This window comes from Allomuricauda sp. CP2A, assembly GCF_001683915.1.
Lineage (GTDB): Bacteria > Bacteroidota > Bacteroidia > Flavobacteriales > Flavobacteriaceae > Flagellimonas.
Map to the genome: position 1 here is coordinate 56,159 of NZ_LXTT01000026.1, position 115,343 is coordinate 171,501.

The 115,343-nt window shown below is 43.8% G+C and carries 110 protein-coding genes and 1 pseudogene (2 of these 111 running past the window's edge); 61 read left to right on the plus strand and 50 right to left on the minus strand.

Annotated features, from left to right (window positions below):
• The 4 genes from A7D14_RS02950 to recA all read right to left on the minus strand — a co-directional run.
• Nucleotides 1–205: the 5' end (the start) of an outer membrane beta-barrel protein gene (locus tag A7D14_RS02950; RefSeq protein WP_067029768.1), read on the minus strand. 1,298 nt of this gene lie to the left of the window's left edge; 205 of the gene's 1,503 nt are visible here — the first part of the coding sequence; its start codon is at nt 203–205; its stop codon lies beyond the left edge, outside the window.
• An 11-nt stretch (nt 206–216) separates the two neighbouring features.
• The gene (locus A7D14_RS02955; RefSeq protein WP_067029770.1) at nt 217–747 is read right to left on the minus strand and encodes an RNA polymerase sigma factor; all 531 of its coding nucleotides are present in this window, start codon (nt 745–747) and stop codon (nt 217–219) included.
• A gap of 28 nt (nt 748–775) precedes the next feature.
• Entirely contained in the window at nt 776–1,219 is a 444-nt protein-coding gene (locus A7D14_RS02960; protein WP_067029772.1) for a hypothetical protein, read from the minus strand.
• Between the two features lie 94 nt (nt 1,220–1,313).
• Nucleotides 1,314–2,321 carry a recombinase RecA gene (gene recA / locus A7D14_RS02965; protein WP_067029774.1) on the minus strand — a complete coding sequence of 336 codons (1,008 nt, stop codon included), beginning with the start codon at nt 2,319–2,321 and terminating at the stop codon, nt 1,314–1,316.
• 310 nt (nt 2,322–2,631) lie between these two features.
• Here recA and A7D14_RS02975 point away from each other — a divergent pair, with 310 nt between their 5' ends.
• The 7 genes from A7D14_RS02975 to A7D14_RS03005 all read left to right on the plus strand — a co-directional run bounded on the left by A7D14_RS02975 (nt 2,632) and on the right by A7D14_RS03005 (nt 10,185).
• Entirely contained in the window at nt 2,632–3,663 is a 1,032-nt protein-coding gene (locus A7D14_RS02975; RefSeq protein WP_067029777.1) for a rhodanese-related sulfurtransferase, read from the plus strand.
• A gap of 206 nt (nt 3,664–3,869) precedes the next feature.
• Nucleotides 3,870–5,033 (plus strand): stage 0 sporulation family protein, encoded by a 1,164-nt coding sequence (locus tag A7D14_RS02980; protein WP_067029779.1) that lies wholly within the window; start codon nt 3,870–3,872, stop codon nt 5,031–5,033.
• The gene (locus tag A7D14_RS02985; RefSeq protein ID WP_067029781.1) at nt 5,020–5,508 is read left to right on the plus strand and encodes a gliding motility lipoprotein GldH; all 489 of its coding nucleotides are present in this window, start codon (nt 5,020–5,022) and stop codon (nt 5,506–5,508) included. The genes A7D14_RS02980 and A7D14_RS02985 overlap by 14 nt, the downstream gene beginning before the upstream one ends.
• A 5-nt stretch (nt 5,509–5,513) precedes the next feature.
• Complete coding sequence (locus A7D14_RS02990; RefSeq protein WP_067029783.1) at nt 5,514–7,841, plus strand: penicillin-binding protein 1A; 2,328 nt, start codon at nt 5,514–5,516, stop codon at nt 7,839–7,841.
• A gap of 96 nt (nt 7,842–7,937) precedes the next feature.
• A complete protein-coding gene (locus tag A7D14_RS02995) occupies nt 7,938–8,639 on the plus strand; it encodes a CoA transferase subunit A (protein WP_067029785.1) in 702 nt (233 codons plus the stop codon).
• A 53-nt stretch (nt 8,640–8,692) separates the two neighbouring features.
• Nucleotides 8,693–9,346 (plus strand): 3-oxoacid CoA-transferase subunit B, encoded by a 654-nt coding sequence (locus A7D14_RS03000; RefSeq protein ID WP_067029787.1) that lies wholly within the window; start codon nt 8,693–8,695, stop codon nt 9,344–9,346.
• Nucleotides 9,347–9,669: 323 nt separating this feature from the next.
• Complete coding sequence (locus A7D14_RS03005) at nt 9,670–10,185, plus strand: GNAT family N-acetyltransferase (RefSeq protein WP_067029789.1); 516 nt, start codon at nt 9,670–9,672, stop codon at nt 10,183–10,185.
• On the opposite strand, the gene A7D14_RS03010 is transcribed toward A7D14_RS03005, so the two are convergent.
• Nucleotides 10,174–10,494, minus strand: coding sequence for a hypothetical protein (locus tag A7D14_RS03010; RefSeq protein WP_067029791.1), 321 nt, complete (start codon nt 10,492–10,494; stop codon nt 10,174–10,176). The genes A7D14_RS03005 and A7D14_RS03010 overlap by 12 nt on opposite strands.
• A gap of 145 nt (nt 10,495–10,639) precedes the next feature.
• Here A7D14_RS03010 and A7D14_RS03015 point away from each other — a divergent pair, with 145 nt between their 5' ends.
• On the plus strand, nt 10,640–11,344 hold the full coding sequence (locus A7D14_RS03015; protein ID WP_067029793.1) for a helix-turn-helix domain-containing protein: 705 nt from the start codon (nt 10,640–10,642) through the stop codon (nt 11,342–11,344).
• A gap of 11 nt (nt 11,345–11,355) precedes the next feature.
• On the opposite strand, the gene A7D14_RS03020 is transcribed toward A7D14_RS03015, so the two are convergent.
• The 5 genes from A7D14_RS03020 to A7D14_RS03040 all read right to left on the minus strand — a co-directional run bounded on the left by A7D14_RS03020 (nt 11,356) and on the right by A7D14_RS03040 (nt 16,751).
• Nucleotides 11,356–12,501, minus strand: a complete 1,146-nt coding sequence (locus tag A7D14_RS03020) for a methionine aminotransferase (protein ID WP_067029795.1) — start codon at nt 12,499–12,501, stop codon at nt 11,356–11,358.
• Complete coding sequence (locus tag A7D14_RS03025; RefSeq protein WP_067029797.1) at nt 12,494–12,973, minus strand: very short patch repair endonuclease; 480 nt, start codon at nt 12,971–12,973, stop codon at nt 12,494–12,496. Before A7D14_RS03025 ends, A7D14_RS03020 begins: the two co-directional genes overlap by 8 nt.
• Nucleotides 12,974–13,323: 350 nt before the next feature.
• Nucleotides 13,324–14,070 (minus strand): succinate dehydrogenase/fumarate reductase iron-sulfur subunit, encoded by a 747-nt coding sequence (locus tag A7D14_RS03030; protein ID WP_067029799.1) that lies wholly within the window; start codon nt 14,068–14,070, stop codon nt 13,324–13,326.
• 6 nt (nt 14,071–14,076) lie between these two features.
• Nucleotides 14,077–16,080 carry a fumarate reductase/succinate dehydrogenase flavoprotein subunit gene (locus A7D14_RS03035; RefSeq protein ID WP_067029801.1) on the minus strand — a complete coding sequence of 668 codons (2,004 nt, stop codon included), beginning with the start codon at nt 16,078–16,080 and terminating at the stop codon, nt 14,077–14,079.
• Between the two features lie 2 nt (nt 16,081–16,082).
• Nucleotides 16,083–16,751, minus strand: a complete 669-nt coding sequence (locus A7D14_RS03040; protein ID WP_067029803.1) for a succinate dehydrogenase cytochrome b subunit — start codon at nt 16,749–16,751, stop codon at nt 16,083–16,085.
• A 188-nt stretch (nt 16,752–16,939) separates the two neighbouring features.
• Between A7D14_RS03040 and A7D14_RS03045 the strand changes: the two genes are divergently transcribed.
• Together A7D14_RS03045 and A7D14_RS03050 are read left to right on the plus strand one after the other, a co-directional pair.
• A complete protein-coding gene (locus A7D14_RS03045) occupies nt 16,940–17,869 on the plus strand; it encodes a RimK family alpha-L-glutamate ligase (RefSeq protein WP_255307373.1) in 930 nt (309 codons plus the stop codon).
• A complete protein-coding gene (locus A7D14_RS03050; protein WP_067029805.1) occupies nt 17,847–18,806 on the plus strand; it encodes a succinylglutamate desuccinylase/aspartoacylase family protein in 960 nt (319 codons plus the stop codon). Before A7D14_RS03045 ends, A7D14_RS03050 begins: the two co-directional genes overlap by 23 nt.
• Here the strand turns inward: A7D14_RS03050 and A7D14_RS03055 are convergent.
• The 3 genes from A7D14_RS03055 to A7D14_RS03065 form a co-directional block, all read right to left on the minus strand.
• On the minus strand, nt 18,786–19,229 hold the full coding sequence (locus tag A7D14_RS03055; protein WP_067029807.1) for a hypothetical protein: 444 nt from the start codon (nt 19,227–19,229) through the stop codon (nt 18,786–18,788). The two genes, A7D14_RS03050 and A7D14_RS03055, sit on opposite strands and share 21 nt — an antisense overlap.
• 153 nt (nt 19,230–19,382) lie before the next feature.
• Complete coding sequence (locus A7D14_RS03060; RefSeq protein ID WP_067029809.1) at nt 19,383–20,561, minus strand: DUF1624 domain-containing protein; 1,179 nt, start codon at nt 20,559–20,561, stop codon at nt 19,383–19,385.
• 154 nt (nt 20,562–20,715) lie between these two features.
• Complete coding sequence (locus A7D14_RS03065) at nt 20,716–21,111, minus strand: DUF2721 domain-containing protein (RefSeq protein ID WP_067029812.1); 396 nt, start codon at nt 21,109–21,111, stop codon at nt 20,716–20,718.
• A 79-nt stretch (nt 21,112–21,190) separates the two neighbouring features.
• Here A7D14_RS03065 and A7D14_RS03070 point away from each other — a divergent pair, with 79 nt between their 5' ends.
• From A7D14_RS03070 to A7D14_RS03115, 11 genes are all read left to right on the plus strand, one after another.
• Nucleotides 21,191–22,483, plus strand: a complete 1,293-nt coding sequence (locus A7D14_RS03070; protein WP_067029814.1) for an aminopeptidase P family protein — start codon at nt 21,191–21,193, stop codon at nt 22,481–22,483.
• A complete protein-coding gene (locus tag A7D14_RS03075) occupies nt 22,483–23,043 on the plus strand; it encodes a Crp/Fnr family transcriptional regulator (protein ID WP_067029816.1) in 561 nt (186 codons plus the stop codon). The genes A7D14_RS03070 and A7D14_RS03075 overlap by 1 nt, the downstream gene beginning before the upstream one ends.
• A 115-nt stretch (nt 23,044–23,158) precedes the next feature.
• A complete protein-coding gene (locus A7D14_RS03080; protein WP_067030207.1) occupies nt 23,159–23,362 on the plus strand; it encodes a tautomerase family protein in 204 nt (67 codons plus the stop codon).
• A complete protein-coding gene (locus A7D14_RS03085) occupies nt 23,359–24,102 on the plus strand; it encodes an SDR family NAD(P)-dependent oxidoreductase (RefSeq protein WP_067029818.1) in 744 nt (247 codons plus the stop codon). The genes A7D14_RS03080 and A7D14_RS03085 overlap by 4 nt, the downstream gene beginning before the upstream one ends.
• Nucleotides 24,103–24,115: 13 nt before the next feature.
• On the plus strand, nt 24,116–24,484 hold the full coding sequence (locus tag A7D14_RS03090) for a nuclear transport factor 2 family protein (RefSeq protein ID WP_067030210.1): 369 nt from the start codon (nt 24,116–24,118) through the stop codon (nt 24,482–24,484).
• Between the two features lie 85 nt (nt 24,485–24,569).
• Nucleotides 24,570–24,740 (plus strand): hypothetical protein, encoded by a 171-nt coding sequence (locus A7D14_RS19950; protein WP_176712352.1) that lies wholly within the window; start codon nt 24,570–24,572, stop codon nt 24,738–24,740.
• 86 nt (nt 24,741–24,826) lie between these two features.
• Nucleotides 24,827–25,705 (plus strand): retropepsin-like aspartic protease, encoded by an 879-nt coding sequence (locus tag A7D14_RS03095; protein WP_067029819.1) that lies wholly within the window; start codon nt 24,827–24,829, stop codon nt 25,703–25,705.
• A gap of 38 nt (nt 25,706–25,743) precedes the next feature.
• The gene (locus tag A7D14_RS03100; protein WP_067029821.1) at nt 25,744–26,658 is read left to right on the plus strand and encodes a ketopantoate reductase family protein; all 915 of its coding nucleotides are present in this window, start codon (nt 25,744–25,746) and stop codon (nt 26,656–26,658) included.
• Between the two features lie 22 nt (nt 26,659–26,680).
• Nucleotides 26,681–27,016 (plus strand): hypothetical protein, encoded by a 336-nt coding sequence (locus A7D14_RS03105; protein ID WP_067029823.1) that lies wholly within the window; start codon nt 26,681–26,683, stop codon nt 27,014–27,016.
• A gap of 68 nt (nt 27,017–27,084) precedes the next feature.
• Nucleotides 27,085–27,753, plus strand: coding sequence for an ankyrin repeat domain-containing protein (locus A7D14_RS03110; protein WP_176712353.1), 669 nt, complete (start codon nt 27,085–27,087; stop codon nt 27,751–27,753).
• A gap of 144 nt (nt 27,754–27,897) precedes the next feature.
• Nucleotides 27,898–28,614 carry a VIT family protein gene (locus A7D14_RS03115; RefSeq protein ID WP_067029827.1) on the plus strand — a complete coding sequence of 239 codons (717 nt, stop codon included), beginning with the start codon at nt 27,898–27,900 and terminating at the stop codon, nt 28,612–28,614.
• Nucleotides 28,615–28,650: 36 nt separating this feature from the next.
• Here the strand turns inward: A7D14_RS03115 and brnQ are convergent, their stop codons facing one another.
• Nucleotides 28,651–29,922, minus strand: coding sequence for a branched-chain amino acid transport system II carrier protein (gene brnQ, locus A7D14_RS03120; protein WP_067029829.1), 1,272 nt, complete (start codon nt 29,920–29,922; stop codon nt 28,651–28,653).
• A 262-nt stretch (nt 29,923–30,184) separates the two neighbouring features.
• On the opposite strand from brnQ, the gene A7D14_RS03125 reads away from it, so the two are divergent.
• Nucleotides 30,185–30,439, plus strand: a complete 255-nt coding sequence (locus tag A7D14_RS03125) for a hypothetical protein (protein ID WP_067029831.1) — start codon at nt 30,185–30,187, stop codon at nt 30,437–30,439.
• Between the two features lie 123 nt (nt 30,440–30,562).
• On the opposite strand, the gene thiL is transcribed toward A7D14_RS03125, so the two are convergent.
• Nucleotides 30,563–31,609, minus strand: a complete 1,047-nt coding sequence (gene thiL, locus A7D14_RS03130) for a thiamine-phosphate kinase (protein ID WP_067029834.1) — start codon at nt 31,607–31,609, stop codon at nt 30,563–30,565.
• A gap of 75 nt (nt 31,610–31,684) precedes the next feature.
• On the opposite strand from thiL, the gene A7D14_RS03135 reads away from it, so the two are divergent.
• From A7D14_RS03135 to A7D14_RS03185, 11 genes are all read left to right on the plus strand, one after another.
• Complete coding sequence (locus tag A7D14_RS03135) at nt 31,685–32,953, plus strand: choice-of-anchor B family protein (protein WP_141673203.1); 1,269 nt, start codon at nt 31,685–31,687, stop codon at nt 32,951–32,953.
• Nucleotides 32,954–34,300, plus strand: a complete 1,347-nt coding sequence (locus A7D14_RS03140) for a hypothetical protein (RefSeq protein WP_067029836.1) — start codon at nt 32,954–32,956, stop codon at nt 34,298–34,300.
• Between the two features lie 117 nt (nt 34,301–34,417).
• Nucleotides 34,418–34,747, plus strand: a complete 330-nt coding sequence (locus A7D14_RS03145; protein WP_067029838.1) for a HesB/IscA family protein — start codon at nt 34,418–34,420, stop codon at nt 34,745–34,747.
• A gap of 39 nt (nt 34,748–34,786) precedes the next feature.
• Entirely contained in the window at nt 34,787–36,232 is a 1,446-nt protein-coding gene (gene sufB / locus A7D14_RS03150; protein ID WP_067029840.1) for a Fe-S cluster assembly protein SufB, read from the plus strand.
• 107 nt (nt 36,233–36,339) lie between these two features.
• Nucleotides 36,340–37,092 (plus strand): Fe-S cluster assembly ATPase SufC, encoded by a 753-nt coding sequence (gene sufC / locus A7D14_RS03155; protein ID WP_067029842.1) that lies wholly within the window; start codon nt 36,340–36,342, stop codon nt 37,090–37,092.
• Nucleotides 37,093–37,191: 99 nt separating this feature from the next.
• On the plus strand, nt 37,192–38,508 hold the full coding sequence (sufD, locus tag A7D14_RS03160; RefSeq protein ID WP_067029844.1) for a Fe-S cluster assembly protein SufD: 1,317 nt from the start codon (nt 37,192–37,194) through the stop codon (nt 38,506–38,508).
• An 85-nt stretch (nt 38,509–38,593) separates the two neighbouring features.
• Nucleotides 38,594–39,835 (plus strand): aminotransferase class V-fold PLP-dependent enzyme, encoded by a 1,242-nt coding sequence (locus A7D14_RS03165; RefSeq protein WP_067029846.1) that lies wholly within the window; start codon nt 38,594–38,596, stop codon nt 39,833–39,835.
• Between the two features lie 72 nt (nt 39,836–39,907).
• The gene (locus A7D14_RS03170) at nt 39,908–40,330 is read left to right on the plus strand and encodes a SufE family protein (RefSeq protein WP_067029848.1); all 423 of its coding nucleotides are present in this window, start codon (nt 39,908–39,910) and stop codon (nt 40,328–40,330) included.
• 6 nt (nt 40,331–40,336) lie between these two features.
• Nucleotides 40,337–40,666, plus strand: coding sequence for an SUF system Fe-S cluster assembly protein (locus tag A7D14_RS03175; protein ID WP_067029850.1), 330 nt, complete (start codon nt 40,337–40,339; stop codon nt 40,664–40,666).
• Between the two features lie 84 nt (nt 40,667–40,750).
• Nucleotides 40,751–41,254: a DUF2480 family protein gene (locus A7D14_RS03180; RefSeq protein WP_067029852.1), complete on the plus strand. Its 504-nt coding sequence runs from the start codon at nt 40,751–40,753 to the stop codon at nt 41,252–41,254.
• Nucleotides 41,255–41,421: 167 nt separating this feature from the next.
• Complete coding sequence (locus A7D14_RS03185) at nt 41,422–42,354, plus strand: DUF3078 domain-containing protein (protein WP_067029854.1); 933 nt, start codon at nt 41,422–41,424, stop codon at nt 42,352–42,354.
• A 301-nt stretch (nt 42,355–42,655) separates the two neighbouring features.
• Here A7D14_RS03185 and hflX read toward each other — a convergent pair whose 3' ends face one another.
• Nucleotides 42,656–43,867: a GTPase HflX gene (hflX, locus tag A7D14_RS03190; RefSeq protein ID WP_067029856.1), complete on the minus strand. Its 1,212-nt coding sequence runs from the start codon at nt 43,865–43,867 to the stop codon at nt 42,656–42,658.
• 325 nt (nt 43,868–44,192) lie between these two features.
• Between hflX and A7D14_RS03195 the strand changes: the two genes are divergently transcribed.
• Nucleotides 44,193–46,388 (plus strand): S8 family serine peptidase, encoded by a 2,196-nt coding sequence (locus A7D14_RS03195; protein WP_067029858.1) that lies wholly within the window; start codon nt 44,193–44,195, stop codon nt 46,386–46,388.
• A 198-nt stretch (nt 46,389–46,586) separates the two neighbouring features.
• Here the strand turns inward: A7D14_RS03195 and A7D14_RS03200 are convergent, their stop codons facing one another.
• From A7D14_RS03200 to hemA, 14 genes are all read right to left on the minus strand, one after another.
• Nucleotides 46,587–47,300, minus strand: a complete 714-nt coding sequence (locus tag A7D14_RS03200; RefSeq protein WP_067030219.1) for a 3'-5' exonuclease — start codon at nt 47,298–47,300, stop codon at nt 46,587–46,589.
• Between the two features lie 9 nt (nt 47,301–47,309).
• A complete protein-coding gene (locus A7D14_RS03205) occupies nt 47,310–47,780 on the minus strand; it encodes a methylated-DNA--[protein]-cysteine S-methyltransferase (RefSeq protein ID WP_067029860.1) in 471 nt (156 codons plus the stop codon).
• Nucleotides 47,780–48,901 (minus strand): CNNM domain-containing protein, encoded by a 1,122-nt coding sequence (locus A7D14_RS03210; protein ID WP_067029862.1) that lies wholly within the window; start codon nt 48,899–48,901, stop codon nt 47,780–47,782. The genes A7D14_RS03205 and A7D14_RS03210 overlap by 1 nt, the downstream gene beginning before the upstream one ends.
• A 40-nt stretch (nt 48,902–48,941) precedes the next feature.
• Nucleotides 48,942–50,249 (minus strand): serine hydrolase domain-containing protein, encoded by a 1,308-nt coding sequence (locus A7D14_RS03215; RefSeq protein ID WP_067029864.1) that lies wholly within the window; start codon nt 50,247–50,249, stop codon nt 48,942–48,944.
• A 75-nt stretch (nt 50,250–50,324) separates the two neighbouring features.
• Complete coding sequence (locus A7D14_RS03220; RefSeq protein WP_141673204.1) at nt 50,325–51,020, minus strand: hypothetical protein; 696 nt, start codon at nt 51,018–51,020, stop codon at nt 50,325–50,327.
• Nucleotides 51,017–55,009 (minus strand): BspA family leucine-rich repeat surface protein, encoded by a 3,993-nt coding sequence (locus A7D14_RS03225; RefSeq protein ID WP_067029871.1) that lies wholly within the window; start codon nt 55,007–55,009, stop codon nt 51,017–51,019. The genes A7D14_RS03220 and A7D14_RS03225 overlap by 4 nt, the downstream gene beginning before the upstream one ends.
• Nucleotides 55,010–55,220: 211 nt before the next feature.
• The gene (gene hemB, locus A7D14_RS03230) at nt 55,221–56,207 is read right to left on the minus strand and encodes a porphobilinogen synthase (RefSeq protein ID WP_067029872.1); all 987 of its coding nucleotides are present in this window, start codon (nt 56,205–56,207) and stop codon (nt 55,221–55,223) included.
• 22 nt (nt 56,208–56,229) lie between these two features.
• The gene (locus A7D14_RS03235; RefSeq protein WP_067029873.1) at nt 56,230–57,018 is read right to left on the minus strand and encodes a PhzF family phenazine biosynthesis protein; all 789 of its coding nucleotides are present in this window, start codon (nt 57,016–57,018) and stop codon (nt 56,230–56,232) included.
• A 28-nt stretch (nt 57,019–57,046) separates the two neighbouring features.
• The gene (gene hemF, locus A7D14_RS03240; protein WP_067029878.1) at nt 57,047–57,949 is read right to left on the minus strand and encodes an oxygen-dependent coproporphyrinogen oxidase; all 903 of its coding nucleotides are present in this window, start codon (nt 57,947–57,949) and stop codon (nt 57,047–57,049) included.
• Nucleotides 57,946–58,437: a DUF6973 domain-containing protein gene (locus A7D14_RS03245; protein WP_067029879.1), complete on the minus strand. Its 492-nt coding sequence runs from the start codon at nt 58,435–58,437 to the stop codon at nt 57,946–57,948. Before A7D14_RS03245 ends, hemF begins: the two co-directional genes overlap by 4 nt.
• A complete protein-coding gene (hemE, locus tag A7D14_RS03250; protein ID WP_067029881.1) occupies nt 58,434–59,459 on the minus strand; it encodes a uroporphyrinogen decarboxylase in 1,026 nt (341 codons plus the stop codon). Before hemE ends, A7D14_RS03245 begins: the two co-directional genes overlap by 4 nt.
• Before the next feature lie 62 nt (nt 59,460–59,521).
• Entirely contained in the window at nt 59,522–60,253 is a 732-nt protein-coding gene (locus tag A7D14_RS03255; RefSeq protein WP_083157955.1) for a uroporphyrinogen-III synthase, read from the minus strand.
• A complete protein-coding gene (gene hemC / locus A7D14_RS03260; RefSeq protein WP_067029882.1) occupies nt 60,231–61,157 on the minus strand; it encodes a hydroxymethylbilane synthase in 927 nt (308 codons plus the stop codon). The genes A7D14_RS03255 and hemC overlap by 23 nt, the downstream gene beginning before the upstream one ends.
• Nucleotides 61,154–62,410: a glutamyl-tRNA reductase gene (hemA, locus tag A7D14_RS03265; RefSeq protein WP_067029883.1), complete on the minus strand. Its 1,257-nt coding sequence runs from the start codon at nt 62,408–62,410 to the stop codon at nt 61,154–61,156. The genes hemC and hemA overlap by 4 nt, the downstream gene beginning before the upstream one ends.
• 192 nt (nt 62,411–62,602) lie before the next feature.
• On the opposite strand from hemA, the gene A7D14_RS03270 reads away from it, so the two are divergent.
• The gene (locus A7D14_RS03270; RefSeq protein ID WP_067029884.1) at nt 62,603–63,499 is read left to right on the plus strand and encodes an AraC family transcriptional regulator; all 897 of its coding nucleotides are present in this window, start codon (nt 62,603–62,605) and stop codon (nt 63,497–63,499) included.
• Nucleotides 63,500–63,510: 11 nt separating this feature from the next.
• Complete coding sequence (locus tag A7D14_RS03275) at nt 63,511–64,272, plus strand: ThuA domain-containing protein (protein ID WP_067029885.1); 762 nt, start codon at nt 63,511–63,513, stop codon at nt 64,270–64,272.
• Here the strand turns inward: A7D14_RS03275 and A7D14_RS03280 are convergent.
• Together A7D14_RS03280 and A7D14_RS03285 are read right to left on the minus strand one after the other, a co-directional pair.
• The gene (locus A7D14_RS03280) at nt 64,258–65,109 is read right to left on the minus strand and encodes an N-acetylmuramoyl-L-alanine amidase-like domain-containing protein (RefSeq protein ID WP_067029886.1); all 852 of its coding nucleotides are present in this window, start codon (nt 65,107–65,109) and stop codon (nt 64,258–64,260) included. The two genes, A7D14_RS03275 and A7D14_RS03280, sit on opposite strands and share 15 nt — an antisense overlap.
• Nucleotides 65,099–66,169: a mechanosensitive ion channel family protein gene (locus A7D14_RS03285; protein WP_067030222.1), complete on the minus strand. Its 1,071-nt coding sequence runs from the start codon at nt 66,167–66,169 to the stop codon at nt 65,099–65,101. The genes A7D14_RS03280 and A7D14_RS03285 overlap by 11 nt, the downstream gene beginning before the upstream one ends.
• A gap of 152 nt (nt 66,170–66,321) precedes the next feature.
• Here A7D14_RS03285 and hemH point away from each other — a divergent pair, with 152 nt between their 5' ends.
• From hemH to A7D14_RS03300, 3 genes are all read left to right on the plus strand, one after another.
• Nucleotides 66,322–67,368 carry a ferrochelatase gene (hemH, locus tag A7D14_RS03290; RefSeq protein ID WP_067030224.1) on the plus strand — a complete coding sequence of 349 codons (1,047 nt, stop codon included), beginning with the start codon at nt 66,322–66,324 and terminating at the stop codon, nt 67,366–67,368.
• Between the two features lie 106 nt (nt 67,369–67,474).
• Nucleotides 67,475–68,851 (plus strand): MATE family efflux transporter, encoded by a 1,377-nt coding sequence (locus A7D14_RS03295; RefSeq protein ID WP_067029887.1) that lies wholly within the window; start codon nt 67,475–67,477, stop codon nt 68,849–68,851.
• Between the two features lie 110 nt (nt 68,852–68,961).
• A complete protein-coding gene (locus A7D14_RS03300; protein ID WP_255307375.1) occupies nt 68,962–69,987 on the plus strand; it encodes a lactonase family protein in 1,026 nt (341 codons plus the stop codon).
• Here the strand turns inward: A7D14_RS03300 and A7D14_RS03305 are convergent.
• From A7D14_RS03305 to A7D14_RS03320, 4 genes are all read right to left on the minus strand, one after another.
• The gene (locus A7D14_RS03305; protein WP_141673205.1) at nt 69,984–70,919 is read right to left on the minus strand and encodes an SMP-30/gluconolactonase/LRE family protein; all 936 of its coding nucleotides are present in this window, start codon (nt 70,917–70,919) and stop codon (nt 69,984–69,986) included. The genes A7D14_RS03300 and A7D14_RS03305 overlap by 4 nt on opposite strands.
• Nucleotides 70,920–70,926: 7 nt before the next feature.
• Nucleotides 70,927–72,018 carry a DNA helicase PriA gene (locus A7D14_RS03310; RefSeq protein WP_067029891.1) on the minus strand — a complete coding sequence of 364 codons (1,092 nt, stop codon included), beginning with the start codon at nt 72,016–72,018 and terminating at the stop codon, nt 70,927–70,929.
• A gap of 164 nt (nt 72,019–72,182) precedes the next feature.
• Nucleotides 72,183–73,316, minus strand: a complete 1,134-nt coding sequence (locus tag A7D14_RS03315) for an SPFH domain-containing protein (RefSeq protein ID WP_067029893.1) — start codon at nt 73,314–73,316, stop codon at nt 72,183–72,185.
• 31 nt (nt 73,317–73,347) lie between these two features.
• On the minus strand, nt 73,348–73,788 hold the full coding sequence (locus A7D14_RS03320; RefSeq protein WP_067030227.1) for a YybH family protein: 441 nt from the start codon (nt 73,786–73,788) through the stop codon (nt 73,348–73,350).
• A 122-nt stretch (nt 73,789–73,910) separates the two neighbouring features.
• On the opposite strand from A7D14_RS03320, the pseudogene A7D14_RS03325 reads away from it, so the two are divergent.
• A pseudogene (locus tag A7D14_RS03325) lies at nt 73,911–75,031 on the plus strand (DUF2891 domain-containing protein).
• 11 nt (nt 75,032–75,042) lie between these two features.
• On the opposite strand, the gene A7D14_RS03330 reads toward A7D14_RS03325, so the two are convergent.
• The 3 genes from A7D14_RS03330 to A7D14_RS03340 are packed head-to-tail and all read right to left on the minus strand — an operon-like array spanning nt 75,043 to nt 77,801.
• The gene (locus A7D14_RS03330) at nt 75,043–75,546 is read right to left on the minus strand and encodes a DinB family protein (RefSeq protein WP_067029894.1); all 504 of its coding nucleotides are present in this window, start codon (nt 75,544–75,546) and stop codon (nt 75,043–75,045) included.
• Between the two features lie 18 nt (nt 75,547–75,564).
• Entirely contained in the window at nt 75,565–76,989 is a 1,425-nt protein-coding gene (locus A7D14_RS03335) for a Gfo/Idh/MocA family protein (protein ID WP_067029895.1), read from the minus strand.
• 17 nt (nt 76,990–77,006) lie between these two features.
• Nucleotides 77,007–77,801, minus strand: a complete 795-nt coding sequence (locus tag A7D14_RS03340) for a DUF1080 domain-containing protein (protein WP_067030230.1) — start codon at nt 77,799–77,801, stop codon at nt 77,007–77,009.
• A 106-nt stretch (nt 77,802–77,907) separates the two neighbouring features.
• Here A7D14_RS03340 and A7D14_RS03345 point away from each other — a divergent pair, with 106 nt between their 5' ends.
• The 9 genes from A7D14_RS03345 to A7D14_RS03385 all read left to right on the plus strand — a co-directional run bounded on the left by A7D14_RS03345 (nt 77,908) and on the right by A7D14_RS03385 (nt 91,739).
• Nucleotides 77,908–81,042, plus strand: a complete 3,135-nt coding sequence (locus A7D14_RS03345; RefSeq protein WP_067029896.1) for a VPS10 domain-containing protein — start codon at nt 77,908–77,910, stop codon at nt 81,040–81,042.
• A gap of 19 nt (nt 81,043–81,061) precedes the next feature.
• Complete coding sequence (locus tag A7D14_RS03350; protein WP_067029902.1) at nt 81,062–84,184, plus strand: VPS10 domain-containing protein; 3,123 nt, start codon at nt 81,062–81,064, stop codon at nt 84,182–84,184.
• Between the two features lie 19 nt (nt 84,185–84,203).
• Nucleotides 84,204–84,749, plus strand: a complete 546-nt coding sequence (locus A7D14_RS03355) for a CopD family protein (RefSeq protein ID WP_067029904.1) — start codon at nt 84,204–84,206, stop codon at nt 84,747–84,749.
• A gap of 182 nt (nt 84,750–84,931) precedes the next feature.
• Nucleotides 84,932–86,338, plus strand: coding sequence for a sensor histidine kinase (locus tag A7D14_RS03360; protein WP_067029914.1), 1,407 nt, complete (start codon nt 84,932–84,934; stop codon nt 86,336–86,338).
• A 64-nt stretch (nt 86,339–86,402) separates the two neighbouring features.
• A complete protein-coding gene (locus tag A7D14_RS03365; RefSeq protein WP_067029917.1) occupies nt 86,403–87,185 on the plus strand; it encodes an enoyl-CoA hydratase/isomerase family protein in 783 nt (260 codons plus the stop codon).
• Nucleotides 87,186–87,211: 26 nt separating this feature from the next.
• A complete protein-coding gene (locus tag A7D14_RS03370; RefSeq protein ID WP_067030233.1) occupies nt 87,212–88,762 on the plus strand; it encodes a hypothetical protein in 1,551 nt (516 codons plus the stop codon).
• Nucleotides 88,763–88,842: 80 nt separating this feature from the next.
• Complete coding sequence (locus A7D14_RS03375; RefSeq protein WP_067029922.1) at nt 88,843–89,916, plus strand: PA0069 family radical SAM protein; 1,074 nt, start codon at nt 88,843–88,845, stop codon at nt 89,914–89,916.
• 102 nt (nt 89,917–90,018) lie between these two features.
• Complete coding sequence (locus tag A7D14_RS03380) at nt 90,019–90,369, plus strand: YciI family protein (RefSeq protein ID WP_067029924.1); 351 nt, start codon at nt 90,019–90,021, stop codon at nt 90,367–90,369.
• Nucleotides 90,370–90,491: 122 nt separating this feature from the next.
• Nucleotides 90,492–91,739 (plus strand): RNA polymerase sigma factor, encoded by a 1,248-nt coding sequence (locus A7D14_RS03385; protein WP_067029938.1) that lies wholly within the window; start codon nt 90,492–90,494, stop codon nt 91,737–91,739.
• A gap of 6 nt (nt 91,740–91,745) precedes the next feature.
• Here A7D14_RS03385 and A7D14_RS03390 read toward each other — a convergent pair whose 3' ends face one another.
• The 5 genes from A7D14_RS03390 to A7D14_RS03410 form a co-directional block, all read right to left on the minus strand.
• Nucleotides 91,746–93,137 (minus strand): vanadium-dependent haloperoxidase, encoded by a 1,392-nt coding sequence (locus A7D14_RS03390; protein ID WP_255307376.1) that lies wholly within the window; start codon nt 93,135–93,137, stop codon nt 91,746–91,748.
• Between the two features lie 164 nt (nt 93,138–93,301).
• Nucleotides 93,302–94,726, minus strand: a complete 1,425-nt coding sequence (locus A7D14_RS03395) for a Gfo/Idh/MocA family protein (RefSeq protein ID WP_067030235.1) — start codon at nt 94,724–94,726, stop codon at nt 93,302–93,304.
• Between the two features lie 47 nt (nt 94,727–94,773).
• Complete coding sequence (locus A7D14_RS03400) at nt 94,774–95,436, minus strand: HD domain-containing protein (RefSeq protein WP_067029945.1); 663 nt, start codon at nt 95,434–95,436, stop codon at nt 94,774–94,776.
• Nucleotides 95,433–96,170, minus strand: a complete 738-nt coding sequence (locus tag A7D14_RS03405; RefSeq protein ID WP_067029948.1) for a lysophospholipid acyltransferase family protein — start codon at nt 96,168–96,170, stop codon at nt 95,433–95,435. The genes A7D14_RS03400 and A7D14_RS03405 overlap by 4 nt, the downstream gene beginning before the upstream one ends.
• Before the next feature lie 127 nt (nt 96,171–96,297).
• On the minus strand, nt 96,298–96,708 hold the full coding sequence (locus A7D14_RS03410; protein ID WP_067029950.1) for a BrxA/BrxB family bacilliredoxin: 411 nt from the start codon (nt 96,706–96,708) through the stop codon (nt 96,298–96,300).
• Between the two features lie 124 nt (nt 96,709–96,832).
• Here A7D14_RS03410 and A7D14_RS03415 point away from each other — a divergent pair, with 124 nt between their 5' ends.
• The 4 genes from A7D14_RS03415 (at nt 96,833) to A7D14_RS03430 (ending at nt 100,385) form a co-directional block, all read left to right on the plus strand.
• The gene (locus A7D14_RS03415) at nt 96,833–97,570 is read left to right on the plus strand and encodes a TerB family tellurite resistance protein (protein WP_067029952.1); all 738 of its coding nucleotides are present in this window, start codon (nt 96,833–96,835) and stop codon (nt 97,568–97,570) included.
• Nucleotides 97,571–97,631: 61 nt separating this feature from the next.
• Nucleotides 97,632–98,216: a HupE/UreJ family protein gene (locus tag A7D14_RS03420; RefSeq protein ID WP_067029954.1), complete on the plus strand. Its 585-nt coding sequence runs from the start codon at nt 97,632–97,634 to the stop codon at nt 98,214–98,216.
• 86 nt (nt 98,217–98,302) lie between these two features.
• A complete protein-coding gene (locus A7D14_RS03425) occupies nt 98,303–98,740 on the plus strand; it encodes a deoxycytidylate deaminase (protein WP_067029956.1) in 438 nt (145 codons plus the stop codon).
• 16 nt (nt 98,741–98,756) lie between these two features.
• Nucleotides 98,757–100,385: a S41 family peptidase gene (locus tag A7D14_RS03430; RefSeq protein WP_067029964.1), complete on the plus strand. Its 1,629-nt coding sequence runs from the start codon at nt 98,757–98,759 to the stop codon at nt 100,383–100,385.
• On the opposite strand, the gene A7D14_RS03435 is transcribed toward A7D14_RS03430, so the two are convergent.
• Both A7D14_RS03435 and A7D14_RS03440 read right to left on the minus strand, forming a co-directional pair.
• Nucleotides 100,382–100,585, minus strand: a complete 204-nt coding sequence (locus A7D14_RS03435; RefSeq protein ID WP_067029967.1) for a hypothetical protein — start codon at nt 100,583–100,585, stop codon at nt 100,382–100,384. The two genes, A7D14_RS03430 and A7D14_RS03435, sit on opposite strands and share 4 nt — an antisense overlap.
• 9 nt (nt 100,586–100,594) lie before the next feature.
• Nucleotides 100,595–101,176 (minus strand): MarC family protein, encoded by a 582-nt coding sequence (locus A7D14_RS03440; protein WP_067030238.1) that lies wholly within the window; start codon nt 101,174–101,176, stop codon nt 100,595–100,597.
• A gap of 121 nt (nt 101,177–101,297) precedes the next feature.
• Between A7D14_RS03440 and A7D14_RS03445 the strand changes: the two genes are divergently transcribed.
• Nucleotides 101,298–101,870 carry a DUF3109 family protein gene (locus tag A7D14_RS03445; RefSeq protein WP_067029970.1) on the plus strand — a complete coding sequence of 191 codons (573 nt, stop codon included), beginning with the start codon at nt 101,298–101,300 and terminating at the stop codon, nt 101,868–101,870.
• Here A7D14_RS03445 and A7D14_RS03450 read toward each other — a convergent pair.
• Together A7D14_RS03450 and A7D14_RS03455 are read right to left on the minus strand one after the other, a co-directional pair.
• A complete protein-coding gene (locus A7D14_RS03450) occupies nt 101,860–103,827 on the minus strand; it encodes a tetratricopeptide repeat protein (RefSeq protein ID WP_255307377.1) in 1,968 nt (655 codons plus the stop codon). The genes A7D14_RS03445 and A7D14_RS03450 overlap by 11 nt on opposite strands.
• Nucleotides 103,828–103,842: 15 nt before the next feature.
• Nucleotides 103,843–104,577 (minus strand): LytR/AlgR family response regulator transcription factor, encoded by a 735-nt coding sequence (locus tag A7D14_RS03455; RefSeq protein ID WP_067029978.1) that lies wholly within the window; start codon nt 104,575–104,577, stop codon nt 103,843–103,845.
• 299 nt (nt 104,578–104,876) lie between these two features.
• On the opposite strand from A7D14_RS03455, the gene A7D14_RS20330 reads away from it, so the two are divergent.
• The 3 genes from A7D14_RS20330 to A7D14_RS03465 all read left to right on the plus strand — a co-directional run bounded on the left by A7D14_RS20330 (nt 104,877) and on the right by A7D14_RS03465 (nt 109,071).
• Nucleotides 104,877–105,011 carry a hypothetical protein gene (locus A7D14_RS20330; RefSeq protein WP_255307378.1) on the plus strand — a complete coding sequence of 45 codons (135 nt, stop codon included), beginning with the start codon at nt 104,877–104,879 and terminating at the stop codon, nt 105,009–105,011.
• Nucleotides 105,012–105,493: 482 nt separating this feature from the next.
• On the plus strand, nt 105,494–106,480 hold the full coding sequence (locus tag A7D14_RS03460; RefSeq protein WP_067029981.1) for a ribonucleotide-diphosphate reductase subunit beta: 987 nt from the start codon (nt 105,494–105,496) through the stop codon (nt 106,478–106,480).
• 119 nt (nt 106,481–106,599) lie between these two features.
• Complete coding sequence (locus A7D14_RS03465) at nt 106,600–109,071, plus strand: ribonucleoside-diphosphate reductase subunit alpha (protein WP_067029983.1); 2,472 nt, start codon at nt 106,600–106,602, stop codon at nt 109,069–109,071.
• 174 nt (nt 109,072–109,245) lie between these two features.
• Here the strand turns inward: A7D14_RS03465 and A7D14_RS03470 are convergent, their stop codons facing one another.
• Nucleotides 109,246–109,899, minus strand: coding sequence for a gluconate 2-dehydrogenase subunit 3 family protein (locus A7D14_RS03470; RefSeq protein WP_067029986.1), 654 nt, complete (start codon nt 109,897–109,899; stop codon nt 109,246–109,248).
• Nucleotides 109,899–111,617 carry a GMC oxidoreductase gene (locus A7D14_RS03475; RefSeq protein WP_067029989.1) on the minus strand — a complete coding sequence of 573 codons (1,719 nt, stop codon included), beginning with the start codon at nt 111,615–111,617 and terminating at the stop codon, nt 109,899–109,901. The genes A7D14_RS03470 and A7D14_RS03475 overlap by 1 nt, the downstream gene beginning before the upstream one ends.
• Nucleotides 111,618–111,753: 136 nt before the next feature.
• Between A7D14_RS03475 and A7D14_RS03480 the strand changes: the two genes are divergently transcribed.
• The 4 genes in view from A7D14_RS03480 to A7D14_RS03495 are tightly spaced (at most 24 nt apart) and all read left to right on the plus strand, a layout consistent with a single transcriptional unit that may run on beyond the window.
• Nucleotides 111,754–112,749 carry a sugar phosphate isomerase/epimerase family protein gene (locus A7D14_RS03480; protein WP_067029992.1) on the plus strand — a complete coding sequence of 332 codons (996 nt, stop codon included), beginning with the start codon at nt 111,754–111,756 and terminating at the stop codon, nt 112,747–112,749.
• A gap of 24 nt (nt 112,750–112,773) precedes the next feature.
• A complete protein-coding gene (locus A7D14_RS03485; protein WP_067029995.1) occupies nt 112,774–113,217 on the plus strand; it encodes a DinB family protein in 444 nt (147 codons plus the stop codon).
• Nucleotides 113,218–113,224: 7 nt separating this feature from the next.
• The gene (locus A7D14_RS03490) at nt 113,225–114,454 is read left to right on the plus strand and encodes a nucleoside permease (RefSeq protein WP_067029998.1); all 1,230 of its coding nucleotides are present in this window, start codon (nt 113,225–113,227) and stop codon (nt 114,452–114,454) included.
• A 22-nt stretch (nt 114,455–114,476) separates the two neighbouring features.
• Nucleotides 114,477–115,343 carry the 5' portion of an MFS transporter gene (locus A7D14_RS03495; protein ID WP_067030004.1) on the plus strand. The gene runs 306 nt beyond the window's last position, so 867 of the gene's 1,173 nt are visible here — the first part of the coding sequence; its start codon is at nt 114,477–114,479; the stop codon falls past the right edge of the window.

Genomic DNA, 115,343 nt, shown 5'->3' on the forward strand with positions numbered 1-115,343 from the left:
CATTTTCAAACGGATTGATGATGTAGAACAACACGGCCAATACCGCGGCCACCCCGCCAAGTCGCCACCAAAGTGGAACCAAGCGTTTTTTCTGTTTCTTCTTGTCCAAGGAAGCCTCAATGGAATCCCAGACCTTATCATCCGGAACTTCCTGAAACCCCTCAAAGGCCTCCTTGAACAATTGCTCTAAGTTCTTTTTCCCCATCGTTAAATTCTTTACGCAATATTTATTTTTTCTTTTTCTATTTTTTCCCTCAGAATCATTTTGGCGCGGGCCAAATTGGACTTTGAGGTTCCCGTGGATGTCCCCAACATCTCACTTATCTCTTTGTGGCTATACCCATCCAATACATAAAGGTTGAAGGTAAGCCTGTACTTGTTCGGTAATTCTTGAATATATCCCAAGAGGGTGGACAGGCTTATATCCGTCCCCTCCGTGTCCACCTCGGTTTCTTCGCCAATGTTTTCAGAAACCACATTGAGGTGTTGTTCTTTTCGGTATTTCTGCAATACAGTATTTACCGTGATCCGTTTGATCCACCCTTCAAAGGAACCTTGAAAACCATATTGGTCTATTTTGCTGAAAATGGTCATAAAACTGTCGTGCAGATTATCCTCTGCCTCAGTTTTATTCTTGGAGTACTTGAGACACATACCGAAAAGAATACCGGAATATCTCCGGTATAGTTCGGCTTGTGCCTGCCGTTCTCCTTTTTTACATTTATGTATCAGCTCTTCAAGATCCAAATGTTGGTCAATTTTGGATTATTGATGTCTAGTTTGTTGTTGATTCGCCTACCACAGGAACGTCGTATTCCAAGTAGACGGCTTCGTCATTTTCATCTTGCCCCGCATAAAACTTAAAATGATACTCGCCAGTGAAAATCACATGGAACTGCATTGTGGCAACAACTTCTTCAGTGGCCTGCGTGCATGCCAAACCCTCATTTGTCAATCTAGACCCGACCACAATCACTTCACGATCGGTCTGTCCGGTTTTAACAACATCGAACCCTTCAAAATATGTGCAACCATCGGGTCTAACATAGGTGACGTCAATATCATAGGTTTCGTTGAGTTCAAAGGACTCGGGCATATCCACCGCCACAACATCCAATGAGGTAAAGTAAAAATTTGGGGTGTCATCATCCAGTTCACATGAACTGAACCATAACCCTGCCACAAGAAAAACTAGGGGCATAAACACGTTTCTTATCATAAAAATCCTTTTTTATCCCTAGATGTGCAGTATAGACAAGGGTTGCGTAGGATTTTCACAAGCAAAAGTTAAACACCCAAAAAGCAGGGCCAACTTATGCTTTAACTGCGGAAATGGCCTCCTTGATCTTGTCTTCCAATTCTTCGGAAAGTTCTGGATTGTCTGCCAAAAGTGCTTTTACGGCGTCTCTTCCCTGCCCCAGTTTGGTATCGCCATAACTGAACCACGAGCCGCTTTTCTTTACAATTTCATAGGCAACACCCAAGTCCAGGATTTCCCCAATTTTAGAGATTCCCTCACCATACATGATGTCAAATTCCGCAGTTCTGAATGGAGGGGCAACTTTGTTCTTCACCACCTTTACACGGGTCTTGTTTCCTTGTACATCCCCATCCGTGTCCTTGATCTGGGTGGACCTTCTGATATCCAATCGAACAGAAGCATAAAATTTAAGTGCATTTCCACCCGTGGTGGTTTCGGGGTTTCCGAACATGACCCCGATTTTTTCACGCAACTGGTTGATGAAGATCACGGTACACTTGGTCTTGCTGATGGTTGAGGTCAATTTTCTGAGGGCCTGCGACATCAAACGGGCATGAAGCCCCATTTTGGAATCGCCCATTTCGCCCTCGATCTCACTTTTTGGTGTAAGGGCGGCAACGGAATCCACAATAACAATATCAATGGCCCCGGAACGAATCAAGTTCTCGGTGATTTCCAAAGCCTGTTCTCCGTGATCGGGCTGTGATATGATGAGGTTATCGATATCGACTCCCAATTTTTTAGCGTAGAAACGGTCAAAAGCATGTTCTGCATCAATAAAGGCAGCAATCCCGCCAGCTTTTTGTGCCTCGGCAATGGCATGAAGCGTCAATGTGGTCTTACCGGATGATTCTGGACCATAAATTTCAATGACCCGCCCACGAGGGTATCCACCCACGCCCAGGGCAATGTCCAATCCCAACGATCCAGAGGGTATCGCCTCAACATCTTCCACCACACTATCCCCCATTTTCATGACGGCACCTTTGCCATAGGTCTTGTCCAGTTTGTCCAGTGTTAGTTTGAGGGCTTTTAATTTTGCTTCTTTTTCGTTGCTCATGGTTCAAATGATTAGGAAGGCTAAATTACCATTTCTTTCCACATACGGCAAAAGCCACGCAACCTTTTTATACGAATTGAATCTAAGGGGTACTAACTCAATATCCATAGAGCTGACTTCAGCTCGAATGCAAGGTAGGGGAGAAAATATAGCTGTGAAAAAGTCTAAGGTGGTTTTAAGGGCTTCTATTTATTAGAGGCCCTTTTTCCATCTACCTACCAAGAATTTTTATCTTTGCACTTGTTTTTACAATAAACCATTCTTTAACCTGTCTGCCGACAGGCAGGCTTAACTTAACTATTGGTATAGCATGCAACTGTACAATACATTAAGTGCAAAGGAAAGGGAAAAGCTTATTGAGGAAGCCGGAAAAGATCGGCTTACCATCTCTTTCTACAAATATGCACACATTGGAAACCCCAAGATTCTAAGAAACCATCTTTTTATCGCTTGGGATAAAATGGAGGTTCTGGGCCGGATTTATGTGGCCCACGAAGGCATCAACGCACAACTTTCAGTGCCCGCCGAGAATTTTACTGACTTTAAGACCCATTTGGACAGCATCTCCTTTTTGGAGAATGTTAGATTGAACATCGCCATTGAGCAGGACAATAAATCCTTTTTAAAACTGAAGGTGAAAGTTCGCAAGAAAATTGTGGCCGATGGATTGAACGACCATACTTTTGATGTGACCAACAAAGGCATCCATGTGGGAGCCGAACAATTCAATGAACTTATCGAAGACCCCAACACCATTTTGGTGGATATGCGAAATCACTACGAAAGTGAAATAGGCCATTTTAAGAATGCCATTACCCCTGATGTGGATACCTTCCGGGATTCCCTCGACATTATTGAGCAGGATTTGGCAGATCACAAAGAGGACAAAAAATTGGTGATGTATTGCACCGGAGGAATCCGCTGTGAAAAAGCCAGTGCCTATTACAAGCACAAAGGATTTAAAAATGTATACCAACTGGAAGGGGGGATCATAGAATACACCCGCCAAGTGCGAGACAAGAAACTAGAGAACAAATTTCTGGGGAAAAACTTTGTTTTTGACCATAGAAGGGGAGAGCGCATCTCAGAAGATGTCATTGCCCACTGTCATCAATGTGGAAAACCTTGCGACACGCATGTCAACTGTGCCAACGAAGCCTGCCATTTGTTGTTTATTCAGTGTGAGGAATGTGCAACCGCAATGGACAATTGTTGTTCTGTGGATTGCAAGGAAATCCATGCGCTGCCCTATGAAGAACAAAAAAAGCTGCGCAAAGGCAAGGGGGCCAGTAACAAGATTTTCAAAAAAGGACGATCCCCTGTATTGAAATACAAGAAGTAGCATTTCAATACCCCCGCAATTTATACTATATTTACATAGTAATTTTTATGAACCCTATTGAGGTTGCTCAAAAAAGATGAGGAGTATTTGAATGTCACATCGAGCGTAGTCGAGATGTACATTGAAATCCAGTTGTTTTAACGAGTTCTCGACTCCGCTCGAACTGACAGCTTGTCTTTTTGGAAGCCTCAATCAAGATATTAAATATGGCGTGTAGCAGTTGTTCAACCGGCAAGGATGGACAACCGCGTGGTTGCAAGAACAATGGGACTTGCGGCACTGATGGTTGTAACAAGCTGACCGTTTTTGATTGGCTTTCCAATATGTCGTTGCCCAACGGTCAAAAACCCTTTGATTGCGTTGAGGTACGTTTCAAGAATAGTAGAAAGGAATTTTACAGGAATGTGGACAATCTCCCCTTGTCCATTGGCGATGTTGTGGCCACCCAGGCAAAATCCGGTCACGATGTGGGCATGGTGACCCTTACCGGTGAATTGGTTCGGGTGCAGATGAAACGGAAAAAAGAGTCCCCAGATGACAGCACTATCCCAAAAATTTATAGAAAGGCCACCCAGCGCGATATTGATGTTTGGCAAAAGTGCCGGAATAGGGAAGAAGAAATCAAAAAACGTTCTAGAGAAATTGCCATCTCGCTCCGACTTGAAATGAAACTGAGCGATGTTGAGTTTCAGGGCGATGGATCTAAAGCCACATTCTACTACACCGCGGAAGATAGGGTGGACTTTAGGCAATTGATCAAGGATATGGCCAAAGCCTTTGGCATCCGGATTGAAATGCGCCAGATTGGGTACCGCCAAGAGGCCCAACGTTTGGGGGGTATTGGTTCCTGCGGGCGGGAATTGTGCTGTTCAACATGGTTGACCGACTTTAGATCCGTGAGCACTGCATCCGCCAGATACCAACAATTGGCATTGAACCCACAGAAATTGGCAGGGCAGTGCGGTAAGCTCAAATGCTGTCTCAACTATGAACTGGACATGTATTTGGAGGCATTGAAGGATTTTCCGCCACAGGACAGTAAACTTTTGACCAAAAAAGGATTGGCCTTTTGCCAAAAAGCAGATATTTTTAAGGAGACACTTTGGTTTTCATACAGGGATGATCCCGCAACATGGCATGCTTTGCATAAGGAACAAGTGCTCGAAATTTTGGAACTCAACAAGAAAAACGAAAAGATTGACAGTCTGGAAGAATATGCTGAGGATAATGTGAGCGATGAAAAAATGGCCTTTGAAAATGTGGTTGGGCAAGATAGCCTCACCCGATTTGATAGGCCCAAGAACAAGAAAAGAAGAAACAAAAAACGCAGAAAGCCTAAATCCAAAGCATCCTCCAATGCGAAAAAATAGCCTACTTTCTCTCCTAACATTGGCTCTGTTCTGGTCGTGTAATGATCAAATGGTCTTTTCAGAGTATGAACCTTTGAAAGATGGGAAATGGGAAATGGACAATGTGGTTCAGTTTGAGTTTTCCGGGATGGACTCCATCACCCCCTATAATATGTTCATCAACATAAGAAATGATGATACATTTCCGTTTAGTAATCTGTTCTTGATTACAGAACTGGAAGCCCCCAATGGCAATACATTGAAGGATACATTGGAGTACAAAATGGCCGAGCCTACTGGTGAATGGTTGGGGAAAGGACTGGGGAGTGTCAAGGAAAATAAACTTTGGTTTCAGGAAAACGTCGTTTTCCCGGATTCTGGCGTATATAAGGTGAATATTTCCCACGCCATGCGCAAGAATGGCGATGTGGAGGGTATCCATATTTTGGATGGCATTACAGATGTTGGTTTGGAAATAGAAAAAAGTACCCAATAAAAGCAATGGCAAAGAAGGTTCAAAAGAAACAACAAGGATATTTTAAATTTATTAAATGGTTCTGGATACTTTTTGGGTCCGGCGTTCTAGTGGTCATATTCATTTTTCTATTGGCATCATGGGGTGCTTTTGGAGAGATGCCAACCTTTGAACGTTTGGAAAACCCAGAGACCAATCTGGCCACGGAATTTATTTCTTCGGACGGGCAGACCTTGGGGAAACTCTATTTGGATGACAACAGAACCTGGGTAGATTACGATACGTTGCCACAAAACTTGGTGGATGCCTTGGTCGCCACAGAAGATGCAAGATATTACAGCCATTCTGGAATAGATGCAAGAGGGACCTTGCGTGCAATCCTGTTTTTGGGGACAAAAGGAGGGGCCAGTACCATTTCACAACAGCTTTCCCGTCAACTTTTTGTTGGAGTACGTTCCCGAAACCTTATGGAAGCCGTTACCCAAAAGATAAAGGAATGGGTCATTGCCACGCGTTTGGAACGAAACTATACCAAGGAGGAAATCATAGCCATGTACCTCAATATCTATGATTTTGGCTATGCTGCGGACGGTATCCGTTCTGCCTCCAGAATCTATTTTGGTAAAGAACCCTACGAACTCAGAATTGAGGAATCCGCTGTTTTGGTGGGTATGCTCAAGAATTCATCCCTGTATAATCCCATTCGGCGCGAAGAACTGGTTTTCAACCGAAGGAATACCGTTTTAGGTCAAATGGCCAAGTATGACTATATCACCGAAGAGCAAAAAGACTCTTTGCAACAGTTGAAAATGAAAATCAATTTCAACCCAGAATCGCACCGAGAAGGATTGGCCACCTATTTTAGGATGTATCTTCAACGATGGTTGAATAATTGGGTAAAGGAAAACCCAAAACCGGATGGTGAAAATTGGAACATCTATCTGGATGGATTAAAGGTCTACACCACGGTCGATTCGAGAATGCAACGCAATGCAGAGGAAGCCGTGCAAGAGCACATGAAAAATTTGCAGGCCGAGTTTTTTCATCAAAACACACCCAAACGAAACCCTTCCGCCCCATTTTTAGACCTTACCAACGGAGCTATAGATACCATTATGGATCGAGCCATGAGGCGTTCCGCAAGATGGAGGCATCTTAAAAGAGAGGGGTTGTCTGATACAGAAATTGAAGCCACGTTCCAGAAAAAGGAGGAAATGACGGTTTTTGATTGGAACAGCGATTCTTTTGAAAAGGACACCATTATGACCCCAATGGATTCCATCCGCTATTACAAGACTTTTTTAAGAACGGCCATGATGTCCATGGAACCCCAAACAGGTCACGTGAAAGCTTGGGTGGGGGGAATAGATTACAAGCACTTTCAATACGATAATGTTTATCAAGGGGCAAGACAAGCGGGATCCACGTTCAAACCATTTGTATATGCAGCCGCAATTGATCAATTGCGCTACTCGCCCTGTGAATCCTTGCCAGACAACCAATATTGTATAGAACCGGGTAAACACGGTAATATGGAAGCATGGTGCCCCAAAAACTCCGATGGAAAATACTCAGGGAAAAACCTGACCCTCAAAAACGCATTGGCCAATTCGGTCAATACCATCACCGCCCAATTGATAGACAAAGTGGGCCCAGGATCCGTGGTCTCCATAGCCAAAAGCATGGGGCTTAATAAAAATATCCCCGAAGTGCCATCCATTGCATTGGGAACCCATGATTTTAATGTATATGAAATGGTGGGGGCTTATGGCACCTTTGCCAACCAAGGCGTATATGTGAAGCCCGTGATGGTCACCCGGATTGAGGACAAAAATGGAACGGTGCTCTATGAATACACCCCAGAAACCAAGGATGTCTTAAGTAAAGATGTGGCCTATGCCATGGTCAATCTGATGGAAGGGGTGACCCAGTATGGCTCTGGAGGAAGGTTACGACATTCCTTTGCAAAAGACCAAACTGTATACAAAGAAATTATAACGGGCTATCCGTATGAACTCACCAACCCTATCGCCGGAAAAACAGGAACCACACAAAATCAAAGTGATGGCTGGTTCATGGGCATGGTACCCAATTTGGTGACCGGTGTGTGGGTAGGAGGCGAGGAGCGGTCCATTCACTTTTCAAGCCTTACCTATGGACAAGGAGCATCCATGGCCTTGCCCATTTGGGCCTTGTACATGAAAAAGAACTATGCCAATGAGGAATTGGGAGTTTCCAAAGATGCATTTGAGGAACCTGAGGAGATGTCCATCAATGTGGATTGTGCCAAACAAGCCCAAGAGGAGCAGGACGATTTGGATACGGAGGATGATTTGGACGATATCGATTTTTAGTCCATTTTCCCCTTAAAAAAAAGCAGCCCCAAGCATAAAATGTCTTGGGGCTTTTTTATTTAAATCGTAAATTCAAGCAATTGGAAAAAAGACGAAATGATCAATAAAACAGTTTCAGATGTTTCAAAGGCCTTGGAGGGCGTAGCCGATGGAATGACCTTCATGTTGGGCGGATTTGGCCTCTGTGGCATCCCTGAGAATGCCATTGCGGAATTGGTCAGGCTGGGCGTCAAGAACATCACCTGCATTTCCAACAATGCGGGGGTGGACGATTTTGGCCTTGGCCTGTTGTTGCAAAAGCACCAGATAAAAAAGATGATTTCCTCCTATGTGGGAGAGAACGACGAATTTGAACGCCAAATGCTGAGTGGGGAGTTGGAGGTGGAATTGACCCCCCAAGGCACCTTGGCCGAAAAATGTAGGGCCGCCCAAGCCGGCTTCCCCGCCTTCTACACCCCAGCAGGCTATGGAACCGAAGTGGCCGAAGGCAAAGAGACCCGTGAGTTCGATGGTAAAATGTATGTGCTTGAACCAGCTTTTAAGGCCGATTTCTCCTTTGTGAAGGCTTGGAAAGGGGACGAGGCAGGCAATTTGATCTTCAAGGGAACAGCACGCAATTTCAACCCTTGTATGTGTGGCGCCGCAAAGATTACCGTGGCAGAGGTAGAGGAACTCCTTCCGGCCGGAAGCTTGGACCCCAACGAAATCCATATCCCCGGCATATTTGTACAGCGTATTTTTCAAGGGGAAAAGTACGAGAAACGTATCGAACAACGAACCGTACGTGAACGGAATTAGGAAAATTGTCCCCTTGAGGGGACTTCAGGGGTGTTTAAACTAAGGATGATAAAATGTTAGATAAAAACGGAATCGCAAAGCGAATCGCAAAAGAGGTCAAAGATGGATTCTATGTAAACCTTGGAATTGGTATCCCCACTTTGGTCGCCAATTTTGTTCGGGACGATATCAGTGTGGAGTTCCAAAGTGAAAATGGCGTGCTCGGTATGGGGCCTTTCCCTTTTGAAGGGGAGGAAGATGCCGACATCATCAATGCCGGAAAGCAGACCATCACCACCTTGCCGGGAGCTTCTTTTTTTGACTCGGCCCTGAGCTTTGGAATGATTCGGGGGCAGCACGTGGACCTCACCATTTTGGGCGCCATGGAAGTAGCGGAAAATGGAGACATCGCCAATTGGAAAATTCCCGGAAAAATGGTCAAGGGAATGGGAGGGGCCATGGACTTGGTGGCCTCCGCAGAAAATATCATTGTGGCCATGATGCACACCAACAAGGCTGGACAGTCCAAACTTTTAAAAAGATGTACCCTGCCATTGACCGGTGTGGGCTGTGTAAAAAAAATAGTGACCAACCTAGCGGTTTTGGAAGTGACTCAAAAAGGCTTCAAACTGCTTGAAAGAGCACCTGGGGTGACGGTTGAAGAAATTGTAAAGGCCACTGAAGGCAAGCTGATTGTTGATGGAGAAATCCCCGAAATGAAGATTTAGCAAATACCTTCCGTTTTTTTACAACAAAATGAAACCATTACACAACATTAGTTTGAATTTACCATTCATCGAGTATATATTTGGTTATATCGAATTTTTTACCCAAATTAACAACCAATAAAACAATACCATGGCAGCCAAATTAAACCACACTACTATGGACGAAAATGTTCAAGTGTACCGAAACGATTTCTTTACAGGATTTATGCTATTGATCAAGAAGCTTTTTATGCTATAGACCAGTATATTTCCCCCTGAAAAAACTTAGAGCCAGCACTATTGTTAGGCTCTTTTTTTTTGAACTAAATTTGGACAAAAGGATTATGAACTTAAGTTTTAGGCAGTGTACAATTTCTGATCTGGACACTTTGGTAATAATATCCAAAGACACTTTTGCTGCGGCTTTTGAAAAGGACAATGATCCTGCCGACTTCCAAGACTATATTCAAAATGCATTCAGCCCCGAAAAGTTGAACAAAGAACTGGAGAACCCCAACTCCATTTTTTATTTTGTTTTTGATGACGAAACCTTGGTAGGGTATTTTAAGTTGAACACGGGCACAGCCCAGACCGATGTCCATGACAAAAACGCTATGGAACTGGAACGGATTTATGTTGTACAAGCGTATCAGGGCAAAAAAATAGGTGCCCAAATGCTCAGTGAAATCTTAAATCTTGTCAGAAAACTCAAAAAAGCATACGTATGGCTGGGCGTTTGGGAACACAATCCCAAGGCCATTCGTTTTTACCAAAGACATGGCTTCCAAAAATTTGGTGAACACCCATATTACATTGGTGAGGACAAACAGACCGATTGGCTCCTTCGGTTAGACCTTTAAAAAGCCTTCCAAAAACAAAATATCCCCTTCGGAACGCAGTTTGTAGGCAATGGCGTTTTCAAAAGCGGCATGGATCAGCAACGAAATGGCCTGTGCATTGGCCTTGGTAAGGCTGTTTGTTCGGTAGACCACATCCCGAATGGTTGAAAAGCTCACATTGCTCCTGATGGCAATGTTGGCATAATCATTTTTGGAGGCATTTCTCCGTAAAATTTCAGAAAGTCGCTCACTGATTGGTTTGCCGTAATCTTCTTTTGAAAAGATCTCATCACTTTTGATGACCAACCCAAGATTTTTAATAGATCCCATCTCAATAGTTTAGTGGATTACTAATTATTTTATTGGGGTCTGATCCTATTTTCTATATTTGGCTTGTAACCCAATTACAGAAAAGTGGCGGAATCGCTGCGGCTAGTGCATATTGCGTAACAATATTACACAATATACTGAATATATGTATATAATTAAACAGTTAAGGCGTAAAAAAAATATCAGCCAATCTAAATTGGGCAAAGAAATTGGGGTCAGTCTACGTACCATACAGCTTTACGAACGAAAGAACGCCAACATTCCCATTAAGAACCTCACCAAGATTGCCAACTTTTTTGACATGACCATTGCAGAAATGTATCTGCAAGAGGTGAACGATATGGGCGAATCCTATACCAAGCAACAACCCTTTACAAAGCACGGTAGTGTCTTTTATCCATTGGACCATGGTAAATACTTGGTCATGGCACCCTTGGTGCTGGTGGAATGGCACCAAAAATATATTGAGAGCTTGGAAAAACAGAATGGCAGAATACCGTTTCAATCTGCATTTGTGATTGACTTTTTGGCCAAGGAACCCCATCGAATTTTTGAGGTTTCGGGTGATTCCATGAACGATGCCACAATACAAGCCATTCCCAATAAAGCCTATGTGCTGGGCTTGGGTCTAAAAAAGGAAATGTTCACCAAGGATGATGAAACCCTTTGGAGCAAATCCTACATCTTGGTCTGTAAGGACCGAATTATCTGTAAACAACTTACAGGCTATAACAAGGAAAAAAGAGCATTGCACTGCCATAATTTGAACACTTCTCCCGAATTTCAGGATTTTGAATTGCCCTTGGACGATGTGCTTCAGATTTTCAGAATAGTAAAAAAACAACTTTAGCCTTTCAATACTCAAATTGAATTCAAGATGTCGGCGGCCTTGTCCAAAACGTCATTGGTCTTGGCGAAGCAAAACCGCAGAAATTTCTTGTCATATGCTGCTCCGCAAAATACAGAGACCGGAATACTGGCAAGCTTATGTTGCTTGATCAAACGTTCCGCAAAAACGGTATCTTTTTCGTCCGTGATACCGGAATAATCCAATAGTTGAAAATAAGTGCCCTCCGAAGGAACCATTTTGAATCGGGAACCCTTTATCGCATTTAAGAAAGCATCTCGTTTCTCCTGATAAAAACCACTGAGCGTTACATAATGCTGAGGGTCCTTTAAATATTGGGCCAGAGCAATCTGTAGTGCGTGGTTGACCGAAAACACATTAAACTGATGCACTTTTTGAAACTCCAGCATCAAGGATTTTGGGGCAACACAGTACCCCACTTTCCAACCCGTGGCATGAAATGTTTTTCCAAACGAAGAACAGATGAAGCTTCGCACTGCCAAATCCGGATATTTGGCCGCACTCTCATGCAGCTTACCATCAAAAACGATATGTTCATACACTTCATCACTCAATAAAATAATATCCGTGTCCTTTAAAATTTCTTGAAGTTGCAACATATCGCTTCTAGACCAAATGGTACCCGTAGGATTGTGTGGGGTATTGATGATGACCATTTTGGTCTTGCGACTTATGGCCGATTTGAAGGCGGTCCAATTCATTTTAAAATCATTTCCCTCAAGAAGCACCTCGATAGTTTTGCCCCCAAAAAGTGTTATGGCCGGCTCGTAGCAATCAAAGGCGGGCTGTACAACAATGACTTCATCTTTTGGGCGGACCACGGCGGCAATAGCGGTAAAAATTGCCTGTGTGGCCCCGGCCGTAATGGTGATTTCGGATTCAGGATGATAATAGTTGCCATACAGTTGCTCAATTTTCCCAGAAATGGCTTCCCGAAGGGAAAGAACCCCTTGCATGGGCGCATATTGATTATGGCCTTTTTTAAAAGCCTCGTTCACTAAATGTAGAAGCTGAGGGTCAGGGTCAAAATTGGGAAATCCCTGGGATAGATTTATGGCATTATGGGTACGGGCCAGTTGATTAATGGTTGTGAAAATGGTGGTGCCTACATGCGGCAATTTGGATGATGGTTCAATCATTGGCGTGATGTTCGTTTAATACTTTGAGTACTTGTTGCAAGCAACGTTCCAAGTCTTTTTTCACCTCGGTCTCCCAAAACCGAAACACGGTATAGCCCATTTTTTCCAATGCTTCGTTCACCTCCACGTCCCGTTGAATGTTGCGTTCAATCTTTGGAATCCAGAATTCCCGGTTGCTTTTTATTTTGTGTTTTCGTTCCTCCCAATTGTGGCCATGCCAGAACTCCCCATCAATAAAGATGACGGTCTTGTATTTTTTTAGGGCGATATCGGGCTTTCCGATGAGTTTTTTATAATCGATGCGGTAACGATAACCAGCAGCCCACAAGGCTTTTCTAAAGGCCAGCTCTGGTTTGGTGTTCTTGCCTCGAATCTTCCCCATGATCTTGGAACGCTCCGGCGTGGTGTAGAACCCGGATTCTTCATTGAACCGAGGGACTTTGATGCGTTCTTTGGAATACTTTTTGGGCATACGGGAATATACGAAGGATTCAAGAAAAGTAAAAAGTGTAATGTCACCTCGAGCGCAGTCGAGAGGTTGACACGCAGCCCATGAGGTCTCGACTGCGCTCGACCTGACAATTTGCAAAAGAGAGTTTAATCAAAATTAAAACCCAATCTCCTTTTTGGAATTTGGGTTTTGTACACTTTAAATTTTATCAACTATCTATAAAACCGTTAATTCGAGTGGTTTTTCCGATTCGAAATGAGGAAAAATTGCCTGCCTGCGGCTAAGGCAAGGTATCGAGAATAGGTTTTCCAAAGCACGGTTCTCGATACAAAATTCCTATTGGAATTTTATTCGAACTGACACAGTTTAATCTATCCCTTCAAAGTAGCGGATAAATATTCCCGGTTCATACGGGCAATGTTGGTTAAGGAAATACCTTTAGGGCACTCCACTTCACAGGCTCCCGTGTTGGTACAATTACCAAAACCTTCCAAGTCCATTTGGCGTACCATGTTCTGAACACGTTCCACGGCCTCAATTCTACCTTGGGGCAACAAAGCAAATTGGGAAACCTTGGCTGAGGTGAACAGCATGGCACTGGCATTTTTACAAGCGGCCACACAAGCACCACAACCAATGCAGGTAGCAGCATCCATGGCTTCATCTGCATCATGCTTGTTAATGGGAATGGCATTGGCATCCACGGTGTTACCCGAAGTATTTACAGAAATAAAACCACCCGCTTGTTGAATTCGTTCAAACGAGCTTCGGTCCACTATCAAATCTTTGATTACAGGAAATGCTTTTGCACGGAAAGGTTCAATGACTATAGTGTCCCCATCCTTGAATTTTCGCATGTGCAATTGGCAGGTGGTCACCAATCGGTCTGGGCCGTGTGGTTCCCCATTGATTTGCAGGGAACAGGTTCCGCAGATACCTTCCCTACAGTCGTGGTCAAATTCCACGGGCTCTTCCCCTTTGGAAACCAACTCCTCGTTAAGGATGTCCAGCATCTCCAAGAAAGACATATCACCTTCTACACCATCAAGGGTATAATCAACTATTTTTCCGGGTGAGGATGCGTCCTTTTGACGCCATATTTTTAAATATAATTTCATAGCTTCTTATTTGTAGGACCGTGTCTTTAATTCAATATTTTCGTACACCAAATCCTCTTTGTGCAATTTGGCATCTTTGGGCTCTCCGGCATATTCCCAAGCGGCCACATATTTAAAGTTCTTATCATCACGCAAGGCTTCGCCTTCTTCGGTTTGGTATTCTTCACGGAAGTGTCCCCCACAAGATTCGTTTCGGTGCAGGGCATCTTTCGCAAAAAGTTCACCCAACTCCAAGAAATCGGCCACGCGTCCCGCTTTTTCCAATTCTTGGTTTTTAGAATCGATGGTTCCCGGAACTTTTACGTTCTCCCAGAAATCTTTTCGAAGCGCGGAAATCTCTTTGATGGCTTCTTCCAACCCTTTGGCATTTCGGGCCATACCACATTTGTTCCACATGATCTTGCCCAGCTTTTTGTGGTAGTAATCCACGGAGTGGATTCCTGTACCGGACATCAGTTTTTCCATTCGGTCACGAACCTGTTTTTCGGCCTCATCAAAGGCTGCGGAATCGGTTGGGATTTTTCCGGTTCTGATATCATCTGATAAATAATCCCCAATGGTGTAGGGCAGCACAAAATAACCATCTGCAAGACCCTGCATCAAGGCCGAAGCTCCCAATCGGTTGGCCCCGTGGTCGCTGAAATTGGCCTCTCCGGCAGAATAACACCCTGGGATGGTGGTCTGTAAGTTATAGTCCACCCAAAGTCCGCCCATGGTATAGTGTACCGCAGGATAGATCATCATTGGGGTCTTATATGGATTTTGGTCCACAATTTTTTCATACATCTGGAAGAGGTTACCGTATTTTGCTTCGATAACTTCCTCACCCAGTTTTATGATGGTGGCCTCATCCGGGTTTTTAATCCCCGAGGTCAAGGCTTTTTCTTTTCCATAACGTTTGATGGCCGATGCAAAATCCAAATAAACGGCCTCACCGGTCTTGTTTACCCCAAAGCCTGCATCGCAACGCTCCTTGGCAGCTCTTGAAGCCACATCTCGGGGCACAAGGTTACCAAAAGCGGGATAACGTCGCTCCAAATAATAATCGCGATCTTCCTCGGCAATCTGTGTGGGTTTCAACTTTCCTTCACGGATGGCAACGGCATCCTCCATTTTCTTGGGCACCCAGATACGGCCATCGTTTCGGAGGGACTCCGACATCAATGTCAATTTAGATTGATGGTCCCCAGAAACGGGAATACAAGTTGGGTGAATCTGCGTAAAGCATGGGTTGGCGAAGAATGCACCTTTGCGGTGCGCACGCCATGCCGCCATTACATTGCTTCCCATGGCGTTGGTGGACAAGAAGAACACGTTTCCATAACCTCCAGTGGCCAAAACAACGGCATGACCGCTGTGTCGTTCAATTTCACCGGTCACCAGATTACGCGCAATGATTCCTCTGGCCTTGCCATCTACCAAGACCAAATCCATCATTTCATGGCGGGTGAAAGATTGAATTTTCCCCCGGTTGATCTGTCGGTTCATGGCAGCATAGGCACCCAACAACAATTGCTGTCCGGTCTGTCCTTTTGCATAAAAGGTTCGGGAAACCAACACGCCTCCAAAGGAGCGGTTGTCCAACATACCACCATATTCGCGGGCAAAAGGAACCCCCTGTGCCACACATTGGTCAATGATGTTTCCGGATACTTCGGCCAAGCGGTATACGTTGGCTTCACGGGAACGGTAGTCCCCACCTTTAATAGTGTCATAAAAAAGGCGATAGTTACTGTCACCATCCCCTTGATAGTTTTTTGCGGCATTGATGCCCCCTTGCGCAGCAATGGAGTGCGCCCTACGCGGTGAATCTTGGTAGCAGAATGTTTTTACGTTATAACCCAACTCGGCCAAAGTGGCTGCTGCGGCTCCACCTGCCAATCCCGTGCCTACAACAATGATGTCTATGTTCCTTTTGTTGGCAGGGTTAACAAGGTTAATGTCGTTTTTATGTTTGGTCCATTTGTCGGCCAACGGCCCAGATGGAATTTTAGAATCCAATATGCCCATACTTAATGTGTTATTGGGTTAAGGTGGTGATACAGGGCGATGAATGCAAAGCCCAGGGGAATGACCACCGAAAATATTTTAGTGAACGTCTTTACGGCCGGGGTGTATTTGTTGTTCCATCCCATGCTCTGGAATGAGGAAGCAAAGCCGTGCCACAAGTGAAGGCTCAACAATACAAAGGCTAAAACGTAAAGAATGGTTCTCCAGAACGGTTCAAATTTTTCCACGGTTTCATGGTAGTAGCGTGTTGGGTCTTCAGGAGAGACCTCAATGTATTTGTAGGCCATCTCATGCACCCAGAAATCATAAAAGTGGAGCACCAAGAAAGCGAGGATCACCAATCCGGAGTAGATCATGTTTCGGGACACCCATGGTGCGTTGGCACTTCCTTTGAACTTCACGTAATTGATTCCCCGCGCTTTTTTGTTCTGGATTTCTAGGACAAAGCCCATGACAAAATGGATGATCACGCCCGCGATCAAAATAGGCTGGAGGACAAATTGTACCAAGGGATTGTAGCCCATAAAATGGGACCACGAGTTAAAGGTTTCCGGGTCAATGACCGAAGTAATGTTAATGGTAAAATGTTGTGTGAGAAAAACAACCAAAAAAAGACCCGAAAGTGCCATTACCACTTTTCGGGCAATTGAAGATTTTATCAATCCACTCATTAGTGCTGGTTTTAATACAAATTTACGGCACGGTTAAGTTTTTAACAAGCTTTCAACATTGTAAAACCAGTTATTTAGACTGATTTTAAGCAGGGATGAATTTAGAGCAAGGAAATGGTTTTCTTCTCTTGATATGAAGGACTTTGTTGTTTTTAAATTCATGGGGATGAATTTCTATTTTGGGAATTTTGACCGATATTACAGATGATTTTAACCAACCCAATGCCATGGACATTGCCATATTATCCGTTAGCCTTAATGTGCATTCCACAAAAAGGATAGCGCAAGAAGCCGAAAACGCCGGTCACTATGTTGAAATGATAGACCACACTAAATGCTCGGTAAAATTGGGTATGGATAAGCCTCAAATTTATCTGGACACGGAGGATATTACCGATGAGTTTGATGCCATTATTCCCCGCATTGGTACAACCGTCACCAGGCATGGTGCCGCCATCGTAAAGCAGTTTGAGGTGAACAACATCTTCAGTACGGCAAGATCTTTGGGCATCACCCGGGCACGGAACAAGGTCCGGACACTTCAAATTATGGCCAGAAAGGGAATTCCCATTCCCGAAACCGTGTTTTCCATCAACCCACACAATGTAGAGGAACAAATAAAACTTTTGGGAGGGGGGCCGGTCATCATAAAATTGCAGGAAGGCACGCAGGGCAAGGGTGTTATGTTGGCGGAGAGTAAAAAATCAGCAAAATCCGTGATAGACACTTTATACAACATGAATACCAGTATTCTCCTGCAGGAATATATTGAGGAGGCCCATGGAGAAGACCTTAGGATTATTGTGGTGGGAAACAAGGTAGTGGCCAGCATGAAACGGACCAGCGATATTGATGATTTTAGGTCCAATGTGCACCGAGGTGCTGAGACGGAAGCGGTTCAATTGACCCCAAAAGAGAAATTCATAGCTATAAATGCCACCAAATATTTAGGTCTTGGCGTGGCTGGGGTGGATCTTATCCGTTCCAAAAAGGGACCTTTGCTGATAGAGGTCAATGCATCACCGGGGTTGAAGGGAATAGAGGCAGCGACCCAAGTGAATGTAGCCAAACACATCATTCAATTTGTGGAAAAAAATGGACGAAGAAAAAGAAAATAAGACCATAACCATAAATGGAGAGGCCATTGCACCGGGAGAAAATAAACTGCTACAGTTGAACATTGCCCGGCTTCCTACGGGGACCTTGATCGATATTCCCGTGCATGTGTTCAACGGAAAGAAAGCAGGACCCACCGTTTTGGTGCAAGCAGGCTTGCATGGCGATGAGATCAACGGGGTGGAAACACTGCGGCGGATGCTTCAGGAAAACCATTTTGCCATTAAAAAAGGGGGCGTGATCGTGGTTCCGATCCTCAATATTTTTGGCTTTATCCATTTTTCAAGGGATGTCCCGGACGGAAAGGATGTCAACCGAAGCTTCCCGGGCAGAAAAACAGGTTCCTTGGCCAGCCGGATTGCCTATGCCTATACAGAACAAATTTTGCCCCAAGTAGATTTTGGCATCGACCTGCACACGGGTGGAAGCCAACGGCATAACCACCCTCAGGCTAGGTACACCTCAGGGGATTCCAAAAGTGAACTATTGGCCAAAGCCTTCAACGCTCCCTTTTATTTTCCTTCCAAATTGATAACGGGCTCTTTTCGGAAGGCCACCTATAAGATGGGAATCCCCACTATGGTCTATGAGTCGGGCGAGAGTATGCGATTTGATGAAAAGGCCATTACAATAGGAATGCAGGGAATTCAAAATGTGTTTACGTACTTGGGAATGAAGGCAAAAGGAACAAATTTGAAACAAGGGCCTTCCATTCATTTGAAGTCCACCCGTTGGATTCGGGCGCCAAGGGCCGGGATGTTCATTCCACAAATAGAAAATGGGCAATCCGTAAAAAAAGGCGAGGTCTTGGGATTGGTCACGGATACCTTTGCCAGGAAAAACAAAAAAGTTAAGGCACCATTTGATGGGCATATTATCTGCATTAACCATCAAGCTGTGATAAACCAAGGGGATGCATTATTCCACATAGGGCGTTAGTCCAAATTCTTTATCGTTGATCATGGAGATGCTCCATTTAATGGCATTTTCCAGGTCAGAGAATTGCCGAATGTTGTTCTTGAAGAACATTTTTTCCAAGACAATACTGGACAGCCCACCTTTGTTGTAGGCAACCACAGAGTAAAATTCGAGCTTGTGCCTGTTTTTGTAAAATTTCAGCCAATCCGTAGGGACCACAGAATAATTGTTGATCCGGTTGGAGATATAGGCAATGGGTTTGTCCGTTCCAATAATTTCATAGGCAATATTGATGATTTTCTTCGCCATGGACCAATTAAAGACAACGCCTTCCTTGATTTCAGAAATGACCAAGCCATCAAAAAAATAGAACACCCCAAAATCGCACTCCCTGATTTCCCGGATGTTCTTAAAAAAATCAACTTCCTTAACCGTCTTTTTCATAGCAAAAAGCTGTTTGGCACAATACCCTAAAATTAAGGAAACTCTTTATGATAGTAAGAAAACTTTATGAACAGCCCAGACGCATTGATGGATTGGCTATTTCAATTGATGCGCAATTGAGGCAAGCCTTAAAATTTTGGGATTTACGCCAAATTACAAATAGCTCAGCCACCATTTTTCCCTGTGGTTGGTCTTGTAGTTATTGTACCAACTGCAAACGGGATACAGGGCAATGGTCAAAACAATCCAAACGAGATACACCACCCAAAGATCAAAACCATACCCCTGCAGTTGGGGTTGTAGGGTCACCCAAATATCGATGACCATATCCGAAAAATCAAAACCGGTGGACATTGCGGCCACCACCGCAAGGAGGTGGATCACATAAATATGTACAATGTAAAAGAACATGGGCACCCTTCCTATGACTACCAGTTTCTCGGTCCATTGGTTCTGTATATTCTCCACAAAAGCCAAAAAGAGAATGGAAGGCCCCAAGGTAATCAACAGGTAAAGCAAGGACGGGGGATATTTGGTAATGTTAAAATAGGAAGCAATGGTCATACCGAAGGACTCTTGTTCGGTCCAAGTATATGGGTCGCCATAAATATTTATGCTTCTCAGGACAAAAAACAACAAGGTCAATCCCAACCCTAGCTGGAACAGACGCTTTATTCTGAGCTTTGGATCATAGGAGGGTTTGTAGAGCTCTCCAAAATAAAAGCCCAAGGGCATCACAAAGATCCACGGAATCATGGGATAGCCCACAAATACCTGAAAACTGCCCATATTCACAATATTGAACACATGCAAAAAGGTCCAAAAACCGGAAGCAACCGTATCGGTAGGGGCAATGGGGTCCAATAAATTATGACCAAAAACCGCTAGTAAGGCCAGCCCGATCATAAACTTTTTGGGCAGGTGTATAAATCCCGCCAAGAAGATCATGCTTATACCCAAGACCCAGATGACCTGTAGCAGAATGGTGGAATAATCCAATTTAAACATCCAGGCCAACTTTATAATGGTGAGCTCGGCAATTACCAACCAAAGACCTCGCTTCAACAACCAAATGGACAAGGATTTTTTATCCCTGCGCTGTCCCACAAAGAAAGCTGAGGTTCCCGCAAGGAATACAAACACAGGCGCACAAAAATGGGTCACAAAACGGGTCCAAAAAAGTGGTACATTGGTTTGGGCCATATCAGAGGGATCAAAAAAATAGGCATCTGCATGAAAATAGTCGCGGACATGATCTAGAGCCATGATGACCATGACAAGACCCCGGAGCATATCAATGGATTTAATTCGTTTTTTTCGATTGGCTAGCATGATATTTCGTGTTGATGGTTTGGTTTTTTGTTCTTTATTGACAACCTCTTGAAAGCGTGGTTTTTATCAAAGCCAAATTATACAAAAGCCTCTGATGATAAGACCCGAAAATTGCTTTATTTTATGGGCGTTCAAATTTTCCCCTCGGCATAGGTCAATTCTCCATGCTTTTTAGCTGAATACCCAAGGCCTTTGTTGAGAGTTGTACCTCCAACAGCGAGAGCACCAAAGAAATGACCAGGAACACCAAACTGACCCCAAAAATGACATTGGCCCAAATTTGCATTTCCACATAAATAAGGAACATGGTAATGGCCGCCAACAAAAAACTGATGATGGCCGTGGCCTGCATGTTTTTAATGATACCCAATCGTTTCCGAAGCTGTTGAATCTGTTGTTTCAGCGGATGGGCCGAAGTCGAAGTCTCCTCGAACTGTTTGTGCAACTGTCGGATAAGGGCCGCGATGGCCAAATACCGGGCATTATAGGCCAACATGGTAAGCGAAATGGCTGGAAATAAAAGGGCTGGGATACTCAGGTTGAGTTGCATGGAATTTCTTTTAAGAGGTAAGGTATGAATTTGTCTTGGGGAACACAATTACCTACATTTGGCAAACCAAATTATTTATATGAAATATTCTCCCATAGACAGTAATCTGTTTGTAAAAAATCGAAAGAAATTCACGGCGCAAATGAAGCCAAAAAGCATTGCCGTGTTCAACTCCAATGATATTTATCCCATAGGGGCCGATAGCACCCTTCCGTTTGAGCAGAGCCGAGATCTTTTTTATCTCTGTGGTGCCGATCAAGAGGAAACCATCCTTTTGTTGTTTCCGGATGCGATGGATCCAAAACACCGTGAAATCTTGTTTGTTAGGGAGACCAATGACCATATTGCCGTTTGGGAAGGACCCAAACTCACTAAAGAGCAGGCCACTGAGGTATCGGGCATAAAAACCATTTATTGGCTCACCGATTTTGACAAGGTCTTTTTTGACTTGATGACCGAGGCAGACACCATTTACTTCAACACCAATGAACATTACCGCCAAGCCGTGGAGACCCAGACCCGCGAGGATCGCTTCATTGAAAAATGTAAAAAGGACTTTCCGGCACACCAGTGGGCCAAGAGCAACCCCATTTTGCAAGAGATTCGCGGAATCAAAGAGCCAGAGGAGATTGCCATCATGCAAACCGCTTGCGACATCACCGAAAAGGGATTCCGAAGGATTTTGGAACTTATAAAACCAGGGGTGTGGGAGTATGAAATTGAGGCCGAGTTTTTGCACGAATTTGTACGGAATCGCTCCAAAGGATATGCGTACCCGCCCATCATTGCTTCGGGCAACAATGCCAATGTGCTCCACTATCTGGTAAACAACCAACAGGTGAAGGATGGCGATATGATCCTGTTGGATTTGGCAGCCGAATATGCAAATTACTCTGCGGACATGACCCGTACCGTCCCTATCAATGGTAGATTTACGGATAGACAAAAAGAAGTGTACAGTGCTGTGCTTCGGGTAAAGAATGAAGCCACCAAAATGTTGGTGCCGGGGGTTATTTGGGCTGAATTCCACAAGGAAGTGGGCAAGATCATGACTTCTGAGTTGATTGGCTTGGGACTCTTGGACAAGGCCGATGTACAAAACGAGAACCCGGATTGGCCCGCATACAAAAAATATTTTATGCATGGCACCAGTCACCACATTGGGTTGAACACCCACGATTATGGAGCGTTGAAAACACCCATGAAACCGAACATGGTCTTTACCGTGGAACCGGGCATTTACATTCCGGATGAAGGCATGGGGGTGCGTTTGGAAGACGATGTGGTCATCCAAGAAACGGGAGAGCCCTTCAACTTAATGCGCAACATTCCCATAGAGATCGAAGAGATCGAGGAGTTGATGAACGCGTGATGCATCCGCTACGAAAACATATCGAAGAACTGATCAACTTGACCGATGAGGAATTCGATATGGTTTTAAGCCATTTTGAACCCATTAAAAAACGGAAACACCAATACCTTGTTCAGGAAGGTGAACTTGTGGACAAGGAGTTTTGGGTTCTTAAAGGATGTCTTAAAAGTTATTTTGTGGATGATGAAGGAAAGGAGCACATTCTTCAATTTGGAATGGAAAATTGGTGGATCACGGATTATGAATCCTTTGTAAAACAGACCCCTTCAAAAATATCCATAGATTGTATTGAGGACAGCGAACTGCTGTACATCACTTTTGAAAACAGGGAAAAACTCACGGCCCAAATGCACAAGATGGAACGCTTTTGGGCCAAAAAAAGCAAGTATGGCAGAATTGCACTTCAAAATAGAATTCTTTCCCTTTTAAAAAATTCGGCCAAGGAACGTTACGATGTTCTTCTGGAGCAATACCCGCAATTGTTTCAACGGGTGCCCAAAAAACTCATCGCCGCGTATTTGGGGGTGTCACGGGAGACCTTGAGCCGATTGTCCCTTTAAAACCCTTTCATTTTTCATTTTTTGTGACCTACATCACATTAAATCTGTGATATAGCTCCTTTCCATCTTTTTGGGCTAACCGCACCTTTGTATGGTAATTTTAAATACCTATAAAATGCCATATGTAAACATCAAGGTTACCGACGAACAGGTAACCCCAACCCAAAAGCGCAAATTGATCGAAGGCGTCACCCAATTGTTGGTGGACGTGCTCAACAAAAACCCCAAAACTACCCACATTGTCATTGATGAGGTTCCGATGGACAATTGGGGTTATGATGGAAAACAATATTCAGAAACAAAAAAACAAAACGCATGAAAAACAAAACAGTAATCATAACAGGAGCTTCCACCGGATTGGGAAAGGAAACAGCCCGCTATTTTTTGGAACGGGGCAGTAATGTGATCATGAATTCCTCAAATGCGGCAAATTTGGAAATGACATTCCAGTCGTTGGAGTCTCCAACCAATGCCACCTATGTTGTGGGGGATATCAGCAAACGGGAAACCGGGAAAAAACTGGCGGAAGAGGCCCTGGAAAAATTCGGTTCCATTGATGTGTTGATCAACAATGCAGGGATTTTCGCCCCAAAGCCTTTTCTGGATGTGAATGAAGCGGATCTGGAGCTTTTTTGGAAAGTGAACCTTATGGGAACCTACATCACTTCCCAGGAAGTCATCCCCCACATGATAAAGCAAGGGGGAGGTTCCATTATCAACATCGGAACGGTGTTGGTGGATCATGCCATAGATGGATTTCCGGCCACGGCACCCTTAACGAGCAAAGGTGCTATCCACGCGTTGACAAGGCAGCTCGCCGCAGAGTTTGGCAAGCAGAAGATTCGGGTGAATACCATTGCGCCGGGCATCATCAGAAGTCCTTTGCAGGGAAAAATTGGGGTTGAAGATCCCGATAGTCTTGCGGGACTCCATCTATTGAACCGCATCGGAGAAGCCCATGAGATAGCTGAGGCAGCCTACTATTTGGCTTCCGCAGATTTCATAACTGGCGAAACCATAAATGTGGCTGGTGGGCATACCGTGGGCCACGCCATTTAAAATGATGATAGTTATGTTCAAAGAAAACAGGGAGGCCATAGAACAATTGATCGCAGATTACTTTGAAGGGATTTTTAAAGGCGATGTGGACAAATTGGAAAAGTGCTTCCACGAAAACGCATATTTATATGGCGACATCAAAGGAGTGGATTACTTGAAAAGTAAATCGGCCTATATTGATGGGGTCAAGAACAGACAAAGCCCCAAAGCATTGGGAGAAGAATGCAAAATGGGGATTATCGGAATCGATATTTTGGGAAAGGCGGCCATGGCCAAACTGCATGTGCCCTTCTCGGGATATAATTATTATGATTACCTGTCACTGGCCAAGATTGCGGGGGAATGGAAAATAGTCAATAAGGTTTTTACACATGTTGACTAGATTTTGATTTTAGATGTAGTGTTAATTGGAGCGGCTTGGATAACGATCTGGGCCGCTTCAATTTTTTTAAATCGTACCTTTGAGTATGCTGTTTGCCATACTCCAACAACCTGATATCCAAAAAAAGATGGAACAAGCCCCGGACAGTGCCTACGAAATTGGCGTTGTCATTGGAAGCTATTTGCCCTTTGTGGTGTTGGCCGGAATTGCGTATGCCATTTACTACTTCAATAAAAAGAAGCGGGGATCGGAATAAAGAATAGTTGACCTTTATAATATTTCACAAATTGTAACTGAATTGCTGTTGGTTCGTCATAATAGAAACCGATACATTCACCAACCATGCAGAAAATAATTGCCACAGTTTTCCTTTTCAGTGCGCTTATTACCTATTCCCAAAACCCAGTTTCCAAACAAATCCAAGTGCCTTTTGTCTTGACGCCCGAAGGACACATTATCGTTCAGGCCAAAGTAAACGGTGTTGATGGCACCTTTATTTTTGATACAGGGGCAGGCATCAATTTAATGACCCAAAAATTTGCTGATAAAGTCGGGAATCTTGAAGAAACCCATCACTTTTATACCGGACATCGTGCTACCGGAGAAGCACTTCAGGCCAATCTTTGGAATTACAATACATTGCAAATTGGAAGCTTTACAGAACCCGATGGACAAACAGCCGTTTTCAATTTTGATTTCCCATTGGATGGACTCATTTCATTGACGCCTTTTAAAGACCAACCCTTCACCATAGATTTTGGGAATAAGGTTTTAACCCTTGAATCGCCACAATCCTTGCAAAAAGTCCGCTCCGAAGCAGATTTTGAAATGCCACTTGCCATCACCAATGACAGAAATATCAATATAGACATGGCTACACCCGTTCTTTTGAATGACAGCTTAGAATTGCTCGTGGGATTGGATACCGGTGCCGGGTTTGGGGTCTACCGGTTCAGTTCAAGATACATGGAGACCTTGGGCGTGGATTCCTCCCAAGTAAAAAAGGAGTTTCGGTCAAGCCCTTTCAACCCAAATGAAGGCAACACGTATTATTTTACCAAACTTGATAAACTGTCCAATTTGAGCAAAAAGTCTTCAGTCCAAGATTTCATCGCCACCTTTATTGATGGGTTGATCTATGAAGGGATCATGGGATTGGAATGGATTGGTCAAAAAATCACAATTGATCTTCCCAATCAAAAATTGATCGTTAAAAAATAGCAACCTCAATCTGCTCCAATCTTGGTACCTTTAGTACTATGAAAATTTTTATCATTGGTGCCGGGGCTGTGGGCAAGGCACTTGCCGTATCCTTACATCAAGCAGGGAAAGAAGTGGAGTTGATCCGCGGCCATTTGGACGATGGAACCCCGCATATGGAAAACATCGGGGTGGACCTATTGGATGGCCCCACCCTAGAAGCTGAAATCATGGTCAGTACGCTCAATAACCATACTCACTTGGAGGGGCTTGTGGTGTTGACCAGCAAATCATTCGGAAACAAAACCTTATCTGAAAAACTGGAGCCAAAGATTGGGGATTCACCCATTATTCTTTTACAAAATGGGCTGGGTGTGGAACAACCTTTTTTGGAAAAGCATTTTCCGGAAATCTTTCGGTGTGTCCTTTTTATGACCAGCCAGAATAGTGCGCCGAACACCATAAGTTATAAACCTGTGGCCCCGTCGCCCATAGGGGTCATACAGCAAAAGAACACCGCTTTGGAAAACATTGTAGCCACGCTGGACACTCCCAATTTTAGGTTTGTGGCCGAAAAGAACATCCAACGCATCATTTGGAAAAAGGCCATTGCCAATTGCGTGTTCAATTCCATTTGCCCCTTGTTGGAGACTGACAACGGCATATTCCATAGAGATAAGGCTGTGTTCGCCATTGCACAACGGGTTATTGTGGAATGTGCCACTATTGCCAATAAAAAAGGAATTGATTTGGGAACCTCCGAACTGGAAGATCAAGTATTGATGATTAGTCGTATGTCTGATGGACAACTCATTTCCACCCTTCAGGACATCAACAACAAAAGGGAAACGGAGATTGACACCCTGAATTTTGAGATCTATAGAATGGCACAGGCCATGAACCTTTCGCACAAAGTAAAGGAAACCCGGTTGCTGGGTGAATTGGTAAAAGTCAAATCCGAATTGCACCGTTGAAGAACACATAAATGGCTCGCCTATGGGAAAGTTATTCTGGATAAAATTAGTGCACACCTTGATTTGGGCATTTTTTGTGGTTGTGATTTTCTATGTGCTGTTTTCTGGAATCACAGGAAACATCAATACCTACACCTGGGTGGGCATAGCCTTGGTGATCGGGGAAGGATTGGTTCTTTTGATTTTTAAAATGTTCTGCCCACTCACTTTGATGGCCCGGAAATATTCGGATTCCACAAAGGACAATTTTGATATTTTTTTGCCCAATGGGTTGGCCAAAAACAACAAGCTGATTTTCACCTCCATTTTTTTGATTGGTTTTGTGCTCGTTTTAGTGCGAACCTTTTTCGGAGAATAGCTTTTTTGGGTTTTGAAAAAAAATGGAATTAAAGTGTTATTTTTCAAGGTATTATGGAAAACATCAAAATGGACAAATTAATTGAGCTGCTCAAAACCCACATCCAAAATAGGGATGCAGACAAGGCTCTTGGCTTGATCCAAAACCACCCGGAAGTCATCAATCTTGAAGATGAAAACGGAAGCTCCGGTCTCATGCTCCTTGCGTACAGCGGATTCAAGGATGCTTTTGCCGAAGCAGTTTTGTTGAAGACCACATTTTCGTTTCATGAGGCCATTGTTTGCGGCAAGAAGGATATCGTTGCCCAGTTTTTGGGGCAGTCCGAATCTGATTGGGCCAACACCCATTCCAAAGATGGGTTTGCCCCATTGTCCCTGGCTGCTTTTTTTGATCAAACTGATATAGCTCTCCTTTTATTGGATAAGGAGGCCGACCCCAATTTGGCGGCTACCAATCCCACGAAGGTTAATGCTTTGCATTCTGCCGTGGCCAAGGAAAATGTGGAGTTGTGCAAAATCCTTCTGGAAAAGGGCGCGAATGTAAACGCAAGACAAATGCAAAATGTGACCGCTTTGCATTCCGCGGTACATCGTGGCAATCTGGAACTTACCAAATTGCTGGTGGAACACGGAGCCGACCCCAGTTTACAAATGGACAATGGCAATACGGCACTGATCATTGCCAATCGGGAAGGGCATGGGTTGGTGAAAGCCTATTTGTTGGAGCATCAGAACTGATGTCACTTTAGGTAGGGGATTTTTAGGGCAGGAAACGTTAACTTTACTTACCTGTGTTGAACATGATTTAGCATTGGCCGATTTAATTTTTTAAAAACGAATAATATCGTAGAACGTTGCACGTAATTTGAACATACAGAATAGATGGTAGAAAAAACAGACGAATTAGATAATTATTTAGATAGTCATTACATACATCGAAGTAATTGGTTGCGTGCTGCTGTCCTTGGAGCTAATGATGGAATTTTATCAACTGCAAGTATTGCGATTGGGGTATCTGCTGCAAGTGATATGCGAGAACCTGTTATTTTGGCAACATTAGCCGGACTGGTCGCTGGCGCCTTATCAATGGCAGCTGGAGAATATGTTTCAGTAAGCTCACAAACAGATGTTGAAATAGCAGACATCAAACGTGAAAAGCAAGAGCTAAATGAAATGCCTGAAATCGAATTACAAAGACTAGCGGAAATTTATGAAAAAAGAGGTCTCAAAAAAGAAACTGCCTTAACTGTAGCCCAAGAATTAACGGAACACGACGCGCTTGGAGCACATATTAGAGATGAACTAGGAATTAATGAAATTAGTCAAGCTAAACCTATACAAGCTGCATTTGCTTCCGGTGCAGCATTTACAGTTGGGGGATTGCTCCCTTTTTTAGTAACGCTATTTCTTCCTTTAAAGAGTATGGAATATTCTCTTTATGGTTTTGCACTATTTTTTTTAATAGTTTTAGGTGCATTAGCTGCAAGAACAGGGGGCTCAAGTATTGGAAAAGCAATTGTCCGAATTACATTTTGGGGAACAGTAGCAATGGGGCTTACCGCTCTTGTTGGTTATTTATTCAATGTGAATGTTGGATAAAAAGCTATATATGAGCACGATAAGTTAGCCCTCAAATCACTCCACCCACCTCTCCATTACATTCCCTACCACAAAAGCAAACAAAGCTGGCAGCACCCAACCCAATTGGTATTGGGTCAAGGGGAGCCATTCAGGGTAAAGTTCTGAAGTCAATGCAACACCAAGGGTGCCCAAAAAATCAGGGATGCTAAAGATGATAGTTGTAATTACCACCCACTTGAAGACGGTGGTAGAGGTCCACTTTTCGGGGAGTACGTTCAACAGGATCAACACAATCGTTATGGGATAAATAAACATGAGCGCTGGCAGGGCCACCGCAATAATATACCCCACATTAAACTGCCCCATGAGCACGCCCAGCACACATCCGGTCAAGGCGGTAATCCGGTAGGCCAGATTGGAATTGTTGAACCGTCCTCTAATAAAATCCGAAGTACCCGTAACAATCCCCACAGCGGTGGTAAAGCAGGCCAAGCTTACCAAAAGGCTCAAAAATAGGGTGGCGGTGTTGCCCAAGGTTTCGGTGCTGATGCCACTTAAAAGTGCGGTACGGGAAATGTCAGCAGCAAAAACATCACTAAACAAGGCCCCGGTCAGAATAAGTCCGGCGTAGACGAGGAACAACCCCAAACCCGCCCAAAACCCCGCCTTTCGGATAAGGCTTTTTTTGGCCTCGTAGCTGGCGGACTTGTCCTTTATGTTGATGGAAATAATAATGACCGCACCCACCACCACGGCCCCGATAGCATCAAAGGTTTGGTAGCCTTCCAAAATCCCGGCGCTCAAAGGATTTTGAATCGTGGAAGCGGAAAAATCAAAATCCAAAGTACCCATGGCGGTGGCTACAATCAGCAACAGGATGATAAGGATGCCCGGGGTGAGCAGCTTGCCCACCAAATCCAAAACTTTAGATCGATTGATGACAAAAACGAAGACCAGACCAAAGTAAATAAGACTGGTCAGTAATGAAGAAGAATCCCATATAGGTTGAATGGCCATTTCATGGGTTACCGATGCCGTTCTTGGAGAGGGCAGGGCAACGGCAATGCCATAGATCAAAAAGCAATACACCAAACTGAAAGTGGGGGACACTTTCTTGGCGAAATCGAACAAGGTGCCTTGAAGTCGGGCATGGGCCAAAATACCCAGAATGGGAATCAACACTGCGGACAGACAAAAACCTAATGTAACCAACCACCATGAGTTGCCCGATTTGAATCCCAACAGTGGGGGGAGGATGAGGTTGCCGGCACCAAAAAAAAGGGAAAAAAGGGCAAACGCGGTAATTGTTAACGTTTTTTTGTTCATAAGGTGTTGATAATTATCAAGCAATGTAGTATATTTCGAAGGCGCAGTTCAACGAAAATAATTGACTTTTTGACGATTATAGTGTATTTCATCGAAAAAAAGTCTTTAGGGAAATCTGAGCAAAATAAAAAGTTATCAACATTCGTTCAAAAAGAAAACCATTCAACAAAAACCAAACGTATAACAAAAAATTACTATTAATCCACATGGCATTTTTCACGATTCCCCAAATCGCAGGGATGCACCCAAACAAAACCGGCTTATGAAAACTACTACCACCCACCATGGCAACAAAATCTCTTCTTTATTCTGCAACGTATTTGGCCACCACTACGTGGTTTCCAAAAAAGTGACACAGCACATTAAGGAATACAAATGTATTCATTGTCAAAAAGAGGTCACCACTGATGTTAGTGGAAAACTTTCTGCACTGACCCCGCAGATGCAGGAAATCAACAACACTTTGGAAGACATGTACAGAAAACGAAGGACCAAATTGGTACAGCGCGTAGCATAACCAATTTTCCAATAAAAGTTTTTACGGTCTATCCCGAAAACTTAAGTAAGTACCTACTGCTATACAGGTCGCGTGCCCCAAGACCATGAAGTGGATACCCTTGATTTTCGGGATTTTTTGTGCCTATCCGTTAAAGGAATTCCAGCCCTGGGCCGTAAGTGGTATTTTGGTTTCGGCACGGGTGATGAGGTGCGCTCCTTCACTTTTTTCGGTCATGTGGCCGATGACGGTCAAATTGGGATTGCCCTTGATCTTTGGAAAATCAGCCTGGTCTATGGTAAACAACAGTTCATAATCCTCACCACCGCCCAAGGCGATCATGGTGCTGTCCATTTGAAACTCTTCGCAGGTTGAGATAACGGTGGGATCCAACGGAATTTTATCCTCAAAAAGATTGCAGCCCACATCGCTTCGTTTGCAGAGATGCAGAATTTCAGAAGACAGTCCATCACTGATGTCGATCATGGAAGTGGGCTTCACCTCCAGTTTTTTCAAAAGTTCCACGATGTCTTTGCGGGCTTCGGGCTTCAGTTGACGCTCCACGATATAGGAATACGGTTCCAAGTCGGGTTGGTTGTCCGGGTTCACCTTGAAGACTTCTTTTTCACGCTCCAAGACCTGAAGACCCAAATAGGCGCCGCCCAAATCCCCGGTGACCACCAAAAGGTCGTTGGTTTTGGCTCCATTTCGGTAAACAATATCATTCTCTTCAGCTATTCCCAAAGCGGTTACACTAATGATCATCCCCTTGTTGGAAGAGGTGGTGTCGCCCCCGACCAAATCCACTTTGTAAAGCCTGCAAGCGGCTGCCACTCCTTCATAAAATTCCTCCAATGCCTCCAGCGGAAAACGGTTGGAAACTGCAATGGAAACGGTTACCTGGGTGGCCATGGCGTTCATGGCGTATATGTCGGACAGGTTCACCATAACGGATTTGTAGCCCAAGTGCTTTAAAGGCGTGTAGCTGAGGTCAAAATGAACGCCTTCCACCAACATATCGGTGGAAACTATGGTTTTTTTGTCTTTAAAATCCAATACGGCAGCATCATCTCCAATGCCCATTTTTGATGAGGGTTGATGCAGTTCAAAGTTTTGGGTGAGGTGTTCGATCAGACCAAACTCCCCCAATTTTTCCAATGAGGTACGTTGCGGATTTTTGTCTTCTAGCATTTGGCAAAAGTAAACAGGATAATTTTAAATTGTATCTTTAAAAGAAAACAAACCAAAAATTGCTATGCCATGGGTATGAAAGCCGTACTACCGTTTTTGGCCATTTTGTTTTTGGCGGGATGTTCCAGTGATAATGGCAATGGGGATGATACAAACCAAATGGATGATGATGGACCAATTGTTGATGATGGTCCAAACATTGGTGATGGAGAAATTTACCTTGGATTTGCCCCATGCGAAGCTGGAGTGGCCACGGTTTATCCTTGCCAAGGATATGATATGCTCTTTCAGATGCGCCTCAATGCCTTCAACGCAAATGCCGCTAACGATATTTGGGGTTGGACCGATGCTTCCACAGGTAATGAATATGCGCTGATCGGGTTGGACAAGGGCACCGCCTTTGTGGATATCACCGATGCCGAAAACCCAATCTATTTGGGAAAGCTCCCCACAGCCACCGAATCCAGTATTTGGCGAGATATTAAGGTCTATGGCGATTACGCTTTTATTGTGTCCGAAGCCACTGACCATGGCATGCAAGTCTTCGATCTAAAGAAACTTAGGAATGTAGCCAATCCACCTGAACTTTTTACAGCTGATGCCCGCTACATCGGAATCGGGAATGCCCATAATATTGTGATCAATGAAGAAATGGGCTTTGCCTACCCTGTGGGAACAGCCCGGAACGATGCATTTAATGGCGGGGTGCATTTCATTGACATTCAAAATCCGACAAGTCCAAACGGTATAGGGGGATATGGCGCAAATGGTTACACCCATGATGCCCAGGTAATCACCTACAACGGGCCCGATACTGATTACACTGGGCGGGAAATTTTTATCGGTGCCAATGAAACCCAGATTGCCATTGCGGATATTACTGACAAATCCAACCCTACAGAAATTGGAACACTCGGCTACGCAAACCGGGGATATACCCATCAGGGGTGGTTTACCGATGACCACCGCTACTACATTTTGGGGGATGAAACCGATGAGATCAATTTCGGTTTCGATTCCAGAACCTTGGTTTTTGATATGACCGATTTGGATAACCCGGTGCTCCATACAACCTATATTGGCCCAACCGAAGCAACCGACCACAATGGCTACGTAAAAGGAGATGAATTTTTCTTGGCCAATTATACGGCAGGCATGCGGGTTTTGGATATTTCAGGGATTGATTCAGAAACCATAACCGAAATAGGTTTTTTTGACACCCACCCTTCCAACAATACTCCGGGCTTTGATGGGGTATGGAGCGTTTATCCCTATTTTGAAAGTGGAAAGATTATTATCAATGATACCGAGTCAGGCTTCTTTGTGGTTCAAAAATCAAACTAGATGATGAAAAAGGCAGCACTCTATTTAGCGTTGGCCTGTCTGTGCTCATGCTCGAATGATGACTCCCCTATGAATCCAGAGATGGAAACACCGTTTTTAGGTGAAGTGGAGTGGGTCAAAAATTTTGGTGGCTCAGGTGAAGATGCCGGATACGATATAATCCAGACTATGGATGGGGGCTACGCCATTTTGGGATACACCAACAGCATAGACGGGGATTTATCCGGAAAAACCATGGCCGTCAGCGATTATTGGTTGTTGAAATTGGATGCCGATGGAAACATGCAATGGAACAAAACCTATGGTGGCAGCAAGGAAGATTTGGGTCAGTCCGTAATCCAAACCACTGATGGGGGCTATGCGATTGTGGGCTACGCCATGAGTGATGACGGTGACGGAAGCAACAATGAGGGGTTCCACGACAATTGGATTCTACGATTGGACGCCACGGGTACTATTTTGTGGGAACAAAGCTTTGGGTTTTCCGGACACGATCATTCGTATGATGTGGTTCAGACCTCTGATGGTGGATTCTTCTTTGCAGGTTTTTTGGATGTGACCCAATCCAATGGCGAGGGAAATTTCGGCAAAGGGTCAAGCTCGCTTACCAGGCATGGGGTAGGAGAGTTTTGGGGCACCAAACTCGATGCCGATGGCAATTTACAATGGAGAAGATATTTTGGAGGCACCAACAACGATCGTGCCCACGGAGTGGTTCAGGCAGATGATGGAGGCTTTGTGATGACCGGGTTTTCCGAAAGTGATGATTTTGATATTTCCAACACAAAGGGCAGTTATGATTTTTGGGTCATCAAAATAGATGGTGAAGGGACGTTGCTTTGGGAAAAATCATTTGGAGGAACCGGGATAGAAGTTTCATATGATATCGCCAAGACTACAGATGGCGCTTATGCCATAGTGGGACATACCTTTAGCACAGATACTGATATTTCCAAAAACCACGGGAAGTCCGATGTGTGGCTCATCAAAATAGACGATAATGGAAACCTGTTATGGGAAAAAACATACGGAGGTGCTGAATTTGATGATGCCAGAGGCCTTTCCGTCACAGCTGATGGGGGTTTTGTGATTGCCGGAAATTCCAAAAGCACAGATGGCGATGTAACTGAAAATAGAGGTGAGAATGACCTCTGGTTCATTAAAACGGATAGTGAAGGAAATCTGACCCATCAAAAATCCTTCGGGGGCTCAGGATTGGACTTTGGTTTTGATGTTGTCCAAAGCATGGACGGCAGTGTTGTTCTGGTGGGAGTAGTGGCCAGCAACGACTTTTTGGACATTGACGCCAAGGGAATGACCGATTTGGTGGTCATTAAAATGAAATAGCCTTTTCCTTCCATAGATAACCCCTATAAACATATTCGTTATTATAATGTTAGGACCCATGGTAAAACCCTACAGATACAGTATATTTGTAGGCTATTTAGAACAAATCCAGTTAAGATGATTAAAGTTTCAGAAACAGCTAGACAGAGAGTGGTGTCGCTCATGACCGAGGGAGGTTATGATGCCAGCACCGATTTTGTCCGTGTGGGCGTAAAAAGTGGGGGGTGCAGTGGATTGTCCTATGAGTTGAAGTTTGATAAATCCGCAGACGACACCGATAAGGTTTTTGAGGATAATGATGTTCGCATCATCGTTGATAAAAAAAGCTTTTTGTACCTCGTGGGTACCACATTGGAATATTCAGGAGGACTGAACGGAAAAGGTTTTGTCTTCAACAACCCCAATGCACAACGAACTTGTGGTTGCGGGGAGAGTTTTTCATTATAATTTTTGACTTTAAGCCTTTGATTGGCTAACTTAAAAGATATGGCGTATACAGAGGAAGAATTAAAAAAAGAACTGGAAACCAAGGAATATGAGTATGGTTTCTACACAGATATAGAATCGGATACCTTGCCCAAGGGCTTGAACGAGGACATCGTCATTGCCATTTCCAAAAAGAAGGAGGAGCCGGATTGGATGACCCAGTGGCGTTTGGAGGCCTTTCGAGCTTGGCAGGAAATGAAGGAACCGGAATGGGCCAATGTAAAATATAAAAAACCCGATTTTCAAGATATTTCCTATTATTCCGCACCCAACAAAAAGCCCAAGTACAACAGCTTGGATGAAGTTGATCCAGAATTGCTGGACACCTTCAAGAAGTTGGGCATATCTGTGGACGAACAGAAAAAATTGGCCGGGGTGGCCGTGGATATCGTAATGGATTCCGTTTCGGTGGCCACCACCTTCAAAAAAACCTTGGCTGAAAAAGGGATTATTTTCTGTTCCATTTCGGAGGCTATCCAAGAGCATCCCGAGTTGGTAAAGAAATACATCGGTACGGTAGTGCCCAAAAAGGATAATTTTTATGCAGCACTGAACTCAGCGGTCTTTTCCGATGGGTCATTCTGCTACATTCCAAAAGGGGTACGGTGCCCAATGGAACTGTCCACCTATTTCCGAATAAATCAAGCCGGGACTGGTCAATTCGAGCGTACCTTGGTCATTGCCGAAGAAGGCAGCTACGTGAGCTATTTGGAAGGTTGTACCGCGCCCATGCGTGATGAGAACCAATTGCACGCCGCAGTGGTGGAACTGATTGCCTTGGATAATGCCGAGATCAAATATTCAACAGTTCAAAACTGGTTCCCTGGAAATAAAGAGGGCAAGGGCGGTGTCTATAATTTTGTGACCAAGCGTGGACTTTGCGAAAAGAACGCCAAAATATCTTGGACACAGGTGGAAACCGGATCGGCTGTTACGTGGAAGTACCCTTCCTGTATTTTGAAGGGCGACCATTCCATTGGAGAGTTTTATTCCATTGCCGTAACAAACAATTATCAACAAGCTGATACGGGAACCAAGATGATTCACTTGGGAAAAAATACCCGAAGTACCATCATTTCCAAAGGAATTTCAGCAGGACATTCCCAAAACAGTTACCGGGGATTGGTGCAGGTAAACAGTAGGGCGGAGAATGCGCGAAACTTTTCGCAGTGCGACTCCCTGTTGATGGGCAACGAATGTGGTGCCCACACCTTCCCATACATTGAGGTCAAAAATAAAACAGCCCAGATTGAGCATGAGGCCACCACCAGTAAAATTGGTGAGGACCAAATTTTTTACTGCAACCAACGTGGGATTGATACTGAAAAAGCCATCGCTTTGATCGTGAACGGTTTCAGTAAGGAAGTGTTGAACAAGCTCCCCATGGAGTTTGCCGTTGAGGCCCAAAAATTATTGGAAATCAGCTTGGAAGGGTCAGTGGGATAGCTTCGACTTCCTGCCCGGACGGCAGGCGGGCGCCCAACTTGTTGTTCAAGTTTGATTGAGCGTAGCCGAAATCATATAATTCAAATTAAGAATACAACTTTTTGAAAATGTTAAAAATAAAAAATTTACACGCTAGCATAGACGATAAAAAAATCCTGAAGGGAATCAACCTTGAGGTAAATGCCGGAGAGGTACACGCCATCATGGGACCCAACGGTTCCGGAAAAAGTACTTTGGCCTCGGTGATTGCCGGAAAGGAAGAATTCGAGATTAAAAAAGGGAGCATTTCCATGGAAGGTGAGGATTTGGAAGAGCTGGCTCCTGAGGAAAGGGCGCACAAAGGCATCTTTTTGTCCTTTCAATATCCCGTGGAGATTCCCGGGGTATCGGTGACCAACTTTATCAAGACAGCCATCAACGAATCCAGAAAAGCGCGGGGCATGGAGGACATGCCTGCCAATGAGATGTTGAAACTGATTCGTGAGAAATCCCAGATGTTGGACATTGACCGCAAGTTTTTGTCCCGTTCCTTGAACGAAGGCTTCTCTGGAGGAGAGAAAAAAAGAAACGAGATTTTCCAAATGGCCGTGATGGAACCCAAATTGGCCATTTTAGATGAAACCGATTCCGGATTGGACATTGACGCTTTGCGTATTGTGGCCGATGGTGTGAACAAGTTGCGTAGCAAGGACAAGGCTATTATTGTGATCACGCACTATCAGCGTTTGTTGGAATACATCGTTCCAGATTACGTACATGTGCTCCATGATGGTAAAATCGTGAAATCCGGCACCAAGGAATTGGCCCTGGAACTGGAAGAAAAAGGATACGATTGGTTGAAACAGGAAGCTGCGGTTTAGTTCCTATGTCATTCCCGTGAAAATGGGAATCTATTAGGGCTTATATAACCGTGATTAATGAGATTCCTGCCTGCGCAGGAATGACAATGAAAAGAAAACATGGATTTAAAAGATAAATTACTCTCGTCTTTCTTGGCTTTTGAAAACAACATGGATTTGGAACACCCAGTTCATGAAGAGCGTTCGGAGGCCATAAAGAACTTTGAGGAAAAAGGGTTTCCCTCCAAAAAAGAGGAAGCTTGGAAATACACCTCATTGAACAACTTGCAAAAGGTGGACTTCAGTATTTTTCCAAAACAGGAAAATTCTTTGGAGTACAAGGACATCAAGAAGTACTTTTTGCACGAGATAGATACCTACAAGATTGTTTTTGTGGATGGGGTGTACAGCTCCTATCTTTCAGAGACCACCCATGACGGAGTGGATGTCTGTTTGATGAGTTCTGCTTTCAGCAAGCCCATGTTCCGTCCGGTGATCGATGTATATTTCAACAAAGCTGCTTCCAAAGAGGAGTCCTTGACCACATTGAACACCGCTTTTTGCAGGGAAGGGGCCTATATCTACATTCCAAAGAACAAAATGCCCAAAAAGCCCATCCAAATCTTGCATTTGGCCACGGGCAATGAGGCAGCCCTGATGCTACAGCCCCGAAACTTGATCGTTGCCGAGCAAAATGCCGAAGTGCAGATCATTGAACGCCATCAAAGTTTAACGGACAATGAGGTGTTCACCAACTCCGTGACCGAGATCTTTGCGGGCAAGGATGCCATAGTGGACTACTACAAGGTTCAGAATGACAACAACAATGCTTCCTTAGTGGACAACACCTATATTTCCCAAAAAGATAGCAGTGTGGTTCGGGTACATACTTTTTCCTTCGGTGGAAAACTGACCCGTAACAATTTGAATTTCTATCAAGATGGAGAGCGTATAGATTCCATTTTGAAAGGAGTGACCATTTTGGGTGAAAAACAACATGTGGACCACCACACCTTGGTACACCATGCCCAGCCCAATTGCGAGAGCCATCAGGATTATAAGGGAATTTTTGGGGAGCGATCTACAGGAGTCTTCAACGGAAAGATCATCGTGGACAAGATTGCCCAGAAAACAGATGCCTTTCAGCAGAACAACAACATTTTGATCAGTGATAAGGCCACCATCAACTCAAAACCCCAATTGGAGATTTTTGCCGATGATGTAAAATGCTCCCACGGATGTACCATTGGCCAGTTGGACGAGGAAGCTTTGTTCTACCTAAGATCAAGGGGAATTCCCAAAAAAGAGGCCACAGCCCTTTTGATGTATGCCTTCGCCAACAATGTGTTGGCAAGTGTCCGGATACCAGAATTAAAGGCCCGAATCAACAAGATCATTGCCAACAAGCTTGGTGTTCGTGTAGGGTTTGAGCTATAATTCAATCCAAAAGGGATGATTTCGAGCCACATTGTTAAGGTTAGGGCGAGAAATCTCCTTGAACCTTAGTTTTCACTTCGTTAAAATGACAGATAAAAGTACCATAGCAACTACGTTTGATGCCGATGTGATTCGAAAGGATTTTCCAATCCTTAACCGTCAGGTCAATGGACAACCTTTGGTATATCTGGACAATGCGGCTACGTCCCAAACGCCCCAGCAGGTCATTGATACCATTGTGGAGTATTACCAAGGCTACAATGCCAATATCCACCGTGGGGTGCACAGCCTTTCACAGGAAGCTACCGATGCTTATGAAATGGCCCGAAAGAAAATTCAGGAGCATTTCAACATTGCTAAATCACAAGAGGTGATATTTACTTCAGGCACCACCCATGGCATCAATTTGGTGGCCACAGGATTCAGTTCTTTTTTAAAGAAGGGCGATGAGGTTATGGTATCGGCCATGGAGCACCATTCCAATATTGTGCCGTGGCAAATGTTGTGTGAACGTACTGGGGCGACCCTGAAGGTCATTCCTATGAATGTTGAGGGAGAATTGATTATGGAGGAATACCATAATTTGTTATCTGAAAAGACCAAATTGGTCTTTTGCAACCATGTTTCCAATGCCTTGGGAACCATTAACCCTATCGAAGAAATCATTGAGGCCGCCCATAAAGTGGGTGCCGCCGTCTTGATTGACGGTGCGCAGGCCGCGGCCCATATCAAAGCCGACCTACAAGCGCTGGATGTGGACTTTTATGTGGTTTCGGCCCATAAAATGTGTGGTCCAACCGGCGTGGGCATGTTGTACGGCAAAGAGGAATGGCTCAAAAAATTACCGCCCTACCAAGGTGGGGGCGAAATGATCGCTGAGGTCACTTTTGAAAAGACCACCTATGCCGATTTGCCCCATAAGTTTGAAGCAGGAACCCCCAACATCTGCGGTGGAATTGCTTTTGGTGCCGCATTGGATTATATGAACAGCATTGGGTTTGATGCCATCACGCAATATGAAGAGGAATTGGTGCGCTATGCCACAGAGCAGCTTTTGACCATAGATGGGCTAAAGATTTATGGCACTGCAAAGCACAAAACTTCCGTCATTTCTTTCAATATTGAAGGTATTCACCCCTACGATATTGGGAGCATTTTGGACAAGCTGGGAATAGCTGTGCGTACTGGACACCACTGCGCCCAACCCATCATGGATTTTTATAAGATTCCCGGTACGGTAAGGGCCAGCTTCAGTTTTTACAACACCAAGGAGGAAGTGGACAAGTTGGTGGAAGGTGTAAAGCGTGCCAAGAGCATGTTGGAATAGCCTATTCGTTATCTTTGTCTTAAAGACTTGATAAGCATCCGCCCGAGTTGTACTTTTGAATAAATCTAACGCATGACCATACAAGAAATACAGGAAGAGATTATAGACGAGTTTTCCATGTTTGATGACTGGATGCAGCGCTACGAATATATGATTGAACTAGGAAAGTCCCTTCCGTTGATTGAGGAACAGTACAAGACCGATGACAACCTCATTAAAGGTTGCCAGAGCAAGGTTTGGGTGCATGCAGAGTTGGACGGGGACAAATTGGTGTTTACTGCGGATAGTGATGCCATTATCACCAAGGGCATTATAGCCATATTGATAAGAGCTTTCAGCAACCAAAAGCCGCAGGACATCATCGATGCCGATACAGGCTTTATTGATGAAATTGGATTAAAAGAGCATTTGTCGCCAACACGGGCGAATGGATTGGTGAGTATGGTAAAGCAATTGAAACTGTACGCCGTGGCTTACCAAACACAGTTAAATTAGAACAAGATGAGCGAAGAAATTACTATAGATACCCAAGAATTGGGGGAGAAGATTGTAAAGGTCCTCAAGACCATTTATGACCCAGAAATTCCTGTGGACATTTATGAATTGGGATTGATCTACGACGTGTTCGTAAACGAGGACAGCGATGTAAAGATTTTAATGACCTTAACCTCGCCCAATTGCCCTGTTGCGGAAACCTTGCCCGTTGAAGTGGAGGAAAAAGTAAAATCCCTCGATGACCTGAATGATGTTGAGGTGGAAATCACCTTTGACCCCCCGTGGACCCAAGAGTTGATGAGCGAAGAGGCAAAATTGGAGTTGGGACTGCTCTAAAAGAGCAAAAGTTAAAAAGGCAAAGGGTTAAGGTGACTCCAACATACAAACACCCTTCGCCCAAACACCTATTACCATTTACCCATGTCTGAAATCATTAACAGAGTAGCGCAAAGCAAACTGGTCACTTTTGATCTTGAGGAACTCTATCCCCAAGGCGAAAGAAAGGTGCTGGATATCAAAGACTGGTTGTATGAAGGCATCATTTTACGGGAAAAGGAGTTTAGAAACCATGTAGATGCCTACAACTGGTCTGCATACCAAGACACCTGTGTGGCCCTGCAGTGCTCCACCGACGCCATTGTTCCCGGCTGGGCGTTTCTATTAGTGGCTTCCAAATTGGCTCCATTCGCTAAAAAAGTGGTGGTTGGAAGCATGGAAACTTTGGAAACATCACTCTACCAATCTATTCTGGAAAACTTGGACGTTTCTCCATATGCGGACAAACCTGTGATCATTAAAGGCTGCTCCAAAAAACCTGTTCCCGAAAATGCGTATCTCATGGCTTTGGAAAAAATACAGCCTGTTGCCAAAAGTGTGATGTATGGCGAGGCCTGTTCTTCGGTGCCGGTGTACAAAAAGAAATGATTCGCATCAACTATCTGAATAAGAGATTCTTCACTTTTACCTTCCAGCGGCACTCAGAACTACAACTACAAATCAACTAAAGCGAACCGGATTATCTAATTTTAAAGCGTGTAGGTAAACCGGTGACATTTCTTACTTTTGGGGTTCTAAACAGTAAACCTCATACTATGAAAAAACTACTTTTTGCAGCAGGGATGTTCTTTGCCTTTGTTTCAGTACAGGCGCAGACCGCCGAGGAACTCAAAGCGCAGATAGCCCCAAAAAAAGATTCCATCGCGGCCATACAAGGGCGGGTTAATGCCCTGCAATCCCAATTGGATGCCCTTCCGGGTTGGAAAATAGGTGCTTTTGGCACCATAGGTGGAAGTCTCTCCAATTTCAACAACTGGTTTGCCCAAGGCATTCCCAATAACTCCTCAGGAAACATTGGTTTTACCGTAAATGCCTTTGCCAATTTGCAAGAAGAGAAATTCTTTTGGAGAAATGCGGCCAATGTCAACCTTTCTTGGGTAAAGTTGGATGATAAGGACGACCCCACAGATGATGATAGCTTCAGGCAGGCGATGGATGTTTTCAATATTTCATCCCTGTATGGAAGAAAGTTGAGCGAAAAATTTGCCATTTCCGCTTTGACAGAATACAGAACCACCATTTTGAGCAACTTTAACGACCCTGGTTATTTGGATCTGGGTATTGGGGCCACTTGGACACCGATTGCTGATCTGGTGGTGGTGATCCACCCGTTGAACTACAATTTTGTGTTCAGTAAAGAAGATAGCATTTTTGAGTCGTCCATGGGTGCCAAGATTGTGGCTGACTATACCAAGCAGATCGGCGCTGTGAGTTTTAAGAGCAACCTTTCCCTGTTCCAAAGCTATGAAAGTGGTGATTTGAGCAACTGGACCTGGATCAACTCCTTTAGCTATACATTATGGAAAATGATCGGGGTTGGTTTTGATTTTGGTTTGCGCAGCAACAAACAAGAGGCCTTGAACTATATCGTAAACAATGCGCCGACGCCTGACCCGAATGCCACGTTCGACACCATTGACAATGAATTGCAAACCTACTGGACATTGGGGCTGAGCTATAAGTTTTAAATTGTCCTGACACGCATGCCAGTCGAAGACATGGACTACACGAATGGATTCGAATAAAAACGCCCTCAAACTCGAGGGCGTTTTTGTGGGGTGTAATATGATTTTTACCTGTTTTTAAGTCCATGGTCAAAGTAGGTTAAGATCATAAGATCGGAGTGAGACACTAAAGGCTTAAAAACAGTTTGAAAGTAGTTTTTATGTGGTTATCCCTTAAATTTTTGTTGTGAACCGTACAAAATTTGTGGTGGCGAAGCCCATAAAAGCAGTTCATCGAAGATGCGGAACGCTTTGCCCATTAAGTTTAATACTGATCCAAGTGCTCCGGATATAAAAAGTTGTTGTAGGGAAATCGGGTAACATGGATGTCTCGTACCTCATCATAGACACGTTTTCTAAATTCATCCAGATTTTCTTTGTTCAGTGCCGAGATGAATATGGCCCGATCACCAATTTTATTGAACCAAGTTTTTTTCCAGTCCTCAATAGAGAAATGAGCAGTGGTCCGTTCAGTGGTCAAATCATCGTCATCAATGGTTTCGGGCTGGTATTTGTCTATTTTGTTGAAGACCATGATGGTCTTTTTGTCCGAACTCTTGATTTCATCCAAAATTTGGTTCACAGAGTCAATGTGTTCCTCAAAGTTGGGGTGTGAAATATCCACCACATGTAACAACAAATCGGCTTCCCGAACCTCGTCCAAGGTGCTTTTAAAACTTTCCACCAGTTGGGTGGGCAACTTTCGGATAAAACCTACCGTATCGCTCAACAAAAAGGGGAGGTTGCCAATAACCACTTTCCGTACCGTGGTGTCCAAGGTGGCGAAGAGTTTGTTTTCCGCAAACACATCGCTCTTGCTGATAACATTCATTAGGGTGGATTTCCCCACGTTGGTGTATCCGATAAGCGCAACGCGAACCAAGGCGCCACGATTGCCCCGTTGGGTTTCCATTTGGCGATCTATTTTCACCAACTTTTTCTTCAAAAGGGCTATACGGTCACGAACAATACGTCTATCCGTTTCAATTTCGGTTTCACCGGGACCCCGCATTCCAATACCCCCTCGTTGCCGTTCCAAGTGTGTCCAAAGTCCGGTCAATCGCGGTAAAAGATATTCGTACTGGGCCAATTCTACTTGGGTGCGGGCATAACTGGTCTGGGCACGTTGGGCAAAAATATCGAGGATAAGACCGGTACGGTCCAATATCTTGCAGCGCAATATTTTTTCGATGTTGTTCTGTTGGGCCGGGGTCAGTTCGTCATCAAAGATGACAGATCCAATTTCGTGTTCTTTCACATATTGCTGTACCTCTTCCATTTTTCCACTACCAATATAGGTCTTGGGATTGGGCACGTCGACCTTCTGAACGAAACGCTTTTCAACTTCACCCCCAGCGGTATAGGTCAAAAATTCCAACTCGTCCAAATATTCGGTTACCTTGGTCTCATCCTGACTTTGATTGATTACCCCGATAAGCACCGCCTTTTCATACTCAATGGCCTTCTTTTCTAGCATAGAATCAATTAAAGTACAAATCTAAGCAATGTTTTGGAAGCTGATTTTCAACATAAGGGTTTTATGGCTTGTTCATTACAAAAAATAGTATTGTTTCCAGTTTTATACGGATTGTGCTTGGGTTTTGACCCATAGTAGAACACAAGAAAACCATTACATTGAGGCAAATTTTAAATGAAGGAAAATTAGTACACAACAAAAAAGTTAATTTTCACAACAGATTTAGGAAAAGGAGTGTGCATTTCATCGAAAAAACCACTGTTTTTGTCGATAATATCAAGCTTTAGAAATATATTCGTAGTCCAAATCTTACCTAAACTTGACTATGGACTACAGATCTCCTTCAGGGGCTAAGGCAGCAATCTTCTCCATTTTTTTTGCGGTTTTGGGCATTTGTTCTGCGGTTGGTCAATCCATAAACGCAAAAGAGCAAATTCGGGCTAACTATAATCAAGGTAAAATGGCTTCCATTATTTTCCAAATGGAAGAAGAGCATCAGGCCACAGATCAAAAAATAGGACAACTTCTTAAGGCCAAAGGTTGGAACAAAACTGAAAAATCGACCAACGGTTCCCAAGTTGAATTGAAGGACATCGGAACCGACGGCACTCCACTTTTTTATACCACACTGAATGACCCCACCACACAAACGGCAAGGGCACATACGCTCTATGCTGACGGGCTCTTGAATTTAGGCTTGGACGGAAGTGGTATGGAAGTTGGCGTTTGGGATGCCGGAGCAGCATTGCCCACACACCAAGAATTTGATACCCGGGCCACAAATGTGGACAATTCGGATGAAATTAGCCTGCATGCCACTTTGGTAACCGGTAACCTGATCTCATCGGGAATCCAAGCTAGTGCCAAGGGTGTAGCTTTTGGTGCACATGCGCTGACCCATGATTGGACCCGTGATAAAATTGAAGTCGCTGAGGCTGCTGCCAATGGGCTTTTGTTGAGCAATCATTCCTATGGAATTTTATCGGACCGTGTTCCAGATTGGTACTTTGGCGCCTACATTAAAATTGCACAGGATTGGGACAAAATCATGTACAATGCTCCCTATTATTTGATGGTGACCGCAGCAGGGAACAATCAAAAATCCTACGACAATGCTACGCCCAATTTTGGGAAGACCGCAGATGGCTTTGACTTGTTACTGGGATTTACTACCACTAAAAATGGACTTACCATTGCTGGGGCCAATACACAGATTGGTAGCAAAGGTGAGTTGAAAGGGGCCAGCGTTGCCGGGTACAGTAGTTTTGGACCCATGGATGATGGCCGCATAAAACCGGATTTGGCCGGGGATGGTTCCAATATCCTTTCCACCAGTTCTGAAACAAATACAAGCTACCAGACTTCTTCGGGGACTTCCATGGCCGCTCCGGGCGTTACCGGGTCGCTTTTGTTGCTGCAACAATATCATGAGGAACTTTTTGGAACCTATATGAAGGCTGCCATGCTAAAAGGGCTAGCCTTGCACACCGCCGATGATGTGGATGCCAAGGGACCTGATTACAAAGTGGGATGGGGCGTAATGAATGCGAAAGCTGCCGCCGAGGTACTTCAGAACAGAGAGTACACTACAATTTTAAATGAAGAAAGTCTTACCGAAGGGGAAACTTTTTCATTTACGGTTGTTGCCAATGGCTCCGAACCTCTTGTTGCCTCCCTGTCGTGGACGGATCCTGAAGGGGAGTATATCAATAAGGGAGAAATGAACAGCACTACCCCTGCTTTGATGAACGATTTGGATATTAGAATCAATACATCTGGGGAAACGTTTTATCCCTGGAAATTAAATCCTGCAAGAGCAAATGATGCCGCTACTCAGGGTGATAACACGGTAGACCCTTACGAACGTGTTGAAATTGCCAATGCACAAGGGCAATACACGATTACCATTTCGCACAAAGGGAGCTTGACCAATGGGTTTCAGGATTTTTCACTGATTGTTTCCGGTGCACAAGTTTCCCAATGTTCCATTGAAATTCCTTCGGATGTGGAATTGGTTGCTTCAACCGGTGACAGTTCAACCCTTACATGGTCCGAAGCTACGGAAACCCTTTTTGAAGTTCAGTATAAAGCTGTAACGGAAGATGCTTGGAACAGTGAATTGATATGGGAGAACAGTTTTGAACTTTCCAATTTGGAGGAAGGCACAGTGTATGAAGCGCGAATCCGTTCCATCTGCACAGAGAATGCCGTATCCGATTTTTCAGACGTGTTTCAGTTTGAGTTCAATGGAGAGGATACCGAGGCAATTGCGTATCAGCCGTTGAGCTATGCCCAAGAGTTTGAGGTGGCGGTGTACCCCAATCCGGCTGTGAATTATCTTTCTATTAAGGCCCAATTGTCACCAGATGCGCAATACTCCATTGTTACCACTTCAGGGAATGTCATCAAAAAAGGAAAGGTTGAGGAAGCCATCAATGTTTCTTCCCTAGCTTCTGGGTTGTATGTGTTGTTGGTGCAGGACCATGGTGGTGCCAGGAGCACAAAGTTTTATAAAAACTGAATAGAATTCCAATTCCCATTCGTCACCCTGAATTCATTTCAGGGTCTCATAGGGTGGGATGCTGAATCGAGTTCAGCATGACGAGATTCTTCACTTCCTGTCCGGCAGGCGCTTAGAACGACAAATGGATTTCCTTGTCAGTTCGAGCGCAGTCGAGAACCATTTTAAAAAACCAAGAGTCAAGAATCAAGAGCAAGTTCAAACTTTTCTAATCTCATCATCAGCTAAAAGCACTTCATTTCTCAATCGAAGAAAGACCTGGGCCGTGGTCACCACATCCAACTCGCAATAGGAAATGATTCGGTCTATATCCTTTTCTTCATAAAACACATCCTTTACCATACTGCCATCCATATCATCTTTAGGAGATGGAATGCCGAGCACATAAGCCAACAGTTTTAAGGAAGTATAGTGTTTGTAATCGCCAAACTTCCATAATTCCATGGTGTCCAAATGGGGAACTTCCCACGGTTTTTTGCCGAAAAGGTCCAGCTTGTAGGGTAGGTTAATGCCATTGATCACCATTCGGCGGGCAATGTAGGGAAAATCGAACTCCTTGCCATTGTGTGCACACAAAAGGTGTTTGGTCTGGCTGAAATGGTCTTTAAGCAATTGTTTGAATTGTTTCAGGATTTGGATTTCCTCACCATAAAAGGAAGTGACCCTAAAACTTCTTACATCGCCTTTGTGGGTAAAATACCCCACGGAAATACACACGATTTTTCCAAATTCGGCCCAAATCCCCGCACGGTCGTAAAACTCCTCAGGAGTGTGTTCATCTTTACGCTGGTATTGCGTTTTTTGCTCCCATAAGAGCTGGGCGGTTTCACCCAGATTGGAGAAATGTTGCTGTTGGGGTACGGTCTCGATATCCAAAAAAAGGATATGTTCCAGGTTAAGTTTATAAAGCATGGTAGCCAATTAAAAAAGAGTCGTCTGCTTTGCAGGGCTCTCGTGTTCCAATAACCATTTTTTTCTATGCAGTCCACCTGCATATCCTGTGAGGTCTCCGTTGGTTCCGATAACGCGGTGACAGGGAACCACAATCCAAAGTGGATTTTTGCCATTGGCCGAGGCTACTGCACGAATGGCTTTTACATCACCGAGTTGCTTGGAAAGTTCCAAATAAGAAATGGTTTTTCCAAATGGGATTTCAAGAAGGGCGTTCCAAACTTTTTTCTGAAAATCGGTTCCGGAGGGGTTGAGTTTTAGGTCGAATTGCTGACGGGTACCCTCAAAATACTCCCGGAATTGGTATACGGCATCTTCCAGCACTTCAGGAATTATACCAATAGGTTTGTTCATGTCCAAAACAGATACAGAGACAAGCCCATTTTCATCGCCCCTAAACTCTGCCAAACCTATAGGTGTTTGTAAATAAGTAGTTTCCATTATTCTAGCTCATCTTCACCTTCAATGATTCCCAATCGCTTTGCGCGAGCTTCCCAGTTTTTTCTGGCGAGTGTTTGTAGGTTTTCCACATTATCGCTTTCGTCCATAATTTCCAATCCGAGGAGGGTTTCGATGACATCTTCCATAGTAACCAATCCACTTACCGAACCATACTCGTCCACGACCAAAGAAATGTGCTCTCTTTTCTGCACAAATTTTTTAAAAAGGTCATTAATGGACTTACTACGATTTGTTACCAGTATTTCCCTTCTGATCGTAGATAGGTTTTCATTGCCCTTTTTGTTGATGATAGCCTCCAACAACTCATCCTTTAAAAAGAAGCCCGTAATGTTATCCATCCGATCTTTGTACAACGGAATTCTTGAAAAACGCAAGGGTCTGTTTTTTTCAAAAAATTTCTTTATGGTAGTGTCTTCGGATGCAACCTTCATTACAGTTCTCGGGGTCATTACATCACGTGCCAGGATTTCATCAAAATAAAGCAGGTTTTTGATCATTTTGGACTCCGATTCCTTGAACACACCTTCTTCATGGGCAATTTCGGTCATAGCACTAAAATCCTCCCTATTCAACACACTGCCATGTTCAGCTTTTGCCCCCACCAATTTGGTAAAAAGCTGCAACAACCATAACAATCCGGTCCATTTTAGCACAAATACCATTATGTTCAGCGCTTTACTGGTAAAGTTGGCCAATTGCTTCCAGAAAGTGGCCCCTATGGTCTTTGGAATGATTTCTGAGGCGACCAAAATCAATATGGTCATCAGGGTAGAGACAATTCCGACCATAAGATCTTCGGTAAAGGCCACCCCAAAAAAGCTTCGCTCTGTGGAGCCATATATTTCCGCATAGGCCACTTTTGCCTGAACTCCTACCAAAATGGCACCAACGGTATGCGCAATGGTGTTTAGGGTGAGGATGGCAATGAGCGGCTTGTCTACATCCTTTTTAAGCTTTTCCAGGGAGGTTGCATACTCTTTTCCTTCTTGCTTTTTTACATTGATAAAAGTGGGTGTGATGCTCAACAGCACGGCCTCCAAGATGGAGCACAAGAACGAGAAGAAAATGGATATAAGGGCATAAAATATAAGTAGTCCCATAAAATGGTAGAATCTTTAGTACCAAGATAGGGAATAGGAATTAATTTTGAATGCTTAATCCCCCAGCTTTATAGAAAACATCCTGAAGTGCCGTTCGGATATTTAAATCATACAGTTGTCTATGATCCCGAGACGGGTAAACCCGGTTGGATAGAAAAATAAACGTGAGCTTGTTTTCAGGGTCGGCCCAGACAAAGGTTCCCGTAAAACCGGAGTGGCCAAAACTTTTGGGGCTTGCCAAAGGGGAGGGGTATGCTTCTTCCAAAGGAAGTTCTGCGTTATTGAGCAAAGGTTTGTCGAAGCCCAACCCCCGGCGATTTTCATTTTCGGGATATTGTACTTTGGTGAATTCCTTTACCGTTTCAGCTGAAATGAGATCTTGGCCACCCACCTTACCATAATTTTGATAAAGGAGCATCAATTTGGTCAAGTCATCTGCTGTGCCGAATAATCCTGCGTTGCCAGAAACGCCACCTTTGAGCGATGCATTTTCGTCGTGTACCCAACCTTTTACCAAGGATTTTCGGAAAATCGAATCCACTTCGGTGGGCACAATGGCGTTCACGTAGTTATTTTCTTTGGGCAGATATCCAAAGGTATGACAACCCAAAGGACGATAGAAATTTTCATCCAAATAGGTTTGATAGTCGGTTCCTGCGAGTTGCGCTATCAAACTTGGAAAAATAAGAAAGGTAAGCCCGGAATACACGTATTTCTTCTCATCAGTAACTTTAGACCGATTGATGATACGATTCATTTTTCGCTTGAACCGATTGTTGATGTAGAGCCCATCATACACTTGTCCTTGAAATCTTTTATGGGATGAATTCCGAACAAAGCGCCTTTTGACCTTTCCATTTTTTCGAAGCACCTTCTGCAAAAACACAATATAGGGCACCAAACCAGCCTGATGTGCCAAAATCTCCCGAAGCGTAAGGTCTTTCTTGTCTTTTCGGTGTCTCCAAGGCTTCCAATAGTTGCTAAAAGGCTTGTCCAAATCGAGTTTGCCCTCGTCCACCAACTTCATCAGGGCAGGTAAGGGCCCCGTGATTTTAGTAACGGAAGCTAAATCGTAGAGGTCGTTCAAGGCTACAGGTCGCAGACTATCATAGGTATGGAATCCGTAGGCTTTGTGAAAAATTACGGTATCGTTCTTGGCGACCAAGAGTTGGGCGCCCGGGAATGCCAAACTATCGATGCCCATTTGCATTATGGAATCCACTTTTTGTTTGATGAAGGCCTCATCGAATCCTAATTTGGAGGGAAAGGCGTGGATGAGTTCGCGTTGGGCAAACCCAAGAGGCATCACTAAAGTGATGAAGAGCAACGAAGCCGCAAATCTTTTCATTTTGGTCGGGGTTTAGCCCAAAGTTCGGATAAAATCCTTGGCAAAATAACTCTCACTGATATTGATTCAAATTTTTCAGTCAGGAGCAGTAACTACACTAGTTGAAATGGATGCACTACCATGTGGGTCTATTGATATGATCTCAATATCGTAAGAGGATCCAGCTTCAAAGTCTATGGGATTGATGGATGTATCACCATAATCCGTTTCTTGCATAAGAACCAGTTCATTCTTTTTTACGGTAACATCATAAGTCAAAACATCTCCATCTTCATCGTTACCCGCCCAAGAAACCAGCATCTGAGTATTGAAAGTCACGGTTATTTCAGCGGCATATGGGGCGTAATTGCCCAAGGGCGTTCCTGGGCTGGTAAAAGAATAAGTATCGCCTTTGGTTTCACCATCTTCATTTATGGAAGTTAAAAACCAAGAATAGGTTTTGCCCCGATTCAATTGTACTTCGGTTTCAAGGATATTGAAGGTACTTGAAAACACCTCATTAGAACCTTCCAAAATGACAAGATTGTAGTTTTCGGCATTTTGCGCTGCGTTCCATTTAAATGCAACCAAGACTTTGGAATTGTCATTTTCCACCACTGTGTAATCGGCACAGGGTTCACCATTTTCTGGCAAAACCCCAATGGTTTTTTCCGGTGGGGTTAAATTTTCCGGAGGAGAAGGAGGTGGAGTTTCATCCCCCGATGAACTGCAAGAGAGAAACAAGAAGATCATTAGAATGGAGGTGATTGTGAAGAATTTTGCTCTTATCATCTTTTAATGATTTTTAGGGTTCGCTGCTCTCTTTCCATAAAAAGTTTTAAAACATACAGTCCGGACCTCATCGTTGATAAGTCCAAAGTATTTTCTTGCCCATCTAAGCGCTTTTCTTTGATCATTCTTCCTGTAAAATCAAAAAGTTGTGCTTTAGTAGCGGCGTTTGAATAAATGTTAATGGTTGAAGAGGTGATTGTAGGGAAAACTTCAATGGAACCACCGAGATAAAAACTATCTGAAATTATTCCTTGGCAATCGCTCTCACCAAAAATGGATATCGCTATTGGGCCAGATGGAATATGGTCAAGCAAAATTATTTGTTGGCCAGAATCCGCAAAGGAGAAATTCTTCTTCTCATCGTTAATCAAAACCTGGTAATTTCTGCTGCCTGCAACAGTGTATGTAACCGTTGCTGTTTTGGAGTCGAGCATAGCTCTTTTACCAGTGACCGATTCCAGAGAATTAATGGTAGACACATACTTTTGGTCGAATAGAACTTCTGGAATGGAAATGGAAATGGAATAGGAACCCACAGGTAAATTGTTAACCTTAAATGGAGTTCCGGAGGGAACATCCATAAATTGATTGGAATAGCTTTCGCCCTCTAGGGCGATATCAAGCAAATGTCCCTCGGTTTCCATAGTTATTTCAATGGAGCCATCTTCACTGTCGATACAGCTTGGCGTTGTAGCATACACTTTAATGGCCGTATTGGGAATCATTTCGCAGCCATTGGCATTGACCACGGCTCCGGGTTGGGTGTCAAGGCAGGTATCCAAATGATCAAGAACACCGTCCTCGTCATTATCTTCATTGCACAAGGGCACTTTTCCTGAATCGTTAATCGTCCATCCATACGAGTCAATAATAGATTGGCGCGCTTCTTCCGATTCACAATATTGACTGTCACCAGCATCAAAGATGACATTGGTTTGTAAGGAAGGGAGATTAGCCCAAGCCGCTAATGTTTTATCATAATTTTCTAAGGATATTCCAGAGTTTTCAAACATCAAGCTCATATTCTCAACATTGCTAACGTCCCAACTAGAAATATCTCCATCAAAGGCCACCGCTCCTTCAAACATGCCCGCCATACTGGTTACACTTGAGGTATCCCAACTGCCTAAATCTTGATTAAAGGAAGTGTTGTTCAAAAATAAGCTTCCCATATTTAGTACGTTGCTCACATCCCAATTAGTAATGTCAGAAGTGAATGAATTTGCTTCTACGAACATCAGGTTTAGTTCGACTGCATTGGACATGTCCCAGATTCCAATGGGTTGGTCAAAACTTGCTGCGCTATTAAACATTGCCGTGAAATTTTCAATATTTGAGACATCCCAGCTCGAAATATCCTGATTAAAGGAGGTAGCAGCTTGAAACATTCCCGAAAGGTTGGTCACTTTTGGAAAACGCCATTGGCTTATGTCTTGGTTAAAAGAATAGGCAAAGCTAAACATGTAAAATATTCTCTCAGCATTACTAACATCCCAATTACCTATGTGTTGGTTAAATGACTCTGCTTGGAAGAAAAAATAGTCCATATAAACCATGTTTGAAACATCCCACCCACCGATGTTTTGATTGAACAAAGAGCAACCCAAGAACATGGATGATCCATCGATAATGGTTGAGACATCCCAAAGAGCAAAACTTTCGATTCCCAACAAGCTTGAGCAGTTAAGAAACATCCCTTGCGTACTGATCACATTTTCCAAATTTGGTATGTCAGTTGCAACGACATCCAATTCCCGACAACCTGAAAAGGCAGAACTAAAATTCCTCCATTTAATATCTCCCCATTGATTTACCTGGGTAATTTTAAGATTGGAGTCTTGATTTCCTTGAAAGAGAATTGCTGGAAATTCTCCGGAAATTGCCACTTGGTAGGTGCCGGCCACGGCATACGTATGGGTGATATCCCCTGTTACATTCGTATCCGATGTGCCATCGCCCCAATCCACCGTATAATCGTAGGTCTCAAACGGAAAAGTGGGGATTGTAATTTGATTGTCTCCTGATGTTCCGGGATTGTCCGTTTTCCAGGTGGTAATAAATTGGCATTCACTATTTTCACCGGCATCGTTTATGGTCCATCCATAAGAATCAATAATGGATTGGCGTTCTTCTTTAGCATTGCAGTAATAATTATTTGGAGCATCTAATTGGACCCCATTTTGCAAAGAGGGTAATTGGCTCCATCCAATCAATATGGTATTGTAATTTTTATTGGAAAGTCCAGAACCATTGAATAGGTTATTCATTACTTCTACGTTCGCAACATTCCACTGGCTCAAATCTTGGTTAAAGGATGATGCGTTTTCAAACATGCCAAACATGTATCTAACATTTGACACATCCCAATTACCAATCGGGATATTAAAATTAACGGCATCTTTAAACATATTAGTTGTAGAAGAATCTTCAATGGCCCAATTTGAAATGGATTCATTTCCCACTAGTGTAGTGCAGCCCAAAAACATTGCGTTCAAGCTAACTCCCCTTGAAAAATCGGGAATGTCAGTCGCTTTCACGTCTAAGTTTTCACAACCAGCAAATGCGTAAGACATGGATTTCCATCGGTTGGTTCCCCACTGGTCAATAGAAATAATCTTTAAGTCATCTGGATTTTTGAGAGGAACCTCGTAGGACAATTGAGAACCGTTAAAATAAATTCTGGGAAACTTCCCAGTTATTGATACCACATATTCGCCAGGTGCTGCATAGGTGTGCGTTATGTCTTCGGTAACCCCTTCATCAAATGTGCCATCGCCCCAATCTACCCGATAATCATAGATCTCTCTAGGATTTGTAGGGATGGTGATTTGGTTGTCATTGGATGGGCCGGGGTTATCCGTTTTCCAAGTTGTAATAAATGCACGTTCAGCTTCGCAATTGCTTCCATGGTCATTAATTGTCCAAGCAAAATTGGTAATCAAAGAATTTCTCTCTGCTTCTGCTGAACAGTAAACAGCATCATTTGCACCCAACACAACTCCAAATTTCAAGTTAGGAAGTTGTGCCCAAGCGGTTAAAATTGCATCGTAATTTTCTCTGGAAAGATCAGAGTCATCAAAAGCATTTGACAAATCAGTGACATTTGAAATATTCCAAGAACTGAGGTCTTGATCAAAATCTCCTTGACTGAACGCATGCCGCATGCTAATGGCATTTTCAACATTCCAATTTGTAATATCATGATTAAAATAGGTGCTGTTGAATATAAAATCAAAGAACTGCACATTACCGACATCCCAACTAGAAATATCCTGATTGAACGAGCTACTTCCAAAAAGACCTGACATATTTGTCACATTGCCGACATTCCAAGTGCTGATATCCATATTAAAACGGCTACTATAAAACATATAGGACATATCTTCGACCAGGTTAACATCCCAAGAGGAAATATCTTGGTTAAAGGCTGATTTATCAAACATACCAGACATATCTGTGATGGTGCTTACATCCCAAGAATTAAAATTTTCAACACCATTGAAGCTGCCGAACTCTCTGTTCCCAGCAGAATCAATAGAGTAATAACAGTAGTAGAACATTCTTCTAAGACTGGTAACATTTGAAAGGTTGGGAGCGTCATTAGCTGCAACCGATAAGTTAGAGCATCCAGCAAATGCCGATTGCATAGAGCTCCATTGGATATTTCCCCATTGTTTGATATTCAAAAGTTTATCCTTGTCTCCGGTTTCATTGAAAAATATTCTGGGGAAACTTCCCGTAACAGAAATTTGATACGTTCCAGACGAGGCATACGTATGGGTAATATCTCCAGTTACATTGGTGTCCGATGTGCCATCGCCCCAATCCACCGTATAATCGTATGTCTCGCCCGGGTAAGTGGGAATTGTAATTTGATTATCTTCCGATGTTCCCGGATTATCGGTTTTCCAAGTGGTAATGAATTCAGATTGGGCTTGTATGTAAACGCCAACAAGACACAATAGAAAGGCAAGGTAATTTTTAAGCATGTTTAGTAGGTTGTTCAGTAAGTGCAAAAGTTAGACTCCGAGTAAAGATAATTAACCTCAAAAGAAATGAGAATAATATGGATAAAGAGCTAAAAATTAACTTTTAAAGGATTTTCTTTCAAAAATTGCTCAAATCACAAACACTTTTGTAAGAAACCGGAAAAAACCAAGCTACCAAAAGAGCGCATTAAATAGAAACACCGAAGAAACATCATAGCAATTTTACGGCCTCTTTAGCAAAATACGAAGCGATAATATCTGCCCCGGCACGTTTTATAGCCGTCAATTGCTCCAATACCACAGCATCATGGTCTAACCAGCCTTTCTCGGCGGCGGCTTTTACCATGGCATATTCCCCTGAAACTTGATATACGGCAACGGGAACTTCTACTTCATTTTTGATTTCCCGAACAATATCCAAATAGCACAAACCGGGTTTAACCATCACGATGTCGGCACCTTCGTCAATGTCCATTTGGGTTTCTTTGATAGCTTCATACCGATTGGCATAATCCATTTGATAGGTTTTTTTGTCTTTGGGCACATTGGCAATATCAACAGGTGCAGAGTCCAGAGCATCGCGGAAGGGGCCATAAAAGGCGCTTGCATATTTAGCGGAATAGGCCATAATACCCGTATTGGTGAAGCCTTCGTCCTCCAACGCTTCGCGGATGGTTAAAACTCTACCGTCCATCATATCGCTGGGGGCCACAAAGTCGGCTCCTGCCTTGGCGTGGGATACGCTCATTTCTGCCAGAACCTCAGCGGTTTCATCATTCAGGATTTGCCCTTCGGCCACAATACCATCATGTCCGTAGGACGAAAAAGGATCTAACGCGACATCGGTCATCACCAACATTTGTGGGCAGGCGTTTTTCACCGTTTTTATGGCACGTTGCATCAGACCGTTCGGGTTTAGGGCTTCAGTTCCTTTATTATCTTTGAGCTTATCATCAACCTTCACAAAAAGAAGCACGGAACAAAGTCCCATTTTCCAGAGTTCCTTTACTTCTTTTTCAAGATTGTCCAAACTCAACCTAAAATAGTTGGGCATTGAAGCAATCTCTTCTTTCACTCCTTTGCCTTCCACTACAAAAAGAGGCACTAAAAAATCATCTGGGGTCAAGGTGGTTTCCCGAACCAATCTTCTAACGGATTCGGATGCGCGGAGTCTTCTGTTTCGTATGAGTGGATACATAGTTGATAGTTTTAATCTGAAATCAAATATCGATTTCACCAGTTAAATAAAGTGCGGCTTTTCCTGAAATCTTCACTCGCTCACCCAAGTATTCGCAGACCAAATCACCACCTCTTTTGGAAAGCTGTTTGGCGGTCATTTTGGATTTGCCCAAAACGTCTGACCAATAGGGGCTAAGTGAAGTGTGCGCCGAACCTGTAACGGGGTCTTCGGGAATGCCACAAGCGGGAGCAAAAAAGCGGGATACAAAATCCACCTCGTCCCCCGGAGCGGTTACGATAACCCCCCGAACATCCAATTGCGCCAACAGATGGTGGTTGGGTTCAAGGGCTTCAATTTCCTTTTGGGATTGATAGACCATCATGTAATCCGTTTTGCCCTTCAGGGTTTTAATCGGGCTTTGTCCAATGGCATTGTCCAATGCTTCCATATTTTGAATGGCTATCAGATTGTCTGTCGGAAAGTCCATAGTCAACCAGCCATTATCTGCCTTGCTAACAATAAGCTCTCCGCTTCGGGGCGAATAAAACTGAATGGTATCTTTTTTAAGGTCATAAAAATGGAACAATACATAGGCCGTGGCCAAAGTTGCGTGTCCACAGAGGTCGACCTCCACTTCTGGCGTGAACCATCGCAATTCGTACTGGTCATCTTTTTTGACGGCAAAGGCGGTCTCGGCCAAATTGTTCTCTTGGGCAATTTTTTGCATCAATTCTGGGCTCAACCATGAATCCAAAATGCAGACCGCAGCGGGATTTCCGCCAAAAATCTGGCTGGTAAATGCATCTATTTGGTAAATTTTCTGTCTCATAGGCTTGGTTTCAAGGCAAAACTACACATTAAACCCAATCTTTTGGGTTTTGCAGTACTTCTATCAATTGCTCTTCCTCACTTCCTTTTTGGGGATGATGGTCATATCGCCATTGGACGTGGGGCGGTAAGCTCATCAAAATACTTTCGATGCGGCCATTGGTTTTCAGGCCAAAAAGGGTGCCTTTGTCGTGCACTAGATTGAACTCCACATAACGTCCCCGTCTAATTTCTTGCCAATCGCGTTGTTCTTTAGCGTAGGGTAGGTCTTTTCTTTTTTCAACAATAGGAGTGTAGGCCTCCAAAAAACTGTCCCCGACCTCCGTCACAAAATTGTACCAGTCCTCCATGCTTGTTTCTTCGGTTGCTTTGCAATAATCGAAGAACAATCCACCAACTCCACGGGCTTCGTTTCGGTGTGAGTTCCAAAAATAGTTGTCGCATTTCTTTTTGTAGTCCCGATAAAATTCTGGGTTGTGGGCATCGCAGGCTTTTTTGCAAACCGCATGAAAATGGGCTGCATCTTCCTCGAACAAATAGTAGGGGGTGAGGTCCTGTCCGCCACCAAACCATTGGTCCACGATGTTACCCTCCTTGTCGTACATCTCAAAATAGCGCCAGTTGGCATGCACGGTGGGCACCATCGGACTTTTGGGGTGAATCACCAAACTGAGGCCGCAGGCAAAGAAATCCACATCATCCACTCCAAAATAGTTTTGCATACTTTTTGGCAAGGGGCCGTGCACTTTGGAAATGTTTACGCCCCCTTTTTCAAAAACAGCTCCGTTTTCAATGACTCGGGTTGTACCGCCACCGCCTTCTTCGCGTTCCCAAAGGTCTTGCTGAAACGTAGCGATGCCATCCAGTTCTTCCAGTTTTGAAGTGATGCTATCCTGTAGTTTTTGAATGTATGTGTAAAACTTATCCTTCATTTTTCTAAAATATGTACCATTCGGTTTTTATGGTCAGAAAGGGTTGAATTTTCATCAATTTTGGTGGATTCCAAAGTCATTTGCTTTATTAACGCGATGACCTTTTGTTCTGATTTCTCTCTGTTTTGCTCAAAAATGAAACGTCCCACTTCGTTATTGTGCAAATCCATTGCTTCGGGCAATTTATTATTGGGAAATGAAGCCTCGTGCCAATCTGTCACCTTTTTGGCCCAAGCTAATACGACTTCCTCATTTTCTTGCCATTTAAAACACCGTTTTGCAATCAGATAATTCCAAAAAGCGTGTCTAAACGCATTGGCAGGGCCATTTTTATGATGGAGCTTGCCGTAGTTTTTGGTGGAGATGGCTATGCAATCCTTGGTAGCTTTTAGGGTTGGCCAAATAAAATGGGGACGGCTTAGTCCAATACCTAGAACTTTCAGTATATTTTTAAAATCAACCCGTTTTAGTATTGCAAAAAGGTTCACTCCTTGTATTCTTTTACGGTATCAATAAATGCCTTTGCATTCTCTACAGGAATATGTGGCAAAATACCGTGACCCAAGTTTACGATGTACTTGTCCTTGCCAAAATCACGAATCATTTGGGTGACCATTTCCTTGATTTTTTCTGGTGGTGAAAGCAAGCGGGCAGGATCAAAATTACCTTGAAGGGTCACATTTCCTCCGGTTAAATATCTTGCATTTTGAGGGGAACAGGTCCAATCAACTCCAACGGCCGAAGCTCCAGAGTTTGCCATTTCTTTTAAAGCGAACCAGCATCCTTTTCCAAATACGATTACGGGCGCTTCATCCTTTAAGGCATCCACAATCTGCTGCATATATTTCCAAGAAAATTCTTGGTAGTCCTGTGGTGAAAGCATTCCGCCCCAAGAATCAAAAACCTGAACAGCATTTACACCAGCTTTGACCTTTGCTTTAAGGTAGGCGATGGTGGTGTCCGTTATTTTTTGAAGCAATTCATGCGCAGCTTCGGGCTGGGTAAAACAAAATCCCCTGGCTTTGTCAAAACTTTTGCTACCCTGACCTTCCACGCAATAGCAAAGAATGGTCCACGGAGAACCTGCAAACCCAATCAAGGGAACTTCATCATCTAATTTTTCCTTGGTCATGGTTATCGCATCCATCACATAACCCAGCGTGTCCTGAATATCGGGAACAATCACCTTGTCCAAATCGGCTTGGGAGCGGATAGGGTTGGGCAAATAAGGCCCAAAATTGGGCTTCATCTGCACCTCGATGTCCATGGCCTGCGGAATCACCAAAATGTCACTGAACAAAATCGCTGCATCCATGCCGTATCGGCGAATGGGCTGTACTGTGATTTCGGAAGCCAGTTCTGGAGTCTGACAACGGGTAAAGAAATCGTATTTTTTACGGAGTTCCATAAACTCGGGCAAATAGCGTCCTGCCTGTCGCATCATCCACACGGGTGGACGTTCAACGGTTTCACCTTTTAAAGCTTTTAGGAACAAGTTGTTTTTTATCATAAATTTTAATTTGTCATTCCTGTACTTCGTTTAACTCAGTATAAACTCCATCAGGAATCTTTTTAAGGTTTTTTTGGATTCCGCATCGTGCTTCGACTTCCTGCCCGTCCGGCAGGCGGGCGCTCAGCATCCGTGCGGAATGACAGTTCTTTTATCGCCTGTACCAACACATTTTCCACGGTTGGTTTGTTGGCTATAATGATATGGTTTGAGTGCTTTTGGGCTTCTGCTGCTGTGGTTTCCCCAATACAGAACAAGGTACTGTTCCCTAATGAGTTTTCTGAGAGATAGCTTCGGATCCCACTGGGACTAAAGAACAGAATGCCATCAAAATCCCTTTGAAATGCCTTTGGATTTAGATGGGTATGATACACCTCCACCTCTTTATACTGAACGTTATGTTTTGTGAGCACATCGGGAAGTTCATCTCTCCTCTTGTTTCCACAAAGGAATACAAATGTCTCGTTTTGATTTCGTTTTACAATGTTTTTGGCCAATTCTGATGCATATTCGGCCATTGCTACAACTTTTAGCCCATTTTCTACCAAGATAGACTTTGTCTTTTCACCAACACAAAAAGCGTTGAATTTAGTTTTATTTAAGTCTTTTGTTTGATTTAAAAAGGCCTTTACCGCATTTTTGCTCGTGAAAATGTAGTTGACGCAGTCCAAAGGAATTTTTACATTCAGAAATTCAATTTTTAGGGCATCGTACTCCACCAATCCCAAACCGGAATTTAGAAAAAGCTCCTTTTGTGAAGGGGTCAGTATTTTAGTGGAGAGCACTGTTTTCATTTCTGATTTCCTGCATCAATTTATCGCCTCCTTTTTGCAAAACCTCTTCGGCAGAAGTTTTCCCAATGCCTTTGGCATCGGACAATTTCACTTCTTTTTTGATGTCGATTTTCTGTTTTCCATCCAACGAGAAAACAACCCCTTCAAAATGAAGAGTTCCATCATTTAATTGGGCCAAAGCGCCTATTGGAGCGGTACAGCCGCCTTCCAAGGTGCGTAGAAATTCACGCTCAATAGTAGTGCTGATTTCAGTTTCGGGATGGTTGAGTTTGCCCAATGCTTCTTTGGTGAAATCGTCCTCTTCCTTGGCCACGACCAACATAGCTCCTTGGGCTGGTGCTGGAATCATCCAGTCCAATTGAACTGCATCTTTTGGCAAAAGCTTAATACGCTCCAACCCTGCCTGAGCAAAAATGGCACCCTGCCAATCGTTTTCAATGAGTTTTAGGAGCCTGGTGTTGACATTTCCCCTGAGATCAACGACTTTGTGGTTGGGATATTTGTTCAACCATTGAGCTTTTCGCCGCAAGCTACCTGTTGCGATTGTGGCTGGCTGGTCAGTCTCCAAAAAACGGGAACCTTTGTGCACCAAAACATCATGGGTTTCAGCACGCTCCAAAACCGCCACTTGAACAATTCCTTTGGGCAGTTGGGTGGGCACATCTTTCATAGAGTGTACCGCAATGTCAATGTCTCCTTTAAGTAAAGCTACATCCAAAGTTTTGGTAAAGATACCCGTTACCCCGAGCTCATACAAAGGCTTGTCCAATACTTGGTCTCCCAAAGATTTGGTTGGCACCAAAATGGTGTCGTACCCAAGTGCTTCCAGCTTTTGTTGCACGGTGGTTGCTTGCCACAGCGCGAGTTCGCTGTCGCGGGTGCCAATGCGGATGATTTTGCTCATTTGGAGTGAAGTTCTAGCTGAAATACTTTCTGGATCAGTTCCAGACTATCATCCGTGTCCACCTCGTTGCTCTTTAAGTGGTTGGCAAACTGTTTGGTAATTTTTTGAATGATCCGGTCTGAGATGATTTCTGCCTGAAGTTGGTCAAAACCTTCAATTTTTTTGGTCTGAAAATCGATTTCCTCGGTTTTCATCGTGTTCAGTTTGTCCTTGAGTGCATTGATTACTGGAGCAAACTTGCGGGTTTCCAACCATTTCAGGAAATCCTTTTTTACTTTTTCTATGATAGCTTCCGCTTTAGGAACATATTCCTTTCTTTTGGCCAAGTTCTCATCCGTAATCTGTGATAGTTGGTCTAAATGCACCAAAGTTACATTGTCCAATTCCTTCACATCATCGGATACATTTTTGGGGACGGATAAATCCAAGACCAATAATGGTTTTTTGGGATAAATCAACGCTTTGGAAACAGTGGGCAATTGTGCTCCCGTAGCCACGACAAGAATATCGGTTTTGCGGATTTCGGTTTGTAGATCGCCATAATCCTTCACGGTCAATTGAAATTTGCCTGCAATGTCTTCCGCTTTTTCACGAGTTCGGTTAATCAAGGTAATGTGGGAGTTGTTGGAATGCTTCACTAAATTCTCGCAGGTGTTTCTTCCAATTTTTCCTGTTCCGAACAAGAGTATGTTCTTGCTGGAAATGTCGTCCACATTGTCCAAAATATATTTTACCGATGCAAATGCTACCGAAGTAGCTCCCGATGAAAGTTCCGTTTCGTTTTTGATGCGCTTGCTGGCCTGAATCACAGCATTGCACAAGCGCTCTAGGAACGGATTGGCCATTTCTTGTTTTTTGGAGCGATAAAAACCTTGCTTTATTTGACTGATGATTTCGAAATCGCCCAAAATCTGGCTATCGAGACCCGTTCCCACTTTGAACATATGCGAAATGGCATCGTGGTTTTTGTACACGTAGGCCACTTCCTGAAATTCTTCAACAGTTCCATGGGTCTCGTCACAAAGTAACTTGATAAGTTGGTAAGGGTGCTGTGCAAAACCGTAAAGCTCGGTTCGGTTGCAGGTGGAAATGGCCAGTAGGCCATCAATTCCAATTTCCTTTGCCTTGCCCAAAATATGGTCAATGGCAGGAACATCCAGACTGAACTTTCCTCTAACCTCTGCATCCGCCTTCTTGTAACTCAACCCAACGGCATAGAAGGAATTATGTTTTGAAATGTGGTAGTTCCTCATAAAGGATATAAATCGCAGCACAAAAATAGCAGGCTTATTTGTCAAAAAATAACGCTAGCGGAACTATAAATAATCAACAAAACATTTTTCGCCCCAAATTCTACGCAAAATGGCGAAAAACATTATTTTTATTGGTAAATTTGATGTTCATAAATCTAATTTAGAGCGATTCTAAATTGAAAATTGTGTGGAATGAAATCAAACATTGCCGTTGAAAATATCGCCAAAGGTTCCTATGATGAAATTTTGGTGGAAGATGGATTTTATATCCTTAAGATTCAGAACGATACAAAGGATTTTCAAATGATTGAGCGTGATATTGACAGCTCCTTTATCCAGTTTCATTTTTGTTTGAAGGGTAAATCCCTGTTCAACTTCAATGAAGGACATTACCAATTGGAAGTGACCGAGGAAAACTCATTGTTGCTTTATAATACCCGAAAAGATTTACCGCTCAACCTGACGGTTTCTCCAAATTCATGGTTGCTTTCGGTGGTCATGACCATTCGCAAGTTCCATTCCCTGTTTTCCAATGAGGCCGATTACATTCCATTTTTAAGTGGCGAGAACCAAGAAAAAAAATACTATTCCCAAGAAGTGGTGTCACCTGCCATTGCGGTGGTATTGAGTCAGTTGATGAATTATAACCTGCACCCATCCATTAAAAAACTCTACATAAAGGGGAAGGTGTATGAACTCATTTCCCTGTATTTCAACAAAACAGAGGAGGCCGATTTGGAACAGTGTCCTTTTTTGGCCGATGAGGATAATGTGCGCCGTATAAAAATGGCCAAGGAAATCATGATTTCCCGAATGGCCGAGCCGCCAACCTTGGCCGAACTGTCCACTGAAATAGGATTGAGCCTAAAAAAGTTGAAAGAGGGCTTCAAACAAATCTATGGCGATTCGGTCTACGGCTTTTTGTTCGATTACAAAATGGAATATGCCCGCAAAATGCTGGAAACCGGAAAACACAATGTGAACGAGGTTGGGTTAAAAGTGGGATATAGTACGGCCAGTCATTTTATCACTTCTTTTAAAAAGAAATACGGCACCACGCCAAAAAAATATTTAACTTCAAACACATAAATACAACGACAATGAGATTTCTTTTTTCGTCCTTTTTGGCAATATGTTTTGTGGTCACAACTTTTGGACAAGACACACCCAATTCCAAAGAAACCGATAGTATAAAAATGCCGGAACTGGTCATGGTTTTTACCAAAACGGCAGGCTATCGTCACCAAGCCATTGAAAAAGGTGTCCAGACCCTTAGGCAATTGGGCCGACAAAATGGATTTGTGGCATTGCAGACCGAGTCTTCAGAAGATTTTAGTGCTCAAAACCTCAAGAATTACAGATTGGTTGTTTTTCTAAATACCACTTTAGATGTGCTGAATGATAGTCAACAAAAAGCTTTTGAAAATTATATTAAAGAGGGAGGGAGCTATTTGGGTATCCACGCTGCATCGGACACGGAGTACAACTGGCCATGGTATGGTAAGTTGGTAGGCGGATATTTTGTGGACCATCCCAATAACCCCAATGTTCGGAGTGCAAAGGTCAAAGTGGTGGATAAGTCCCACCCTTCAACTTCACATCTTCCCGACGTTTGGTCCCGTAATGACGAATGGTACAACTTCAAGGATTTAAACCCAAATGTAACGGTGCTTATGAATTTGGATGAAAGTAGTTATGAAGGAGGCACCAATGGAGCTAACCACCCTATTGCCTGGTATCACGAGTTTGATGGAGGCAGGTCTTTTTACACAGGAGGGGGCCATACCGAAGAATCGTATGATGAACCCAATTTCAGGCAACACCTCTTGGGAGCCATTGAATGGTGCCTAAAGCGGGAGTAATGTGGGCCGCGCCACAATGATTCCAATATTACTTTTAATATTTTTTAGGTAATCTGCCAAAGGCAATTTGGAGATTTCCACTTGTCCATTTTTACTGGAGGCATGCAATAGATGCAATTTTCCATCAGGTTGATGGATGGCGATACCGGTGTGGGTCACATCCAATCCTTTTATGGAAGTTGCCAAAGCAATGATATCACCATTTTGGATAAGGTGTTCTTTGTTTTCAATTTGATCTTGGGGTAAATAACAGAGTTCTTCTTTGGCCAATTCCTTTTCCACTTGAAGCATGGCCTCAAAATTTTGATCATCCGCTAAAAAAGGGTACAGATTTCGGTGCGTGCCCATAAAATTGATGGTTTTGTTCAGTGGCACACCGCCCAGTTCCGAGGTAATATCCTCTACCAAACCCTTCTTCTGATTATTTCGAACCCACTCCGTAAAATAATGTAAACGAGAAGGATAGCCATTTAAAATGCCATTTCTATACCGAATGGTCTCCAAATTTCCCGTAAACGCATCAAAAGAATGCTGTTCTTCCTTGAGCATGGCACCAAATGCCAGTACATTTTCAACAAAAGTGGTGCAATCCAGGCCACCAAAATTGATCACCAAGGTTTCGGTATTGCCAACTTCAAGGGTTTTTTCCACATAAGGTGTTCCCATAAAAGATGTACCCACCATAACAAGGGTATCCCCTAAATTAGAAGCTTTGATTTGTTGGAGCTCGGTAATTTTGGATTCAAAAAGAGACCGGTCCTTGGGGGAACAAGTGATCTGCTGACCATGGGCCATCACACCAAAAAGCAAAAGTAGAAATGCTATTCTATGATTCATTTTTATTGGTATCAGGTTGTTGCAACAGCACCCGGGTCCTAGCAATACTTTCCGGATAATTTTCCTGGAGGTACATAATCAATTTTTCACGAACATGCACCCTTAGGTCCCAAGCGGTGGAGGAGTCCTTGGCGCTCATCAAGGCCCGTACCTCCACATAATTGGGTTTGGAATCCGTAACCTGTAGTACATTGACCTCCCCATCCCACAAGGCTGTATTTTGTAAAATCCGGGTCAATTCCTCCCGAAGTTTATCAAAAGGGATCGTGTAATCCACATACAAAAAAACGGCCCCCAAAATATCGGCTGAGGTCTTGGTCCAGTTTTGGAAAGGTTTATCTATAAAGTAGAGTGTGGGAACAATCAACCGCCGTTTGTCCCAAATCCGAACGACCACATAGGTGAGGGTAATCTCCTCAATACGGCCCCATTCCCCTTCCACAATGACCACATCATCCAACTTTATGGGCTGGGCAATGGCAATTTGGATGCCTGCCAAGATGGTTCCAATAAATTTTTGGGCCGAAAACCCAATAATGATACCCGCTACCCCGGCAGATGCAAAAATACTGATGCCCACTTCCCGAATTTCTTGAAAGCTCATAAGGGCAAGACCCGTAGCCAGAACAATAACAATGAAAATAACAATACGCTCCAAGATCGTAAATTGGGTATAGATTTTTCGGGCCTTTAAATTATCCGTTTCACCCACATCATAGTTTCTAAGGATGACCTGTTTTACAATCTTTAAAAGAGCAATGATCAGCCAGGTCATGGCAAGTATGAACAACAAGGTGCTGGATTTTCTAAACCAATAACCGGCATCTTCCAGATTCAACACATCGCGCAAGGCATTCATCCTTACGAGAATCGATAGAAAAATCAGTACCAGAGGCACTGCCAACTTCCTGAAAGAACCAGAAGGAAGGAGGTATTTAGGATTCTTGCCCAAACGCTTCAATAAAATTGAAGTCACCCAATACAGAAAGATCAAGCCCAAAAGGGCAAGCCCAAGATATATCAGTGATTCTTTTGAAACGTTCTCGAAAAATGAGTCCATATCAACAAAAATAGGGGAGAAAAGTATACAGTAGCGAATAGCACCCTCGGTTTTTGGATTGAATTTCATTATTTCCCCATAAGAAAGTATTTTGAATCGGAAAATGCAAAGTCGACACCAAGTTGTATTTTTGGAACCTAAAACAAAAAACTGTGCCAAAAGGAGTTTTATTGGTCAATTTGGGCTCGCCCGATAGCCCCACCCCCAAAGACGTAAAGCCGTATTTAGATGAATTTTTAATGGATGAGCGTGTTATAGACGTGAACCCCATTCTCAGGAACATCATTGTACGCGGAATTATTTTGAATACCCGTCCCAAACGTTCTGCGGAAGCCTATTCCAAAATCTGGTGGGATGAAGGTTCTCCACTCATTGTTATCTCAGAACGATTCACTGAAAAAGTGCGTCAACAGAGCAATCTTCCCATTGCCTTGGGAATGCGGTATGGCTCCATGACCATAAAGAATGCCCTTCAAGAATTAAAGGATAAGGGGGTTGATGAGATTCTACTGGTGCCTTTGTATCCCCACTATGCCATGTCTTCCTATGAGACGGTAGTGGTAAAGACCATGGAAGTACAACAAGAACATTTCCCCGAGATGCACTTGACCACCTTGCCCGCTTTTTACAGCAATCCGGATTATGTGAAAGTGCTATCAAAAAGTATTGCTGAAGGATTAAAGGATTTTGAATACGACCATATCTTGTTTTCATATCATGGGATTCCGGAGCGGCACATCAAAAAATCGGATCCAACCAAATTTCATTGCAAAATAGACGGACAATGCTGCAAAACCAACTCAGTGGCGCATCATACATGCTACAAGCATCAGTGTTTGGACACTACGGAACTGGTCAAGGAAGCATTGGGATTGGACGAAACAAAAATAAGTTCATCCTTTCAATCCAGATTGGGCAGCGATCCTTGGCTACAACCTTTCACAGATAAGGAATTTGAACGATTGGCCCAAGACGGCAAAAAACGATTGGCGGTGATCACTCCGGCATTTGTAAGCGATTGTTTGGAGACCTTGGAGGAAATTGCCATGGAAGGCAAACACCAATTTCAGGAAGCCGGGGGAGAAGACTATATCCATATTGCCTGTTTGAACGATAGGGACGATTGGGCCGGTTTAATGGCAACATGGATCAAGGAATGGCAAGAAAAGGGTGTGCTTCCCGAAATCAGGGTTCAGTAGGAAAATCAAAAAACTAAAAAGTAGCAAAGTAAATTTGACAAACGTATTGTAGTTTTGGAGATACCAGACTGCATACAGATTTCACTCTCAAAGCACAAGCATTGGCATGGCCAAAGTAACCTCTGAAGAACTTGGGGTAGAACCCATTGGAAAATTGCTCATCAAACAGGCCTTACCCGCTTCCATTGGTATCTTGGTGATGTCCTTGAACGTCCTGGTGGATTCCATTTTCGTGGGAAATTGGATTGGCTCCATCGCCATTGCCGCCATTAATGTGGTGCTTCCCGTTTCGTTTTTTATTGCTGCCTTGGGAATGGCCATCGGTATTGGGGGGTCCAGTATCATATCAAGGGCACTGGGGGCCAACAATAGGGAAAAGGCCCTTAAGACCTTTGGCAACCAAATAACATTGACCTTGATCGTTACCATTTCTATGGTAGCTTTGGGACTCTACTACGTAGATAGCCTCATCCCAGCCTTTGGAGGAAAGGGGGCCATCTTTGATCCTGCCAAAATTTACTATACCATCATTCTGTACGGAGTGCCGTTTTTGGCCCTTTGTATGATGGGCAACACAGTGATCAGGGCCGAGGGAAAACCAAAATTTGCCATGATCGCCATGATCATACCCTCAGTGGGGAACCTCTTGATGGATTACATTTTCATTTATGTGTTTGATTGGGGGATGCACGGAGCCGCTTGGGCTACCACCATAGGATATTTGCTGTGCTTCGGGTATATTTTGTATTTCTTTCTTTCCAAAAACTCCGAGTTAAAAATAAGCCTGCCCCATTTTGGGCTCGATTTGCCCATCTTGAAGGAAATAGGATCGCTCGGTTTTGTGACCTTGGCCCGACAGGCCGTTACCAGCATCACCTATCTGTTGATGAACAACATCCTCTTCAATTTGGGCGGAGAGGCCATGGTGGCCGTGTATGCCATTATCGGTAGAATGTTGATGTTTGCCCTGTTCCCGGTTTTTGGGGTTACCCAAGGATTCTTGCCCATTGCCGGATTTAATTTTGGGGCCGAAAAATATGATAGGGTCAAGGAATCCATCTATACGGCCATAAAATATGCCGCTTTGGTAGCGACTATTGTGTTTGTGGTTCTGATGGTATTTCCGGGGGAGATAGCTTCACTGTTTTTGAGCAATCGCCCTGAACTTTCCCAAAAAGAACTGGCAACAAACGCTTTTGTGCTGCAACATGCCCCTTTTGCCATGCGGTTGGTCTTTGCTGCCACACCCATTATCGCGTTACAGTTGATAGGGGCCGCTTATTTTCAAGCAGTTGGGAAAGCCATACCAGCTTTGCTGTTAACCTTGACCAGACAAGGTTTCTTTTTTATTCCCTTGATTTTGGTATTGCCCTATTTTATGGAAGAGACAGGTGTGTGGATATCGTTTCCTATTGCGGATGTGCTTTCTACAGTGGTAACTGGAATATATTTGGCCAGGGAAATCAGAACCCAACTCAGCTAAACTTTTTAATGTCAAATACATAAATTAGATAACTCTTGAAAAAAATGCTTTTGCTTAGCCTTTTGGTTGTTTTAGGAATTACCTGCGGAAAAAAACCAGAAGAAAAACTAATGTACACGCTATTTGTGGGAACCTATACTTATGGAGACAGTGAAGGCATCTATTCGCTTCAATTCAATGCTGAAACTGGAAGTTTGGACTCCTTGACATTGGCCGCTAAACTGTCCAATCCTTCCTTCTTGACCATTTCAAAGGACAAGCAAAACCTTTATGCGGTTCAAGAAACTTCAGATTTTGATAGTTTGGGCGGAGGAGTCACCGCCTTTAAGCTTAATGAAGGAATTTTGGAACTACAAAATAGTATGGCTACACAAGGGGCAGGTCCTTGCCATGTATCTCTTTCTGGTGATGGGCATTTGGCAGTTTCCAATCACGGTGGAGGCAACGTGGCCCTTTTCAGTTTAAAAAATGATGGGTCGATTATGGGCACACCCCAAATTATAGACCACAAAATTTTAGATACCACCAAAACGGCCCACGCCCATATGGCACAGTTTAACAAGAATGAGCTTTTTGTGGTCGATTTTGGATTGGACGCCATTAAACGATATGAATTAAAGGAAGGTGAATATGTTCCTTTAGAACAAACTTCGCTGCCACTTTCTGATAATGCAGGCCCACGCCATTTTACGTTCGGACAAAATGGAAAGATGCTATATGTGATCAATGAACAGGAAAACACCATAGTTGTATTTCAAAAAGATAGTAAAGGAAACTTCAACACTATTCAGACTATAAATACCTTGGACTCAGATTTTAAAGACAAGAGCTACTGTGCCGATATTCATTTGTCCCCCGATGGCAAATTTTTATATGGCTCCAACAGAGGGGAGGACACTATTGTAATTTTTACCGTTGACTCTATTTCCGGAAAATTGACGTTGGTGGGAAGGGAACCTGTTCGTGGAGATTGGCCTAGAAATTTCACTTTAGATCCCACAGGAAAGTTTTTGTTGGTGGCTAATGAAAAGACCAACAATATTGTGGTGTTTAAAAGAAATGAAGAAACTGGAACCCTTGCTTATGTAGACGAAATTGAGTTACCAGCACCAGTTTGTTTGAAGTTCCGATATTAGAAGTCTAATTTCTTTTTTGCCAAGCGGTAATTCTCCAATTGGGTTGGATCAATGATGGTAGTGTTCTCTTGGTTAAAATTATCCAACTGGGAGTCTGCTACAAAATACATGTAATTTTTATGGATGGCGAAAGTAGTAGGGATGTCCGAGGGGTGTTCAAATGTTACTATTTTAGTTTCCGATAGAATTTCGGTACCCGCTTCATTCAAGCCAAACTGAAAGACCCCATTATGGGAAGGATCACGTTTTGCATTGACAATGGCAATGAGCTTGTTCCGATAAAACTTCATCCCATCAACACCCTTAAAAGTATTGGGTTGGTTGAGTAACTTTTTGCTGGCAATATCCAAAATCCGGATACCACTGGTGTACGAAGCCAGGTACAGATACCTGTCATCACTGGAAATGGCGATGCCATTGGAGTGTTTCACTGCTTCGTTGGAAAAAAAGACCTCCAGTTCGTCCGTAGTTTTGTTGATGGTGTAAATGTCAGTGCTTTCCGAATCCGTGATATAAATGTTCCCTTTTGAATCTACAGCAAGATCATTCAAGAAGACAAAACTCCCATTGTCTAACGGGTACGATTTGATGAGTTCTCCCGAAATTGTATGCAACAACAGCAAGACGGATTTATTGTTTTCCTTTGACAAACCATTCCCCAAAGCATAAAGCGTATTCCCCTGTATGGTCATCCCAAATCCGGAGAGGTATCCGTGTTCATGACTTGACAGAAAATCCTCGGCATTGCTACCATCTAAATTGCATCGAACAATCTTGGCACTTTTTAAACTGTTCAGGTACACTTTTTGTGAAACCGGGTCCACAGCAATACCCTCAGGGATGAGGTCTTTTTCAAAATGAAGTTCAATAGAGTTTTTGGGCTGCACGCAGGAAGCCAGCAAAACGAACAAAGAAAAAAAGCATCTTTTCATACCAGTTTTATTTACCAAAAAAGAGAACAAAAAGTCCAATCACTGTCAAACCTAAGAGCACCGCAAAGAAAATCTTCCAGAAACTATAGGGCCGCGTACCAGAAATTTGCCCATTTTCCCCGTTGATAAAGAAATTGTATTCCTTGCCTTGGTACCGATAGGCACTTACATAAACGGGCAATAAAATGTGCTTAAAGGTCTCTTCCGAGAGTTGCATATCCATGCTGGTCACTCGTTGTGTATCTCCGCCGATGTCCTGTCGGCACCAGCGCTCCGCAATGTCACGGGCCACTTCCTTGGAATGGAGATGTCCTTCTTTTAAGGCGATGGTATATTTTTCCGTAACAAAACCCGACAAGAAACTACTGTCAAACGGTTGGAGTTTCTGCAAATTCCACTGGGCAATCTTTTGGGGAATCCGTCCCGATTTTTGGTGGGAAGCTTTGATCAAGGTATCATCCACAAAGCCAGAAACCTGTCCAGCGGCCGGATACCATCTTGTTTTTCGAACCCGTTGTGTTACCATTTTGCCATTGGCGTTCCGTACCCTTCGGGTTTCATAATAGTATTCACCACGTTGACCTGTATACGAGGCAGAAAGTTGGGCATCAAAAGTCCAATAGGGCAGGTAGAGCCCTTTTGTAAATTGAGGGTCGAGAGCGGCTTTTTTCAGTTTGTTGGGAGCAAACCAGAGTCGTTTTACCCATTTCTTAAAAATGGCAAACGAAGCTTTTTGGTCAAGCTGAAAAGGGAGTACCGCACCGGGCAGAATCCAATTTTCCTTGTAAGCATCCTCTATGACCAAGGGCATACCGCAATAGACGCAGTGCAGCGATTTATAATTTTCCTCAACATGTTGGTCGGCACCACAATTTTTACAGTGCAGCATGGAGATTTCCTCACTGTGCCGTTGCGCCCCCATTTCCTGGAGGTAGGGATACAGTTCCAACTCCTCAAACCCTTTTTCATCCAGTTTGATGGTTTCCTCATATCCACAATACGCACAACTGATCTTGGTGGTGCCGGGCTTGTATTTAAGTTCGGCACCACAGTTGACACAGGCTTTCTTGAGTTCTGTTTTTTTTATGGTTTCTTCCATGCTATCATTCCCACGAACCTGCCTATCGGTAGATAGGGGCGGGAATCTCATAATTTTGGGTTCTTATTTGTCATACTGAGCGAAGCGAAGTATCTCAATTATTTTTGTAGGTTTCATGAGATTCTTCATCCACCTTTGGCGGATTCAGAATGACAAAATGAAAATTATTGTCCCGGTAGCGGTGGTGGCGTATTGCCGCCCAAGAACGATTTTAGTTCCTCCACTTCCTTCAATGGGGTCCATGCTGCCATACCCTGTTTCCAGACCAAACTGTCCCTGTTGATGGTTCTTCCTGCGAAGAGCGCCTGCAACTGTTCAAACGAAACCGGACCATGTTGCGTGCCATTCATGGCATAAAAATACTGGATTGGCGTGGGCATGGGTGGAGGAGTTTGGGCCGCTGCCGGTTGTCCTTGAACGGCACCACCCATTTGAGGGTTCATCATGCCCCCCATTTGCTGGGCCAAAACAAAGCCCATTCCCATTCCCATTCCGGCCCCAGCTGTTCCACCCTCATTTTTGGCTGCTGCTTCAATGGCTTTGGCGGTCTTGAACTTGGTGAGTTTGTCCAAATCCAATTTGTCAATACGGCTGTACTCAAAGATTTCCTTCTTGAGGTCTTCGGGCATGGAGACATTTTCTATATAGAATTTCTCCAATGAAATGCCCACACTCTGAAACTCGGGCGCCATCACTTCACGGCAGGTGTCCGATAGTTCAGTCGTATTGGCCGCATAGAGCTCAATGGGCAGATTGGCCTGGCCAACCGTATTGGTGAATCGCGTGGCGATCAAACTTTTCAAGTGCTCGTTGATCTCAAAATTGGTGAAGTTGCTATCGGTCCCCACAATGTCGATGATGAACTTTCCAGCATCTGAAATTTTAAAAGCGTAGGTGCCAAAGGCTCTGATTTCCACCAAACCAAAACGGTCATCACTTAAAGTGATGGGACTCTTGGTGCCCCACTTCTCGTCAGTGAACAAATGCGTGTTCACAAAATAGACTTCAGCCTTGAAAGGTGAATTAAAACCGTATTTCCAACCCTTCAATGTGGTTAAAATGGGGAGGTTTTGGGTGGTGAGGTCATAGGTGCCCGGACCGAACACATCGGCCAGTTGCCCTTCATTGATGAACACGGCGGTCTGCCCTTCCCGAACAATCAATTTTGCCCCGTTCTTGATTTCGTTCTGGTAGCGCTCAAACCGATACGCAATGGTGTCATCGGTATAATCCAGCCACTCAATAATGTCAATAAACTCATTGCTGAGTTTTTCCTTGATCTTGCCAAAAATATCCATGGTTATAGTGTTTTATTAGTATTCAATTTAATTATTTCACCTCACAAGAGGTATCCGCAATAATCTTCCATTCTCCATCAAATCTTTTGAGCACCAGCATAAAAATACCATGCATATTGCCCACAGTTCTCGTCAGATCATATTCCCCCATCACCATATAGGCATCATCATTCACTTTGGAAATATCATTGGAAGTCAACTCAAGATGACCAAAATGCTCTTTGGACGGATAACTTTTCTTGTACCGATCCTTGGTGCTTTGCCACCCTTTTACCACTCCGGCACTTCCGTAAAAGGTAAGCTCCTCCGATTTCCAGTAGGTTTCCATAAACGTATCAATGTCGTAATCGTTCCAAGCATCTTGTTGTATGGACAGCACCTCCAAGATGTCTGCCTTGTCTTTGGCCTGATTTGGAGCTTGCGAAAACGAGGCTATGGAGAACAATAAAATCAGGTAACATAACTTTTTCATATCAGTTGGTCTTTGGAGCTTTAAATCTATGAAAAACGAACTTAGCTTCCGTTGGATTAGTATAAAATCGAGGGGTTTTGTTACATTGGCCTTCACCAAACGGATAAAAACGAAATAGCCCAATGAAGTTTCAACTAAAAATTCCCCTTGTTGCTGTTTTAATTCTTATTGTCTCCTGTGGAGAAGTGGCCGAAAAATCAAAATCAGAAGAAGCATCGGAGGTGGCGCCGACCATTCCTGAGAAAATCACGCTTACCTTGGAGCAGGCCAATACCTTGGCCAACCTTCCTTTGGAATGCGTGCAAAAGGAATACCCCAACAAGTTGGGGCACACCTTGGGCGACAAGGAAGATTTAGGAGAACCCCAAGCATTGCATCCCGCTTTTTACGGTTGTTTTGATTGGCATTCCTCGGTGCATGGCAATTGGTCCATGGTGCGATTGCTGAAGGAGTTTCCTGATGTGGAAGAAGCCGAAAGAATGCGTAGCATCCTTTCAGAAAACATCACCCAAGAAAATATTGCTGGAGAAGTGGAATATTTTGAAGGCGAGCACAACAAGAATTACGAGCGTACCTACGGTTGGGGTTGGTTGTTGAAATTGGCCGAGGAACTCCATACTTGGGATGATCCACTTGCGCGCGAATTGAAAACCAATTTAGAACCTTTGACGCAGCTTATTTCCCAAAAATTCATTGAGTATCTACCCAAATTACAATATCCGGTCCGAGTTGGAACGCATACCAATACAGCCTTTGCGTTGGCCTTTGCGTGGGATTATGCCCAGACCATGAACCATACCGCTTTGCTGGAAGCGATAAAACAGCGTGCTTTGGATTTTTATCAAAATGATGCTGGTTGTCCACTGACTTGGGAGCCCAGCGGAGCCGATTTCTTTCCCCTTGTTTTGAGGAAGTGGATTTAATGCGACGGATTTTGGGCAAGGAAGAATTTTTGAAATGGATGGAGCAGTTCATGCCCAGTTTACGAAAGCCCGATTTTGACGTAGCTGTGGCCTTGGTCGGTGACCGAGAGGATGGTCAATTGGTACACTTGGACGGATTGAACTTTAGTAGGGCTTGGGTATTGTTTGGGCTTGCCAATCAATATCCAAAAGAGTATGGGCATTTGGAGCCATTGGCTCACGAACATTTGGCCTATTCTTTCCCAAACCTGATTGGCGACAATTACGAAGGAGGCCATTGGCTGGGCACCTTTGCGATTTATGCTTTGGGGGAGCAATAAGGAAGTTTTTTTTAATCTTTCAAAACACTCACAGTAACCAAAAGCTGACCCACATGCCGTTGGCTATGTTCGGCGGCATGGAAGAGCAGCCCAATTACCGTTGTGGGCAATTTTTTGCGGCCCACATAGCGGTTTTCGGTCAAGCTGGATTCGGGGATGGTTTTAAAATAGTCCAACGCTTCGTTGACTTTGGTTTCAAAATCTGAAATCAATTGTTGTACACTGGGAGCGTCTTGTCCGTTGCCTTCATTTTTTAAAAAATGGAACTGTTCCTCGGTCAGGGATTGTTCCTTGGCATAGGTCAGCAATCGGTCCAGTACGCCGGTCAAATGCCGTAAATGAAATCCCACCGAAGCCCTTCCAAACGGTTTTTCCCAAAGTTTTTCCTCAGGAAAATCAATGAGATAGGTCTTTATTTCACGAACGGACTGTAACAGCGCATGCGCCGAGGGCTGCAAAAGTGGAGGCACGTTTGGAATAGGGCCACTTAACCAATACTCTTGAGGAGATGACATAGAAATATGTTTTTACTTTTAAAAATCTCGATAATCGCCTGATAAAAATTGATTGGCCTTTTCTTCTTTAAAGCGGGCGGTTTTCGCATCCCAATGCAGCGTTTCACCGGGGAAACGCCCCGCAATGGTGCCCAATAGAATGGTTTCCGTCAATCTGGCCGCATAATCAAATGGAGCTGAAGTCTCCGCTTTACCCAAACAAGCGTCCACAAATTGGTGGTAGTGCTTTGGCCCCTCCGTTTCGTAATTGCGAATGGGTTTTCCCAAATTATGCTCTTCGGAAAGCTTGGCAATTTCCTTTGAAATATCCACGTACTTCCCTTTTCTAATTTTCTTGGGCAATTGCATAAAATGGGGTAATAACAAGCGTCCTTTTTCACCCACGAACATGGCCCCTTGTTCTGGCAATTCGTTTTCTGCGGCAACACCAGCATCCAACGAAATTTTATCTTCTACGCTTTGGTCATCCGATTTCTTGTCCTTTTTCGTTTCCATACCCGGCAGCATTAGGTCTTCATGCATATCTGGAGCGCCTTCTCCATCATACCAAACCCATTTCAAGGTTTCGGTGGTATATGGCGTTTGTGGGAATTCATAGGTAACGGTATTCTTTTCGGGATAGCCATAACCGCTTGGAGGACGGCATTCGGTGGTGATGGTATTGGGAACATCCAAAGCCAAAGCATTATAAGGCGTATCAAAGATGTGAACGCCCATATCGCCCAAAGTCCCGCATCCATAATCCACTAACTTTCGCCAATTGGCGGGATGGTAGTACCCTTCTTTATAAGGTCTTTCGGCGGAGGTGCCCAACCATAAGTTCCAATCCAACTGCGTTGGAACAGGGTCTTCGCCTTCGGGTGCTGCTCCATCAAATCCCCAATTTTTGGGGGACCACGCATGAACCGTATGCACTTTCCCAATGATACCGGATTGAATCAATAGTGTAGCTAATTTGTAATCGTAAAACGAGTGCACCTGAATTCCCATTTGGGTCACCAATCCTTTTTCTGCGGCCATTTTTTTCATGGCTCGGGATTCGGACACATAATGGGTCAATGGTTTCTGGCAATAGACGGGCTTGTCCATTTCCATGGCCATCAACGAGGCAGGGGCATGGGTATGGTCGGGGGTGGACACGATAACAGCATCGATTTCATCCCCCATTTCCCCAAGCATAGCCCGATAATCAAAAAACACCCGTGCGCCGGGATGTAATTTATGGGCCGCGGACAAATACACCGCATCCACATCGCAAAGCGCAACCACATCTACCTGTGGATGTGAAGAAATGGCCTTAAGGTCCTCACCTCCCATATTGCCCACACCTATATGGGCTGTTCTTAATCGTTGTTGCGGATCTAAATTTTTCAATAGTGATGGTGCCAGTGCGAGGCCTAGAACGCCAACACTGCTTTTTTTGATAAACTCTCGTTTGTTCATGTGAAGTTGTTAGTCAGTTATAGTTTTTTGATTTTAATATTGCGGAACCAAATGGGGCTGGAGTGGTCCTGAAGGGCAATATAGCCTGTTTTGAATTTTCCGTAATCGGGGGCATTGTCCCATTTTCCCGAATTCTTTTTGGCTTCCCAATCTTCGGACCAGGGCACAAATTCCAATAATTTTTTGCCATTGAGCCAGTGTTCCACCTTTTCAGGGGTAAAAACAATTTTTGTGGAATTCCATTCCCCAACCGGATTCAATTGTTTTTGGGATTCATCCGCTACATGCATGGCATAATCAGCTCCTGTTTTCTGCCAATCTTGAAGCAATTCTGGGTGTTCGGCGCCAAATTGTGAGTTGTACCCCACCAAATCATGGATATTGGCATAGTTTTCATCATCAATGAGTTGGTACTCTGGGGCTACCTCTGGAGGTCCATCGTAACCTTCCTTCACATGGTAAAGAATACCACTGTTGCCACCTTCGGGGATTTTCCATTCCAGATAGAGTTCAAAATTATCGAACTCCTCTGCACCATATAGGATATCTTTCCCACCCGTATAATCTTGTTCCAGGCCCAATTCGGTATCAAAAGTCAGGGTACTGTCCTTAATGGTCCATCCTGGCGGGAGGGAATCCATATTATAGCCCCGCCAACCTTCCAAACTGGTCCCATCAAAGAGATACATCCAGTCTGAAGCAATTTTTTCGGGAGTTTCAACGGTTTGTTCCCCATCTTCTTGTTTAGGGGTGTTTTTGCAGGCAGTAGCAAGAGCAATAACGAGAATTAATAGCTTGAAATAATTTTGCATTGTGTGGCGAAAGATTTTTTCTGAAGGGTTAAAGTACAAAATATTGGACAACCTTTTTTCTTCCATTTTCACTACATTTAAGGCCGACTAATTCAACACTTTTAAAATGAAGACTAGCTTTCTCAAAATCGGTATGCTTGTGCTTACCGCAACACTGTGCATTGCCCCAGTTCAATCCCAACGAAACAAGAAAACACAAACTACTCCTGAATATCCAAAGGAACTCTATTCCAGCTTGGAATATAGGCTTATTGGCCCGTTCCGAGGAGGACGTTCAGCAGCGGTGACCGGAGTACCCGGCGAGCCCAATCTGTTCTATTTTGGAGCCACTGGTGGCGGTGTTTGGAAAACAACCAACGGAGGCCGTACCTGGAGCAATATTTCTGATGGTTATTTTGGTGGAAGCATTGGTGCCGTTGAGGTGGCCCAGAGCGACCCCAATGTCATTTATGTTGGCGGAGGAGAAAAAACGGTTCGTGGCAATGTCTCGTCTGGTTACGGCATTTGGAAAACTGAGGATGGTGGTGCCACTTGGCAAGAGGCCGGCCTTGAAAAGAGCAGACATGTGCCCAGAATACGTGTCCACCCAACCGATTACAACACGGTGTATGCCGCGGTTCTTGGAAATATTTATAAACCTACCAAGGAAAGAGGGGTGTATAAAAGTACCGATGGCGGAAAATCGTGGAAGCAAATTCTTTTTGTGAATGATCAAGCCGGTGCTGTTGACCTTACGTTTGACCCCAACAACCCCAGAATTTTGTACGCATCCACTTGGAGAGTGCAACGAACCCCCTATAGTTTGAGCAGTGGTGGTGACGGTTCCGCGCTTTGGAAAAGTACCGATAGTGGCGAAACCTGGACCGAGATTTCAAAGAATGAAGGATTCCCAAAAGACACCCTGGGCATTATTGGCGTCTCGGTTTCGCCCAAAAACAGTAACAGGGTTTGGGCCATTGTGGAAAATAAAGAAAAGGGCGGATTGTACCGTTCCGAAGATGGAGGGAAAAAATGGACCTTGGTCAATGAAGAACGAAAAATTCGTCAGCGTGCATGGTACTATACCCGGGTTTATGCCGATACCGAGGATGAAGATGTGGTGTATGTCCTTAATGTATCCTATCACAAAAGTACCGATGGCGGGAAAAGTTTTAGCACCTTCAATGCACCGCACGGTGACCACCACGATTTATGGATAGCCCCAGAAAATTCCCAGCGCATGATCATAGGGGATGATGGTGGTGCGCAAATCAGTTACGATGGCGGTGAAACCTGGAGCACGTATTACAATCAGCCTACCGCACAATTTTATCGGGTTACTACGGATAATGCCTTTCCCTATCGAATTTATGTGGCCCAACAAGATAATTCAACCTTGCGGATCAATCACAGAAGTGACGATGGTTCCATTGGAGAAGACGATTGGGAGGAAACCGCTGGAGGCGAATCGGCCCATATTGCGGTAGATCCTACCAATGACGATATTGTGTATGGAGGAAGTTATGGCGGATTGTTGACGCGGGTCAATCATGAAACCAATACGACTAGGGGAGTCAACGTTTGGCCGGACAACCCCATGGGATACGGGGCCGAAGGCATGAAATACCGATTCCAGTGGAATTTCCCCATCATATTCAGCAAGCACGACCCTAAAAAGTTGTATACCTTCTCCAACCATGTGCACATGAGCACCAATGAAGGTCAAAGTTGGGAATTGCTCAGTGGTGATTTAACCCGAAACGACCCTACCAAATTGGTGTCCAGTGGTGGGCCCATCACCCAGGATAATACCAGTGTGGAATATTACTGCACCATTTTTGCCGCCAATGAAAGCCCCTTAAAAGAAGGCTTGCTTTGGGTGGGCAGTGATGATGGCTTGATCCATGTAACCAAAGACGGCGGACAAACATGGGAGAACGTTACCCCGCCCAACATGCCCGAGTGGAACATGATCAATAGTATTGAACCTTCCGCTTTTGATGAAGGCACCTGCTATGTTGCCGCTACGCGGTATAAGCTGGGGGATTTCGCTCCCTATTTGTACAAGACCACCGATTACGGAAAAACGTGGACCAAGATTACCAATGGCATCGAGGATGAACATTTTACCCGTGTGGTGCGTGAAGACCCCAAAAGAAAAGGATTGTTATACGCCGGTACGGAAACGGGGATGTATATTTCTTTCAATGATGGTCAGAGTTGGGAAAAGTTCCAGTTGAACCTGCCCGTTGTTCCCATTACGGATTTGACCATCAAGGATAATAACCTTATAGTCGCCACGCAAGGAAGAAGCCTATGGATTATAGATGATCTTACCGTTTTGCACCAGTTGGATGCTTCTAAAAAATCAGCGGAGGCCATTTTGTATCATCCAAAAGACAGTTATCGAACCAAAGGAACGGCGGCCCAAACACCTTCGCTGACTGAAGGTCAAAACCACCCCAACGGAGTGTTGACCCATTTTTATCTGAAAGACCTTGCTGAAAAGGATAGCATTGTCCTTACCTATACCTCCATGTCGGGTGATACTTTGGCTTCGTATAGCAACAAAGCAAAGGATAAGGAGAAAAAACTCGAAGTGAAAAAAGGAGGCAATACCCACGTTTGGGACACTCGTGGCAAAGGCGCAAAACTATTGGATGGCATGATTTTGTGGTGGGCCAATTTGGATGGTGCCAAAGCGGTTCCCGGTTCGTACAAGGTGCATCTGAATGTGAACGGAAGCAACCAATCCCAAGATTTTAAAATTCTTCCCGACCCAAGAGCTGAGGTTTCTGTTGCGGACATGCAAAAACAGTTTGATTTTATTTCTGATATCAACGAAACGGTGGACAAAGCCCATCAGTCCATTAAAAAGATACGGGACATCAACGCTAAATTGGATGCCTTTGTAAAACAGTATAAGGACAATGCAGCTACCGAAGCTTTGGTGGAAAAAGCGAATAAAATGAAAGAGGAATTCGGCGAGATTGAAAAGGCACTGTACCAAACCAAAAACCAAAGCAATCAGGATCCCTTGAACTTCCCGATTAAATTGACGAACAAATTGGCGCACTTGAACAGTCTGGTGTCCATTGATGATTTTCCACCAACGGGGCAGGACATTGCCGTTAAGAATGAGCTTTCAGGCAAAATCAAGGCTCAATTAACGGCTTTTGATGCCTTGGTGGATGATGAAATCCAAGCGTTCAACGACGAGTTCAACAGCTTGGGATTGGAGTATTTGAGCATAGAAGATTAAGCCTAAAAAGATTTCAACCATGAAAAAAATAATTTTTTTCCTATGCGTACTCTGCGGAACCATGGCGTTTGCCCAAACCGCAAACGAGTATTTTAAACCCATGAAGTTTAGGAACATCGGCCCGTTTAGGGGAGGGCGTTCCGTAACCGCAAGCGGTGTGGTGGGTGACCCCCTTACCTATTATATGGGCACTACCGGAGGTGGACTTTGGAAGACCACCAATGCAGGACAACGGTGGGACAATATCTCCGATGGCTTTTTTGAAATGGGCTCTGTGGGAGCGGTGGCCGTTTCCGCATCCAACCCGAACATTGTGTATTGTGGTATGGGAGAGCATGCCCCTCGCGGGGTAATGACGTCCTATGGTGATGGGGTGTACAAATCCAATGATGCCGGAAAGACCTGGATCAAGCTCGGGCTGGAAAAAACACAGCATATCTCTCGAATCATCATTCACCCAACCAACCCGGACATTGTGTATGTAGCCGCTCAAGGTGCGCTATATGGTCCCAATAAAGAGCGTGGGGTGTATCGTTCCACCGATGGGGGCAAGACATGGAAGAATATTTTATTTGTGGATGAAGGTACGGGTGCCGTGGAACTTTCCATGGATGCTCAAAATCCATTGGTATTGTATGCCGCTATGTGGGAGCACCAACGCAAACCCAACATGGTGATCAGTGGAGGTGAAGGCAGTGGATTGTACAAAAGTTCAAATGGAGGGGATACTTGGACAGAATTGACGGAGGGACTTCCCAAAGAAAAGGGCAAAATGGCCATTGCTGTGAGCCCGGCCAATTCCAATAAGGTATATGCCCTCATTGAAAGTGATTCCAATGCCGATAAAGGAGGTCTTTTTGTTTCTAACGATGCTGGAAAAACGTGGAGCATGATCAGCGGCGACAATCGTTTGGTGCAACGGGCTTGGTACTATATTGAGGTTTTTGCGGACCCCAACGATGAGGATACGGTATACGTTTTGAGTGCTGAAATGTTCCGTTCCGAAGATGGCGGAAAGACCTGGGAGACCATTTCCGTGCCTCACGGTGATACCCACGACCTATGGATCAATCCGAAAGATTCCAAGAATATGGTCATGGCCGATGATGGCGGTGCCACAATCACCTTCGATTACGGAGAGAACTGGACGCTTCAGGACAATATGCCCACCGCGCAGTTTTATCGCATCAATACAGACAACCTTTTTCCCTATAATATTTATGGTGGACAACAGGATAACACCTCTGTGAAAATAGCAAGTCTTTCTGTAGGGCGATGGAGCATTAACCAAGAAGATTGGCATTATTCCGCGGGTGGGGAAAGTGCCTTTTTAGGCTTCGACCCGGATAATCCACGATATGTTATGGGCGGCAGTTATTTGGGGACCATTGAGCTGTTGGATATGGAATCAAAACTATCCACAAACGTAATGGCGGCACCCATTCAATATTTAGGCCGGGATGCACGGGACATGAAATACCTCTACAACTGGAATGCACCTATCATCTGGTCACAGCACGAACCCGGCACTTTTTATCACGGAGCGCAATTGGTACTTCGTACAAGGGACAATGGATTGACGTGGGATGAAATTTCGCCCGATCTTACCCGAGATCAAGATGCGCTTCAAGGGAAAGGCGGCGGGCCGTACACCAATGAAGCGGTGGGCGCGGAAAACTATGGTACCCTTTCTTATATCATTGAATCTCCCCATGAAAAAGGCGTTTTGTACACCGGAAGCGATGATGGTTTGGTCCATGTGACCCGAAATGGAGGGGAGACTTGGGAAAACATCACCCCAAATGGATTGCAGGAATGTTTGGTCAATGCTGTTGAAGTATCACCGCACGATCCTGCCACGGTCTACATTGCCACCACACGCTATAAATTCAATGACCATACCCCGGCATTGTACAAGAGCACCGATTATGGAAAAACCTGGACGAATATTAGTCAAGGTATCCCCTATGGAGCTTTCACCAGAGTAGTTCGGGAAGATCAAGAACGCAAAGGACTTTTGTATGCCGGAACGGAGAAAGGATTGTACATCTCTTGGAATGATGGTAAAAGTTGGGAGTCTTTGCAATTGAATTTGCCAAAGGCGCCCATCACAGACTTGAAGGTGCACAAGGGAGATTTGATTGTGGCCACTTCAGGGCGGTCCTTTTGGATTTTGGACAATATCACCACCTTGGCGCAATACGAATCAAGTTCAAATAAATTGAAGCTGTTTTCACCCGAAGAGGCCATTCATGGTTTTTGGGGAAGTCCGCTCAACAGCAGTTCAAAAGAAGTGGAGGCGACCAATCCGTATGAGGGGGTCAACCCTGCCAATGGCATGACCATCTACTATAATCTGCCGAAGGCCATGGACAGTACGGAAATTACCATGGAAATCTTAAATGAGCAAGGCAAGATGGTGCGCAGCTTTACGTCCAAAAAAGACAAAGATTATGTGCCGCACCACGGAGGAGGAGCACCACCAAAACCGGTTTTGGGAACCGAGAAGGGACTGAACCGTTTTGTCTGGGATTTAAAAACCCCAATCGTTCCCGGGATTCCAGGTGTGTATATTGAGGCGGATTTCACGGGTCACAAAGTCCCTCCGGGAAGTTACACCCTTCGTCTAAAAGTTGAAGGAGAAACGGTTACGGCCCAAGGAACCGTTGTGCCTACCCCAAATACCGATGTGACTGCAGATCAGTTTAACGAACATGATGCTTTTATGACCGAGTTGGAAACCAACTTGACTGACATGCACCAAAAGTTGAACACACTGTTCAAGGTTCAGGGGCAGTTGAAGGAATTGTTGGAGGAGTTAAAAGATGAATCCCTGAAAGAGGAAGGAAAAGCTCTTTTAAGCAAACTAAAGGCATGGGACGAGGATATGGTACAGCGAAAATCGCAGGCGTATGATGATGTGGAGAACTTCCCCAACAAATTTACCGCCGAATATTTGTTCTTGATGAACCATAGCAACAGTGCTTTGCCCAAGATCAATCAGCCGTCAAAGGATAGAAAAAAAGAATTGGATGCCCAATGGGTGGGGTTGCGGCAACGTGCCCTAACTTTGATGAACACCGATATTCCCAATTACAATAAAAAGCTTTGGGAGAAAGGTGTGGGTGCCATCCGTTTGTAGAATTTAAAAACAGAGCATATTGCTGTACGCATATATTAAATCGTTGCACTTGATTTTTGTGGTCACCTGGTTTGCCGGACTGTTCTACATTCCTAGGTTGTTCATTTACCATATTGAGGCAATGCAAAAACCATCACCGGACAGGGAAATACTAAGCACGCAATTAAAACTTATGACCAAACGGTTGTGGTACATCATTACATGGCCCTCGGCAATTTTGTGTACGGTTTTTGCCATTTGGTTGTTGGTTTTGATGCCAGGGTGGCTCCAACAGCCTTGGATGCATGTGAAACTGGGGTTTGTGGTGCTTTTGTTCGTATATCATTTTAAATGCCACCAAATCTTTAAACAATTGCAGCGCGATGAGGTAAAATACACCTCAAAATTTATGCGGATTTGGAACGAAGTAGCCACTTTGATTCTGTTTGCCGTGGTGTTTTTAGTGATTCTCAAGAATGCGTTCAACTGGATTTATGGCGTTATTGGAATGCTTGTTTTGGCCGTACTTTTGATGTTGGGCATACGACTCTACAAGCGGATACGCGACAAAAATCCGAATGCTTAAAAAAGTTCAAGTATCAAGAGCAAGTATCAAGTTCAAAATGGCAAGATTTAAAATTATTTGAACTTGTAGCTTGAACTTGAATTTGCCCTTGCCTTCATTTGGCTTGATAATTGCTTAAATTTATCTCAAATCAGCTAAGATTGCTCAGTAAACTCTCCTTACGATCCCGGATTTTTTTCACCATGATCCTGTTGGTGGTCATTGCATCCGTCCTGATAGCCGGAGTGACCATTTACCAATATAATGAGCAGGCTCGCGATTATCATGAGAACCGCTTGGAGCGAAAAGAGGAACAGGTGATTCAAAGCATTTCCTATACCTTAAGGGAGACTACCTATCCGGTGACGACTGATAATTTGGGCCTCATCTTTAAGGATGAGATTTATAAAATTGCCGATGTTCAAAATGTCAATTTTAATATTTATGACCTCGAAGGAAACCTGATCAAAAGCTCCAGGCCCAGTTTTGAGGCCGATTCCATTTCCAATTGTCTTGATGCAAATGTGCTGAACTTTCTCAGGGATAGCGGAGAGAAGAGATATGTGGAGGAACAACATGCCGCCGGGGATAACTATCAAGCTTCATACACCTACATCAACGACCCAAAGTTCAAGCCTATCGGCATCATGAACCTTCCTTATTTTGAGGACAATTCTTTCAACAACCATGAGCTAAAGGAATTTTTGATGCGGTTGGGGGGTGTGTATTTGGTCATGTTGCTCTCAGCCATTCTGTTGGCCTATTTCATTTCAAAATATATTACCCGCTCATTGCAGACTGTTTCCGATAAGATGAATCGGACCAATCTGACCCTACGAAATGAAAAGATCTATATTAAAAACCCCAGTGAGGAAATTGGCAAACTGGTCGATTCCTATAACCGAATGATTGACGCACTGGAAGAAAGTGCGGTAAAATTAGCGAGAAGCGAACGTGAGCAGGCCTGGCGTGAAATGGCCAAACAGGTGGCCCATGAAATCAAGAATCCGTTGACCCCTTTACGTTTGACCGTTCAAAATTTTGAACGCAAATTCGATCCCGATGACCCTGCCATCCAAACCAAGGTAAAGGAGTTTTCAAAGACCTTGATTCAGCAAATAGATACCATGAGCAACATTGCCACGGCTTTTTCCAGTTTTGCCAACATGCCCGCACAGCAGAACGAGACCCTGAACGTGGTGAAAATTGTTAAACTGGCCTTGGAAATTTTCAATGAGGAGTACATCCATTTTATTGCCGATGAGGAAGAAATCATAGCCAAATTGGACCGCACACAACTCATTCGGGTAATTACAAACTTGGTAAAAAATGCCATACAAGCCGTTCCCGAAGTGGAATCGCCACGGATTTTGGTCACTGTGGCCACCGAGGGGCAGCAAGTAAAAATTTCGGTAGCGGATAATGGAGTCGGTATTTCAGATGAGTTCAAACACCGGGTTTTTGAGCCGAAGTTCACAACAAAGTCCAGTGGCACCGGACTAGGCCTCGGAATGGTAAAAAACATTGTGGAAAACTATGGCGGAACCATTACTTTTACCTCAAAAGAAGGGAAAGGAACTGTATTTACCATAAGATTTCCCATTCAGTAAAAAAAATGTCAGGTCGAACGCCCGCCTGTGAGGTTGGAGCCGAGACCTATTTAAAAAAGCACGTATGGACTACGAAAACATTTACATAGAGGAAGAAAACAATATTGCAACCATCACTATTGATCGGCCCGAGAAAATGAACGCCCTCAATAAAAGGACCATTGAAGAGCTTCATGTGGCCTTTAAGGAATTGGATGAGGATAAGGAAACCAAAGTGATCATTATTACGGGAAGTGGACAAAAGTCCTTTGTGGCCGGGGCGGATATTTCCGAATTCGCACATTTCTCGGTGAAGGAAGGCCGACAATTGTCGGCAATGGGCCAAAAAAATCTATTTAACCTAATAGAAGGCCTTACCACACCTGTCATCGCAGCCATCAATGGTTTTGCCCTGGGTGGAGGGCTGGAACTGGCCATGGCCAGCCATTTTCGGGTGGCAAGCAGCAATGCCAGAATGGGACTACCTGAAGTTTCCTTGGGCGTAATCCCCGGCTATGGTGGAACACAACGGTTGCCCCAACTTGTTGGCAAGGGAAGGGCCATGGAAATGATCATGACCGCAGGGATGATCGATGCCGATAAGGCCTTTGCCTACGGATTGGTGAACCATGTGGTATCCCCTGAAGAATTGTTGCCCCTCTGCGTTAAAATTGCGAGCAGGATATCGAATAATTCCACTGTGGCGATAAAACAGGCAATAAAAGCGGTAAATGCTGGTTTTAAGTATGATGCTGATGGCTATGCTGTGGAAATCGATGCCTTTGGCCATTGTTTTGGCACCGACGATTTCAAGGAAGGAACGTCGGCCTTTTTGGAAAAACGCAAGGCAGACTTCCCCGGTTCATGACCATTGGCTTAACTAAGCCAGACCTGATGAAAAAACAAATACTTCTATGTTGCTTCCTGCTGATTGGGATGCTGACGGGTGCCCAAAAGATGCCCGTTTCCTATGATTTTGGTGAAAAGTTCCATGACCGGCATCGCTATTCAAACCTATTGACCCTGGATGAAGATGGTACGGGGGGGTATATTTTGGTACGGGCCTACTACCAAGGACTTGTATTAAAGCCCAAGGGCTACCTTGTTGAACATTACAACAAGGATTTGGAACTGATGTCCGAATACAATTACAAGCTCAAAGGCTTGGATTTTGTGGACGGTTTCCTCAAAAATGGGCAGCTGAACCTGTTGTTCCTCAATTATAACCATGACAAAGGGGAATATGAATATTGGGTGCATACAAGCCCCATCATTGACTTTAATTTTAGAAGCAAAAAACTGCTTTCCATTGCTTCGGAGGAGGTGAACGATCCTGTTGGGAAGAACTATTACAATCGCAATTTTTCCAATGGATTCACCACTGCAATTCTTTTTAATGAGGATAAAAGGGGATTCATCATCAGTACGCACCATAAAAGGGGGAAAAACAACAAGCACATTATTCACCTGTACGATACGGCCTTGAACAAGAAGTTTGAATACGACTTTTCAGATGAGATAGAGGAGAAAAACTATGCTTTTGAGAATGTGGCCATTTCCCGGGACCTTCAAACGGTCTATATCGTAGGGAAAGCCTATTTTAAAAAGAGACGTTTTCAGGTAGATGAGCGCAAATTTCAATATGAGCTGGTCAAGGTTTCCCAAAATGGAAGCAGAACACAGTCTTTTGTGGATCCAGGAAAGTATCCCGAAGCCCTGTATCCCATTATGTTCGATAACAGACTGGTCTGTGCAGGATTTTATGCCGATAGAAAGGATAATCGGTACAATGGAATCGCTTATTTTGATGTTGACCCAACCACTTTGGAGGTAAACGCTAGAAAATACAACCCCTTTTCCCAGCAATTTATGGAGGATAAATTTGGAAGGGAAGGCGACAAGGACATCAAAAACTTAGTTTTTAAAGGTGTTGAGGTCACTCCAGAGAAAGACATCTTTTTTAACGCTGAGGAATACTTTGTTACCTCCGGACTTGAGGTTACGGGCGCAGGGCAACGTGTTAAGATTGAACGGTACCACTACAACGACATTGTAAGCGTAAAGTTGGATGCCAAGGGTGCAATGGAGTGGGCCCGAAACATTAATAAGACCGAGGTAACGCAGGGCGATGGAGCCTATGCCTCCTATAGTTCCTACTGTAAGGATGGCAAGACCTATTTCTTTATCTGTACCGCTGCCGAAAGACCAGAGTTGATCAACAATGAACGATTGATTTTTAAACAAGGTTTTAGCAGAAACCGTAATGTGTTCCTTATCTCTTTGGATGAAAATGGGAAGATCGACTACGAAAAAATAATAGACTCACAGGAAGCCAGATTGCCTTTAATGGTGTCCAAACCCTTAAAGAACGAACAGGAGGACAACATGCTCTTCTATGCAAAAAGAGGCAGTAAAAAACAGTTGGTCAAGGTGGATTTTAACTAAAGCTTTTCCTAAACGTTAAATATAGTTTTTAAAAACCATAAAAAGGATTATCTCCATAAATTTGGATTAAATCCAATTTTATGGAGTCCAAAGAATTTCTCAAAGGAAGAGGTGCACAGCAAAACACGCCCAACAAGTTTCTGAAGCACGTATATGAAGTGCGTGAGGATTTTTTGGAATTCTGTCGCTTGGAAGGGGAGGAAGCAGACAATAACAAGACGCAGTACATCCCCATTTTCCCAAAAACCATTGTCAACAAGGTAGATAGCCCAGATGTTGGGATGATGTATTCCATGAACCCCTATCAAGGCTGTGAGCATGGCTGTATCTATTGCTATGCCCGCAATGCCCATGAGTATTGGGGCTATAGTGCGGGTCTGGATTTTGAACGGAAAATTTTGATAAAAAAGTCGGCTCCTGAATTGTTGGAAGCCAAGATCAAACACAAAAATTGGAAAGCAGCGACCATTGTGCTTTCAGGGAACACGGATTGCTATCAACCCGCCGAAAAAAAGTTTGAGATTACCCGCAAATGTCTCGAAGTCTTCTTAAAGTACCGTCACCCCGTGGGTATCATTACCAAAAATGCATTGATCCTTCGGGATTTGGACATTTTAAAGGAATTGAATCGACATCAATTGGTGGCCGTTAATATTTCAATCACTTCACTATCCGAAAAAACCAGACGAAAGTTGGAACCCCGGACGGCTTCCCTTCAAAAAAGATTGAAGGCGATTAAAGTGCTTTCAGAGAACAATATTCCCGTAAATGCCATGCTCGCCCCCATGATTCCGGGCATCAACAGCCATGAATTGTTGAAATTGGCAAAAACGGTATCCGAACATGGGGCACTTTCCTTCGGATTTACGGTAGTTCGACTGAATGGAGCCATAGGCCAAATCTTTACCGATTGGATTAAAAAGGCCATGCCAGATCGGGCGGAAAAAGTGCTGCACCTCATTCAAGATTGTCATGGTGGGAGCATCAACGACAGTCGTTTTGGACTTCGGAACAGAGGAGAAGGAAAAATTGCCACCCAAATCCATGATATGGCCAAATTGGCCAGGCAGCTTTATTTTAAGGATAAAACATTTCCAAGACTTAATGTTGAGCTTCATCAGCAATACAAAAATGGGCAGATGCGATTATTTTGAATAAATTTATAAAGCTTGTCCAATACACCCTCCACTCTTCGTCTTAAGGATGAAAACAACGTATAACCGTTCACTTTGGGTGGACATTAAAATGTAAAACCGATGAGTAATTTTTTGTATTTGTTCAGGGGAGGGGATGATTCCTTTGAAAAATTGTCACAAGAAGAAAAGCAGGCCCATATGCAGGTATGGGGCGAATGGATGGGCGGCCTAAAGGAAAAAGGACAACTTTTGGACGGCCTTCCTTTGGAAAAGGATGGAAAAGTGGTCCACAAACGAGGGGAGGTGGTCACCAATGGGCCTTTTATTGAAGGTGCGGAGATGGTGGGAGGCTACCTCATCGTATCGGCAAAAAACATTGATGAGGCCGTTGAAATCTCAAAGGGATGTCCCATTTTTGATTATGAGGGAGCTTTTGTTGAGGTGCGGGAAATCCTTTCTTTGGACCATTGATTTTTTAATCCGATGTCATTTCGAACGAATGTGAGAAATCTAAAACACTTCATTAACGTATTATAGATTTTTCGTTTTACTCGAAATGACATTTTAGGAGTTGGCCCCCAACAATATTACTTATGCCACAAGACCATAACACAACCATTGAACATCTTTTCCGAACGGAATATGGAAAAGTGGTGGCCTTATTGACCCATAAGTTTGGCACATCGTACTTGGAGCAGATTGAAGATGCTACCCAAGATACATTTGTAAAGGCCATGCAGGTTTGGGCCTATCAATCCGTTCCTGATAATCCCACGGGGTGGCTATATCGGGTGGCAAGCAATAGGATGATTGACGTATTGCGAAGCGGCAAGAAACTGGAATATCGAGAGCTTGAAGAATTGCAGCATAATAGTACTGTTTCCCATTCCGCCGATCCTGATTTGGACCAATCGATTTCAGATAGTCAATTGAAAATGATATTTGCCTGTTGTCATCCCTTGCTCTCACAGGAATATCAGATTATACTGAGCCTAAAACTGATTGGTGGGTTCAGCAATAAAGAATTGGCGGAAGCATTGTTAAAAAAGGAAGAAGCCGTTGCCAAATCCTTTACCAGGGCCAAGAAAAAGTTCAGGGAAGAGGTACAGTTCTTGAAAATTCCCGTGCAAATGGGGTTGCAGTCAAGTTTGTTCCAAGTGCTCCGGGTCATCTATCTGATGTTTTCTGAAGGATATGCCGCTACCTCGGGCTCACAGATCATTAAAAGGGACATCTGTTATGAAGCCTTACGTTTGGCCCTTTTGCTTCAGGAAAACAAGTACTGCAAGCACCCCAATCTGAATGCGTTGATTGCCTTGATGTGTTTCCATGCCTCACGATTTGATGCCCGGTTGGACGAAGCAGGGGAATTGGTGACCTTGGAACAGCATGACCGTTCCAAATACAATCAAGAGTTGATTTCCATTGGAGTTCATCATCTGGAAAATGCGGGGACATTGGACCGTACTCCTTCGGAGTATCATTTGGAAGCGGCCCGCTCCTATTACCACAGTAAGGCCAAAAGTTTTGCCCAAACAGATTGGAAAAATATTCTGTACCTGTACGATGTGCACTTGAAACTGTACTATTCGCCCATGGTGGCCCTAAACCGAATCATCCCTTTTGCCAAGGTTTATGGACCAAAAGATGGGCTCGTAGAGCTGGAACTCCTTGGCCAACGGGCCAATTTAGGGAATCAAGGGTTGTACCATGCCATTAGGGCAGAACTTCAATCTGAATTGAATCAACCTGAAAAACAACAATCAGCCTTAAAAAAGGCCATTGCCCTTACCGAAAACGAACTCGTTAAAAAGCACTACAGAAGGAAAATGAACCTTTGATGAGGATTACATTTTCATTTCTTCTTCTTCCCCTACGTGCTTTTTATAGAACTTCCATGCCTCATGCGCCACATCCCGTCCCAATTCCAGACCGGCTATATTATCAGCTTGGATGTGATAGCCACCCAGGACTCTTGATATGCCGGCCATTTCAGCGGTTTTGGTGAAGGTTGGGAATTTTAGGGTAACCGTATCACCCAAATTATCGGGTTCTGTAAGATATCCTGCAACCAATTCCACTTCCGATCCAAACTCATCACTGCCGGTCCAAAGTTTCAGGGCTTCGGCACAACCCCCACTTATGGTACTGTGCCCAGAGGTGTAACTTGGGAAAGGAGGGCATAAAAAGGTGTCTGGTGAGTACGGACGCCATTGGTTGCCGTCCATTTCCATCATTCCTTTTCCAACGCCGCCCCAAGCCTTTATCTTTTGTTGGTCATAATACTCATGGACCAAGGCGTAAGGTCTGGCAAAGTCATAGTACATTTTGCTGTCCCAAGAGGCGATGAACGCATCCATGGCCACTACTTGGTTGTAGAAGAACATTTTTACGTCTTCATCCAAGGTATGGTTATCACGTAGTGAAACTTCTTGGGCAAACTTTAACCAGTGTCCGGCCTGTTGAACGGATTGGGGGCCATCTCGCATGAACTCCACCAAAGCTTTTTGCTCATCGGTGAGGTTGGCTTGCATCTCTATTACTTCTTTTACCTCTTCTTCCAACTGTTTGGACCCTATTTTAGGGGGAGGGCCCGGGCGGAACTGATCACCAGATTTCAATGAAACGGGTTTTACCTTGTCCCAAAACGGGGTTAAACATCCCGGGGCGAACTTTCCACCTTTTCCATCGGAAAAATACTTGGGCTGCCAACGGTTGGGGTCAATGTTCTTGTCAACCGGGTTGATGGGCTCGTATCCGGTATAATCAAAATAAGGAATACCATTGGAACCTTCCTCCTCACCGTATTGGTTGGCACCATCACCCTTTCGGGCTTCAATGACGGCTTTGGCGGCCAAGTTTCCGATTCCCTCGGGAGTGGTTGGATCCAAAGATTCGTTGTTGGGATCAAGGCCCAACTCCACCATAAAGTTGGTAAAAAGTTCCTTATCTGAATAATAATATTCGTTCATGGCCCTGTATGCCGCATAACTGATGGCAATTTCCTTGTTTTCAAGGGTCTGTTCTTCAGAGGGTCGTCTTTCCACGCCATCAAGATAAACAGGTGTTGCTTTTTCATCATATCGGGACCAAGCATCGAAAACTGAAACAAAAATCAAGCCCAGGAACCGTGAGGTTATAGTTGGTCTTGGCTTAAACATTTCAGTATCGTTTGCCGTTGCGGTGATGGCCATTTCGCTCCATTGGTAGGCGATGTTGTCCGCACCCCTGGGCTCCATGGCGGCGTCATTTGATTGTTTCGTTTTTTGCTTGCAGTTTAGTAGCGTTATTACAACAAACAGCAGTAAGGTTGCTCTTTTCATAATTGATTTTAGTTCTAAGGCTGGCGAATATAATGGTTTAATAACCTAAATGCCAGTCATTAATCCAAAAATGATATGTATTAAGTCAGTTCCCAACCCTTACGATATTCACGAGTGACCCAATCGTTTGCTTTATCGTAATTGGTAATTTTCATATTGTCACCATCCCAGAACAGTTTTCTTCTGCCGGGATATTCAAAAGGATCCCAATCCCCCACTTTTTTGCCTTCCTTCAATACTTTGTATTGATATGCTTTAACGGCCAGGTTACCCATGAGCACGGTTTCGGTCAATCGTCCGGCTTTGGCAAAATTGGATGAGGTTGGCGTTCCATTTAAACAGCCATCCACAAAATTGCCAATGTGTCCGCCCATACCTCCGGGAATTCTTGGGTATTTGGGTGCTGGAGCATTGTATAGATCCATCATGTCTGAAGGAAGCAAACGGGCATTTTGTGAATAGGTGTCGCAAACCAGAGTGCCTTTTTCACCATACATTATGGTTCCGCCTCCACCATCGCCAATGGTTTCTCCATCCTTCAGTTCGTCTGGAAGGTCGGGTTTAATCCCACCATCGTACCAATTAAGGGCGATGTCTCCATGCGCTTCATGTTCAAACTTTAAATGTATTTTGGAGGAAGGTGGACAGGAAGGACTATAATCCGCTTCCACAAAATCACCTACCCAAACGGTTGTACAGCTGGCCTCAGCTTCTGTGGGATAGCCCAAATCCAGAACACTGAAAGGGGTTTCCATGATATGGCATCCCATATCGCCCAAAGCGCCAGTGCCAAAATCCCACCATCCCCGCCATTTGAACGGCAAGTAGGCGGCATTATAATCCCGCATTGCTGCCGGACCCAACCAAGTGTCCCAATCCAATTCCTTGGGCACTCTTTGTTTTTTGGAAGGAACAGGGACGCCCTGTGGCCAAACAGGTCTGTTGGTCCAACAATCTATGGTATGCACTTTTCCTATGATTCCAGATTCTACCCATTCCCGTGCAATACGGCTACCATCACTGGAGGCACCTTGGTTTCCCATTTGGGTAACAATGCCGTTTTCCTCCGCTACTTGGGTCATTAAGCGAGCTTCGTAAATGTTATGGGTCAACGGTTTTTCAACATAGGCATGTTTTTTCTCCCGCATAAAGGGCAATGCTATGGAAGCGTGCATATGATCGGGGGTGGCCACCATTATGGCATCAATATCATTTAAGTGGGTATCGAAGACCTTTCTAAAGTCCTTGTATCGTTTTACATCAGGAAATAAGTCAAAAGTGGCTTGGGCACGGCGATCATCTACATCGCAAAATGACACGAATTTAACCTTTCCCGTTTCGTTGAGTCCGCGAATTACGCTTTCTCCTCTTCCTCCTACGCCAAAGGCCCCAACATATAAAGTGTCACTAGGAGGAACATGGGTTTTTCCCAAAACATGGCTTGGAACAATAGAAAAAGCAGCTGAAGCCGCTGCCGCATTTTTAATGAATTTTCTTCTTTGCATGTTGTTTAGTTTGAATAGCCCTTCAAGATACAAAAAACCGTTAGAGGTCAAAACCTATTCCCGTTCCATTCTTTATAAAATTGATCCAAATAAACCAACATAAACTGGTGCCGTTCTTGAGCCAGTTTTTGGCCCGTTGCCGTATTCATTTTTTCCTTTAGCAAAAGAAGTTTTTCATAAAAATGATTGATGGTCGGCGCTTGGGAATTCTTGTATTCCTCCTTGGTCATATTTAGATTGGGGGGAACGTTTGGGTTGTACAGGGGTCTATTTTTGAATCCACCATAATTAAAGGCCCGGGCAATGCCAATGGCACCCATAGCATCCAATCGGTCTGCATCTTGTACCACTTGAAGCTCTTTTGATGAAAATGTTGCCGAGCTTTTATCCAAACTATTTTTAAAGGACATGTGTTGGATGATGTTGACCACATGGTCAATAGTGGTGTTATCCACTTGCTGTGATTTTAGAAAATCACGGGCCATGTTGGGACCCACGTTTTCATCGCCATCATAAAACTTTGGGTCAGCAATATCGTGTAACAAAGCGGCCAGTTCCACCACGAGTGAATTTACTTCCTCATGTTGGGAAATCAGTTTTGTTGTGTTGAAAACCCGTTCAATGTGAAACCAATCGTGCCCCCCTTCAGCATGTTGAAGCGTCTCTTTTACAAAATCGATGGTATTTTGTATCAGATGGTCTTTTTTCATTTTGAAGAAAATATTCCAGATACGATCTGTTTTTCGACCTTGGCAATCAATTCTTCAGCATCACCTACATTTTCAACTGGAGGATGGACCTTGAATTTAAGATGATTGCCCAATCCCATGGGAAATTTTCCATAGCGCAACAACTTCCACGAATTGTTTATGCTGATGGGTACAATCAGTGCTGCCGGCGCATTTTTCATCAGCACCTTTAATCCGGTGGTGCGAAAAGGCTTGGGGACTCCGTTTCGGCTTCGGGTACCTTCCGGAAAGATAACGGCACTGCGTTTGTTGGTTTCGATGTACTTGCCCAGTTTTTGGAGCTCAGCGATGCTTTGTTTGGGATCCTTTCGGTCAATCAAGGCAGAACCGCTGTGCCTTAAATTAAAGGACACACTGGGTATACCTTTGCCCAATTCAATTTTACTGACAAACTTTGGATGATGTTTTCGCATATACCAAATCAAGGGTGGAATATCGTACATGCTCTGGTGATTGGTAACAATGATCAAAGGTCTGTCCGTGGGAATGTTCTGGTTGTTTTCAAACGTATATCGCGTGCCCAGTACATTGGTACATCGCATGATGAACCAGTTAAGGATTGAAACGCTGCGTTTATGTGCATCATATCCTACGGCCTTCAAACAAAACCATTGAATGGGATGAAAAATGACCAAAACCAATCCGAAGCAAATAAAAAAAAGTACGGTCAAAGGATACGAAAGCAACTTTTGCATGCTCACAATGTTGTGGGTTTATTTTGATAAAATCTGGGACTAAAATAACGCATCGTCAACTTTTTTAATGCTGAAAAACAAAAAACCACCCTAAAGGGTGGCTTTATTTTTTTAAATCGAGGAAGGATTAACAGAACTCGTTGTAAGCTTCCATCAGGTTTTCTGCGATAAGTTCCGCAGGTCTTCCTTCAATGTGGTGTCTTTCGATCATATGCACCAATTCACCATCTTTAAAGAGGGCCATGCTAGGTGAAGATGGAGGGAAAGGCACCATATGGTTTCTGGCCGTGTTCACCGCTTCGGTATCCACCCCCGCAAATACGGTCACCAAATGGTCTGGTTTTTTGCTGTTTTGCAGGCTTAGCTTGGCGGCTGGCCTGGCATTGGCCGCGGCACATCCACAAACGGAATTGACCACTACCAAGGTGGTTCCAGCTTGTTTTAGGGCGTTTTCAACGGCTTCGCTTGTATATAGTTCTTCAAACCCGGCGGTGGCCAAGTCTGCTCGCATAGGTTTTACCAATTCTTCAGGATACATAGACTTCTTTTTAATTCGGTTACAAAGATACGGTATTGTCGGGTTTTTACCATGACCCTTAACATTGCTTATGGTTTAGTTTCCTCTGCAAAGCCCTATATTTGGGCTTTAAATTTTTTGGAGGATGATTAAATGGGTGGCCGCCTTTCTCGGCTATTTTTTATTTCGGTTCCCTGGAGCCATTTTGGGGTTTATCGTTGGGAGTCTATTGGATAACCTCGGCGGGTCCAGTGGTGGCCCAAAAACTGTTTTTCAAGACTACACCAGACAACGGGTTTCCCCAGCAGATTTTGAATTGAACCTGCTTTCGCTCTGTTCCATTATCATTAAGGCGGATGGACAGGTGAACCAACGGGAACTGGACTATGTGCGGCAGTATTTTTTGAGCACCTATGGCAAGGAGAAGGCCAATGCCATATTTAGGACCTTTAATGAGGTCATCAAAAAACGGGAAATCTCTACACAACGTATCTGTGATTATATGGTGCAACGCACCCGCTATGAGGTGAGGTTGCAAATGTTGCACTTTTTGTTCGGAATAGCCCAGGCCGATGGGCAAGTGAGCAAGGCCGAGCTCGACAAATTGAGGGAAATAGCAAGGTACTTCCGTGTGGGGCGGCATGATTTTGACAGTATCATGGCCATGTTCATCAAGTCTGCGGATAATTCCTATAAGATTTTGGAGATTGAAAAAAGTGCCACGGACGAAGAGGTGAAGAAAGCGTATCGGAATATGGCCAAAAAATACCACCCCGATCGTGTGGTCACTGAAAATGAGGCCATCAGAAAAGGGGCGGAGGAGAAGTTCAAGGAGGTGCAGAAGGCTTACGAGATTATTCAAAAAGAAAGGGGAATTTCTTAGTTTAGTTGGGAGTTAGGAGTTGGTGGATTGTGCGTTTTTAATTAAAACCATAAACAGCGTCATGCAAGAGTTTTTGTTTTATGTGAAACTGGGGTTGAACCACGTGTTGGATTTTGGCGCGTATGATCATATCCTGTTTTTGTCGGCTTTGGCCGTTCCGTTTACTTTTAAGAATTGGAAACGTGTGGTGGTTTTGGCCACCATATTCACCATTGCCCACTGTACATCATTGGCGTTGTCCGTTTATGAAGTTTTTACAGTGGATGTTGGGCTGATTGAATTCTTGATTCCCGTAACCATTTTGTTGACGGCCCTTTTTAATTTTGTCTATGTTTTTCGGGAAGCTATGCAGGTGGGATTGATTTTGCACATTTTGGCCACCGCTTTCTTCGGTTTGATCCATGGTTTTGGCTTTTCAAACTATTTTAAGATGCTGATGGCGGAAGAGGACGACAAAATCACACCTTTATTGGGCTTCGCTACCGGAATAGAGCTTTCGCAAGTAACCATTATTCTAGTAATTTTGGCCTTAGCTTTTGTGGTGTTGGACCTGTTGAAAGTAAAAAGGCCCATTTTTATTGCAGTGACTTCCATTTTGATCATTTGTATTACAATACCCTTGCTCATTGCAACGTTTCCCATGTAAGGCCTTCGTTAAAATTAATCGAATAAGGTTGTAAGGGTCTTTCAAAGCAGGTATATTTATTTCATTATCGGCTGATTTAATGCTATATGAAGGAGAGTAAACAGTTAAAGTACGACAAAGCATATCTTCGGATGGCCCAGGAATGGGGCAAACTCTCCTATTGTAAAAGAAGGCAAGTAGGTGCCATTATTGTCAAGGATCGGATGATCATATCCGATGGCTACAACGGCACACCCACCGGATTTGAAAATTTTTGCGAGGATGATGAAGGCTACACCAAGTGGTATGTGCTCCATGCCGAGGCCAATGCCATTTTAAAAGTAGCTTCCTCCACACAGTCTTGTGAAGGGGCCACGTTGTACATCACTTTATCCCCGTGCAGGGAATGTAGTAAGCTGGTGCACCAAGCTGGCATAAAACGTGTGGTATATCAGACTGCCTACAAGGACGATTCAGGATTAAAATTCTTGGAAAGGGCAGGAGTAGAGACCGTTCATTTGCCCGTTTTGGAAGAAATGGTCTAAAAAAACCATCGCTATTATGAAGAAAATTAAAGGATATATTTGGCCCACATTGCTGGCTCTTGCTGTAGCTATCGGGATTTTTATAGGAGGCAAGCTTCACTTTAATGATAGTCCAGAAAAACTGTTTTCCACCAATTCCAAAAAGGACAAACTCAACCGACTCATTGATTATATCGACTACGAATATGTGGACGAGATAAACACGGACAGTATTGTGGATGTCACCGTGAACAATATTTTGGGAAAATTGGATCCCCATTCGGTCTATATTCCCAAGAGCGAAATGGAAGAGGTTTCCGAGAGCATGAAAGGGGATTTTGTGGGCATAGGGGTAAGTTTCTACAAATACAAGGATACCATCACCGTCATTCGAACCATAAAGAATGGTCCAAGCTATATCAGTGGCATAAAACCCGGAGACCGGATTCTCGCTGCAAATAATGACACCCTTTTTGGGCGCAGAATTCCCAATGATGACTTGGTGTCAAAACTAAAGGGCAAGGTCGGTACCAAGGTCGACTTGAAAGTTTTCCGAAAGTCCGAAAACAAGATTTTGGACATCACAGTGGTACGCGATCATGTGCCCATCAAAAGCGTGGATGCCTATTACATGCTTACCAAGGATATGGGATATATCAAAATAAATCGTTTTGCGGAATCCACGTTTGATGAATTCAAGGACGCACTGAAGAAGCTCAAAATAAGAGGTGCCGGAAAGTTGGTTTTGGACCTGCGTGACAACCCGGGGGGCTATTTGGGCATCGCTGAAAAATTGGCGGACGAGTTTTTGGAAGATGACAAGCTCATTCTGTTCACCAAGAACAAAAAAGGACGCATCAAAAAAGTTTATGCTACCGGCAAAGGCGATTTTGAGAACAAACCGGTCTACGTTTTGATCAATGAACGCTCCGCTTCGGCCAGCGAGATCATTGCGGGAGCTTTGCAGGACAATGATATTGGCACCATTGTGGGAAGACGTTCCTTCGGAAAAGGATTGGTACAGCGTGAAATGGATTTGGGCGATGGTTCTGCTGTGCGCTTAACGGTTTCCAGATATTACACGCCAACAGGCCGTTCCATTCAAAAATCATACAAAAATGGGAATCGGGATTATTATCAGAAGTTCATGGAGCGCTATGTCAGTGGAGAGCTTATTTCTGCGGATAGCATTAAAGTGGCGGATTCTTTAAAGTTTAAAACCCCAAAAGGAAAAGTGGTCTATGGTGGAGGTGGAATCATACCTGATGTGTTTGTGCCCATTGGCAGCAATGAGGAAGAGGCCATTGAAAGTATGGACGACACCTATCAGTTCTTTTCCCGATTTGTCTTTGAACATTTGGAAGAGGACCGTACCCGATATGCTGACTATGACCGAAATCAATTTTTGGATGAATACCATGTGGATGATATCCTTTTTGACAACTTCATTGAGTTTGTGCTGAACCGTAAGATCAAACTTGATTTTTATGCCCAAGAGGACAAGATAAAGGCATTTATAAAAGCAAACATTGCCGAACAATTGTTTTCGCCCAACCTTTCTGCCCAGATCAAGGGGGAATATGATTCGATGCTCAAAAAAGTAAAGGATATTGATGAAGCGGTGATTGCCCGATCAACCCAAGGAATAATTGGCATGCAGAACTAATCCTTGTTCAGCTTTTTTTGTATTTTTTTTGAGGTCATAAAAATCAGCAAGAGTATTATGGCACATAAGGAAGCCACAATCCCTATCAAAGCTACGGTGCTATCTCCCTGAAAAGGATTTTCAAAATCCACCAAGGTCACATTGTAGGCAATGAGCCCCAAGGCCAAAATAATAAGGATAATGCTGAATGTTTTATTCATGATATGGCTTTATAGATGCTCAAAGAGCTGATTGATGTTGGCTGCAAAAAGCTTTACGGCAATGGCCAAGAGCACTACACCGAATACTTTTCTAATAATGCTGAGGCCTATTTTACCCAAGACCCGCTCAATTTTGGCGCTGGATTTAAGAACCATATATACAAAGATAATGTTTAGGATAATGGCAACAATAATGTTTTCCACATGATATTCCGCCCGAAGGGCCAATAGCGAGGTCATGGTTCCCGCTCCCGCAATAAGTGGAAAAGCAATGGGAACAATGGAAGCACTCTCAGGCTCATCGTCTTTGTAAAGGGTAATGCCCAAGATCATTTCAATGGCCAGGAAAAATATGATAAAGGAACCCGCCACGGCAAAGGAGTTGACATCAATACCGATCAACGAAAGAATTCGTTCCCCAACAAAAAGAAAGGCCACCATAATACAGGCTGCTACAATGGAAGCCTTTTCAGATTGAATATGACCCACTTTGCTCCGCAAGGAGATAATTATGGGAATACTGCCCACAATGTCAATCACGGCGAACAGAATCATGCTGGCGGTAGCAATTTCCTTAAAATTCAAATTCATGACGTTACTTTTTTCGGTCTGCAAATGTACGGCATAAAACGACTTTTGGATGACATATAATGTTTGGAAAACATCAATTTTTTTGTTTTGGGTTACCTTTGCCCAAAAAGAAGGCAAGCACATGTTTCAGATAGGTAAAACCATAGTGTCCGAAGAGATTTTGGAAAACGATTTTGTGTGCAATCTCAATGCGTGCAAAGGGGCTTGTTGTGTTGGTGGGGAATATGGTGCTCCAGTGGAGGATTCCGAAACCGATATTCTGATCAACATCTATGAAAAAGTAAAGCCCTATTTAAGACCGGAAGGCATCAAGGCCATTGAAGAGCAGGGCACTTTTGTGAAGGGAGAGGATGGTGAATGGGAAACACCCTTGGTGAACAACAGTGAGTGTGCCTACGTGATTTTTTCAGGAGAAGGCATTGCCAAGTGCGGTATTGAAGCCGCCTATGAAGATGGAGCAACCAAATGGGCAAAACCTGTTTCTTGCCATTTATACCCAGTGCGTACCCGGGAGTATTCTGAGTTTACGGCGGTTAACTACCATAAATGGGAAATATGTGACCCGGCCTGTAGTTTGGGGAAAGAATTAAAAGTGCCCATTTACAAATTTGTAAAAGAGGCCCTGACCCGGAAATTTGGTAAGAAATGGTACGAGGAACTGGAAGAAGTGGCCATGGGCCATGCTAAATCGTAGGAATGTCCAAGATGACCTTGGTTCCCTTTGGACTGCCATCTGTGTTGAACAGGTCCACAATATCCACATCAAATTTATTCTGGTAGTCTTTTGAAAAATTGGCCAAACGTTCCTTGGTGATACGGATGCCAACCGATTTTCGTTTCAGCACCCTATTTTCTTTGTTGGCCTCGGCGGCTCCCCTGCCCACACCATTGTCCTCAATCTCAATGGAAACGTGGTTCTGGCTCTTCCGTTTTACATTCAAATGAATCATTTTTTTGCCCTCTTTTGGAGAAAGGCCATGCCACAATGAATTTTCAAGAAAGGGCTGCAATGCCAATGAGGGAATTTTGATGTTGGATGGGCAAAGGTCCTCATCCACAGTGATTTTAAAATCAATTTCATTGGAAAACCGAATGTTCTCAATGTTCATGTACAGTTCTATGGTCTCCAATTCTTCCGCTAAGGTAATTTCCCGTTGTGAAGAGGCTTCCAGGATTTTACGGATCAGCTTGGAAAATTTGTTCAAGTAGTGTACCGCATTTTTTTGCTCATTGTTGATGATGTAGAGTTTGATGGAATTCAAGGAGTTGAACAAAAAATGGGGATTCATTTGGCTACGGAGCATGTTCTGCTCCAGGGAAAGCACTCTTTTTTCATTCTTGTTTTGGTACTGCCGGTACAAAATGTAGAGAATGGAGGCCACCAGCCCCACAATCAGGGCACTTACCAAAAGAGTGGTCTGGTTTTTCTTTAACCGTAGGCGCACAATTTCATTTTCTTTGGCCAATACGGAGATTTGGTTGTTCTTTTTCTCGGCTTCGTACCGCACAATAACGTCGTTCATGTACCTTAAGTTGGTGGCACTGGAGATTTCCTTGTCGTATTCACTGGCCTTTTTATATAAGGTGTAGGCTTCTTTGTAGTTGCCCCTTTCGCTTTCAAGGTCGGAGAGTCTTTGATAGGCTTCGAGGACATTACTGGGCATGTTGTGGTTTTGTGCCATTTCCAGCCCTTCTTGGATAAACTTTTGGGCCTTGTCAAATTCTTTCACTTTTGTGTACGCCCAACCTGTATTTATAAAGATGGATGAGGTAATAAAAAAATCACCTATTTCTTTGGATTCTTCATGCAGGGGTTCCAATAAAACAAGTGCGGCATAGGGCATATCTTGTTTTAAATAGACCTGGGCCAAGCTGTTCTTGCAGATGACCCGCCCATAATCTGAATTGATTTCTTCGTTATAGGCCAAAGATTTCCGGTAGTTTTCCAAAGCACCCTCAAGATCCCCCTTTTGTTCCAAACAATCCCCTATGTTCTGGTGGTTGATGGCAAGCCCCAATTTGTTGCCCAGTTCCTCTTCCAGTTTAAGGGCCCTTTTAAACTGCATGATGGCCAGATCGTACTGTTCCAAGGTTTGATATAGGTTTCCGATGCTGTTCAGGGACACATTGATACTTCTCTTGATATGGTGGGAAGGATTTTCAACAGCCTCTGCTATTTCCAGGGCTTTTTGGTTGTAGTCCAATGCCGTTTTTATGGCATCGGTGCGCCTATAGACCACCCCGAGCATGTTCAGACTTAATACTTTAAGCTCTGTATTGTTCGCCTTTTCGGCAAGTTCAAGGGCTTTTTCATGAAGGTCTGCGGCCTTTTTGAATTGCGAAATGTTCCTATACTCCCTTGCAATTTGGTTAAACGCATAGGCTTCTCCCTCCAAATAGTTGTTCTCCCTGGACAAATTGGCAAAATAGCGCAGCAGGGTTGTGTCCTGGTTTTCTTCTTTGAGTTCGGTGTTCAAAGAGAGATAGGTCCTGGGCATCAATTCAACCAGTCGGGCGGCCTTTTCTTTAAAGTCATCTGGAATTTCTTGGGCCGGAGCCATGTAAACTCCAAACCATAAAAGTAGTGGGCATAAGATTGCCTTTCGCAGCGGACCTAGGTTTTTGATGTGTGTGAACTCAATTTTAAGCACAGGTATATTGGGACGTTATAGCATATCCAGAAAATCGGATTTTTTTTGCCTGGAGACTGGGATTTTATGATTGGATTCCAATACGACATATCCGTCGGTCTTTAGGAATTCCTTTATTTTGTTCAGGTTGATGATATAGGAGTTGTGAATCCTGAAAAAGCTATTGTCTGGCAAAAGGGTATTTACTTCCTTTAATTTCTTTGTAAGCAGTATTTTCTGGCCATCGCTCAGGAAAATGGTGCTATAATTTCCGTCAGATTCGGCATAAAGAATATCGTCGCTGTTCAAGAAGACCAATTTGCCATCCGTATTTATCGTAATTTTTTTGCTGTGCGATTCAGCATTGAAATTCAACAATATCTTTTCCAACCGGTTTATGGTCAAATTTTTGGCGTTGAACTTTTTTATTTTGGCAATGGTCAACTCCAGATCATCCGTGTCAATGGGTTTGAGCAAATAATCTATGGCCTCATTCTTTAGGGCCTGGAGGGCATATTGGTTGTACGCCGTTGTGATGACCACGGGGAAGTCCTTGTTCTTTAAATTTTTAATGAATTGGAAACCATCCATGGCGGGCATTTCAATGTCCAAGAACAGACAGTCTGGAGTATTATGCTCCAGATAGCCCAAGGCCTCATGTGCATCGGTGAACGATGCAATGATGTCCACCTCATCGCTCAAGTTGGTCAGCTCCCAACTCAAGCTCTGTAGGGCCTTAATCTCGTCATCTACAATAACCGCTTCTAGCATATAAACAATAATAGGTATATCAAATTTAGGATTATTCTGTTTATGCTTATTAAAATTATGTGTTGTTGGGCATTTAAGGCGTATAACTGGTAAAAAATGTAAAATCAGGTGAAAAAAGACACCTTTTTTGCCCCATGACCCATACTTGTCGGCAAAACAAGATTACAATGGTTAAAATTACGTAAGCCAACTATACATAAAAGTCAACCGTTTATACATACCAACAAGGAAGCAGGGCCTATGTTATCTATCTTGGTGCTGTCAAAAAAAATTGGGGTCTTTACCAATATCGTGTAAAAATGAAAAAGTGTTTCATATTGTTCGTGATTTTAATAATTGCCTTGATTTTTGCGGCTGTTTCGGAAAGTAAGGACATGAAGGTACAGCCAGATTGGGATAGCGTGGCCGCCAAGAGCAGCCATGTGCCCAGATAAACGTTCATACAAATATTACCAATAAATTGTACGGCCAAAGCAACCAATTCTCTTGATTATAGAAACCGCTTGCAAAAATAAATCTTCAGAGGAGCCTTGGTATACTGTTTGGTTTTAGGTTTCGGGGGAACTACCTAGAATTAAATGCACCTATGGCATATCCTGAAGAGGCCGTACTTTTGGTAATAATCACAGATTATAGCACTAACCGCAGTTCATAAGCAGTAAGACCAATTAGTATGTCGCAATATACTTTTTGGTCTTTTTTGTTTGGCTGAAATTGTAACCGAAAAGTTATCAAAGGGCCATATTTTGCCGAGGCCAACGAGGGTAGCCGCCAGATTAGATTTCAACAGCCTGTGTTAAAAACTTTGCGGTTGTTTCGCAAAAACCCCCTTTACAATCTACCAACAATTTTGAATCTTTGTTAGCCCTGTTCACAAGGAAATCTCCTTCCGAATTAAAAATTTTAACAAGCGATTATGTCAGAAGCAATTGAGCCCATATTACAAGAAAACAAAGATAGATTTGTAATTTTTCCCATTCAGCACCACGATCTTTGGGATTGGTACAAAAAACAGGAAGCTTGTTTTTGGACCGCAGAGGAGATTGATCTTCACCAAGACTTGACGGATTGGAACAACAAATTGAGTGATGACGAACGCTATTTCATCAAACACATTTTGGCCTTTTTTGCCGCTTCGGATGGAATTGTAAATGAAAATCTGGCGGAAAACTTTGTAAATGAAGTGCAGTATTCCGAGGCCAAGTTTTTCTACGGCTTCCAGATCATGATGGAAAACATCCATTCCGAAACCTATTCGTTGCTTATTGATACCTATGTGAAAGAGGAAAAAGAAAAAAGTATCCTCTTCAAGGCCATTGAAAACTTTCCCGCCATAAAAAAGAAAGCGGATTGGGCCTTAAAATGGATTGAGTCACCAAGTTTTGCCGAGCGATTGATCGCCTTTGCCGCCGTGGAAGGCATCTTCTTCTCCGGTGCGTTCTGTTCCATCTTTTGGTTGAAGAAAAGAGGCCTCATGCCAGGACTTACCTTTTCCAATGAGTTGATCTCAAGAGATGAGGGAATGCATTGCGACTATGCCGTACATCTGCACAACAACCATTTAAAAAACAAAGTGTCCAAGGAGCGCATCAAGGAAATTATTGTTGACGCCCTGAACATAGAAAGAGAGTTCATTACCGAGTCACTTCCAGTGAGCCTTATCGGTATGAACGCTAAATTAATGACCCAATACTTGGAGTTTGTAACAGACCGATTATTAGTGGAATTGGAATGTGAGAAAGAATATAATTCCACCAATCCATTTGATTTTATGGATATGATCTCGCTCCAAGGAAAGACCAATTTCTTTGAAAAACGCGTGTCCGAATATCAAAAGGCAGGTGTTTTGAACAAAGAGAAAGATTCTGATTCACAAAAGATCAGTTTCGACGCAGATTTTTAAGTGACCAAAAGATTTTGTTGACTTCCGACGACCCCGGAAGTTTTCATGCACTTAACCTTAAATGTTAAATTTTTAACATTCAACAGAAACCAACAATAAAACTAAATATTCGTAGCGCCATGTATGTAGTAAAAAGAGACGGAAGAAAGGAGCCGATCATGTTCGACAAGATCACGGCCCGTGTAAGAAAACTTTGTTATGGACTCAATTCCTTGGTGGATCCCGTTAAGGTGGCCATGCGGGTCATTGAAGGGCTGTATGATGGGGTTACCACTTCAGAATTGGACAATTTGGCCGCTGAGATTGCAGCCACCATGACCACCACCCATCCTGATTATGCGAAGTTGGCGGCACGTATCTCGGTTTCCAACCTGCACAAGAACACCAAAAAATCCTTTTCCGAGGCCATGAAGGACCTCTACGAATATGTAAACCCTCGGACGGGCAAAAAAGCACCTTTGTTATCCGATGAAGTGTACAAGGTAATTTCAGAGAATGCGGAAACGTTGGATTCAACAATCATTTACAACCGTGACTTTGGCTACGATTATTTCGGTTTTAAAACCTTGGAGCGCTCCTATCTTCTTAAACTGAACGGGAAAATTGCCGAGCGTCCCCAGCACATGCTCATGCGGGTGGCGGTTGGCATCCATTTGAATGATTTGGAATCTGCCATAGAGACCTATGAGCTCATGTCCAAAAAGTATTTTACACACGCTACGCCCACACTCTTCAACTCAGGAACGCCAAAACCCCAGATGTCGTCCTGTTTCCTATTGGCAATGAAGGATGACAGCATCGATGGCATCTATGATACATTGAAGCAAACCGCAAAAATATCACAGTCTGCGGGAGGTATCGGTTTGTCCATTCACAACATACGGGCCACTGGTTCCTATATTGCCGGAACCAATGGAACCTCAAACGGAATTGTGCCCATGCTGCGGGTCTTTAACGATACGGCGCGCTATGTGGACCAAGGTGGTGGAAAACGAAAAGGGAGCTTTGCCATTTATGTGGAGCCATGGCATGCCGATATTTTTGACTTTTTGGATTTAAAGAAAAACCACGGAAAGGAAGAAATGCGTGCACGCGATTTGTTCTATGCCATGTGGATTCCGGATTTGTTCATGAAACGGGTAGAAGCAGACGGCGAATGGACCCTCATGTGTCCCAATGAGTGCCCTGGATTGTTCAGCAGCCATAGTGATGAGTTTGAAAAGCTGTACACCCAATATGAAGCTGAAGGCAAGGGGCGAAAAACCATTAAGGCCCGTGATCTCTGGGAGAAAATATTGGAGTCCCAAATAGAAACGGGGACACCCTATATGCTCTACAAAGATGCCGCAAACCGCAAGAGCAATCAAAAGAACTTGGGAACCATACGTTCCTCCAATTTGTGTACCGAAATCCTGGAATATACCTCCCCCGATGAGGTAGCCGTATGTAATTTGGCCTCCATTGCCCTGCCCATGTTCATCAAGAATGGTGAGTTTGACCATAAGGAACTTTTTAGGGTCACCAAGCGGGTCACCAAGAACCTGAACAAGGTGATTGACCGTAACTTTTATCCCGTGGAGGAAGCAAGGAATTCCAATATGCGGCACAGACCCATTGGTCTGGGTGTGCAAGGATTGGCGGACACCTTTATTATGTTGCGCATGCCTTTCACCAGCGATGAGGCCAAAAAATTGAACCAAGATATTTTTGAGACCTTGTATTATGCAGCCGTTTCTGCTTCCATGGAAATGGCAAAGGAAGAAGGCACCTATTCCAGCTACGAAGGGTCTCCCATTTCAAAAGGGGAATTCCAGCACAATCTTTGGGGCATCAAGGACCAAGAGCTTTCCGGACGATGGGATTGGGAAAAGCTCAGAAAGGATGTAAAAAAGCATGGGGTCAGAAACTCCTTGTTGGTCGCGCCCATGCCAACGGCCTCAACATCCCAGATTTTGGGCAACAACGAATGTTTTGAGCCTTATACCTCCAATATCTATACCCGTAGGGTATTGTCTGGAGAGTTCATTGTGGTAAACAAGCACCTTTTGGAAGATTTGGTGCGATTGGGCCTATGGAACGAAAACCTAAAACAAGAGTTGATGCGTGCCAATGGTTCCGTTCAAGATATTGATGTAATTCCACAGGACATCAAGGAGCTGTACAAGACCGTTTGGGAGCTCAGTATGAAGGACATTATTGATATGAGCCGTCAACGGGGCTATTTCATAGATCAAAGCCAATCATTGAACCTCTTCATGGAGAACGCCAACTACTCCAAGCTTACCTCAATGCATTTCTATGCATGGAAAAGTGGTCTAAAAACGGGAATGTACTATCTCAGGACCAAATCTGCGGTGGATGCCATTAAATTCACCTTGGACAATTCCAAAAAGAAAGAAGAGCCGGTTAGCGTGGCGGTAGAGTCTGAGATGACATCAGCTGCAGCCGCAGAAGCCTTAAAGGTAGAAGCTACCGACGTGAACCAGCAAGAAGTGGACATACGACCTATGACACCAGAAGAGATGAAAGAAATGATCGCCCGCGCCAAGGAAGGTCAAGCAGACGATGATTGCTTGATGTGCGGATCATAGTCTGTACTGAACTTTATCAGTATATGTGATAGTGTTTATTGATTAGATACCTCGGAGAACGTTCACCCCACTTAGAACCATCCGAGGTATTTTTGTTTGGATTGTACCATTCAATACCAAAAAAACCTCCTAAAAGGAGGTTTTTTATTTCCATAAAAAGAAAGAGAACAAAAATTACAGTGACCACGCTTTACCGTTGGTCAAAGTAGTTAGGTCGCCACAAGCAATATATTCACCTGGAACAGGGGCATAGGCCAATACTTCCTCACCGATGAACTCTGAAGACTTGTATGCCCAAATGGACAGGTCACGAAGGTCATTGGCAAAAGAAAAACGGGCTATGTCGTCATCAATATCGGCTTGGCCACCGCTGATGATAGCGTCCATATAGCTGTCAATTGCTTCCATATGGATTTCTTCTTGCTCTGGGGTGCGTTTTGCCAAATAGGCCTTTAAAACCGGCTCTATATCGCTTGCTTCCACATCTGCCAGGGACTGTTTACCGGAATCGGACAAAACTTTGTCATAAAACCTGTCCATCTTCAGTTTTACAAAATTCAATTGATCTTCTGGCAAAACCTCGTCCAAATAGGCATCAATAAACACATGAACGTTCATTTCCGTGGCCGAAGGCGTATCGGTCTTTGGCAAAATAATGTCCACGGTCTGTGCAAGGGCATATCCTTGGTCTTTGCTCAAAAAGGAAGGTACCCATTCCGCATACGGAGCCTTATCCTTACAGCTCTGGAGAATTCCCAATAGCGTTGGTGTGGCCACGGCATAACCAAAGGCCAATCCCATATTTTTTAGTGCAGATCTTCTTTCCATTATATATTTCCTTTTTTAAGTTCTTGAGCAGCATGGTGAGCAGCCCTTGCCGTAAAGGCCATATAGGTCAACGAAGGATTCACGCAACTTGCAGATGTCATGAACGCTCCATCGGTTACATAAACATTCTTGCAGGCATGAACCTGGTTGTTTCCATTCAAGACAGAAGTCTTGGGGTTGCGACCCATTCGGGCGGTTCCCATTTCGTGGATTCCAAGGCCCAAAGCGCCAGGTTCATCGTAAGGCTCAACATCCCTAATACCTGCCTTGGTGAGCATTTCAACGGCCTGCTCCTTCATGTCCTCACGCATTTTCCATTCGTTTTCATGAAGCTCGGCATCAAAAGTAATGGTTGGCAATCCCCATTGGTCCAATTTATCGTAATCCAGGGTCATTCGGTTGTCCTCATAAGGAAGTACCTCGCCAAAACCGCCCATACCAAAGGACCATCCCCCTGGTTTAAGGATAGCCTCCTTAAAGTCTTTTCCATACGAAAGCTCGGCCACGGTTTCTTCCCAGTTGTCCCTTCCGGCACCACCTTGATAACCATACCCACGAATAAATTTATCTGAATTGGAGCTGCCGCCCAAGTTTCTAAATCGTGGAACGTATACTCCGTTGGGCTTTCTTCCTTTGTAATATTTATCTTCAAATCCATCAAATTTACCAGCGGCACCCACATTTAAATGGTGGTCCATGATATTTCTTCCCAATTGGTCGGAATCATTGCCCAAGCCATTGGGGAAACGATCAGATCTGGACTGCATTAAAATGGAGGTAGAGGCAATTGCAGAGGCACAAAGGAATATTACTTTAGCTTTGAATTCGAATTCTTCTTTGGTCTCGCGGTCTATTACTTTTACCCCTGTTGCTTTTTGGGTATCTGGATCATAAATTACTTCATGAACAATGGAATCTGGTCGCAATGTCATGTTGCCTGTTCTTTCCGCAGCGGGCAACGTTGAGGAAACACTACTGAAATAGGCTCCAAACGGACATCCTCGGATACAGCGGTTCCTAAACTGGCAACGTACACGTCCGTCACCATCAAACTGCTTATCACTGTTGATGTGGGCCACCCTTCCTGCAGTGATCACCCGTCCATCAAAATGTTCAGCAACTTTTTCCCGGACATGGCTTTCCACGCAGTTGAGCTCCATCATGGGTTCAAAGATTCCATCGGGAAGCTGTGGCAAGCCCAAGGCCTCACCGGAAACCCCGATATAACTTTCAACCTTGTCGTACCAAGGGGCAATATCTTTATAACGCACGGGCCAATCCACGGCAATGCCATCATTTTTGTTGGCTTCAAAATCAAGGTCGCTCCAGCGGTAGCTGTGACGGCCCCACATAATGGAACGGCCACCTACGTGGTACCCCCGCATCCAATCAAATCGTTTCGTTTCATTATAAGGATGGTCAATATCATCCACAAACCAAAAATTGTGCGGAGCTTTTACGGTATAGCCGGTCCTGGCCTGTTTTTCTTGCCTGGCAGCCTTTTCTCTCGGCAATTCACCATTATGGGGGAAATCCCAAGGGTCTAAATTAGCTGTAGGATAGTCTTCACGGTGTTTCACCATGGGACCACGTTCCAAGACGAGGGTCTTAAGGCCATTTTCACATAGCTCCTTTGCAGCCCAACCACCACTAATGCCAGTTCCTACTACAATGGCATCATATGATTCCTGCTCCTCGTTGTAATAAAATTTACTCATTTATTCGGATTGTTTAGTTGCTAAATGTATTAATTATTAAATTAATTTTCTACATTTAATCCCTATGTTTATTGAGAATTCCCTACTATAACGTTGTAGTTTTTGGATTCTATAAGAAAATCGATAGTTTGTGTTTATGAAGAAAAAGAATGTTTTTCAAAGCGGTGTTTTGACCGTTATGGTGATTTTGGTATCAGGATTATATTCCTGCAAACAGAACCAGAAAAAGGAAACCTCTGATATCCAAACATCCGAGGAGGTAATGGCTGAAACAACCGAACCTTCCTATAAAATTTCCTTGGCCCAGTGGTCCATCAACAGAATGATCAGGGAGGATGGGGTAGACCCCTACAAATTTGCCGAAATGGCAAATGAATGGGGCTTTGATGGCCTTGAATACGTAAGCCAGTTATATTATCCCGAATTGGAAAAGGATAATTTTTCCGAAGCCGCCATGAACGCTTTTGTGGAAAAAAGCAAGGACGAGAGTGAAAAATACGGTCTGGAGAATTTACTGATCATGGTGGATGGACAGGGAGATTTGGCGGCCACCGATGAAAAAGAAAGAAAAGAGGCCGTGGAGAACCATTACAAGTGGGTAGATGCGGCGGCGGCATTGGGCTGTCATTCCATCCGTGTAAACCTAAATGGCACCCAAGACCCTGAAGCTTGGAAACCGGCTTCCATTGATGGGCTAACACAATTGGCCACCTATGCCAAGGACAAGAACATCAATGTTATTGTTGAAAACCATGGCGGGCCTTCCTCAAATGCAGGATTGTTGGTAGAGGTGATACAACAAGTGGGCATGGACAATTGTGGCACACTCCCGGATTTTGGTAATTTTTGCATAAAAAGAGAGGCAGGGGATTATTATGAATCCAAATGTCTTGAGGAATATGATCGATACAAAGGAGTCACTGAATTGATGCCCTACGCCAAAGGTGTCAGTGCCAAATCCTATGGTTTTGATGAAGAGGGCAAGGAGACCACCATAGACTTTGCCAGAATGATCAAGATTGTCAAAGATTCGGGTTATACCGGATTTATTGATGTTGAATATGAAGGCAATGAACTGGGCGAGGAAGAAGGTATCCTGGCCACTAAAAAGTTATTGGAACAATTACTCTGACGCACCTCAATAAGCAACGGCCGTATGAAGGGATTTTTACAACAACTCTTCGACTATAATTTTTATTGCAACAAAAAATTGATTGCACAATGTAGTTCCCAAGATAAAATCTCGGAGAACACCATACGCCTGTTCAGTCATATCTTGAACGCCCACCATATTTGGAACCAACGGATTTTGGAATCCCCAATTAAATATAAGGTATGGCAGGAACAGCCCTTTGAAGATTGGGAAGATATCCACTATGAGAACCAAAGGACTTCGTTTGAGATCATCACCAATGCAGATGATCTTTACAAAAGGGTGGAATATGAAAACAGCGAAGGGAGAACCTTTGGCAATGAACTAAAGGATGTCCTTTTTCACATAGTGAACCATTCTACCCACCACAGAGGTCAAATTTCAATGGATTTTAGGGGTTCCGGTATCATTCCAGAACCTTTGGACTATATATTTTATAAAAGGTAACCCCTATATGAGCACAAAAATAAAGTTCCAACTTTCGTTTATGATGTTCTTGGAGTTCTTCATTTGGGGAGGGTGGTTTGTGACATTGGGTACCTTTTTGGGCAACAACTTGGGCGCCACCGGTGGTGAAATAGCCCAAGCATTTTCAACCCAATCCTGGGGAGCGATCATAGCACCTTTTATAATTGGGCTGATTGCGGACAGATACTTTAATGCCGAACGAATTTTGGGGATGCTCCATCTTATTGGGGCCTTGCTAATGTATCAAATGTATCAAACTACAGATTTTGGCTTGTTTTATCCTTATGTTTTAGGATACATGATCCTTTACATGCCTACACTTGCTCTCGTGAACTCCATATCTTTTAATCAGATGACGGATCCCGCCAAGGAGTTTTCTCCCATACGTGTTTTTGGGACCATTGGTTGGATCGTGGCAGGGCTTGTCATCAGTTATCTGTTTTTATGGGATTCTCCCGAAGGCATTCAATCTGGTATGTTGAAGAATACGTTCCTAATGGTGGCATTGGCATCGGCCGTTTTGGGATTGTTCAGCTTTACCCTGCCCAAGACGCCCCCCAGAGCAGATAGAAATGAGAAAGTGAGTATTTCGGAAGTGCTGGGTCTTGATGCCCTGAAGCTGTTAAAGGATAGAAATTTCTTGATTTTCTTTATCTCATCGGTATTAATATGTATCCCTCTGGCATTTTATTACCAAAATGCAAACCCATTTTTATCCGAGATCGGGATGAATAACCCCACTGGGAAGATGACCATCGGGCAAGCCTCCGAGGTACTTTTTATGCTGTTGCTTCCCTACTTCTTCAAAAAATTTGGCTTTAAAATGACCATCATGGCCGGTATGTTGGCCTGGACCTTACGATATTTGTTGTTTGCCTATGGCGATGCGGGTGAAATAGCCTTTATGTTATTGATAGGGATAGCACTCCACGGTATCTGCTATGACTTTTTCTTTGTATCGGGCCAAATATATACCGATTCGAAGGCGGGGCACAAATACAAAAGTGCGGCGCAGGGGCTCATCACTTTGGCCACTTATGGCGTTGGCATGCTGATAGGTTTTTGGGTGGCCGGACAAATTACGGATGCCAACCTAATTGGTGAAAACGAACACAATTGGACCAATATTTGGGGCTTCCCTGCTATTTTTGCTCTCGGTGTAGCCCTTATCTTTATGGTTTTCTTTAAAAATGAAAAAGTATCATATAAACAATAATTAACTGAATAAATTCAACCTAATGGAACAAGTAAACAAGAATAGACTTTTTATTGCATCCTGTGTAGCCTTATTGGTAACAGCAATGACTTTTGCTATAAGGGCACGACTGGAGACCGTTTTTGGACCCGAAGGGGTAGGACTTACCCTGGAACAAATAGGCTATGCTTTTACTCCTGCCTTTTGGGGATTTACCTTAGCTATGCTTTTGGGTGGACCTTTGGTGGATTTTTTGGGAATCAAAAAAATCACATGGATTGCATTCATTACCCATGCTATTGGTATTGTCTGGACTATTTTGGCCAATGACATGACCTCACTTTTCATTGCCACTTTGTTCGTGGGCATTGGCAATGGTTTTGTTGAGGCGGCACTCAACCCTATGATTGCATCAATGTATCCTAAAAGCAAGACCAAAATGTTGAACCGTTTTCACGTGTGGTTTCCTGGCGGTATTGCGATAGGAGGCGTTGTAGGATGGCTGGTCATGGATGTAATGGGTCTTAGCTGGCAAATAATGGTAGGTACGCTGTTTATCCCATTGATTATTTATGCGATAATGTTTTACGGACAAAAATTTCCGGTTACCGAACGTGTGGCCCTTGGGGTTACCAATAACAAAATGCTATCAAGTATTGGTAAGCCCCTCTTCATTTTTATGGTACTTTGTATGATGCTTACGGCCGCATCAGAATTGGGTACCACACAACGTATAGAATCCTTGTTAAAGGAATCAGGTACCATACCACTATTGGTGCTTGTCTTTATCAACGGAATCATGGCCTTGGGTAGGGCTTTCGCAGGTCAGGTCATTCATAAATTGCAACCATCCGGTATGCTTCTCTTTTCAGCAATATTTACATTTATAGGCCTTTGGTTGTTGACCATA

Bases quoted from the DNA above. Each gene is read 5' to 3' on its own strand.
- A7D14_RS02960 (WP_067029772.1), bottom strand. From the start codon at position 1,219: ATGATAAGAAACGTGTTTATGCCCCTAGTTTTTCTTGTGGCAGGGTTA.
- recA (WP_067029774.1), bottom strand. From the start codon at position 2,321: ATGAGCAACGAAAAAGAAGCAAAATTAAAAGCCCTCAAACTAACACTG.
- A7D14_RS02975 (WP_067029777.1), top strand. From the start codon at position 2,632: ATGCAACTGTACAATACATTAAGTGCAAAGGAAAGGGAAAAGCTTATT.
- A7D14_RS02980 (WP_067029779.1), top strand. From the start codon at position 3,870: ATGGCGTGTAGCAGTTGTTCAACCGGCAAGGATGGACAACCGCGTGGT.
- A7D14_RS02985 (WP_067029781.1), top strand. From the start codon at position 5,020: ATGCGAAAAAATAGCCTACTTTCTCTCCTAACATTGGCTCTGTTCTGG.
- A7D14_RS02990 (WP_067029783.1), top strand. From the start codon at position 5,514: ATGGCAAAGAAGGTTCAAAAGAAACAACAAGGATATTTTAAATTTATT.
- A7D14_RS02995 (WP_067029785.1), top strand. From the start codon at position 7,938: ATGATCAATAAAACAGTTTCAGATGTTTCAAAGGCCTTGGAGGGCGTA.
- A7D14_RS03000 (WP_067029787.1), top strand. From the start codon at position 8,693: ATGTTAGATAAAAACGGAATCGCAAAGCGAATCGCAAAAGAGGTCAAA.
- A7D14_RS03005 (WP_067029789.1), top strand. From the start codon at position 9,670: ATGAACTTAAGTTTTAGGCAGTGTACAATTTCTGATCTGGACACTTTG.
- A7D14_RS03010 (WP_067029791.1), bottom strand. From the start codon at position 10,494: ATGGGATCTATTAAAAATCTTGGGTTGGTCATCAAAAGTGATGAGATC.
- A7D14_RS03015 (WP_067029793.1), top strand. From the start codon at position 10,640: ATGTATATAATTAAACAGTTAAGGCGTAAAAAAAATATCAGCCAATCT.
- A7D14_RS03020 (WP_067029795.1), bottom strand. From the start codon at position 12,501: ATGATTGAACCATCATCCAAATTGCCGCATGTAGGCACCACCATTTTC.
- A7D14_RS03025 (WP_067029797.1), bottom strand. From the start codon at position 12,973: ATGCCCAAAAAGTATTCCAAAGAACGCATCAAAGTCCCTCGGTTCAAT.
- A7D14_RS03030 (WP_067029799.1), bottom strand. From the start codon at position 14,070: ATGAAATTATATTTAAAAATATGGCGTCAAAAGGACGCATCCTCACCC.
- A7D14_RS03035 (WP_067029801.1), bottom strand. From the start codon at position 16,080: ATGGGCATATTGGATTCTAAAATTCCATCTGGGCCGTTGGCCGACAAA.
- A7D14_RS03040 (WP_067029803.1), bottom strand. From the start codon at position 16,751: ATGAGTGGATTGATAAAATCTTCAATTGCCCGAAAAGTGGTAATGGCA.
- A7D14_RS03050 (WP_067029805.1), top strand. From the start codon at position 17,847: ATGGACGAAGAAAAAGAAAATAAGACCATAACCATAAATGGAGAGGCC.
- A7D14_RS03055 (WP_067029807.1), bottom strand. From the start codon at position 19,229: ATGAAAAAGACGGTTAAGGAAGTTGATTTTTTTAAGAACATCCGGGAA.
- A7D14_RS03060 (WP_067029809.1), bottom strand. From the start codon at position 20,561: ATGCTAGCCAATCGAAAAAAACGAATTAAATCCATTGATATGCTCCGG.
- A7D14_RS03065 (WP_067029812.1), bottom strand. From the start codon at position 21,111: ATGCAACTCAACCTGAGTATCCCAGCCCTTTTATTTCCAGCCATTTCG.
- A7D14_RS03070 (WP_067029814.1), top strand. From the start codon at position 21,191: ATGAAATATTCTCCCATAGACAGTAATCTGTTTGTAAAAAATCGAAAG.
- A7D14_RS03075 (WP_067029816.1), top strand. From the start codon at position 22,483: ATGCATCCGCTACGAAAACATATCGAAGAACTGATCAACTTGACCGAT.
- A7D14_RS03080 (WP_067030207.1), top strand. From the start codon at position 23,159: ATGCCATATGTAAACATCAAGGTTACCGACGAACAGGTAACCCCAACC.
- A7D14_RS03085 (WP_067029818.1), top strand. From the start codon at position 23,359: ATGAAAAACAAAACAGTAATCATAACAGGAGCTTCCACCGGATTGGGA.
- A7D14_RS03090 (WP_067030210.1), top strand. From the start codon at position 24,116: ATGTTCAAAGAAAACAGGGAGGCCATAGAACAATTGATCGCAGATTAC.
- A7D14_RS19950 (WP_176712352.1), top strand. From the start codon at position 24,570: ATGCTGTTTGCCATACTCCAACAACCTGATATCCAAAAAAAGATGGAA.
- A7D14_RS03095 (WP_067029819.1), top strand. From the start codon at position 24,827: ATGCAGAAAATAATTGCCACAGTTTTCCTTTTCAGTGCGCTTATTACC.
- A7D14_RS03100 (WP_067029821.1), top strand. From the start codon at position 25,744: ATGAAAATTTTTATCATTGGTGCCGGGGCTGTGGGCAAGGCACTTGCC.
- A7D14_RS03105 (WP_067029823.1), top strand. From the start codon at position 26,681: ATGGGAAAGTTATTCTGGATAAAATTAGTGCACACCTTGATTTGGGCA.
- A7D14_RS03110 (WP_176712353.1), top strand. From the start codon at position 27,085: ATGGACAAATTAATTGAGCTGCTCAAAACCCACATCCAAAATAGGGAT.
- A7D14_RS03115 (WP_067029827.1), top strand. From the start codon at position 27,898: ATGGTAGAAAAAACAGACGAATTAGATAATTATTTAGATAGTCATTAC.
- brnQ (WP_067029829.1), bottom strand. From the start codon at position 29,922: ATGAACAAAAAAACGTTAACAATTACCGCGTTTGCCCTTTTTTCCCTT.
- A7D14_RS03125 (WP_067029831.1), top strand. From the start codon at position 30,185: ATGAAAACTACTACCACCCACCATGGCAACAAAATCTCTTCTTTATTC.
- thiL (WP_067029834.1), bottom strand. From the start codon at position 31,609: ATGCTAGAAGACAAAAATCCGCAACGTACCTCATTGGAAAAATTGGGG.
- A7D14_RS03135 (WP_141673203.1), top strand. From the start codon at position 31,685: ATGAAAGCCGTACTACCGTTTTTGGCCATTTTGTTTTTGGCGGGATGT.
- A7D14_RS03140 (WP_067029836.1), top strand. From the start codon at position 32,954: ATGATGAAAAAGGCAGCACTCTATTTAGCGTTGGCCTGTCTGTGCTCA.
- A7D14_RS03145 (WP_067029838.1), top strand. From the start codon at position 34,418: ATGATTAAAGTTTCAGAAACAGCTAGACAGAGAGTGGTGTCGCTCATG.
- sufB (WP_067029840.1), top strand. From the start codon at position 34,787: ATGGCGTATACAGAGGAAGAATTAAAAAAAGAACTGGAAACCAAGGAA.
- sufC (WP_067029842.1), top strand. From the start codon at position 36,340: ATGTTAAAAATAAAAAATTTACACGCTAGCATAGACGATAAAAAAATC.
- sufD (WP_067029844.1), top strand. From the start codon at position 37,192: ATGGATTTAAAAGATAAATTACTCTCGTCTTTCTTGGCTTTTGAAAAC.
- A7D14_RS03165 (WP_067029846.1), top strand. From the start codon at position 38,594: ATGACAGATAAAAGTACCATAGCAACTACGTTTGATGCCGATGTGATT.
- A7D14_RS03170 (WP_067029848.1), top strand. From the start codon at position 39,908: ATGACCATACAAGAAATACAGGAAGAGATTATAGACGAGTTTTCCATG.
- A7D14_RS03175 (WP_067029850.1), top strand. From the start codon at position 40,337: ATGAGCGAAGAAATTACTATAGATACCCAAGAATTGGGGGAGAAGATT.
- A7D14_RS03180 (WP_067029852.1), top strand. From the start codon at position 40,751: ATGTCTGAAATCATTAACAGAGTAGCGCAAAGCAAACTGGTCACTTTT.
- A7D14_RS03185 (WP_067029854.1), top strand. From the start codon at position 41,422: ATGAAAAAACTACTTTTTGCAGCAGGGATGTTCTTTGCCTTTGTTTCA.
- hflX (WP_067029856.1), bottom strand. From the start codon at position 43,867: ATGCTAGAAAAGAAGGCCATTGAGTATGAAAAGGCGGTGCTTATCGGG.
- A7D14_RS03195 (WP_067029858.1), top strand. From the start codon at position 44,193: ATGGACTACAGATCTCCTTCAGGGGCTAAGGCAGCAATCTTCTCCATT.
- A7D14_RS03200 (WP_067030219.1), bottom strand. From the start codon at position 47,300: ATGCTTTATAAACTTAACCTGGAACATATCCTTTTTTTGGATATCGAG.
- A7D14_RS03205 (WP_067029860.1), bottom strand. From the start codon at position 47,780: ATGGAAACTACTTATTTACAAACACCTATAGGTTTGGCAGAGTTTAGG.
- A7D14_RS03210 (WP_067029862.1), bottom strand. From the start codon at position 48,901: ATGGGACTACTTATATTTTATGCCCTTATATCCATTTTCTTCTCGTTC.
- A7D14_RS03215 (WP_067029864.1), bottom strand. From the start codon at position 50,249: ATGAAAAGATTTGCGGCTTCGTTGCTCTTCATCACTTTAGTGATGCCT.
- A7D14_RS03220 (WP_141673204.1), bottom strand. From the start codon at position 51,020: ATGATAAGAGCAAAATTCTTCACAATCACCTCCATTCTAATGATCTTC.
- A7D14_RS03225 (WP_067029871.1), bottom strand. From the start codon at position 55,009: ATGCTTAAAAATTACCTTGCCTTTCTATTGTGTCTTGTTGGCGTTTAC.
- hemB (WP_067029872.1), bottom strand. From the start codon at position 56,207: ATGTATCCACTCATACGAAACAGAAGACTCCGCGCATCCGAATCCGTT.
- A7D14_RS03235 (WP_067029873.1), bottom strand. From the start codon at position 57,018: ATGAGACAGAAAATTTACCAAATAGATGCATTTACCAGCCAGATTTTT.
- hemF (WP_067029878.1), bottom strand. From the start codon at position 57,949: ATGAAGGATAAGTTTTACACATACATTCAAAAACTACAGGATAGCATC.
- hemE (WP_067029881.1), bottom strand. From the start codon at position 59,459: ATGATAAAAAACAACTTGTTCCTAAAAGCTTTAAAAGGTGAAACCGTT.
- A7D14_RS03255 (WP_083157955.1), bottom strand. From the start codon at position 60,253: ATGAAAACAGTGCTCTCCACTAAAATACTGACCCCTTCACAAAAGGAG.
- hemC (WP_067029882.1), bottom strand. From the start codon at position 61,157: ATGAGCAAAATCATCCGCATTGGCACCCGCGACAGCGAACTCGCGCTG.
- hemA (WP_067029883.1), bottom strand. From the start codon at position 62,410: ATGAGGAACTACCACATTTCAAAACATAATTCCTTCTATGCCGTTGGG.
- A7D14_RS03270 (WP_067029884.1), top strand. From the start codon at position 62,603: ATGAAATCAAACATTGCCGTTGAAAATATCGCCAAAGGTTCCTATGAT.
- A7D14_RS03275 (WP_067029885.1), top strand. From the start codon at position 63,511: ATGAGATTTCTTTTTTCGTCCTTTTTGGCAATATGTTTTGTGGTCACA.
- A7D14_RS03280 (WP_067029886.1), bottom strand. From the start codon at position 65,109: ATGAATCATAGAATAGCATTTCTACTTTTGCTTTTTGGTGTGATGGCC.
- A7D14_RS03285 (WP_067030222.1), bottom strand. From the start codon at position 66,169: ATGGACTCATTTTTCGAGAACGTTTCAAAAGAATCACTGATATATCTT.
- A7D14_RS03295 (WP_067029887.1), top strand. From the start codon at position 67,475: ATGGCCAAAGTAACCTCTGAAGAACTTGGGGTAGAACCCATTGGAAAA.
- A7D14_RS03300 (WP_255307375.1), top strand. From the start codon at position 68,962: ATGTACACGCTATTTGTGGGAACCTATACTTATGGAGACAGTGAAGGC.
- A7D14_RS03305 (WP_141673205.1), bottom strand. From the start codon at position 70,919: ATGAAAAGATGCTTTTTTTCTTTGTTCGTTTTGCTGGCTTCCTGCGTG.
- A7D14_RS03310 (WP_067029891.1), bottom strand. From the start codon at position 72,018: ATGGAAGAAACCATAAAAAAAACAGAACTCAAGAAAGCCTGTGTCAAC.
- A7D14_RS03315 (WP_067029893.1), bottom strand. From the start codon at position 73,316: ATGGATATTTTTGGCAAGATCAAGGAAAAACTCAGCAATGAGTTTATT.
- A7D14_RS03320 (WP_067030227.1), bottom strand. From the start codon at position 73,788: ATGAAAAAGTTATGTTACCTGATTTTATTGTTCTCCATAGCCTCGTTT.
- A7D14_RS03330 (WP_067029894.1), bottom strand. From the start codon at position 75,546: ATGTCATCTCCTCAAGAGTATTGGTTAAGTGGCCCTATTCCAAACGTG.
- A7D14_RS03335 (WP_067029895.1), bottom strand. From the start codon at position 76,989: ATGAACAAACGAGAGTTTATCAAAAAAAGCAGTGTTGGCGTTCTAGGC.
- A7D14_RS03340 (WP_067030230.1), bottom strand. From the start codon at position 77,801: ATGCAAAATTATTTCAAGCTATTAATTCTCGTTATTGCTCTTGCTACT.
- A7D14_RS03345 (WP_067029896.1), top strand. From the start codon at position 77,908: ATGAAGACTAGCTTTCTCAAAATCGGTATGCTTGTGCTTACCGCAACA.
- A7D14_RS03350 (WP_067029902.1), top strand. From the start codon at position 81,062: ATGAAAAAAATAATTTTTTTCCTATGCGTACTCTGCGGAACCATGGCG.
- A7D14_RS03360 (WP_067029914.1), top strand. From the start codon at position 84,932: ATGATCCTGTTGGTGGTCATTGCATCCGTCCTGATAGCCGGAGTGACC.
- A7D14_RS03365 (WP_067029917.1), top strand. From the start codon at position 86,403: ATGGACTACGAAAACATTTACATAGAGGAAGAAAACAATATTGCAACC.
- A7D14_RS03370 (WP_067030233.1), top strand. From the start codon at position 87,212: ATGAAAAAACAAATACTTCTATGTTGCTTCCTGCTGATTGGGATGCTG.
- A7D14_RS03375 (WP_067029922.1), top strand. From the start codon at position 88,843: ATGGAGTCCAAAGAATTTCTCAAAGGAAGAGGTGCACAGCAAAACACG.
- A7D14_RS03380 (WP_067029924.1), top strand. From the start codon at position 90,019: ATGAGTAATTTTTTGTATTTGTTCAGGGGAGGGGATGATTCCTTTGAA.
- A7D14_RS03385 (WP_067029938.1), top strand. From the start codon at position 90,492: ATGCCACAAGACCATAACACAACCATTGAACATCTTTTCCGAACGGAA.
- A7D14_RS03390 (WP_255307376.1), bottom strand. From the start codon at position 93,137: ATGGAGCCCAGGGGTGCGGACAACATCGCCTACCAATGGAGCGAAATG.
- A7D14_RS03395 (WP_067030235.1), bottom strand. From the start codon at position 94,726: ATGCAAAGAAGAAAATTCATTAAAAATGCGGCAGCGGCTTCAGCTGCT.
- A7D14_RS03400 (WP_067029945.1), bottom strand. From the start codon at position 95,436: ATGAAAAAAGACCATCTGATACAAAATACCATCGATTTTGTAAAAGAG.
- A7D14_RS03405 (WP_067029948.1), bottom strand. From the start codon at position 96,170: ATGCAAAAGTTGCTTTCGTATCCTTTGACCGTACTTTTTTTTATTTGC.
- A7D14_RS03410 (WP_067029950.1), bottom strand. From the start codon at position 96,708: ATGTATCCTGAAGAATTGGTAAAACCTATGCGAGCAGACTTGGCCACC.
- A7D14_RS03415 (WP_067029952.1), top strand. From the start codon at position 96,833: ATGATTAAATGGGTGGCCGCCTTTCTCGGCTATTTTTTATTTCGGTTC.
- A7D14_RS03420 (WP_067029954.1), top strand. From the start codon at position 97,632: ATGCAAGAGTTTTTGTTTTATGTGAAACTGGGGTTGAACCACGTGTTG.
- A7D14_RS03425 (WP_067029956.1), top strand. From the start codon at position 98,303: ATGAAGGAGAGTAAACAGTTAAAGTACGACAAAGCATATCTTCGGATG.
- A7D14_RS03430 (WP_067029964.1), top strand. From the start codon at position 98,757: ATGAAGAAAATTAAAGGATATATTTGGCCCACATTGCTGGCTCTTGCT.
- A7D14_RS03435 (WP_067029967.1), bottom strand. From the start codon at position 100,585: ATGAATAAAACATTCAGCATTATCCTTATTATTTTGGCCTTGGGGCTC.
- A7D14_RS03440 (WP_067030238.1), bottom strand. From the start codon at position 101,176: ATGAATTTGAATTTTAAGGAAATTGCTACCGCCAGCATGATTCTGTTC.
- A7D14_RS03445 (WP_067029970.1), top strand. From the start codon at position 101,298: ATGTTTCAGATAGGTAAAACCATAGTGTCCGAAGAGATTTTGGAAAAC.
- A7D14_RS03455 (WP_067029978.1), bottom strand. From the start codon at position 104,577: ATGCTAGAAGCGGTTATTGTAGATGACGAGATTAAGGCCCTACAGAGC.
- A7D14_RS20330 (WP_255307378.1), top strand. From the start codon at position 104,877: ATGAAAAAGTGTTTCATATTGTTCGTGATTTTAATAATTGCCTTGATT.
- A7D14_RS03460 (WP_067029981.1), top strand. From the start codon at position 105,494: ATGTCAGAAGCAATTGAGCCCATATTACAAGAAAACAAAGATAGATTT.
- A7D14_RS03465 (WP_067029983.1), top strand. From the start codon at position 106,600: ATGTATGTAGTAAAAAGAGACGGAAGAAAGGAGCCGATCATGTTCGAC.
- A7D14_RS03470 (WP_067029986.1), bottom strand. From the start codon at position 109,899: ATGGAAAGAAGATCTGCACTAAAAAATATGGGATTGGCCTTTGGTTAT.
- A7D14_RS03475 (WP_067029989.1), bottom strand. From the start codon at position 111,617: ATGAGTAAATTTTATTACAACGAGGAGCAGGAATCATATGATGCCATT.
- A7D14_RS03480 (WP_067029992.1), top strand. From the start codon at position 111,754: ATGAAGAAAAAGAATGTTTTTCAAAGCGGTGTTTTGACCGTTATGGTG.
- A7D14_RS03485 (WP_067029995.1), top strand. From the start codon at position 112,774: ATGAAGGGATTTTTACAACAACTCTTCGACTATAATTTTTATTGCAAC.
- A7D14_RS03490 (WP_067029998.1), top strand. From the start codon at position 113,225: ATGAGCACAAAAATAAAGTTCCAACTTTCGTTTATGATGTTCTTGGAG.